Here is a 113308-nt window from a genome sequence, read left to right on the forward strand (position 1 = left end):
TTCGCATCCTGCGTCCGGATTACATTGCCACGCGTATCATAAACGTATTCGGTCTCGCCCTGCTCAGCGTCGATCTGTTTCGCAACCCGCCCAAGGTCATCATACTCGAAGGCCGTTGTAACATCATCCGCAGACGAACCCGGCACCGGACGGTTCACTTCATCATAACTGCCTGTCAGCTGGGTGGCGTATCGTGTCTGGCTCAGAACATTGCCGTTCGCATCATACTCAAACGAGGTCGCATACCCTTCTGCATCCACGCTCAGCTCAACGCGGTCCAGCCGATCATAATACAGGAAGCTCAAACCACCATTCGCATCCTGCGTCCGGATTACATTGCCAAAAGCATTATAGCCGTAAGACGTAACGCCCCCTTCTTCGTTCGTCTCTGTCAGGACCTGACCATTTTTATCAAATGTATAATATATATTCTGTGCTGGTGTTACACCGTCATGCGTCGCCCGATATTTGAGAACCCGGTCAGTATTTCCAAGCCCATCATAGTAAAACCAGGTTTCCTTATACGTTCCAGTTGCGCTATCTGAAGCGAACTCACGCTCCAGAATTTTACGTCCCGCGGCATCATACGCATAGACCGTCCTAGTTTCATCACGCAGATCACCATAAGACTGAAACTCTTGTTTTTTTTGCCCGTTCGCAAAATACTGAATGTGATTCTGTGTACCGTTTGCATCGTAAACGCTCGAAATCCGGCCCTGCACATCGTATACATATTGCGTTTCGACAAAACTTCCCTTGCTGGCATTTTCAACTGTTGACGTTGTCCAGCTGGAAGTGGGTGACAATTTAGCACTCCAGCGAATGTCCTTGAGCACGCGGCCCTCAGCATCAACATCGTACTGGGTCACGTAACCATCCGTATCAATCTCAAAACGCGTTTCGCCCTTGGCGTTATAGAACTTGAAAGATTGAAGTGCGCCGGCCGCGTTACTGCCCGCCCAGCTGTTCATGTCATCTATGCTCGGCAGGCTGGTTGTTGCACGAATGACTGAAAAACGGGTTACAGCACTCACCAGCCCTAACGTGTTGTAATCATATTCAGTCACACCGCCTTGGGCATCAATAGCATAACGGAGCTGGTTCTTCGAGTTGTATACCGCCCAGCTCGTTCGATCCTCTCCGGAAGACCCAAGCGCGCTAACAGCTGAATGAACATCCTCATAAGCATAAGAGTTCAGATTTCCCAACGCTTCAGCGTACTGAACGGTCGACCTCACTACACCAATATTTGTGTTGTTGGCATCACCCCTATAAACGTGCTCCGTCACATAGTTTTCAGCATCAATCTTGTAACGCAGGGCATTCTTGCCGTCATAGACATAACGTACCCTTGCATCCGCGGACGCATCCTCAGTAAATGACACCAAAAGCTGGCTGAACGAGCCGCTCTCCCGCAAACCTACTGACGTCGCGTTCGCAAAGGTAATTTCTTCAACTTTGTTGCCCGATGGCCCATAAACGATTTGCGAGAGATGACCTTCGCCATTGAGCAACCCGATAACTTTGCCAGAACGATCATAGAAAGTGCGGGTCAGAACATCTTTACTGTCAGAATCCGGCAGATACTGGTCCAGACTGGCGCTGCCCGCCTCCAGTTCAGTGACCTGTGTTGCGCTTAGTTTGTTATAATAGCGCTTCGTCGAAGCCAGATTACCGGCATAATCATAAGCATAGGCCGTGACCGATCCATCACCGAGTGAGGTTCGCACAACACGCCCCTGCTTATCATAGGCGCTCCACTCCCAGATATCATAACTATGATCGGACGGGCGAATGTCATCAATAGTGAGCGCATTATCAGGATCAGAACTGAGTGTACTCAGATTCACTGTTGAAACTTTATATAAGTATCGCGCCGTTGCGATAACATTACCGTTCCTGTCATAACGGTATTCAATCAGACTACGGTCATCACGAACTTCCGCCGTCATACGCCCGAGGTTATCATAAAGATAATAAGTCTGATTTCCGGTAGCATCCTGAGAAATACGTAGCCGGCCATCCTTATCATATTGATAGCTGGAGGCTCCTGCCGCCACATGGCTTCCGCTTTCGGTCGCGCCGATCAGTGCACCAGTCTTATCATAGGTTGATACAACCGTATAACCTTCCGCGTTCGTCACCGTTGTCGTTGTCGCCGCGTCGTCAAACGTAACTGTAGTTGTGCCACCATTCAAATCTGTCGAGCTGATCTGTCGCCCCAGGCCATCATACGCAAACGTCTCGGTTGCAAGCCCAGTGATATATCTGGTCAGAACCCGGCCCGATGTATCGCGCGTATAGTTTGACTGTGTATATCCTTCACCCCAGTCATATGTTCCGTCCACATTCAGACCAGCAAAGCTGAGCTCCTGTATCAGCTCACTTTTTACATCATAACGTCGTTCAAACAGCTTGCTCTGACTACGATCAGAAAGACTGTCCCTCCACGCATTCATTTCTGTCAGCGAAGGCACAGAACTACCTGATTGGTAGACATCGTATGAATACTGGATAGCGAGCCTCAGATCGCCTTTATTACCCCAAGCTCCCCCATCAGATGCCTCGTATCGATACTCTATGACCCGGCCTTCGGGGTCTATGGTATATCTAACACGGCCCACACCATCATAAACATAACGAGTAATGCTACGTTTTGCTTGGTCAAACGCCGCCAATCGTCCGTTTGGAAGCACCGCATATCCGACCGTTTCGGCTGCGTGGGTGATTTCCGAATCCGCAGACGCTTCTTCTTCTGCAAAAAAAACAACTCCCGCCTCATCCGGCATGCCGCGAACACGCAAAGAAACAGTGTCTCCTCCTTCCATGGACTGAAATGATGCCAGAAGGCCAAAATCAGTGGATGGCGACATACCCCAGCTTAGCGGTTCATCCGTATCCCCCACGCCGCCCAACACCGATGCCAGATCTCCGGTCTCTACCGATCCACCAGATTCTATCGCAATCCAGGATACAGTTTCAGCGCCATGCGTGTTGGCAGTCGATTGCTGCTCCTGCAACCGAGCAGAAAAGCCAGTCGACGAAAGACTAGAAATTCTGGCGACAACTGCATCCGGGTCATTTGTGGTGGTGACCTGTGAGAGCAGAATTGGTGCTTGCGCAAAAGTATAGCCAAAACTGAAACCGGCCGTACCGCCTGAAGCCGGTGCCGTGTTGCTCCCCGCAACAATTTTTCTGCCATCCGCCAGCACATGTTCTCCGGCAGATACCGCCAACCATGAGACCTGCTCGGAGGCATGACCACCGTCAAGATAATCCCATTCATCGAATTGGTACTCGAATCCGGTATCTGTGACGTTACGCACCCGAACGCTGCCGGGATCACCTCCATTGGTCGTGGGAGGCCCCATCACAACGATGGCATTTTTTATAGCCGTAGCAAAACTCACACTTTGCCACCCACTTCCGCTAGCAGATGACGTCAGAGTCCCGACTTCACCGACTGACTCGCCGCGGGTTTCGCGCACAAGATTATTGTTACTATCAAAGTGCCGAAACAAAACATTGCCGGCCGCATCCTCGAGCCGAATTCGATTTCCCATCGCATCATAGGAATTGCGCGTTATATTCCCTTCGGCATCCGTGATACGCGTGATATTTCCGTCAGCATCATACTCATAGCTGACAGTCTGGTCAGAGATACCCTGTGACGGATTAAGAACTTTGACCTGAGTTAGACGGCTTTCGCCATCCATCGTGAAAACGGTAGCTGTTCCATTGGCGTCAGTGATCGTTCTCTGTGTCGCAGAATCATAAGAAATCAGCGTCTCACGAACATTACCGGAACCAACTGTTTGCTGTATCGACGTAACCCGATCCGACCCGTCATAGTTCAACTCAAGCAACGACCCGTCAGTCTGACTGATCGTATGAATACGCTTGGATGCACCATGATAAGTATAGCTCGTCACGTACGTATCGCCGTCGCTGATTGAGCTATCTTCAGGCGACAAATCCGTGGTCACTGATACCAGCCGGTTGCTTCCGTCATAGCCATATCGCACCCGGGTAAGCGTCTTGGCGGCTCCTCCATTTGCGTAAGTCTCTACCGAAGAAATATTGGCTCCCGACCATGTGTATTTTACATATCCGCCATCGTCTGCGATTAGCCTGGAAAGATTGGCCCCCGAATACTCATAGGTAAGGTTGTGCCCGTCAGTATCCGTTCGGGCGGTGATCCGCCAATTGTCCGTTCCATAGGCCTGATAGGTTTCTGTAGAACGGCTATCGCCATCCGTCCTCGTCCAGACACCTCCTGAAAAAGTGAGCTTGTCATGAATGCCGGCCCCGTCGACTGCCCAATAAGCCGTGACTGAATTTTTAGTCCCATATGTATAGGTAATTTCGGTGCCATCTGCGGAGACCCGCTTTACCGAAGAGTTCGCGACATAATCATAGACGCGCAAATCTGTGCTCTGTCGCCAGTGGTCGCCGTTTTCATCCAGCGCACCCAGACTGTTGTAAGTCCGAGAAATCACCGCATCATGGCCGCGACCAATCAGGAATTCGTCCCGTCGCGAGATCAACAGATTACCATTCGCCGCATTGAGAGAAACCGTGTCTCCCCCTCTGCCTTGAACGCCATTACCGAGAAGCCCACCTACACCGATCTGAACTGCTGAACTTCGCTCCGCGCCGGAACCCAGACCTGTAAAAAAGGCAACCATTATCCGCTCCCGAATAGACTGTACCGGGCTCTTGAAAGCCCTTCACTTACCCAATCGGCGGATCTGCGAAAAAGTTTAGAAAAATTTTCGATCCACGGTCACTTTTCTTTTTTTGCAATGCTGACTTCTGTGTTTTGGCTTTCGGCGAGGAAGCGGGCCCCGTTTATTGTCTGCATCAAAGACAACGTTCCGTTGTGCGAAATTTTTCAAAAATTTTGCGAAAACCGCTTGTTTAATTGGCTCTACTGGTCTGATGTCCAATAAACAGGGGGAACTGTCATGACGTCGGATCAGGCGCTTTATTTTCTGACCGAAATGCTTGCCGCCGCGCTTTTCGTCGCCGGCCCAATTCTGCTCGCGACACTGCTCGTTGGCCTTATCGTCAGCGTGATACAGGTGACCACACAAATTCAGGAAATAACACTCTCGTATGTTCCGAAAATCTTGGCCACGGGCATTCTGCTTGTCGTACTTGGTCCGTGGATGCTTTCAAAATTGACATCGTTCGCGATCCTGCTTTATCAGCGCCTGCCAGAGCTCGGCTGACCGGACTATCCTCAGTGTTTTCTGAAAACTTAATCATTGAAATTCTACTTGTGTCACTGCGCGTCTCGCCGGTATTGCTGTTCGCTCCGCCGTTCACGCTGCTTCGTATTCCAGTGTTGATCAGGGTTTTTCTGGCGTTGTCACTTGGCGCGTGGTTGAGCAGCGCATCACAGTTTTCTCTAGATGTCAGCAGTCTGAATCAGGACTTCGCTGCGGCTATGATTATCTCGGCCGCAGTGAGCGAGTTACTTGTCGGGATCGCGATAACTCTCACATTACAGATCGCTTATAGTGCACTCCTGATTGTCGGACGGTCCGTGGACATCCAGGCCGGGTTTGGCCTTGCGCTTTTGGCGGATCCAACCCTGCGGTCGCAATTGCCTCTCGTCGGTACCATTTTGGCTTACGGTTTCGGTGCGGTCTTTTTCTCAGTTGGCGGCGGGCGCGAACTTCTGGAGATTTGGTGGCGATCCACGGAGGTTCTGGAAGTTGGCAGTTTCAATGGCGTTCTGCCTATTTTTCCACTCCTCGAGTTTCTTTCCCAGAGCCTGTCTCTGGCGATGGGCCTCACCGCGGTGGTCATCCTGACATTGTTTCTCATTGATCTGACGGTCGCATTTCTCTCCAGAACACTTCCCCAAATGAACGCTCTGCTCCTTGGATTTCAAATCAAAACGATAGCCGTTTTATCGACCCTACCCATCGCGCTGGCCTTTAGCCTGACCGTATATCTTCGCCTGATCAGAGGTGGTTTTAGCCTTTCGGAGGCTTGGTTTTGAACATGGCGGAGACTGAACAGGACAAAACGGAAGAAGCCACCCCATTCAAGCTTAGAAAAGCAAGAGAAAAAGGGCAGATTGCGAAAGGAACCGATATCGCATTCTTCGGCACGCTGGCTGCTTTGACCCTTTATGTCCTATTCTCAGGACCAGCCATGATGAGCCAGTTCATTGCGCGGATTAAAGAGGTGTACCTGAAATCAATTTCGTCAGCATCCGGTGGATCGCAGGAAGCCGTTGCTGCCATACGTGATACCTTTGCGCCCGGCCTCATGATCGTCGCGGCCCTCGGCGCTCTGGTTTTTGCTTTCGTTGTTCTGCTGCAAATCATCCAGATGAAGGGCATGTTGTTTACAGCACACCCACTCAAACCTGATTTCAACCGGGTAAATCCTGCAAAGGGCCTGAAACGGCTGTTCTCATTTCGAATGCTGAAAGAAGCGATCAAGAACATCATCAAGATGGTCGTTTACTGTGCCACCGCGTTCCTGATCTGCTGGCATTCCATTCGAGCGCTTGTCCCTACCCTTGTCGATTCGGAATCTCTCATAGCGGCAATGACATTAATCGGAACGAGGCTACTCCTGCTTTTTGCATTTCTCGCGATGATCTTCGCGATGCTGGACCAGGTCATCGTCCGTCAAGAGTTCCGAAAACAGATGCGAATGTCGAAGTCGGAAGTGAAGCGAGAACACAAAGACCGTGAAGGTGAGCCTCGAATAAAGCAGAAACGCAAGCAAATGCACAAAGAATTCACCAAACAAACGAAGGATCTCGGAAAACTGCCGGGTTCAGATTTGCTGATTGTGAATCCAACTCATGTTGCAGTCGGGCTTAGGTATGAACCTGATAAGATGGAGACGCCAGAGCTCACCACGAAGGGCAGAAATCGCTATGCCGCGATTCTTCGAGAGCGCGCCGTGGTTTTGGGCATTCCCATTATACAAAACGCCCCTCTTGCAAGAGCGCTTTACAAGCACGGCTCCACCGGCCACGCAATCCCGACCGACACCTTCCGTGAGGTCGCAAAAGCCTACATTTTCCTTCGAAATCAATAACAAACAGTCAGATTTATCCATGCTGGAATTTTTGAGAAACAACCGAGACCTTGCGCTGATTGGTACCGTTATTGTTATTTTGATGGTACTTTTCGCTCCTATACCTCCGGTTTTACTTGATCTCGCGATCATCGTGAACCTTGGGTTCGGACTCACAATTTTGCTCCTCACTTTTTATGTGAAAAAGCCAATTGATTTCTCGACATTTCCATCGCTACTCCTCATTACAACGCTGTTGAGATTATCGCTAAACGTTGCCGCGACACGCCTCATTTTGACAGGAGCTGATGCTGGCGAGGTTATCGGGTCGATAGGCGCTTTTGCCGTCTCCGGCAATTTTGTTGTCGGACTTGTCGTATTCCTGATTCTGATTGTTGTTCAGTATGTTGTAGTCACTTCCGGTGCTCAGCGCGTTTCAGAGGTTGCCGCCCGGTTCACTCTGGATTCTATGCCGGGACAACAGATGAGTATTGATGCCGATCTCAATATGGGACTCATCGACCCCAAGGAGGCGATCCGCCGACGAGAAGCGCTTGAAAAGCAGGCAGCGTTTTATGGCTCAATGGATGGTGCCAGCAAATTTGTGAAGGGCGATGCAATTGCCGGCGTGATCATCATCTTGATCGATATAATTGCGGGCTGGATCATAGGCGTAGCCCAGATGGGAATGGATTGGGATGAGGCGCTACGAACTTTCTCCCTTCTGACCATAGGCGACGGGATCGCGACCCAAATTCCGGCGTTAGTGATTGCTATTGCGACGGGTATTATCGTTACTCGTTCATCGGCCGACAGAGAATTAAGCACCGAAGTGTTCAAACAGCTTCTCTCTGTTCGTCGTATTCCATTGGTTGTCGGCTCGATTTTGCTTGTCATGCTTTTGCTTCCCGGCATGCCTAAATGGCCGATCCTCATCATTCTTGCGTTGTTCGGATATGCTTGGCTACACATCCGCGACACTGCAGAGGCCGACCAAGACCTTACGGCCTCCGATGAGGCGGAAGGAGAGACAACTGAGACTCTGACGAAGTCGTTTCCAGCGATCGAAATTGCGTTGGGTGTAAACATCGCTGAGGCTTGGGCGGATAAGCGGGTTCAACTTCTGGAACGCTTGGCTAATTTACGCGACTCACATGCAAATCAGACGGGTTTAAGCCTTCCAAAAGCCGTATTCATAGATGACAAGTCGCTGAAACCTGACGAATATCAGATTCGGATATTTGGAACGGCTTATTCTGACGCTGAATTGTTTCCAGATCAGTTCCTAGCGATCCGGTCAGATAAATCGACGGACGGTCTTTCCGGCAAAGAAACACGCGACGCGGCCTTCGGCCTGCCAGCGGTCTGGATCGATCAATCGACCGAAAGCTTCGCTAGGGAAAAGAAGTACTCAGTTATCGATCCCGTGACCGTTCTTATAACGCATTTGAGTGAGATTATCAGAATTAATTCTGATGCCCTGCTGACCCGCGCCACAACCACCCGACTTTTGGAGGAAGTTCGAGAACGACAAAGTGGACTTGTGGAAGAATTGCTGCCAAATCTGCTTACTGTTTCAGATGTTCAGAAGGTTCTGAAGAATCTGCTGCGAGAAGGCGTCTCAATCGAAAACATTGATCAGATTGTTGAACACCTCGTCGATCTGGCCCGTCAGGAAAAGAGCTCCATTTTTCTGACTGAGGCTATCCGCCAGCGGATGGGACTTTCCATTTGCAATTCATTGAAGAACGGCCACAAAGAACTTGCCGTCCTCAGCCTGGATCCAAAAATCGAGAACCAAATCAAATCTGCAATGGCGAACACCAATGCAGAACCGCTTTTCGCTGTCGACCCGTCGCTCACGCAAAAGCTGATCGAAACACTTGCATCTCTTTCTACTCGCATGCACGGGCAGGGAAGAACCCCTGTGCTTCTATGCGGCGCTGAAATCCGACGTCATGTTCGTTCTCTCACCGAACGGAGCGTGCCGCAATTGTCGATACTTTCAATCGCCGAAATACCAAAAACGATAGAGTTGAGTTCCTTTGATGTTGTTCGCGTTTAGCGTATCTTCCTCTCGAAATGCACCGATATCGTTGAAAACCAGGACAAGTCAGTCTGATGCCTGAAACTGCTGAACATCTAAAAACTGCAAACATGCTGCTTGGCTTCTTGTCGCAGGATCCGGAGAACGTAAACCTGAAACTCGATGCCGGTAATGCCCTGATTGACGCAGGTAAGTATGATGACGCATTCGATCTATTGAGCACGATTAAACCTGATAATGATTTGTTTTTATCTGCATGTAATCTAAAAGGAGAGGCTGCACTCCGCGCCCTCAATTATGAAGCTGCGTTAGAAGCATTTGAAACCATTGTTAACGCTGGAGCTGCAGACGTCGGCGTCAATTTCAATGTCAGTTGGACGCTCACCAACCTAAAAAGATATGACATCGCGCGCGACACGCTCTCGAATGAAGCGGTTGAATCAATTCCACAGGCAGCAATGTTGAAAGTCCAATTAGAGCATCAACTCGGTGATTTTAATGCTGCTGAAATGACGGCGCGCGATGCCGTGGCACGTTTTCCGGAGCATGTCGGTCTTATGGCAGCTGTGTCGGTGCTGGCTCTTGATGTTGAAGATAAGGACCTCGCCGCACACACCGCAAAAGTCGCATCAAACCACCCGGATGGTAAAACCACGATCGCAACGCTTGCGCTCGACCAGGGTAACGTAGACACCGCCTTCGCATTGTTTGATGAGGTTGTCTCAGACTTTCCACAAAAACCGAGAAGCTGGATCGGACGCGGCCTTTCCCAACTGATGCGCGGCAACTACGATGCGGGCGCTAAAGATCTCGATCAAGGTGCGGAGCTTTTCCAAACGCACCTTGGCACATGGATCGCTTCAGGTTGGGCCTATTTCGTGCAGGGTGAATACGATACTGCGCGCGAACGCTTTCAGACTGCGATGAACATCGACCCGAACTTTTCGGAATGCCACGGGTCACTGGCGGTGATCGATCTGCTCAACGGAGACAATGAAATTGCTTCGCGCCGTATAAAGACTGCGCTGAGACTCGATAATGCGTGTTTCTCTGCGGCCCTTGCGCAAAGCATTTTAATCGGAGCGCAGGGTAAAGCGGAGCTATCTCGCAAAATCGTTGAGAAAGCGATGTCGACGCCCGTAAATGAGTCCGGTCAGACACTTACGGACATGCTGATCCGCATGAATTCCGGTGGAACACTTCATTAGGGCTTGCCTGCCTTAAGCTCGCTTAGAGATTTGTCCAACATCGCGCGCGAGTCTTCATTTTCCCGCATCTGACGCGTAACTTCCGAAACGATGGACTGCATGCTCGGATCGGAATCCACGCCTTCTCCGAAGGCTTGCGCGAGTAAAGCGGAAACAAGGGCTCGGTGTTGTTCCTGCTCGGTGAGGTTGCTGTCTTTCAAAACCGATGATAGTCGATCAATCTGCGATTTTTTCGGGTTAACGGCCTTCGATGCCCGTGTGGCGGGCCGGGACTTTGAAACACGTTCGGCTTTTTCAAGCTGTGATTTCAGCTGAAGCAAGATCTGATCGTATTGGGAGATCCTCGTCATTTCGCTTCAGTCCTCGTCAATGCCTGGTATTCCGTCCATCACCAAATTGCTTCAGCAGTATTGATGTGGCCGACTGCTCTTCGGATGGCTCTTCTGCGACTGCGTACTCGGGCGCGGCGGCAAGCTGGTCGCGGCAACGATCGATAAGCATTTGCATATCCCCGTTGAGAGGCAGATTTTCATCATTAACCGAAATGCCCTCCTGAAGAAAGCGTACACAATCATCAAATTCATCGCGGATGAGATGCCTGAGCCCCGTCGCAAAGAGCTTCAGATAGTGGCCCTCAGGCAAAGTATCGAGGAGCGCCCATGTCTTCAGCGCCGCGTTAGATTCTCCGGACGTGAGCTGAAACAAACCGAACTGAAAGCGGGCGATGTGAAGATCAGGTGCGATTTCAATCGCGCGCCCGAAGTATTTATGTGCATTGACCAGATCGCCCTTACTGGCGAGCATCGATGCCATCATAAATACAAGGCGCGGATCATCTGGGTAGGATTGTAATACCGAAGAGAGGCGTTCCACACCGTTAGTCTCGCCCGACTGCAAATCCTCGACGAGCTGATTTATTTCTTCATCACTACATAGCTGCATTACCAGTCCTCTTGTCCCACCCTTCACAAAAAATGCTTCAGTCGCTTCCTCAGCCGATTGAGCGCGGTTTTATGGAGTTGTGAGATCCTTCCCTTGGTGAGTTTCAATAGTTTCGCAATTTCTACAAATGCCGTCCCCTCGATATAGTGTTGCATAATCACGAGATCTTCAGGATCTGGCAACTTCTGTACTTCTTCATAGACGGAATGTTCCAGCTGCCGAAATGCGAGCGACTGAAATCCATCCGCGGCCGTATCAGCGCTATCCCCAGAATAGGCGATGCCCGCGCTTTCAAGCAACAAGCCGAGCGCGAGACTGACCGCAACTTCCGCAGTGTTCTCGAGCGAACTACCCGACGCGTTGTCTCTCGAGGTGAGCGAGTTCATACGATCACGCTCTTTCTGACGTTCATACGTCAACTGGGCGTTCTTCTCATTGGCCTTTATCAGGCCGTCAGAAATGCTGCCTTTGATACGATGGCGAGCGAAGGAATGAAACCTGCTACCAATTGAGGGATCGAACGCCTCCATTGCTTCGAGCAGCCCCGCATAAGCCAGCTGCTCAAAATCCCCATATTCCATTCCGAGATGTGACCGAGCACGGAAAAGACTACCTGCTATTTTCCTTGCGAATGGCTGATATTCAGAAAAGAGTTCAGATCGATCTCTGGCGTTTCCATTGGCTTTAAACCGACGCCATCTGGCCGCTTCAACTTTCGCCGGCTCCAACAGCATATTGAGACCAATACCGTTTTGGGTACGCCGCATTACCCGAAGCCCCCCAACACCCCTCGAATGATGAGCGCCCAGCCATCGATCATTACGAACACCAGAATTTTAATCGGCAAAGAAATCGTGGCTGGCGGAACCATCATCATGCCGAGCGACAATAATATGCTCGAAATAATCAGATCGATCAGCAGAAAAGGAAGCATTATGACGAAGCCGATCGTGAAAGCGACGCGCAACTCATTCAGAATGAATGCAGGCACCAACAGGAACAGGTCCACATCCTCAGGAGATGCCGGAGCGGGCCGACCGGACAACTCATACATCAGGAGCAGATCCTTATCCTGTACCTGCGACAGCATAAACTCTTTCATCGGCACCTGGCCGACTGAAACCGCTTCTTCCAGTGTCATTTCATTCTCGACATATGGCGTGAACGCCGTCGTCCTGACCGCATCAAAGGTCGGCGTCATGACAAAAAATGTCAAAAACAATGACAACATGACGAGGATTGGATTAGGCGGCGTCTCCGGCATACCGAACGCATGACGTATCATTGCAAGCACGACTGCAATACGAATGAATGCCGTCATCGACATGAAAAGTGCCGGAAGGATTGTAAGCGCGCCCAAAAGAACGATTGTTCGCAAGATATCACCCGACGCGAATCCCTCTGCTGCTTCCTGCGCCCCAGCGATCGGGCTCAACACAGCGAGACCAGAGGTAACAGTCACCCAGCGCAACAGACAACCCATCTTCAAGATTGATCTCCCGGGGCGTCGTCAAGCAAATTCAACTTTTCAATTTTTCCCTGAGCACATGCGAGGAACACCTCTTTGCCGTCCACTTCGGCGAGAACAAGTGTTTGCCCCGGACCGATGCCGAGAACCTCTATGACTTTCATACGCCTCTCAGATTCCCCGGTGAACATCCCATTTAAACGAAACATACCGCCTGAACGTTGAACTTTTCTGGCCCAGATCGCGGTCGCGATGAGCACCAGAAATATCAGCCCGACAAGCACAAGTCGCACGGGCGAAAATTCGAAAGCCTCTCCCTGTGCGAGGCTCGTCGCAGTCATCAGAAGACTAAGATCGGAGGATGCTGTCTCGTCCACTTGATCGTTCCGCCCGATCAGTCCGTTTTTTCGCCGGGCAAGAGGTCGCTCAATCGAACACCGAATCTATCACCCACGGCGACGAGTTCTCCGCGCGCCACGGCAACTCCATTGAGACGAAGCTCAACATTCTGGTTAAGGGGAGTGTCAAGTTCGACGGTCTCACCCGGCTTAAGGGCTTCCAGTTCACCCACAGTGGATTCCGTGCCGCCCAGATACGCCTCAATGCGGACCGTCAGCCCATCCAAAGCACCTGAATTCAAAACTTTACTCATTCAAACTTCCTCAGATCCATCAATTCGCAACTAGTTTCAGCGTATTCTTCGTCTCACTGCTTTGAACTTCGGCACTCACCCCCGGAAGCAACTTGCCGTTAGCTGTAAGCGAAAGCGCTGCGTCACAGGGCGTGTCTATTACGAGTGTGTCTCCGCTCACCAGGTCTCTGAAATCAGCCATACTTAACTCCACGCTTCCGACATAAGCGCCGGTTCTAACCCGCTCGTTCCGGAGGGCCTGGCTCATGGAATGTAGTTGTGGCTTTTGTAGTCGGCTGTCGGGTTTCACGAGCTCTTTTCGCAACCGGATCGCTTGAGATGAGCTGATACAGAGCATGAGTTCGGCCTGCAGAGCATCACACTTCAATCGCAAAACAAGACTGTTTCCCTTCGGTTCCGTCTCTTCAACGAAGTTCAGATCGCGCTGAATTTGCCTCCCCACAGAAGCAACAAATAAATCCAGCAACCTCTCATCCGCTGACCGTAGAAACGTGTTGTCGGCGGCAGATTTTGCGAGCTGTCGCAAATCACTTCCTAGAATCTGGTCCGCTATCACGCTTCCGTAGTTGTCCGGAACGCCGAGCAAAAAATCTCCCGCAGTGTCTGCCCAGCTCGACATGTCAGAACCGCATGACTGCCCAAACTGAAGCGACTGCTCCATACAGATCCAATCTAATTCTTTTTTTGCGACGGATTCGAACGCACGCGAGAACAGGTCGCATGCGTAACCGCTCACCCGGTCGTCGAGGAGCGCTGAGTCTGGCAGCCAGTCAGTCGCGATGACGGTCACTACTGTCCCCGGGTCTGGAAGAGTTGCTGAATCATCTCATTCGCCACACTCACAACCTGAGATGATGCCTGATACCCACGCTGAACCAGAATCAGGTTTCCGAATTCAGATGACAGCTCCACATTCGAAGCTTCGATCCGATTTGAAAGGACACGCCCCACGAGTTCACTCGAGCTGGAATAGAGAGATACATCTCTGGAATCTTCATTCACGAATACGCCGCCAGACCTTTGCTCAATGGACTGTGGATCCTTGAAGGTTGCAAGAGCCACTGAGCCAAGTTCTGTAGTCTGCTCGTTGGAGTATTGAAGTTCGAACACGCCGTCGTCATTGACGCCAAGCGTTTGTAAATCGCCAATGCCGAATCCATCCACGTCACCTGCCCGCAAAGTCGAAACCTCACCGGAAGAGAAAGACGTCACGTTCTCAGAGAAGTCAAAGACGACGGAATAACCTCTCTCGTCATCAGAAAACGTCAGTTCCTGGGAATCCTCGGTTGGTCGACCCAAATTGAACTTCAGTGTCTGAACGCCAATCTCGTTATCATTACCGTCTGTGACCGTGACTTTCCATTCGCCGGATGGGTCGGTTTCCTCGCGGGTGAAGGCCACAGACCAATCTGCCGCTTCGCCATTGGCGTTGAAGATCGTCACATCGGCTACGGTGAAGCCCAGCGAAGATGAGGAAAGGTTGTCCGTGAACTGGACGCGCGTTGTCGCCTCAGGTTGACTGATACGACTGGAATTTACGCTAACGGGTTCGGCACGACCATTTTCGTTCAGGAGAGTCAGTTTGTAGTCCGTTCCCGAGAGAACGATGTAACCGTCTTCGTCGATTTCGAAATTGCCGGTGCGTGCGTAAAAATACTCGCCGTCTTTCTCCAGTACAAGAAACCCTTCGCCATCAATTGCGAGATCCAGAGAACTCTCCGTCTGACGCAACTCGCCCTGACTGAAATCGAGTTGTGTGAGCGCAAGCGAGACACCCTGCCCACCACCATCGCCTGTATAGGCGAGATCAGAGCCACTACTGTAAAGATCACGGAAAACGAGATTGGAACCTTTGTAACCCTGCGAATTCAGGTTTGTAATGTTGTTGGATACGTCCTTCAGGCCGTTGGAGTAAGCGTTCATACCGCTCAGACCTATAAACATGGATTCCAGCATTAGTTTTCTCCCTCCCGGATTTGAGAAATTGACCCCAGTTGAATATTGCTGATGGTACGTTCATCCGCCGTTTCTATCGTCAGACGAGGCAGACCATTGTTGAAGGCGACGTTCGTGACGCGACCCGTGAGAACGACTGAGCCAGCAGGAATGTCGACCTGCCGTCCGAGCAACCCGGCCGCAAGGGACGAATTGTCGGCACTCAGCATGGATTCGAGATTGTCGTTCATCGTGTTGGTTTGCTGGATTTGCGTGAACTGAGCCAGCTGAGACACAAACTCGAAATTGTCGATTGGCTTGAGTGGGTCCTGATACGTCAGCTGGGTCAAAACGATGGACAACAGATCCTCAAATCCAACTGCGAACGCATCATTCGCAGTTTCTTGAACCTGGCCACCATTCTGCGCGCTGTCGGGTAAAACGACAGGCTGAACCGGTGTTACTTCATCTTCCATGACCCGCCTCCCGACTAATATTATTCTGGCCGAACAGTTTCAGGACGGACGGCCCAAACCCGCTTTGACGCACAAGTTGGTCCATCCTCTTCTTCAGTTCGGGGCTGTTGAGATTTGCCGACCATGCAGAGGTAAAAATACTGATCTGCAGTCCCTGTTCCATGAAAATCAACGCGACCCGGATATAGTTGTCAGCTGTATGGTCCTGCGCGACGGAGCTCAGGATTTTACTACCTGTCTGCGCCAGCTGTGCGGAGGTTCCGCTGAAATTCACATCGACATCCCAGGACAGTTTGAGTCTACCTGGCATGCTATCATCCGTATCGATCTCTGGTGTCTTGTTGCGAGACGGCGTTTGCGACACAAAAGCCGGTCTGGTGAGGTCCAAAGCTCTGTGATGGAATGCTTTGTCACGCTTCGCTTTTTGCGCTGACATAGCATCGACCTTCACGACGAAATCGGTCTGTGTATCCAGTCGTGAATTAGAAATAGTCTGCAACCGCATTTCCATATGCCTAACACCGCCGTCGAAAGACGTGTGCTTGTCAGGTAGAAAATCCCGATACAGACGAGACCGTTCAGAATTCTCCGCATCCAAATCAATGTCGACATCGACATCAACATCCACTTTGTCGTCTACCGTTCGAAGACTGTCCTCGACGGACTGGTAGATCTCGCTAAAAACTATTTCTATCTGCTGGTCTTCATTGCCCGATAAGGTGGACACTCCGTCCAGGTAGACGTTGGTAACGGGCTTCGAAAGTATCGGGATGAAATCAGTCAAATGACGGCACCCACCTTGCGAGACGAAGATCCTCAGCCTGTGCAATCCGACGGACTTCCAGTTTTCGGGCCTCGTCTTTCCTTGCCCGCGCAGTTTGCTTTTCCAAAGCAGAAACAAGAGCCTTTTCTGAGCTGAATTGATCCTCCGCGAACGTTTCCTCACGTTCAGACTGAATCAGGTCCTCCTTGGCGTCTGCGGTTACATTCGACTGAACGGCAAACCTGTTGGAAAAGATCTGAGCTACTCTCGGGTCGGAATTTCCCTCAAAATGCGATTGCCAGCTCTCATAAGCGTGGGTCAGGTCATCCGAACATTTCGCGAAAACCTGCCTCGATATATCAGCCTCAGATCTCGCACGACCCATTTTTGAAAGTCGATCCAGCTCGATCACTTTTCGCACGTTTTTCAGACGATGGAGCTGCTCTGATCTTTTCAAACTGGTCATAGCTGTTCCACCAGTTTTTCGAGTGCATTCAACGTATCCGTGGGTGTCGCCGCCCCGGATGTTGGTTGTGCAAGAAAAGTCTCGATATCACTGCGTCTTGCGATCGACCGGTCGAGGCTTTTATTGTTTCCCGGTTTATGCAGGCCGCTTTCAATCAGCAACTGAGCTTCACGAAGTCGGAACATGCTGGCCCGCAGCTTCAGCAACGCCTTTTGCTGACGATCGCAGATCACCTTATCGGCCAGTCGGGACACAGAGTTCAGCACATCAATCGCCGGGTACCGCCCAGACGCCGCAATTTCCCTGGATAAAATTATATGACCATCGAGCAGTGACTTCATCACCTCGACGATGGGGTCGTCCACATCATCCGTTTCTGCCAGAACCGTAAAAAATGCCGTTATCGAACCACCCGAGGCCGAGGCACCACACCGCTCCACCATACGCGGTAGCTGCGCGAACACATTAGGTGTGTAGGCCCGAACCGTGGGCGGTTCTCCTGCCGACAATCCCATTTCCCGAAGGGCCATCGCGTAACGCGTAGAACTGTCAACGAACAATACGACGTCTTTGTTTTTCCAGCGCAGATATTCCGCCTGCGCAAGCGCGGCGTTTACAACGCGTGCTCTGACAGCCGCGCTTTCATCAGAGGTCGCAACAAACAATGTTGCCTTATCGGCGATGCCTGCTGCCTGGAGTGCGGACCAAAGAACGGCAACCTCTCGGCCGCGTTCCCCAACAAGGCAAAGCACAAGATTGTCGGCCTCGACATTTTGCATGATCTGCTCAACCAGTGTCGTCTTGCCGACACCGCTCGCTGCAAAAATTCCGATGCGTTGACCTTTTGCGAGTGGGAAGCATCCATCTATGGCGCGCACTCCAGTTGAGAGCGGTGAGGCGGCCACATCCCGCTCCATAGGGTTCAATGGCTTTCCTGCCAAAGGCCAGAGAAAATCTGCCGTTGCTTCCGGGCGGCCATCTATTGGCTTTCCCAGCGCACTCAAAATACGCCCTTTTAACCCTTCGCCTACAACCGTCATTCGATGAGTGTCGGTACGGATGACCCGATCACCCACGGACAACGACTCGCATGAATCTAGAGGCATGAGGACAGTTTTGTCGTGCGTCAGCGCTACGACTTCTGCTAACTTTTCCTCTTCGCCGCCGGCCGGAATAATCTTGCAAAGGTCACCGATGACAGCCTTTGGTCCCATCGATTCCAATCGCCCGGGAAGAACCGCCTGCAGTACGCCTCGATGCGTGATCGGATTTATTCCGCTAAGAAGAGCGGCAAATGGGTGATCTTGCATCATGCCTGCTTGGCTCCCACGATCGCGGTAGCAAGCCTGTCCCGCGCCTCACGGGTGAATTCGTTTACTGAAATTGAAACGTCCCCGGCACTGAGTCGAATGTCGCATTCTCCAGCGCTCTTGTGAGGCAGTAATCTAATAAAGTCGCCGCCCGGGGAATCGACACCCAATTCCTCCAGAATAGCTTTTACTTCGTCGACGCTGGCGAAATCTGAGGAGCTGACTTCAACGCAAACTACGGTTTCATTTCGCAGCATCCCTGCCTGCTGATGCAACAGATCCTGTAGGAATTGCTTCACCTGTTCTGGAGAATTGGCAAACTTGTCGAATGCATTGTCGACAATGACAAGAGCCAGTTGATCCAGTGTATCGAGCTTCTTCTCAAAGGCTTGTTGAGCCAGGCCAGCCGCGGCGACAAGGGCGTGGACCTTTTCATCGTGCGCGCGAAGCGCAGATGCTTCACCTTCCGCGAACGCTTTTTTTCGGGCAGTTTCTAATTCGGCAACATGTTCGGATTTGATTTTCAGAATTTCAGCTTCCAGCGCCTCAACCTTGCTCTCTACACTCTCTGCTTCCGGTGCGTTGGGCACCTGTGTCGAGACACGCACCTGATGCAGGGCGGTGATGGAGGCGCCGTTCTGCGCTTTTAGAATTCGGGACATCAAATCAGACCCCGAGTTCAGATTTGCGGGCAAAAATGCCAAGCCCGAGCCGCCTTGTAAGCCGCTGCTTCAGCGTCTCACAGTCGCTGGCCTTTGCAATGGCTACCTCCAGTACGGTCCTCACATCATCGGTCAGATCGATTTGCTCGGCATCAATCAGATCATTCAGACAACGCCGGAAGCGTGAGGTAAATATGGATGTATCCAGCTTCGCTGGGTCAATTTTTGGCATAACCGACATTGCGCGTAACAAGTCTTCAACCGCGTGCCGGTCCTCGCGCTTGAGAGATTTCAGAATGGTCCGACGATCATTTGCAGATAAATCGCCGAATTCTTCGATCATCGTCGCGTATGACAGCGGGGTATACTTGTTCATAGTCCCGCTCCGGGTTCGACCCGACGCTGGCTAAGCTCCGTTAACCGGTCTGCCCAGACGGCGATTTCTTCTTTCGAAAGCTTCGGCCGACGCATTCGTCTAACGACAAGCAACGCGAACACGAACGCTCCAGAAGTTATAAGACTCCAGACGATCCAGCCATAAAACGCCCAAATAGAGCGAGCCGGCTCAGTCCCCACCAGGGGCACGGTGCCCACTTCTTCGGTAGCCATCGACCCCAGATACTCCGACACTTGGGTTACGGCTTCAGAAGCCTGAACTTCAGTTGATGGTGCCAAAATACCATCGGAAATCATGCGCTCAAGGTTCACGTACGGGTCATTCGCCACAGTCATATCGACTGCTAAACTCATACCGTCCGCGCCGTCAGATACGACTGCCATATCAGCGCCATCCGCGATCGAGTTTACAGCATTTACCGCGGTTTCCGCAACCGAAGCGCCTGTCGTCGGTACGGCGCTAAGCATCATGCCATTCTGGTCAAGAATGACGACATCCGTTGGCTCAAGCTCCGGGATCGAAAACGCTACGAGAAACTGTATACCCTGCACAATACTCTGATTAATACTTGCTCCCGGGGCAGGTCTGATAGATACGGCTGCTTTAGGGCGCGCCCGATCGTCAGCAAATAGCACTCGCTCAGGCATGGACACATGCACGCGAGCATCAGCCACCGGCTCCATCATTGTAATTATAGTTCTGGCCAGGTCGCCCTGAAGCGCACGTTGATGTCTGATTTTCTGCCCGAACTCTGTCAGCCCCATTTCTGAATTGTCGAAAATTTCAAATCCGACGATGCGACGTTCAGGCGAATGAGCATCTGCAATGTCGATTCTGATCCGGTCCGCTTGAGACGCCGGAACAGCTATAGCGCTACCACCTGCCGTAACACGATACTCAACCTCACGATCCTCCAAAACTCTCACGACTTCAGCGGCTTCTTCAGGCGCAAGACCAGACATAATCGTGCGATAATTCATCGATCTATACGCGAAATAAGTAAGAGCTAATGCAACTGTCACACCCACGCCCACCATAAGCAGGATTGATCGAAAGCTACGCCCTGAAGCACTTGATCCCGTATCGCTCACTTCAATCACCTAGAGCTGCATGTTCGTGATTTGCTGAAACCCTTCCACAAGACGGTCTCTGATCTGTATCGTAAGGTCTACCGAGAGTTTGGCTTTTTCCAACGACAAGATTACCTCGTGGATACTGACGCTTTCAGGGTCTGAAACGTATTGCCGTGTTAACTCGTCGGCAGCATGCAGCCTCTGTTCCACTGCATTTAGACTGGTAGTCATGATGTCCTGAAAGCTGTCACCATTTACAGATGCCTCAATGACGGGCTGCTGAATATGTTGATTGGAAAGAACCGGGGCTTCAGCCGCCCCGGATCCAACGACCGCTTCGATCGAACTCATACCGTCCGCCCCATTTCCAGCGCCTTCATATACATCTGCTTTGAAATCGACATCGCCGTGAGATTAGCCTCATAAACACGCATGGTTTTCACGAGCAGCGACATCTCCTGACCATGATCCACATTTGCATACTGAACAAATCCTTCGGCATTCGCGCTCGGATGATCCGGCTCATACACAGATCGCACCGGATCTTGCATTTCTTCGACCGCAAACACCCTCACCCCTACAGGCTCACGATTGTTTAAATCCGTTGTCATAAGCGTCTGAAAATCCACGGCAGGACCGGACAACAACCGACGCGCGCCAACACGATTGCCAGCCGCGTCCACGGGAGAATTTACATTCGCCAGGTTTTCAGCGATGACAGCATAACGTTGCCATTCCACATCAAGCGCCGACAGACTGATTTCGAAAGCTTGCATTGCTTAGCGCCCCCCACTTACTGCACTTTTGGCGATAGCCATATGTCGTCCGAGAATTTCGGTGAGTGCTGCATACTGCATGGCCGTCTTAGAAGATTCCGCGAGCTCAAGATCAATCCGAACGCCAGATTCGGAAACTATTCTCTCGATTGTCGGCTCAACCTGCTCAACCGCTGAAGCGCCCTCCGTCATTGCAACGCTCAATGCATCTGCGAAACTGATCCGAACAGGCTGATAGTTCGGCGTATTCGCGTTTGCCAAGTTCTGAGCCGTGTAATCCTGACGGAGAGACAAGAGGTCGAGTGTTTTTGAAACTGCACTAAAAGTTACGGCATCCATCACCCTCTCCCTCTACTGAACAATAATTTCGGCATGGACTGCGCCAGCAGCTCTCATGGCCTGAAGTACGGAAATAAGATCGCGACTGGTTACGCCGGCCTCTCGCAGTCCCTGAACGAGATCCCCGATCGTCGCACTTGGAAAACTGGCAACAATATCCGATGAAGAATCGTCAACGCTTAGATCAGTATTGGTAATAACCAGACTACTAATCCCGTCATTTTGTCCAGCAATGAAACCGGGTTGCAGGCCGAAAGAATCGGCCTCGATTTGAACTTTCAGATCACCTTGGGAGATCACAATGTCAGATATCCTGATGTCCGCGCCCGCTACAACCGTTCCTGTGCGTTCATTGACCACGATTCTGGCGAATGTGTCTGGCAGAAAGGCAAGTGTTTCTAGCTCAGCCACAAACCGGGGGAGGCTGCCAAATTCCGGATAATACTGTATCTGAACCTCATCAGCGCCAACGGCATGGGCAACACCAATTCCAAATCGCATTTCGACGGCATCAGCAATTTTTTGCGCATTGCCAAAACTGGGATCTCTCAAGAGAAAACTAAGCTGGTTATCTGCGTTCAGAATATTCGCATTTACCGGTACTTCGACCGTTCCACCGTTCTCAATTACGGCCGTGGTGGGATAATTTCGTTGCTGCATATTGAGCTGAGATTCAAAGTTATAGCCGCCAGTAACGAGCGCGCCCTGCGCAACAGCATATGGCTCGCCTTGCGGCGCTAACAACTCGGTGAACAAAAGAACGCCTCCGGAAAGACTCCTGGCATCTCCAATGGAAGATACTGTCACCGGGATCGGATCTCCAACATTTGCTGACGGCGGAAGCTTCGCGGTCACCATCACCACAGCCGCGTTGCGACTAGACAATTCGTCCTCACTTACCGTGGTATTGAAACGTCCGAGCAAATTTTGAAGCGCCTGGCGTGTGACGACGCTGCGCTGACTGTCTCCGGATCCTGCAAGCCCCACCACAAGGCCATACCCGACGAGTTCGTTCGAACGCCAGCCTTCGAACCGACCAGCGTCTCTCATCTGGATGGTTTGCGATGCAGCGACTTGCACGGGCAGAACAAGCGCGCAAAGCCCTATGATCAGGACGCGGATTACCGACGCAAAGGAGGTCATACCGGCACCAGTCCAAACACACCCAAAAGCCAGGTCACCAATCCCGGATTGGACCCTCGGGTTACAAATCCTTCTCCATCATAACTGATAACTGCGTCGGCAAGCAGAGTTGAAATCACTGTATTTTGAGAAGAGATATCAACGACGCGAACCTTGCCCTCAAGAGTCACTTCTGACCTTTCGCCATTGATGTACAAAACCTGCGTCCCGCCAACCAAAAGTGTACCATCATTGACGATATCAATAACTGACACACTGAAAGACGTCAGAAAACGCTCACTGCGTCGCGTTTCTCCGCGGCCATCATATCCTGTTGCAAGGCGCGCCTGACCAAACTCTTCAACACCCGTAAGCCGCCATCCACCATCAATGTCTGTCTGCCGGGAGGAACGCATACTCGCTGTATTCGATGCTTCGGTATTCTGATAAACGATAACTGTCAGAATATCGCCAATCCGGGAGGCTTTGTTGTCCGAGATTAGATTAGAGTGCTCTCCCGGCCGATAAAGATTGTCTGCGTGAGCCGAAACCGACAGCCCAACTACAAGAACCAGCGAAGACAATAGGCTAAAGGTGCTCTTCATGGATAGACAAGCCTCATGAAGCGACCGTCTACTGGCACGCTGAGGACTTCATCGTCAGCAGTCATAACAAACACGCGGCTCTGACCATGCAGATCTTCCAGCAGAGTGACCGGTCGCTGAATTCGAATAGAACCCGACACAATCTGAAGCACTGCCTCATCCCATTTGCCAGCGCGCCGTACTGTCTGCAAAGTCACGTCATCGGACACAACAGATGCCTGCTCCATCCGGTTAAAAACCATCTCACCCGACGCTGGGTCACAATCAATGATCAACAGTCCGGGCGCACGATTTGAAACCATATCGATCACATCTTCACGCGTGAAGGACTCTCCAGACACCACCGGTAAAGACAGTGCCATCAATCGGGACTTTGCGGCACTCGCCCAGGTCGCGGGCAGCGCCTCTTCATCAATGATATCACCGAACACCGGATAGGCATGCTCGAAAACAACTACCGGGGCGGAGCTGAGGCAAACCCCTACTTCAAGTGAAGACAGGACTGAGGCCGCTACCAAAGACGCAATCATTGTTATTGCTGCCTTAAAGAATTCGCTATGGACATCAGACGATCCGCAGCCTGCAACACCTGCGCGTTCGAAGAATAAGCGCGCTGAATGATCATCATGCTGACCATTTCCTGATTGAGGTCCACAGTAGAACGCTCTACCGCGCCCGACACAAACTGCCCAGCACCATCCTCACCTGCAACGGCGCCATAGGACCTAACACCGCTTCTTAGCTCATAAAGTCCACTCGACTTTTGAATAAGATCAGCTGACGAATTCACGCTCACGAGCGACAGCTGACCAAGCTCAGAAACTGCATCCTCATTAACCAACAGCGCACTCACCGTACCATCAGCATCCACACGGATATCACGCGCACCTATGGGCACATTAACCATATCACGAAGCATCATTCCGTTTTCAGCCTGGAGATAGCCTTCCTGCCCTACATGGAGCCGCCCACCGCGCCATAGATAGCTGTTTCCACCGGGCCCCAAGAGTTCAAGGAAACCATTCCCGTCAATCGCAATGTCGAGCGAATTGCCTGTTTCAACGATGTCGCCCTGATCGAAAACCGCAGCAGCCTGGTCCATCCGTACACCGACACCCCGCATGTCACTTGAAGTACTTGCCATTACCTCAGCAAAGCTGATCTCAGCGCGTTTAAACCCCTGCGTGTTTAGGTTGGAGATATTGTTTGCAACCACACTTAGAGCACGCTCCTGCGAGCCGAGCCCGATACCAGCGACATAAAATGCGTCATTCATTCTCAGCTCCGCCCAAAGGTTGCGATCGCGCTACCGATCATAGAATCATAAGCTTGGATAAGACGCGCACCGGTCTCCGCCTGACGCACAGACTGCATCAACTCAATCATCTCTTCGCCAAGTTCGACATTAGAAGATTCAAATGCACCTTGAAGAAGGTTTCCGCTTTCAACCCTAGTCACGCCGATCCCGTTTTCCATCTGCATGAGTGAGCCTGAAACCGCGCTCATAGCACTCGTTTCCTCAGGCACAAAAAGGCCTATCTGTGCAACGGCGACGCCGTCCTCCAACAGTGTTCCATCGGACAAAACTTCCACAACATCGGATGCGGCGCGCACTGGAGCGCCATCTGCTGAAAGGAGAATAAGTCCATTTTCATCAACGAGCTGCAAATCTGATCTACGATGAAACCTACCCGCGCGAGAGAGAAACTCAACGCCCGTTTCCGGATGCTGAAGAAGAAAGAACCCCTCCCCGGAAATAGCAAAGTCAAAGGCATTTCCTGTGAGCTGAGTTGTACCCGCCTCAGCGCGGTAAACCGACTGAAAATTAAGTCGCTCAGTGCCGAAAACGTCGGCTGTGTCAGATGGATTCGCAAGTAAAGATTCAGCGCGATATCCAGGAACCTGTGCGCTCGAAATATTGCGACCAATTACAGCTGCCCGCTGCTCCGAAGAAGCAAGCAACCGCACTGCCTCAATTAATGGATCACTCATGAATTTTCCCGACGCCAACCCCAATCTACGTCCTGCTATATGCAGCCGTCACGAGGCCCCCCTCGCTCCTGAGCTAAGGACTTTAGCCTATTGCTCATCCGACCACTTTTACGTGTATTTTTGAATGGTCAAGTCACGCAAAAATACAATTTATACTTTAGAGGCCGGACTCTCTACATACGCATGTGTGGAAAACGCAGATAGACACCAACCTTCTCTTTAGTTTTCAATGGCTTAACTTCGACTCCTGTCAGAGCCATCAGAAGCAGAAAATTTTGTGGAATTTTCTAGCGTCATTTCATCGACGCTGTCACAGGCGTACATTTTTGGTCGGTTTTTCTAAAACAACGTTCACACAGGACGCGCCAAAGGCTGCTCGCTCACATCATAAAACTCAAAGATAGTTTTACATGATGTTTTCCCCGGTCCCGCGACGTAAACCGGAATATCTCTCAAATTCTCGCGGCTTTGAGGGATTAAAAACCCGAGCCAAAGTCCCGCTCCCAGAACGGGCTGCGGCCAGATTAATGGTGACCTGTCTCTAAGCAACGCCCTCATGCCAAACCAGAGACCGGCGCTTCATCCGCCGAGCTAGTTGGCACTCCTAACAATGATTTAAATGGAACTCACCGTGCACACTCAGACCTCAGATATTAACAAATTAAGAGGCCTTAACGAATTCCCTCTTCGAGTAAATGTAACGCCTCGAAGCACTCTGAACTCGGACTTCAGTATAAACTCGAAGCATCCAGACTGATGATTGCAAAACAAAGCCTGACGGGGCAGCCGATACGGTGAACAGCTTGATAGATCGGGTATTGAGAACAACGCTTTTCCAATATCGGCTTGGCATGGTTTTTGACCAGCCAAAATAATCGGTCTGTTTATCGGCGTACTTAAATTGCAATAATAAAATGTGGCGCTGGCCTTTCGGTAGAAAAAGTCACGAACTGAGACCCTTTGGAATTTGTCTGCTAAGGCATAAACCAGCACGCGTTTCTCCAACTCGTTTTGATTATATGACGAGTTGAATGCCTACATTAATACGGCGAACGGTCGGTCCAGCGAAAGGACGGGCGTAATCATCTATTTTGTCTGCATATCTGAATGAGACCATTTCGCTCCCGCCTCACCACACCGCCATTTCTTCTCTGAAATAAGAAATACCCCGCGCGACCTGGTATGCGTCACTTTGTGACGCGTAGGGTGCATTAAGCGCAGCGAATGCACCAGAAAAATGACACCGAATAATACAAGGCAAGGCGTGGCAGCATGCTTCAGATTATTGAGTGAGTGTCTCTGGTGCATCCGGGCTTCGCCCTTGATGCACCTGTATCGCCGCAAGGGAGTCCCTGCCGCGCATGAGTTTTGATTTGAAAGAGTGAAGTCAGATCGTGAGTGAACGGATAGACGCCGCACGGTCTGGCGGCGGCCATGGCTCTGGCGATGTCGTGACGTGCTGACAAGACGAGAATGCCGGTTCTACAATCCGATCAAACTCAAGGGATGTGCGTTCTTCAGGCTCAAGAAAAGCCAGCGCGCAGACGATCACACGGGCCAGATGGCTCGCCAGTATCTCCGCACGCTCGAAATTTTCGATTGTGGTCTGAAGCCGGTCAAACAGCTCGGCCATTGAGTGGAGGTCACAGCCCTGAACGAGTTCTATGTGAGCATTTGATTCACGAGAGCCAACACGACAGCCCTGAGCGCGCTCTATGCGTTCCGAAGGTGCGCGAGAGCAAACAAGACCGTCAGTCCGTTGCCAGATGGGCATACGCATCGCACTTGCCGCAAAGACGAAACCGGCGCGCTCCAGCTGGTTCGAGGCCAGCATGCGCACATAGGCATGCACCATCACGTCGGTTGATATCACCATCTGAGCGAGGTCACGCGGCGCGCGTATTTCGCCTGTCGCCTGAAGCCGCATGCACCAGGCATACAACCGCGCAAGGTTCAGCCCGATCAGCTGGCCGATGGTCAGCGATGTGTAATCAGGAACAGATGATGGCGCGGGGGTCATGCCCCAAGTTTAGAGTGGGGTGTGGTGGGGTTGGATAAGTTTTGGGGGGGATGTAGGTTGGTGATGGAGGCGAAGCCGAAATCCCAACATAGCTGATGCATTTACGGCGGGTATCGCTTTGCTCAACCCGCCCTACGCGTCACGAAGTGACGCCAACTGTTCGCCGAAATTTCAAAGAATTTTAGTCTAACACCCAAATTACTCAACGAACCCCAAGCGTCGAAGCTCTGCAATCTCTTCCGCAAGCTCAGGGTTTACCTTGCCCGACTTATCGACAATGCTACCGATAAAATAGTTCGATTCAGATCCCTCAAGTTTGAAGACCTTATACTTGAACGACATCTTAGAAATCACCGGATGATGCTTCCAATCGACCCCACCAAGAAGTGCACGGTCGCAAATAATATGCCGCTCGGGGTCAATCTTTATGTTTCGTGGTTGAACATGTGGCAGGTCCACCGTGCCGCGAAAATTAGAGAGATCAAGACAAATGCCGTCGGGGTCGTCGGGATGTTTAAGAATATAGCCCGGCAATTCTTTTCCCTTGCTATCCATGGCATGCCTTACCCACAGAATTGAACCGGCACTACCCTCTACCACGACGCGGTCAAGGTAATTATCAGCATAAAAATTGTAGTGCGGACACTTGCAATTCCTGAATAAGACCTCGCGCAGGAGGACATTTCCAAAGGCGGATATATGCCCCAAATTGCACTTAAGAAACTCCACACGCTCGACAAGGTGGCGGCCGATTGGTGCATTATCGGTGAGGACAAAGTTCCCGATCACTTCGTTTACAAAAACCCGATCCCTGATCAATGCGACGCCGTCGGATTGGCGTTCAAATACGTCGTGGAAATTTTCTATCATCATCATTTCTTATTGATTCAGAACACTTCTCAAGAACAAAGCTTCTGCATCAGAAAGCGGCTCATAGGTCGCAACCGCCTGTATTCTTGCATTATTGAGGTGATTTTTCACGGTGGCCATATTACGCGTGGTAATATCGATCATCGCCCCGTCAATTGCAAACGTATCCGGCGCCTCGTTGGGCAATCCACCACGCACGCCATAAAGAACATCATCGACGTTTCTGGAACGGGGGTCGATATTCGCTAAGGATCTTCTATGCACGCAGTTAAAATCACTCCGTGATTTGTAGGGCGTACAAAGCGCAGCGCTGTGCGCCAAATCCCAGATACGCGTTCCTCGTTCAAAACGTATCACACTCGTCAGTCATTGACACATTCGGTATCCTAGACCGTCCAAAACCCCGCTTAAACCTATGCCAAGTTGAATAGGGCCAATCATCTGGATCATCAACCAAGCCGTGCTTGACCGGATTGTAATGGATGTAATTCACATGGTTTTCCAAATCTTCCTCGTCACGGATCATATGATCCCAATACCGTCTCTGCCAGATGCCTCGCTCCCGTGGGCCTGTGGCCGAGGCCGGATCGTCCTGTTTGGGAATGGTGCGCGTGAAGCAGGTTTTAATCCGCATCCAACGCACCGGAAAATTATAATCGCCCTTCGGCAGCTTCAAAACACAATGCAAATGATCGGGTAGAATGCAAAATGCTATGGTCTCAAACGGCCAATCCTTTTGCGTTCGTCGCCATGCTTCGCGTAGATCGTCAATACGCGTCACCAGCAAATCGCTTTTTCGGTTCTTCAAATTGACCGTGAAAAAGCACATCGCACCGGGGGTGAAATATCGTCGGTCATCAGGCATGTGCAAAGCGTGACGTCGAAATGGCAAACGTGCAAGACATATGTCGCTTGACGGATTTTTGGCGCACAGCGCTTCGCTTTGTACGCCCTACAAATCACGGAGTGATTTTAACTTGGGTCAAACGACACGCAGGGTATTGGGTTTCAAGATTGGCAGGCATTGGGCTCATGTGGGTGAGTTTACTCGCACCATCGTGGCGTGGGATAAGTTTTCATAGTGAGTGATGTAGAGCGGCGAGAACGGGGAAGTTGGCGGCTTAAGGGAGATAGCACGGTCAGGACAGATGCAACCGTAAGCGTTACACCCTACTTCCATTCCCCCAGATAGGGACCGAAATCGAAGGTGGCGGCCTCGTTCCTGAGCATGTGCGCCACATAATTATCGATGGCGACAGAAGGATTGTTCAGGACGTATATTTTTTGCCAATCTGATTGTTGAACAAAATACAGTACGGGTTCGCCGTCCTCGCCGCGAATGATTCTCTCTCTGTCTTTCGGCGTCTGAATGAGAACATAGTCCCTGATTTGCGCGTCACGAGCGCCCGTGTCAAAAAACACTCGCACAGTTCCTTCAGCTTGCTCGCCCGAATATCCAAGGCGCGCGAAAATTTGATCCACGTCTGGCTTGGCTCGCTCAAACTCCTCTTCGAAGTTCGATTTAACGCCATATATTTCGCTCAATACTGCATAATAAATCACCTTCCAATCTAATGCCCCTCCTGGCAGCCGACCGGGGGCAAGTCCCATTGGTAATTCATCAGGAATTTTCATCCCACCAATATGCGAACAGAAAGCCAGAGCCAGATTGTGACCCAGCACAGGTTTGGCACGGAGATAATGCCCGTGCACCATCGGACCTTGTCTGATGGCCGAACAGTCCGGGACGGCGACTTGCATGGCAAGTTGCACCAACCGGCCACCGCTCTCGATATACCATTGCGGGGTCTTCCAGTGCCCTTCTGACATTATATCCTGTGACAATACCATATAAAGGTCTGAGGCCGCCATCAGCGCCGCATGAGTGGCCGGCGCCGTTTGCTCTACCCCCGAATACAGCCATTGTCGGTCGCCCCAGAACCCCATAGCGAAACCGATGTATCGATTATTTACGGTTTCTCCGTCTTCCAGGCAGGTTGTTCGGATGTTGTCAGGGAGGGCCTCACCGCGCCGGAATATTTTCCAGCTGACCAATTGGTTATCGGATGTCTCCAGCGCGTAAAGGTCATCAAGTGTCAGCAAATTATTATCTCCTATCTGGTTGGGAACCTAAGTCCGTATTCTGTTTCAAGGTGGATTCTGTAGTCGATCTGGCGGGTTTCTAGGAAAGTCTTGAACTCTGGATGCACGGCTTCACCTCTAAAGTGTGTCCATCCGCCCGAGTTATCGTACTCAATACGCTTCCCTTTTGACGCATTCATGCCGCGCGGTAATGGCATTAGGTTTGTCGGATCGTTGAGAATTGCGCTCTGCTGACTTCGGCTCAATGAGCTCCACCCATCTGCTCGCTCAATCACAAACCTCGGGAGCAAATGATCTCCAGTCAGACCATCTCTCGGTACATTATGAACCATTGTGCCCCTTAAGGGATCCATATAGTTAAACGTGCCGTTGGCATTTACCCACTGACCGGAAACCTTATCAAGATAACACGTATTATGCACCCAGACGCCCAGCTCACCAACATGGTAGGTGTGCCAGCCGTCGACGGAGAAGTTATAGACCGGCTCTATGACGCCCGTGGCCTCTACGCCTGTTACATAAGCCGGTGAGCCATCACCCAGGCGGAGCTGGTCGCCCGCGCGAAGAGAGCGCGCCGCAAGGAACCCGCCCTGGCCATCATCGCCGCCCTTTTCCATCCAGAACGGGTGTGTATCGGTGCAGCGATAGGTTTCTGACCGCCCGGAAGGTGTGGCGACAGAGACGTTATAAATCTCTTTTTCACCGGTGCAGGCCCATTCAGTGACCTTGCGCCAACCTGCCTCGCCAACATCATGCTCTGACCGCGACCACACGACATCGCCGGTTTTGATCTCTTCAATCGGCGTCAGGCCGGATTTGGTGTGGATAAGCGTGCCTGCCGCGAAGCATTTATCGGCTGTACGGGCAACTATAGCCAGTAAGCGTCACTTTGTGACGCGTAGGGTGCATTAAGCGTAGCGAATGCACCAGAAAGATGACGCCGAACAATACAAGGCAAGGCGTTGCAGATGCTTCAAAATTACGAGTGAGTCTTTCTGGTGCATCCGGGCATTGCCCTTGATGCACCCTACCCAGTGCGAAGCACCGGATTGCTGAGCAACGGTCCGGGGTCGGGGGTTGAAACTCCTCACCACACCGCCATTTCTTCTCAAAAAATAAGACACGCGGCGACAGACCTAGACCAGCCGCTTCACAGTGCGCTCGATGAATTCAGACGCAGCTTTCACGCGCGCAAGCGAGGCGACGTCTTCGTGTGTCACCAGCCAGAATGAACGCGTGACAGAGACAGTGTCTGGCAGGACGCAGACCAGATCTTGGTGCTGTTCGGCCATAAAGCATGGCAGGATCGCGATGCCTGCGCCGGAGCGCACCATCTCCAGCTGAGCCACAATACTCGGGCTGCACAGGGTCGGTTTCAGGTCTGCGGAAACTTCCGAATAATAGCGTAGCTGCGGCGAATAAATCAGCTCATCGACATAGCCGATCAGCGGATGATCCTTCAGGTCCGCGTCTGTCTCGGGCACATTCGCCTTTGCCAGATAATCCGCCGAGGCATAGAGCTTCAGTGTATAATCAGAGAGCTTTCGCACGCGCAGACGCCCCGCCGTTGGACGCGCAAGCAGAATGGCAAGGTCAGCCTCTCTGCGGGAGACATTCGCAAAGCCGGACATGGCGATCAGGTCGAGTTCAACCGCCGGATACTCGCGGGAAAAGTCTGCGATGGCTGGCGCGAGTACCGCAGCGCCCAACCCCTCGGTAACGCCAATGCGCACGCGGCCAGATACCCGGTTATCGGCCCGCTCTGACAGGGCGACGATGTCCTGAATATTCTGTTCGATGATTTCGGCACGCTCGACGACTTTCTGCCCGTCCCGCGTCAGCACATGCCCCTGACGTGTCCGCTCGAAGAGGAGCATGCCCAGCTCGCTTTCAAGCCGCTTCAGGCGCCTGCTCACAGTTGAGGTATCCTGTCCCATATGCTGGGCTGCTTTCGCCAGTTTGGAGAAACGGCTTACGTGAAGCAGAAAGCGGATGTCGTCCCAGTGGATATTCATTTGCAAAAATGCCAATTCAAATTGCGAAAGCGCATGTTTATTTGATTATTTACAGGCTTTAGACTGGCGCGCAAAGATCAGGTCATAGGGAAAGAACCATGCGTGAACTCCATCATTTCGTGAACGGACAGTCGGTCAGCGGCACATCAGGGCGCTTTGCCGATGTGTATGATCCGAATACCGGTGAGGTTCAGGCACGTGTGTCACTCGCAACGCCATCAGAATTGGATAGCGCGGTGCAGGCGGCTGTGAACGCACAACCGGCATGGGCGGCGACAAATCCGCAAAAGCGCGCCCGCGTCATGTTCGAATTCAAACGCCTTCTCGAAGCCAATATGGACGAGCTGGCGCACATGCTCTCTGCAGAGCACGGCAAGGTAATCGCGGACTCAGTTGGCGATGTTCAACGCGGCCTTGAGGTGATCGAGTTTGCGTGCGGCATCCCTCACCTCCTGAAAGGCGAGTACACTGAAGGCGCTGGCCCTGGTATCGACGTTTATTCCATGCGCCAGCCGCTGGGTGTGACGGCAGGCATCACGCCATTCAACTTCCCGGCCATGATCCCGATGTGGATGTTCGGCGTATCTATCGCCTGCGGTAACACCTTCATCCTGAAGCCGTCCGAGAAAGACCCGTCCGTGCCGATGCGTCTGGCAGAGCTGTTCCTTGAGGCGGGCGCGCCGGAAGGCGTCCTGAACGTCGTGAACGGCGATAAGGAGGTCGTTGATGCAATCCTCGACCATGCAGACATCAAGGCTGTCAGCTTTGTCGGTTCGTCTGACATTGCCCAATATGTCTATTCCCGAGGTACGGCCAACGGAAAGCGCGTTCAGGCGATGGGTGGCGCGAAAAACCACGGCATTATCCTGCCGGACGCGGATATGGATCAGGTCGTCAAAGATATTGTCGGCGCGGCCTATGGCTCTGCAGGCGAACGCTGCATGGCTCTGCCGGTGGCCGTTCCCGTTGGCAAGAAGACAGCCGACGAATTCGTCGAACGCATGATTGCCGAAGCACGCGCCCTGAAAGTTGGTGTATCGACGGACAAAGACGCTCATTACGGGCCTGTCGTCTCCGCTGCACACAAGGAAAAGGTCGAAAACTACATACAGATGGGCGTGGAGGAAGGCGCAAACCTGCTGCTGGACGGACGCGGACACTCGCTTCAGGGCCATGAGAACGGCTATTTCATCGGTCCGAGCCTGTTCGACAATGTGAAGCCGGGCATGAAGACTTACGAAGAAGAGATTTTCGGCCCTGTTCTACAGGTCGTGCGCGCTGAAACGCTGGAAGAAGCCGCGGAGCTTCCAAGCAAGCACCAGTATGGCAATGGCGTGGCTCTCTTCACGCGAAATGGTCAGGCCGCACGCGAGTTTGCGTCTAAAGTAAATGTAGGCATGGTCGGTATCAATGTGCCAATTCCAGTGCCAGTCGCCTATCACAGTTTCTCCGGTTGGAAGCGGTCAGCCTTTGGTGACCACAACCAGTACGGCATGGATGGCGTGCGCTTCTGCACTAAGGTCAAAACTGTGACACAGCGCTGGCCGGAAGGCGATATAGGCGACCAGTCCTTCATTATTCCGACGATGCGATAGGTGACCGCAATGACCTACAACACGATCACATTTGAACAGCAGAGCCGCGTAGCGGTTGTTACGCTGAACCGGCCAGACAGCCTGAATGCACTTAACGCTGAGGTCATGGCAGAAGTCGCTGACTGCTTTGCCGCGATTGATCGCAATAAGGACATCGCTGTGTCTGTGCTGACCGGCGCTGGCCGCGCATTTGCAGCGGGGGCGGACATCAAGGAAATGCAACCGCAAAGCTTCTCGGATATGTATGTCGAGGACTATTTTGCAGGCTGGGATAGGTTCGCGGCTTGCCGCAAACCTGTCATTGCGGCGGTGAACGGTTTTGCCCTTGGTGGCGGATGTGAGCTCGCCATGATGTGCGACCTGATTATCGCTTCTGACAAAGCCAAGTTCGGACAGCCGGAAATCAAGCTCGGCGTAACGCCCGGTATGGGCGGCTCGATCCGTCTCACGAAAGCGGTCGGCAAGGCCAAAGCTATGGATCTGGTACTCACAGGCCGGATGATTGATGGCGAGGAAGCCGACCGGATTGGTCTTGTCTCTCGTGTCGTTCCGCATGACCAGCTGATGCAGACAGCCCTCACAGCAGCCAATGAAATTGCTGGTTTCTCCCTGCCCTCCATTATGGCGGCGAAGGAAATGGTCTCCCGCGCATTGGAGCTACCAACAACCGAAGGCGTCAAGTTCGAACGCCGCCTCTTCCAGGGCCTGTTCGGCACGGACGACCAGAAGGAAGGCATGGCCGCCTTCTCTGAAAAGCGCGCACCCGATTTCAAGGATAAGTAATTCACGCCATGACGATACTGACCGAAGAACAGAGCCTGATTTCAGAAACTGCTGCCAAGTTCACAGCAGATATGCTGCGCCCGAACTCGGCGCGCTGGGAAGAGGAACGCACGCTGGACCGCAGCGTTCTCGAAGCTCTGGGCGAGCTTGGCTTTGGCGGCATTTATCTGAATGAAGACCTCGGCGGATCGGGCCTGTCGCGCTTCGACGCCGTTCTGATTTTCGAGCAGCTGTCCAAAGGCGATATCTCTCACGCAACCTTCCTCTCCATTCACAATATGGCAGGCGCGATGATTGACAAATTCGCGTCGGAAGAACTGCGCCAGCATTACATTCCAAAATTTGCGAGCTGCGAGCTGATCGCCTCCTACTGCCTGACAGAACCGGGTTCAGGCTCGGATGCAGCAAGCCTTCGTACGCGCGCCGTTCGTGATGGCGACGACTATGTGCTGAACGGTTCTAAAATGTTCATCTCCGGCGCTGGCTTCTCTGATGTCTACGTTGTCATGGCCCGCACCTCTGATGATGGCGCGCGCGGCATCTCAACCTTCATCGTCGAGAAAGGCGCTGAAGGCCTCTCCTTCGGCAAGAAGGAAGAAAAAATGGGCTGGCATGCCCAACCGACAGCTGTCGTAAGCTTTGATAATTGCCGTATTCCAGCGACCAACCGCGTCGGCAATGAAGGCGACGGCTTCAAATACGCCATGGCGGGCCTCGATGGCGGCCGCCTCAACATTGCTGCAGCCTCTCTCGGCGGCGCGCAGGAGGCACTTGAGCGCGCCCTCGCCTATGCCAAAGACCGCAAACAGTTCGGCAAAGCGATTGCCGATTTTCAGGCCACGCAGTTCAAGCTCGCGGACATGGATATCGAGCTGTCAGCCGCGCGTGCGCTTCTCTACACCGCAGCCCAGAAACTGGATGCGGGCGCACCTGATGCCAGCAAAGCCTGCGCGTCTGCGAAACGGTTTGTCACAGATACCGGCTTCAAAGTTGCCAATGATGCCCTGCAAATCCACGGCGGCTATGGCTATCTGCGTGAATACGAAGTCGAACGCATCGTTCGCGATCTGCGCGTCCACCAAATCCTTGAAGGCACGAACGAGATTATGCGCGTCATCGTCTCCCGCGACCTTCTGAAAGACTAGATATATGACTGATGCCCCTGTTCTCATCCGCCGCGAAGGCCGCGCCGGACGGATCACACTAAACCGCGCGGGCGCGCTCCACGCTCTGAACAAAGAGATGTGCGAGATCATGATCTCCGCGCTGCAGGACTGGCGCAATGATGCCTCTGTCGAGCTGGTCCTGATCGACCATGCCGAAGGGACACGTGGCTTCTGCGCAGGCGGCGACGTGCTTCTGCTGTCTGAAAGCGGCAAAACCGACGGCAAGGCAGGCGCCGACTTTTTCGCAGTTGAGTACCAGCTCAACACGCTGATTAGCGAGTATCCGAAGCCTTATGTCGCGCTGATGGATGGCATCACTATGGGCGGCGGTGTCGGTATTTCGGTTCACGGCACGCACCGCGTTGCGACCGAGCGCACCATATTTGCCATGCCCGAAACAGGCATTGGTCTCATTCCCGATGTTGGCGGCGGCTATTTCCTGCCGCGCCTCGCAGGCGAGCTGGGCACTTGGCTGGCTCTGACCGGTGCGCGCCTGAAGGGAAACGACGTTCTGGCTGCAGGTATCGCCACGCACTATTGCGACAGCGCCGCGCTCGGCGAACTATCTAAGGCAATCTGCACTGACGGACTATCTGCACTGAACGGCCTGAAAACTAAGGCTACCGGTTCGTTCGAGGCGCACACCGAAGAACTGGACCTTCTGTTCAAAGGTGACAGCGTTGAATACATTGTCGACGCGCTGAATACGGGCAGTGACTGGGCGAAAGCGCAGGCAGAAACACTCGCCTCGAAATCTCCGCTTTCCATGAAGCTGTCTCTTCGTCAGGTGCGAGAAGGCGGGAGCGCCTCTTTCAGAGAAGTGATGGAGATGGAATACCGGATCGCCAGCCGCCTTATCAAAACTGACAATTTTCAGGAAGGCGTCCGCGCGGTTCTGGTTGATCGGGACAATGCGCCAAACTGGTCGCCGTCCCCGCTCAGCGCAATCAGCGAGGGTGAAATCGATGCTTTCTTTGCACCGCTTGAGTCCGGCCCACTCACATTTCTGGAGACGAACTGATGACGAAAATTGCATTTATCGGCCTCGGAAATATGGGCTCAGGCATGTGCGCCAATCTTGTCGGCGCTGGTCATGAGGTCACCGCGTTTGACCTTAACCCTGACGCTATCAAACAGGCGGAATCTAAGGGCGCACGACCTGCAGCGTCCCTCGGTGAAGCTGTTTCCGGCGCCGAGATCGTCGTCACCATGTTGCCCGCAGGCAAGCATGTGCTTGAGGTCTATTTTGGCGAGCAAGGTGTCACCACGCATGCTCCATCGACAGCTGCACTCATCGACTGCTCGACAATCTCCGTCGATGAAGCACGTGAAGCGGCAGACAAAGCAAAAGCCGCAGGCTTCCTGATGGTCGATGCCCCGGTTTCCGGCGGAACAGCCGCAGCCGATGCAGGCACGCTGACCTTCATGGTGGGCGGACCGGATGCCGCCTTTGAGGCTGCAAAGCCATTCCTTGAAATCATGGGCAAGAATGTCTTCCACGCAGGCCCCGCAGGAAATGGTCAGGTTGCGAAGATCGCCAACAACATGCTGCTCGGTATTTCTATGGTCGGGACATGCGAAGCGTTCAACCTTGCTGAAAAGCTGGGTCTGGATGCGCAGACTTTCTTCAACATCGCTTCTACGGCTTCGGGACAATGCTGGTCGATGACGAGCTATTGCCCTGCCCCGGGCCCTGTTCCCGCAGCACCCTCAAATCGCGACTACCAGCCAGGCTTCGCCGTCGCGATGATGCTGAAAGACCTGAAGCTGGCACTGGGCGCCGCCGAGACTGCAGGCGCAAATGTCGAGTTCGGGAAGCTGGCTGAAACCACCTATGCCAATCTCTCGGCAGACGGTTTTGACGGTCTCGATTTTTCCGGCGTTATGAAACGCGTCCGCGGCGAAATCTAGCCTCTACCAGAAGGCTATAACCTGAAGGCCAACGAGCAAGGTCAGCGCGATGGCTATTGCGCCGTCGCGCGATGTCAGGCTTGCAGTATCACATACCTGCAATCTGTCTTCTGCCGAATCTGCCATTCGTTCTGCGTATCTGGATTGTCTTCCTGATCTGCATCGTGGTCGGAGTTTTGGCATCCCTCCTCACACCGAAGCCAAATGAAGACCAACCGGTTGACGTGGGCGGGATTTCCTTCCGAACTCATACCGGCTTCAATATCGCCAGCGTGCTGATCGTACTCATCCTCTGCGCCATCTACGTCGCATTCTGGTAGCACACGTATTCGTTAGCGCCGCCCGGCTATGCAATTCCGGGCGGTGCAACATACCTTTCTCCATGATACCCCTGAACTGGCGCTTCAGGATTTAAGGATACTCAGATGGCAGAATTCATCCCTGTTGACCCGTTTAACCTCGTGATCTTCGGGGGCACGGGTGACCTTTCCCGACGCAAGCTTCTGCCAGCCCTGTTTCACCGTTTTCTTGATGACCAGATCCCGCTGAACTCCAAGATTGTGGGCACGGCGCGCTCTGAAATGACGCGCGACGAATTCATCGAGATGGCGAAGACAAGCTGTAAATCAGCCACAGCAAAAGACACATGGTCTGAAGAGCATTGGGCGACCTTCGCAAAAATGCTGGACTATTCCCCGCTCGACATTGCAGGCCCTGAAAAACACTGGAAAGAGCTGAGCAGTAAGGTCGATTTCGACCGAACCGTTATCTATTACCTCGCCACCTCGCCTTCTCTTTATGTGAAGATCTGTCATGCGCTCAAAGCGGCAGACATGGTGTGCGATGCCTGCCGCATCGTTCTGGAAAAGCCGATCGGCAAAGACCTAGCCTCTGCCTGCGCGATCAATGATGGTGTCGGTGAGGTGTTTGACGAGGAACAGATTTACCGCATCGACCATTATCTCGGTAAAGAAGCGGTACAGAACCTCATGGTGCTGCGCTTCTCCAACACGCTGTTCGAAGCGCTATGGTCCCGCAACCACATCGATCACATCCAGATTACTGTCTCTGAGGACCTCGGTCTTGAAGGTCGTGCGGGCTATTATGATGGCTCTGGCGCGCTGCGGGACATGGTGCAAAACCACCTTCTTCAGCTACTCTGCCTCATTGCGATGGAGCCTCCAAACTCCATCCATGCGGACGATATCCGTACCGAGAAGATCAAGGTTCTGCGCGCGCTGAAGCCCATCACCGGAGACACGGTGAAACGCAACACAGTTCGCGCCCAATATGTTGAAGGCCTGATCAACGGACAGCCAGCCAAAAGCTATCTGGAAGAACTGGGTGACGACAGCTCCGAAACAGAAACCTTCGTCGCCATCAAGGCTGAGATTGATAACTGGCGCTGGGCCGGCGTCCCGATCTATCTGCGCACGGGCAAGCGTATGTCGCGCCGTGTGTCAGAGGTCGTCGTCCAGTTCAAACCCGTTGCACACAATATCTTCGACATCAGCCTCTCCGGCCCGAACCAGCTCGTTATCACGCTGCAGCCGGATGAAGGCGTACGCCTTTCAATGCACATAAAAGAGCCTGGCCCTGGTGGGCTGCGCATCAAGTCGTTGCCGCTCAACCTCGCCTATGCCGAGAACTTCATGCTCCGTTATCCGGATGCTTATGAGCGCCTTTTGATGGAAGTCGCACGTGGCAATCTCTCACTCTTCATGCGCCGCGACGAAGTCGAAGCTGCATGGACGTGGGTGGACGGCATTATCGACGGCTGGAAACAGTCTGACGAAGCATCACAAACCTATGCTGCAGGCTCTGATGGCCCGATTGCTTCTGCCATGATGATGGATCGTGATGACCGCGCATGGCATGTGAGGACGACGCCAAAGTCATGACCTTCACTGCCTTCAAGACCAAAGCAGATGCTTGCGAAGCGGCCGCTGCCAAAATGCTCAACGGCCTGAAGACGGCGCTTCATGAGCACGGCAAAGCAACCCTGCTCCTGTCGGGCGGCTCGACGCCTGCACCAGCCTATAAGCGCCTCGCTGTGAATAATCTGCCATGGCATGATGTAACGGTCGGTCTGGTCGACGAGCGCTGGGTCGACGGGGACAGCGATGCCTCCAACACGCGCCTCCTGAAAGAAAGCTTTCTTGAGAAAGGCGCTGGCCCTGCGCGTTTCATTGAGATGAAGACCACGCATGATACGCCGCAAGCTGGCGAAGCTGACGTGAACACGGCTTACAGTGTATTCGCCAAACCTGACGTGGTTCTGCTCGGCATGGGGCCTGATGGTCATACGGCCAGCTGGTTTCCGGACAGTGTTGGCCTTGAGCGCGCATTGTCAGATGATCCGTCTCTTTATGCCGTCGCCATCGATGCAACAGACTGTCCGGTCGCGGGGAACCATACCGACCGGATGACCGTAACCCTTAATGTGGTGAAGGCGGCGAAAACCGTCATTCTTCTCATCACTGGCGAGGAAAAGCGCGCTGTCCTTGAGGACACAGAGGCAAACCTGCCCATTCATCGCGCCCTCGCAGCCCGCAAAGACGATATGGAGGTGATCTGGGCCCCATGACGACACTTCATCCTGAAATCGAGCGCATCACACAGCGCATTATCGAGCGTTCGGCCGAAAGCCGCGCGCAATATCTGGAGCTCATCCGCGCGAACCGCCCTGACGGATTTGCCCGCAAAAAGCTGACCGAAGGCAATCAGGCTCATGCGAGCGCTGGCTGCGCCGTGATGGATAAGGTTCAGCTCCTCGGCGCAAGCTGGCCGAATATCGGCATTGTGACCGCCTATAACGACATGCTTTCGGCCCACCAGCCATATGAGACCTACCCTCAGATCATCCGTGATGCGGCGCGCGCCGCGAACGCTACTGCGCAGGTCGCGGGCGGTGTTCCGGCCATGTGTGACGGCGTCACGCAAGGTCAGGACGGTATGGAGCTCTCGCTCTTTTCGCGCGATGTAATTGCCATGGCCGCGGCGATTGCGCTGAGCCATGACACGTTCGATTCCACAATGTATCTCGGCGTCTGCGACAAGATCGTCCCGGGTCTCGTAGTGGCGGCGATGCGCTTTGGCTGGCTGCCTGCCGTGTTCGTACCGGCTGGCCCAATGCCATCGGGTCTGCCAAACCCTGAAAAAGCACGCATCCGTCAGGAGTTTGCGCGTGGCAATGTGGGCCGCGACAAGCTTCTTGAAGCCGAGGCTGCGAGCTATCACGCGCCGGGCACATGCACCTTCTATGGCACAGCCAACTCCAATCAGATGGTGATGGAAATGGTGGGTCTGCACCTGCCGGGCGCTGCCTTTGTGCAGCCGGGTGAAGAGCTGCGTACCGCCCTCACCCGAGAAGCCACGAAGAAAGCCGCTTCTATCAGCATTGCGGGCGATTATACGCCAGCCGGTGAGATGATCGACGAACGCTCCATCGTGAACGCCGTTGTCGGTCTGATGGCAACCGGTGGCTCGACCAACCTCGTCCTTCACCTTGCAAGCTTTGCAGCCTCTGCCGGTATCGTTCTGACGCCACAGGACATGGCCGAAATCTCGGCTGTCACGCCGCTTCTCTGTCGCATCTACCCGAACTCCGCTGCAGACGTGAACCATTTCCATGCGGCTGGCGGTATGGGCTTCCTCATCCGCGAACTGATCAAGGGCGGGCTGGTCCACGCCGATGCACGCACGATCAATGGCACACTGGCCGATCAGGCGATGGAGCCGTTTATTGGCGCTGATGGTGACATCGAATGGCGCGAACCGCCGGAGACAAGCGGCGATCTTGAAATCCTCCGCCCTGTCGACCAGCCCTTCGATAAAGAAGGCGGGCTGAAACTGCTCGAAGGTAATCTCGGCGAAAGCGTCACGAAAATTTCTGCCGTGAAGCCGGAATACCGCCTTGTTGAAGCCCCTGCCCGGATCTTCGATACGCAAGGCGATGTGAAGAAAGCCTATCAGGCTGGCGAACTGAATAAGGATGTCATCGTCGTGGTCCGCTTCCAGGGTCCGGGCGCGAATGGCATGCCGGAACTGCACTCTCTGACGCCAATTCTTGGCTCCTTGCAGGATGACGGCCACCATGTCGCGCTCGTCACGGATGGCCGCATGTCTGGTGCGTCGGGCAAAATCCCGAATGCAATTCACCTTTCCCCTGAAGGTGTGCGCGGCGGTCCAATTGCGCGCCTGCGTGATGGTGATCCACTGCGGCTGAACTGCGAGACGGGCGAGCTGAACTTCCTCGGCGATGTCAAAGAGTTCAATGCGCGCGCGCCTGCCGTGCATGTACCGAACCAGACCGATACTGGCCTTGGCCGCGAGCTGTTTGCGACAATGCGCGCTGAAGCCGGCGACGCGGCATCGGGCGCGAGCTTCTTCCGATTTGCGGGGATGAACTGATGAGCAAGCCTGTTCTGGTCGGCGATGTTGGCGGCACGAAGATCCGCCTGGCACTCGCGTCATCCTCTTTAGGGCATGTCCAGCTGCACAATATCAAAGTGTATGACGATCCGACCATTCCGAGCTTTGAAGACGCCATTGAAGACTATCTCAGCTCAAGTGATGTGAAGCCCAAATCTGCGCTGTTTGCGCTGGCAGGCCCAATCGCTGACGATGGCTCGATCAAGCTGACCAACCGCACATGGCCTCGCGTCGTCCCATCTGTCATCCAGTCTCGTTTCCTTATCGACAGCGCTACAATCGTGAACGACTTTGCCGCTATGGCTCGCGCCATTCCGGAAATCCCAAACGACAGTTTTGAAACGGTGATTGAGAGCCATTTCAGCCCGGAAGGTCCGATCCTCGTGACCGGCCCCGGCACCGGACACGGCGTCTCCACACTTATCCAGTCTGTCACCGGCGGATGGCACGTCATGACGGGTGAAGGCGGGCACTCTGCCTTTGCGCCGCGTAACATGCGCGAAGCCGCCATCCGCGACGTGATCGCACGCACTTATAATTACGTCTCCGTGGAAATGATCGTCTCCGGTCGCTGGCTCATGCCTGTTTATGAAGCCATTTGCGAACTGGAACGCGTCACACCGGAAGACCTCTCACCGCAGAACATTCTGGACCGCGCGGATGCAGGCGACAAAGTCTGCGTGGAAGTCTGCAAGTTCCGCGCAAACGCCCTGATGGGCGCGGTGGGAGACGCCGCTCTGATCACAGGCGCACATGCCGGCGTTGTGCTGACCGGCGGTGTCGCAGAACGTATGGTGAAATGGCTACGCACCACGGAAGCCAGCGATCGCTTCCTTGAACGCGGCCCCATGTCACCCTTCCTTGCACACACACCTGTCAGCGTGCTGATGCATGATGAGGCTCCGCTTATCGGGGCCGCAGCGCTCGCTCTGGAATAGGACTTTACCCATGACGACCATCAGCCCCGCTACAATCGAGCGCATGCGCACCTGCCGGATCATTCCGGTTATCACGATTAAAAGCCTTGATCAGGCGCTGCCTCTGGCAAACGCGCTAATTGCCGGTGGCGCCGATGTTCTGGAAGTCACGCTGCGCACAGACTGCGCGCTTGAGGCGATCAAGCAGATGGCGGATGCAAAACTTGAAGCGTTTGTCGGCGCGGGCACGATCACGCGCCCGTCTGATGTCGATGCTGCGGCAAAAGCTGGCGCCGAATTCCTCGTCACTCCGGGCACGACAGAAGAGTTACGCACGGCACTCAAAGCCTATGATGGCGCCGTCTTCCCGGGCGCCGCAACAGTCTCTGAAGCGCTGAAGCTGCGTGATGAAGGCTTTGCCGTGCAGAAGTTCTTCCCGGCTGAAGCCGCTGGCGGCGCGCCGTTTCTTAAGTCCATCGCCGCGCCTCTGCCGGATATCCGGTTCATGCCGACAGGCGGGGTCAGCCCGAAGAATGCGCCCGGCTATCTCTCACTGCCGAACGTCATCGCTGTTGGCGGCTCATGGATCGTTCCGAACGATCTCATCGAGGCTGGCAAATGGGATGAGATCACCGCGCTCACGCAGGCCTCACGCGACGCGCTGGCTTAGGCGACCGGCTACATCCCTGTTCCGGTCGAGACGACCAGAAACACCAGAATCCGGATCATCGCTGTCGCCGCGCCCGTTACCCAGATGCGGCGAAAGAAGATCAGACCGAACACCACGCCCAGAAAGGCGCAGCCAATCGATACGGCCCAGAAGCCCTGAAGATTGAACACGCCAAGCGCCAGCCAGAAAAAGACTGACAGGCCGAATGATACGATAAGCGCGAGCGCCGAGTGCTTGAGTAGCGGCATGGATAAGCTCCGTTTCAGCTTACATCATGCCGTGTCGGCCGCTCACATGCGAGAGGCCGATCTGACGCAGGGCTACTTGTATCTGAAAACACAGTTTGATTTCTTGAAGGCAGACCTGAGGAGACCTTATGGAAATCAGAACTCTAAAGGGGCCGGACGAGATCATTCCGGCGATCCCGCATATTGCGCGCCTGCGCCTGACTGTCTTCCATGAATGGCCCTACCTCTATGACGGCACAATGGAAGAAGAAGAGGTCTATCTGAAGCATTTTGCCCAATCGGAATTTGCCTGCGTCGGCCTTGCCGAACATGAGGGACAAGTCGTCGGCGCGACCACGGCCGAACCCTTCAAAGACACCCATACCGATTTCCGCGCCCCGTTCGACAAGGCGGGCATCGATACAAGCAAAATCTTCTATTTCGGAGAGTCTGTTCTGCTGCCGGAGTATCGTGGGCACGGTGTCGGACATGCTTTCTTTGATATCCGCGAGGCCGCTGCCTGGGCATGGGGCGCCGACAAAACAGCCTTCTGTGCAGTTCAGAGACCGGACGCACATCCGCTAAAACCAGACGATTATCGACCACTGGATGCATTCTGGCAAAGTCGCGGATATGAACGACGGAACGACCTTGTGTGTGCGTTCAAATGGAAGGACCGGGGCGACCAGGCGCAAACAGAGAAAAACCTGACATTCTGGCTACACGAGCTTTAGTCGGAATTCACAGGAATAAGCGCAGCGCCCCACCCGCAGCCTTGCAAGCTGCTCTGTGGAGGATACGCTGACATGATGAACCGACATTCGCCCCTGCTAAACGCCCTGTTGTCGCCTGCCCAGATGGGGCATGCAGACCAGATGACCATTGAAGCCGGCACGCCCGGCATCGAACTTATGGAGCGCGCCGGTCGTGCCATTTTCGACCGCGTTCTCACGGCCTATCCGGATGCTGAAACAATCCATGTGCTTTGTGGCCCGGGAAACAATGGCGGCGACGGATTTGTCGTTGCCGAACTTCTGCGTCAGGCGGGGCGCACTGTGCGCCTCTCTACGCTGGGCTCTCCGGATGATCTGAAAGGCGATGCCGCCCTCGCTTTTCGCCAGTGGCGCGGTGAGACCATCGCGCTTCATCCTGCTGACCTCAAAGAGGCCGATCTGCTGATTGATTCCGTATTTGGCGCAGGACTGGACAGGCCGGCTGAAGGCACCGCTGCGGCTTACATTATTGCGATGAACCATTCCGGCGCGCCGATCCTCTCTGTTGATCTGCCAAGCGGTGTGTGCGGCGCAACGGGCCGCGTGGGCCGCGACAGCGTACACGCCGATGAGACCGTCACCTTCTTCCGAAAGAAGCCGGGCCATCTTCTGAACCCTGGCAAGGCCCATTGCGGCAGTATTACCGTCGCCGACATCGGCATTAGTGACGAGACGCTGGAGAAGCTTGGCGTGACCTCTTACGAAAACGCACCGGGTCTCTGGCAGGCGCACTGGCCGGGCTATTGTGAGAACGTCAACAAATACACGCGCGGCCATGCCATGGTCGTCTCCGGCGGGGCGCTTTCAACTGGCGCATCACGACTCTCAGCCGTGAATGCCCTTCGTACAGGCGCTGGCCTTGTCTCGCTAGTCGGCTCACCGGACGCGCTCATGGTCCATGCCGCGCATGTGACATCCGTCATGCTGAAGCCTGCATCCACGCCGCAGGAACTGAAAGAGCTATTGTCTGACGTTCGCGTCTCTGCCGCTGCTATCGGTCCGGCGCTTGGCACGGATGCCGAGGCACGCAAGCTGGTCGATATCGCCCTCTCCTGCCCGCCAGCCCTGACGTTGGACGCAGATGTCTTCACGCTGTTTTCAGATGATCCTCCAGCCTTGTTTGACTGGCTGAAGCATCGTGATCGCACATGTGTGCTCACGCCTCATGTCGGCGAGTTCAAGCGTCTGTTCGGTGCGATCCCACAAGATAGCAACCGTCTGGATGCGGCCCGTGAAGCTGCAGCACTCTCAGGCGGCGTAGTCGTACTGAAGGGATCGGACACGATCATCGCTGAGCCGGGCGGACGCGCTGCAATCAATTCAAATGCGCCGCCATGGCTCGCAACAGCGGGTTCCGGCGACGTACTGACCGGCATTATCACCGGCCTGATGGCACAGGGCATGCCCGCCTTCGAAGCGGCGTGCGCCGGCGTCTGGCTTCATGGTGAAGCGGGCAATCGCTGCGGACCTTACCTCATCGCTGACGATCTGGAATCAGGCCTCGCCGAAGTTCTGGAAGAAGACAGCCATGACTGGTCTATGTCAGACGACGAATAACGCAGGCTGATAGATGCGGCGCGGACTGGCACCAGATAGCGAATACTTCTTCGCGTTTCTGCCGCTCGCGCTGCTCATCCCGCTTTATTTCGTCTTGCGAGCGCTACTCACGGGCCATTGGCGTCGGACGCGTATCAAGCCGCTCTTTGACGGCCGTTATGCGTATCTCATGCAGCGTAAATACTGGGGCACGGCGTTCATTGCCTGTCTGATATGGGCTGCAGGCGCCGTTATCTGGATTTCCAGCCAATAAAAAAACCTGGCCAATGAGCCAGGTTTTTCTGTTCTTGTTTTGAATTGCGCCTAGAGGCCGCGAATACTTTCACGGTTATCGAGGAACCATTGATAGGCGTTCTCGACACCGGCACGCAGAGAGTATTTCGGCTCCCAGCCAAGGCCTTTAAGGCGGTCAACCTGCATCAGTTTACGCGGCGTACCGTCAGGCTTGGAAAGATCGTGAACAATCTCGCCTTCATAACCAACCACATCCATGATCAGCTTGGTGAGCTCCAGAATGGAGAGATCTTCGCCCGAACCGATATTGATGTGATCCGCACCAGAAAAGTTCTTCAGAAGGAAGATCATCGCATCCGCGCAGTCATCCACGTGAAGGAATTCACGCTTGGCACTGCCTGTACCCCAGATTTCGATGCTCTTCTGGCCGCTTTGCTTAGCGTCATACACTTTGCGGATGATCGCTGGCAGAACGTGGCTGTTCTTCAGATCGAAATTGTCATTCGGGCCGAACAGGTTCGTCGGCATGCCGGAGATATAATCGCAGCCATACTCTTTGCGATACGCCTGACAGAGCTTGATGCCGGCAATTTTCGCAATCGCATACCACTCGTTCGTCGGCTCGAGCGGACCTGTCAGCAGAGCATCTTCCGGGATCGGCTGAGGCGCCATTTTCGGATAAATGCACGATGATCCGAGATAGACGAGTTTCTCGACGTCATTCTTGTAGGCCGAATGAATAAGGTTTGCCTCGATCATCAGGTTTTCGTAGATGAACTGCGCCGGATAGGTGTCGTTTGCGAGAATGCCGCCAACTTTGGCAGCCGTGACGAACACGACGTCCGGCTTGTTCGCCGCCATCCATTTTTCGACTTCGTCCTGACGGGTGAGATCCATGTCCGCACGTGATGCGGTCAGAATCTCTACGCCTTCTTCCTGCTCCAGTCGACGCACAGTCGCCGAGCCGACCATACCGCGATGGCCGGACACGAAAATTTTCTTACCCTTAAGGTCAAAACTCATGATCAGTTTTCCAGGCTGACCGGAAGATCCAGACCGTGCTTTTTCAGCAGTATAGTACGCTGAGACGCCTTGTAGTCTTCTGCAACCATTTCAGCGCACATTTCTTGCGCTGTGATTTCCGGAACCCATCCGAGCTTCTCTTTAGCTTTTGTCGGATCGCCAAGCAGCGTCTCGACTTCAGCAGGACGGAAATAGCGTGGGTCGATGCGCATAATCACATCACCAACCTTCACAGCCGGTGCTTTGTCGCCATCAACAGCCGTTACAGTTGCGATCTCGTCGACCCCTTCACCGGTGAATTCGATTGAAATGCCGAGTTCATTTGCCGACCATGTGATGAACTCGCGAACAGAATACTGAACACCTGTCGCGATGACGAAGTCTTCCGGCGCATCCTGCTGAAGCATCATCCACTGCATGCGGACATAGTCTTTCGCATGCCCCCAGTCGCGCAGAGCGTCGATGTTACCCATGTGCAAACACGGCTCGAGGCCGAGCGCAACGTTTGCAAGACCACGTGTAATCTTACGCGTCACAAAAGTCTCACCGCGGCGCGGAGACTCGTGGTTAAACAGGATCCCGTTACACGCATACATGTCGTAAGATTCACGGTAATTTACGGCGATCCAGTAAGCGTACTGCTTAGCAACGGCGTAAGGTGAACGCGGATAGAAAGGTGTCGTCTCTTTCTGCGGAATCTCTTGCACGAGGCCATACAGCTCGGAGGTAGATGCCTGATAGAAACGGCATGTCTTTTCCATGCCGAGGAAACGCAGTGCCTCGAGAATACGCAGTGTACCGATCGCATCAACGTCCGCTGTATATTCAGGGGCTTCAAAGCTGACCGCGACGTGTGACTGAGCGCCAAGATTATAAATCTCGTCAGGCTCGATATCTCGGATCAGGCGTGTCAGGTTCAGTGCATCGGCCAGATCGCCATAATGCAGCTTCATTTTTGGTGCTGGCGCGTGAGGATCTTCGTAAAGGTGATCAATACGAGCGGTATTAAACAGCGACGAACGACGCTTGATACCGTGTACCTCATATCCTTTTTCCAACAGGAACTCAGCCAGATACGAGCCGTCCTGGCCAGTAATCCCGGTAATCAATGCTTTTTTCATGTAATCCCCAATCGATACTCAGCGCCGAAATGTCCCGAATACTCAGAGTGCTAAACGCAAACCACAGGCGGGAAAGTCCACCCCTTTCGACAAGGGCAAACCTGCACAAATTCGGGCAAGAAACAAGCTGACAAACCCAAAAATTTCCTCTGAGTTTGGGTATATTCTGCAGGCGCACAAAAATTTCGCACTAGCTTTCATTTAACTTTCAAAGCCGGATGTGCCCGATCACGCAGATAAAATATAAATCAGTTGCTCTGGCGCAAAGTTTTATGCCATCGCCACGCATCAGCCACGATATTCTCAAGGCTGTACTCCGGCCTCCAGCCAAGCACCTCAAATGCTTTAGTATTGTCCGCAACCAGCATGGCGCTATCGCCGCTGCGACGCGGCCCTTCTGTCACGGGAAACGGTCGCCCTGTCACTTTATGAATTCCGTCCAGCAACTCTTTAATGGTTGTCCCGTCGCCCGTGCCGAGGTTGAACGCCCCACCCTTCGCACCGCCAAGCAAATAGTTCAGCGCCTTCACATGTGCGGCTGCGATATCGCAGACATGTATATAGTCGCGCACGCACGTCCCGTCACGGGTCTCATAATCCGCCCCGTTTATCTGAAATCCGTTCCTCAAACCGAGCGCCGTATCGAACGCTAGCGGAATGATATGGGTCTCGGGCTCATGCCATTCACCAATGCGTGCTTCAGGATCAGCACCGGCTGCGTTGAAAAACCTAAGCGCCACAGAAGGAAAACCGGACAGCTCACGTAGGTCGTTCAGCACTTGCTCGATGATAAGCTTGGACCGCCCATAAGGATTAAGTGGCTTTTGAACGTGCGTTTCATCCATTGGCACATCATGGGGCTCACCATAAGTCGCGCAGGTGGATGAAAACACAAAGGCCTGAACGCCGGCATCTTTCGCCGCCGCGATCAGATTGATCGCTCCCGATACATTATTCTCATGAAACGACAGCGGGTCCTTCATCGATTCACCGACTTCGATCAGACCCGCGAAATGCATCACACCAATTGGATTGTAGGTATCGAAAGCCGCATCGAGATCGACGCGGCTACGGATATCGCCTTCTACGCAAGGGCCCCATTGCACAAAGGCTTTGTGACCATTGGAAAAGTTGTCGAACACCACTGGGGTATAGCCCGCCTGTTTCAGAGCAAGACAGGCATGAGATCCGATATATCCGGCTCCACCAGCCACCAGAACGGTTTGCGACATACTTTAGGCCCCTTCGGGGATCTTCCAGTTTCAGATTATTAGAGCACTCTTACGATATTTCCGTAGTCAGGCCAGACCCGAAATGCCTTCAATACCAATGTGATGGCAGCAATCATTGTCAGTTTTCAAGAAGAGATGGTGGTTCGGGGGAGACTTGAACTCCCGACCTCGCGATTATGAGTCGCGCGCTCTAACCAGCTGAGCTACCGAACCAAACCGATGAATGAGCGCCGCTATATACGCGGGCAATTCCCATCCGACAAGCATAGAATGCAAGTTTTCTCGCCATTTTCAGGGCCACAATTACGACGGCTGACATTGCGGTGACAAATTGCGTAATCGCACCCGGTCAGATTAGCGAAAGCGGCGCCCTCACAAGGTGACGTTTATGCAACATTTCGTATAAAATGAGCAAATCCTGCCCCATATGGACAGAATTCTGCCATTCTGCATACAGATCATCCAATTCTGCACAATTCAGAGCAAATCAGCACTTGCCAAAGGCAGTTTCTTTCTGTTTATACCGTTTTTTAGAAAAAGACTTGCATAAAGCGCATCAAAAAAACCATTGAGTGCAATGCGAGGGACGTTTTTGAGCGGCGAGGGAAAAATGTTGTCTGTTGAACTGGATCAAATTGATAAGAACATTCTTGAACTGGTTCAGAATGATGCGAGCCTGTCCGTCGCGGACATCGCTGAAAAGGTTGGCCTCTCTTCTTCACCATGCTGGCGCCGCATCAAACGGATGGAAGAGCAAGGCGTCATCCAACGCCGCGTGACGGTTCTCGACCGCAATGCACTGGGGCTGAACTTCGAAGTCGTCGCTTCGGTCAAACTTCAGCTCCCGAACCGTGAGAACCTCGAACAATTTGAGAAAGCCATTGAAGGCTGGCCAGAAGTTGTAGAATGCATGACCGTAACAGGCGCTGTGGACTACATTATCCGCGTTCTGACGCTCGACATGCACGCTTATGACGACTTCCTGCGCGACAAGCTTCTGTCACTCGGCCTGGTGTCAGATGTTCAGTCCCGCATCATCGTACGTGTCTCCAAACGAACCACAGCTGTTCCGCTATCGCTCGTTGAAGACGCACCGGCTTCCGGTTCAAAGTAAGCCGTCACCGTCTACGGCAAACCCGACATTCTGCACGCCCGCACTGCGCGACTGATCCACTGAGTGAATAACCAGCTGGTTTCGCGCCTGCGGGTGCGCCTGGACAATCACGCTGATATCCGGATTTTCCGCCACGGCCCGTTCAACGCGGGCGCAAATGCCCTTAATATCGGTCAGGCAATAACCGTTATTCCAGAGCGAATAGACATAACTCGCAAACTGTGCAGGCTCCTGTATTGGTCTTGCTCTTGCCTCATAGCCGACATGATCGGCGGCAAAAGCTCAGACATACAAAAGCATAAGGTCACGGGGACGACGCATGTTGCCAGCTATCAAACCAATCAGAACCACCAGCCTTGCAGGCCTGACACTTAGCGCGAGCCTGATCGCGCTGTCAGCAGGCGCCGAGCCAAACCCTGTCCTGTCCTCCACCAGCTACTTCACCAGCGAGGGGCGCACGGAAGCGAGCCTGCTCGATCTTCAGACCCTGAACGTCAATGTCAGCCTCAATGGCGGCTTTGCCGAAACGACCGTTCTTGCCGAGTTTATGAACCCGAGCGAGGAGACCCTCGAAGGCAATTTCACGCTCGACATGCCAGCGGGCGCCATCCTCACCGGCTATGGCCTCGATATTAACGGCGCCATCCGCGACGGCGTGATCGTCGAGAAACTCCAGGCTGAACGGGTATTCAATGAGCGTATTCGACAGCGCGTCGATCCGGGCCTTGCCGAAGTCAGTCGCACGAATGCCTTTGAGACGCGCGTTTTCCCGATCATGCCGGGGCAAACCCGCCAGATTTCGGTGACCTTCGTCACACCCGTCAGTGACGACCAGCCATACCGCCTGCCGTTGGAAGCAGGCGAAGATACCGTCAACGCGACGATCACAGTCGATGGCGACATCACCCTTGCCGATGTCAGCATGCCTGGCGAACTGGAAGCGCAATGGGATGCACGCAATGACCGCGCTCTACTGGCAACCGAGAACCTGCCCCTGAACGGAGACCTGCTCGTCACGCCGGCAAGCGTGGAACTGGTCAGCGTCAGCCGTCACTCTAACGGCCAGCATTTCGTTGCGATTGATCTGCCATCAGAAACCGCCAGCACACCGTTCAGCCCTGCTTCTGTTCGCGTGCTCTGGGATACATCCCTCTCGAATGAGGACAGTTCTGAACAGGCGCTGGATTTCTTCTCCTATCTGTTCTTCGAACTTCGCCCTTTCTCGCTGGAACTGGTACCATTTGCACGCGGCCTGCGTGATAGCGGACGCGTCGATATGCGTCCTGAACCAGAAGAGCTACGTCACTTCGTTTCGGAGATCGACTTTGATGGCGCAACCGACCTGCAGGCCATTTTCGCGGCCGAGGCAGAGCGCCCGCGCGTAGACGTCTGCTTCCTCGTAACTGACGGACGGATCACTTTCGGAGATATGCCGGATGTGCAACTTCCGTGTCAGCTTCACGTCGTCAGCGCCTCACCCGAAGCTGATGATGGCGCACTCAGCCTGCTCGCCGAACGCGGCGGCGGCCATTATCTCGATCTTGCCGAAATCGGCCCTCAACGCGCAGAAGCCCGCCTCTCTCAATCCGTCATGTCGCCCCGGCGTTTTCTCGTCGATGGCCGGGACGTCATGGACGAAGCCGAATGGATTGATGATGGCGACCGGTTCCGCCTGTTTGCACCTATCCGCAGAAACGCAACCAATGTCGTCGCCGAGATCGGTGGCCGGGTCATTTCACAATCCATCTTACCTGCTAACGCCCCGGAAAACAGCGGCGCTGGCTCTTTCTGGGCACGCGAGCTGATAACGACGCTTCGTGCTACCGGCGCCAGCCGCGCCGATATTGTGGATGCGAGCCAGGAATTCTCAGTCGTCACAGATGAGACTTCGCTCCTCGTTCTGGAGACGATCGAAGATTATGTGAACAACGACATCAACCTGCCGGAGGACAGCTTCAGCAAGGATGAGCAGGAGCGATATACCGTGCTTCTGGATGCGCATATTGATCGCATGGAACGGGAACAAGCCGACCGCATCGAAAATGTTGTCGATTATTGGCAGCGTCAGGTCTCCTGGTATGAAGCAAAGTTCGACACGGAAGACGACAGCAGCAACGGCGCTGAATACGAACGTGAAGTCCTTTATCTGGATGACATGGTTCCACCACCGCCGCCACCTCCTCCGCCACCGCCGCCTCCTCCGCCACCTCCGCGTCTGTACGGGGCCCTTCCGTCTCCTGTGTTTGACGAAACACTGCAGGAGTCAGAAGAAATCGTGGTGACAGGATCGGCCGCACCAGCACCTCCACCGAACCCGCTGGCGGAGCCAACCCAGCTTGATCAGGGACGAAGCGGATCAGGTGCGGCATCTTTTGTGGAGATCGAGCGCTGGACACCGAACCGGCCTTACCTGGAAGCCGCCGAAGGCATGTGCGCTGATGAGCTTTACGAGGTCTATCTGCGTGAGCGCGCAGAATATGGTTCACTGCCAAGCTATTTCCTCGAATTTGCGGATCTGTTCGAACAGTGCGGCGACATTCGCCGTGCAACTGAGACCGCGCTGACAGCTCTTGAGCTTTCAACATCCAATCACGGCACGCTGACGGCCGTCGGCCAACGCCTGATGCGCTATGGAGATATCGACCGCGCGGTCGACCTGTTCCGCCGCGTGACCGACATTGACCCATCTCGTCCGCAGCCATGGCGTGATCTGGCGCTTGCGCTGGATGCGAGCGCTGATCTGCCCGGCCTCAGCGAAGCCGAACGACGTGCGCGCCTGAGCGAAGCGCTGGAGCATCTGAACCACGTCATCTCCTCGCCGTGGAGCTGGTATTATGACGGTATTGAGGGCATCTCCGTGCTGGAGGCGAACCGCGTACTCGACCGCCTGCAGACCGCTGGCGGCAATGGCGAGCTACCAAGCGAGGCGCTTGAAGGCGACATGCCGGTCGATCTGCGCATCGTCGTGGGCTGGAATGTCGATGAGGTCGACATGGACCTCTGGGTGACCGACCCGCGCGGCGAGCGTGTTTATTACGGAAACAATCTGTCTGCCATTGGCGGGCGAATTTCCAATGACATGACAGACGGCTACGGACCGGAGGAGTTCATGCTGCGCAATGCCATTCCGGGCGTCTATACGGTGGAGATGGATTATTTTTCAACGGATGTTGTGAACCCGAATGGCGCCGTCGCGATCAATGCCGAGCTCTGGCAAAACTACGGCACACCGGACGAACGCGTCCAGCGCGTCGAGCTTGAGTTTGACGATGTCGATCAGTCGGAATATCTCGTCGCGACCATCACCGTAGAAGGCGACGACTAGACCTCAATGACCGTACTGAAACCGACATTCCGGCCGGCACGTTTTGAAGATGTGCCGGCTATTCTGGACCTGATCGTGAAGGGCGCACCGGGCGATGAAGTCCGCGTTGAGAATTCACCCAAAGCGGCTTATCGCGCCGCATTTGATGCCATAGAACGCGATGACAACCAGATGCTGTTCGTCGGCGAACTGGCCGAACGCGGCGTCGTCTCCACCATGCAACTCATCTTCATCCCGACGCTGGTCAATGGCGGCAGCTGGCGCATGGAAATGGAAAGCGTGCACGTCAATCCAGACTGCCGCGGCCATAGCATTGGCAGGCAGATGGTTGATCTGGCGGTTTCAATTGCGAAAGAGCGCGGCTGCAATCTCATCCAGCTGACCAGCAACAAACAAAGGCCCGACGCGCACCGCTTTTATGAGCGTTACGGCTTTGCCCGCTCTCATGAAGGCTTCAAGCTCTATCTCTGATCCGGATTGGCATAGCGTTCGCTGATCGCCGCCATCTCATCCAGACTGAATTGCACTGAAGGCCGCCTCGGCCTGAACGACCAGGCGAGAAATGCGCCAAACAATAGCAGTATGACGACTGGTGCTGCGGCTGCGCCCATGCGGTCCGGCACTTCAGTCAGAAGCAGAAACCCCATCACTGCCGCGAACAGAAAAGCGAGTACGCCGGTCACAAAATAGATCCACGCATAGGTTTTCGGCTGCCCGTAATCGACCTTCACATCAGGGCGTGCGGTTTTCAGCACGGCGCAAATACCGCGAAGCATGCCGTAATAGCCAGTCCGGATAGAGTTATCTGTGCCCATACCGATAGGCACTGTGATATTCAGCGCATAGCTGTCACCATTGCCGTCTTTCAGGTCAAACCCGTAAAAATCGACGGTCTTCACACGTGATGTCCAATACCGGGCTGAGCTGAGATCAACCCATCTCAGGATTTTGCTGCTGCCGTCTTTATCGATGCGCAAACCATCCTGATCCCAGTGAACGGTTTGCTTTCCGGAGAGCGCGGCGGGTGCGTATTCATAGCGTGTCATTCAGCGAGAATAACGCAATTCATACAACCTTACATCATCCGTTTCGGGGAGATGTCAGCCTGTGACAGAAATCGCCTCTTCATAGGCTTCACTGGCTTCCAGCCATTCCGCTTCAGCGGCTTCGGCAAGATCGGTTTGCTCAGCGCGCTCTTTCATCAATGCCTTCATTCGTTCCGAGGAAAGGTTTGGCTGAACCAGTTCTTCATCAATCGCCGCCACACGTGAATTGGCTTTCTCGAGACGCTTCTCGGCCGCGTCGGCTTTCTTCTTCAGCGGCGCTGCCGCCTTGCGTGCATCAGCTGCCTTCTGGCGTTGAGCGGCTTTATCGACCTTCTCAACTGGCTGTTCGACGATAACCTCTTCCTTAGGTGCAGGCGCTTTGGAGGTTTTTGACTGATCGCGGTCGGCCGCCATAACGAGCTTCTTATAGTCGTTCAGATCGCCATCATATTCACGGGCCTTGCCATCCTTTACCAGCCAGAGCTGGTCGGCAGTGCCTTCGGCCAGATAAACATCGTGGGTGATGAGCAGAACAGCGCCGCGATAATCGTTCAGCGCGTAGATCAGCGCTTCGCGGCTATCAATATCAAGGTGAGAGGTCGGCTCGTCGAGGATAAGAATGTGCGGCTCAGTCATGGCCATCAGGCCCATCAGCAGGCGCACTTTCTCGCCGCCGGACAGCTTCTCAACCTTGGTTTCGACCTTCTCTACCGAGAAGCCTAGCTGGGCCGCTTTGGCGCGCACCTTGGCTGGCAGAGTGCCTTTCGGCATGGCGCGTTGCACGTGGTCGTAAACCGTCTCACCGAGGCTGAGTTCATCCATCTGATCCTGGCTGAAATAGCCGATACGGATAGAGCCCGGTGCCTTGCGCTCGCCGTCCATAAGCTGAAGCTTTTGCGCAATGGTTTTAACAAGCGTCGTCTTGCCCTGCCCGTTCGTACCGACAATGGCGATACGGTCGTCAGGGTCTACACGCAGATCGACTTCAGTCAGAATGACCGCATTCTCTCCATACCCACAGCTGGCACCACGTAGCTCCAGCAAAGGCGGCGCAAGCTGGGCTTCCGGCGCCGTGAAATGAAACGGCACGGTCCGCTCCGAAACCGGAATGGCGATGTCCTTCATCTTCTCTATCATTTTGATGCGAGACTGGGCCTGCGTTGCCTTGGACGCCTTGGCACGGAACCGGTCGACAAAGCTCTGAAGGTGGGCGCGTTCCGCGTCCTGCTTCTTCTTCATCGCTTCCAGCTGGGCGTATTTGATCGCACGCATGCGCAGATAGTCGTCATAGCCGCCGGTTGTGAGCTCAAGTTTTTTATGATCAAGCGCCAGCGTGTGCGTCACGCAGGCGTTCAGCATTTCACGGTCGTGGCTAACGAGTATCACCGTATTCGGATAGGCCCGAAGATAGTTTTCCAGCCAGGCAGCACCTTCAAGGTCGAGATAGTTGGTCGGCTCGTCGAGCAACAGCACGTCGGGCTGGGCAAACAGAACGCCCGCAATAGCCGCACGCATCCGCCAGCCACCGGAGAATTCTTTGGATGCGCGGTGCAAATCTTCCGGCGTGAAGCCAAGGCCCATCAGAACTTCGCTGGCGCGCGCCTCACCCGACCATGCATCAATGTCCAGAAGGCGTTCATGGATTTCACCGATACGATCCGGATCGGTCGCCGTTTCAGATTCCGTCATCAGCGCATGGCGCTCGGCATCTGCCTTCAAAACGACTTCCAGAATGGTCTCGTCGGTCGGCGCAACCTCCTGAGCGACCCAACCGAGCGTCGCCCCCTCATTGAAGCGGATGGATTCATCCTTGCCTTCACGATCGTGCGCCTCACGGATTAGCCCGAGCAGCGTCGACTTGCCTGTACCATTACGCCCGACAAGGCCGACCTTCCAGCCTTTCGCAAGCTGTGCGGACGCCTCCTCGAACAGGGTGCGTGTACCAAAAGCGAAGGTGAGGTCTGTGATCGTTAGCATGGGCGGGGTGTGCCACGCCGCGCATTAAAGTCAATCACTCAGCACGGGCTAAACAGGGTCTTCGTCGTGATATTCGAACCGATCCATCAGATGGTGTTCGGTTTCGTGCACTTCCCGCTCTTCTTCACCTGCTTCTTGATTGCGGTCAGACTGAGAAATGAAGCCGAGCGAGCCGTCTGCATTAGTTGTGCAGGCTGCCATCATGAGCGCCAGAAGTGTTGCCGAAATCGTCTTCATATCAAACTCCCGTTTTATGCGCCCACCCTGACATGAAACCAGAGCGCGGCCAAATCACGCTGCGAGCTTGTCTGGAAGGCCCGGTAGCCAGACCAGAAGCCCCACAGCGCCGAGCTCCATCAGGAAGACTGCGAAGGCTGTCTCCACCATGCCGTGCTCAACGAAAGGCGCCAGAATGGCTGTACCACCGGCAACCGCTGCAAAGAGCGCCAGCACCAATAGAGACGATGCGCGATCATCCTGTCCGCCGCCTGCAATAATCGCACGTAGAAAGCCGGGCGGCCCCCTGATACCGAGTGCCAGGTTCAAAGGTGCGAACAAAGCTGCGACGACCAAAGGCTCGTGCCCGCCACTCAACGCATAAAGCAGGATCAGCAGGGCAGCGATCATTGAGATGAATGTGCCGAGCCAGATGACTTTTTCCGCGCCGAACCGGTCGACGAAATAGCTCGTCGAGTTGCTCGCGATAATGAAGCAGGCAACGCCCGCGCATTGCATGATGATGAAATGGGTCATGCTTCCGCCCCATGCCCGCACGAAGATGGCTGGCGCACTGAAGACCAGCACGATCAGCCCGCCAACGCATAGCGCCTGTGACAGCGAATACCTCAGATAGACCTTCGACTTCAGGAGCGAGAGATAACTGCCACGATTGCCCTCGCTATTTGAGCGCGGAATCCATTTCCCGACAAAGAACACAACCGCCGCAACGGCAGCGCCAATCACCGTCAGAATATAAAAGCTCAGCGTCCAGCCACCAATGTCGAGAAGCCAGTAGCCGATGATTGGCCCCATCGCCGGCGCAAGCGCTTCAAGGCTGGAGAAGATACCCAGCGCGCGGGTTGCGCCTTTTTCGGAAAAGAGCTGACGCATAATGCCTGGCGCAATCACCGTAGACCCGGCTGCGAAAATGCCCTGAAACACGCGTAGAATGACAAGCGGCCAGATGGCGGTGACCTGCGTCGCCATAAAGGAGGACAGGCCAAACCCGACCATCGCGACGATCAGAATGTGCGGTCTGCGAAAACGCCAGGTAATCGCGCCAAACAGCAAGAGGCCCAGCGCATGCCCGCCAATAAACGCCGCGAGAATATACTGCGTCTCCGTTGCGGTGCCATTCAGTATCTCCGGAAGCTCCGGAACCGCAGGCAGCACGAGATCGGTCGCCATGAAACCGGCGAGCGATGCGAAAAGAAGAATACCGCAGACAAATATGCGAACAGAGAGGCTCATTGTGTCGCCATTCGCTCAGCGCGAGGCAAAAGACAACAGTCCGCATGCAATCGGCTGCAAATCTTTTTCAAACTATCTGCAGGCAGACACAGGGAAGATTAGTTCCAGTCTGGCAGATTTGGGATTGCATGAATGAAAGACAGCGCCTCCTCACTGAAGGCGGTTTTGGTCGGCGCGAACGCATTCGGGTCGTCAAAACTCGCCGTATAAAGATCTATCTGATCCGTCCGCGAGTTCGACATGTAGGCAATCTGCGACCCGCATTTCTTGCAGAAAAGGCGTTCGGCCTTTTCAGAATGCGCATAGCTGGCCGGCGTATCACCCGTCCAGCGAACGCTATCGCGAGAGAAGCCAACAAATGCGGTAAACGGCGAAGACGTTGCGCGCCGGCAGCTTTCGCAATGGCATATGGCGCTCCAGATCGGGTCGCCTTCGACTTCAAACGATAATGCGCCGCACAGGCACTGTCCCTTGGCCATGGATCGCTCCCTGTAATCCGGGTTCAGCGCCAGTCTTACCGCAAATTCTTAATCTGCTGAAAATGCCGCTTGCTCTGAGTACGCTTTCCCTTAGGTTAGCGTGCTCTATTCACCTGAGTACTCCATGTTTTCGTTTTTCAAGAAAAAGAAAAAGAGCGATACGCGACAGCGCCGACCTATGGCGAAAGGTCCGTTAAAGCTCGTTCGTTTCTCTGACACGAAGATGGCAGCAGCTCAGGAGCAGCTCACAGACGGATACGTCGCAACCGGTGCCTTCGGCATTCCCGATCTTCTGAAGACGTATCGCAAACTTCAAAGCGACCATGCGGATATGAAAGTCGTCACCAGCCTTGATGACTTTCAGGCGTCTTACACCTCATACCATGCAGCCGAGCGCTACGGCCTGAATGATACCGGCGAGGTGGATGCATCGCTGGCACCCGCCGACCATTTCGATGAGACGGGTGAGTATCTCGGCGAGATGAATGCGCCTGAAGAATTCCCCATCCGCGAAGCCAATTTCCGCCGCCAGCTTGTGACAATGTCATTTGATGAGGTGAGCGCCCGTCTGCGGACAAACACAGAGCTGACGCTATGGGACGAGTACTGGAAAGACGTATCGACCTACGCCAAAAAACTCGATGGCATTAGTGTGTTCAATCTGGCGCCCGTTCGCCATGCCTATGAAACACTCATCGCCTTTCCGAACGGCTATTTCGGACCGGACGGGCCTGAAGGCGACCTCAACCCGTTCGAAAATCACGAGCTGGCCCGTCATCTGGAAGAGCGCGCGGGGCTTACCCTGTTCGGCATTGGCTCGGCCTATCTCGCCTTCACCTGGGAGGGAGATGTGACGGACATCATGCTGGACACGCTGACGTCTATCTGCGCCATTCCGGGCGATGCTGGTTTCCGGTCAAAACTGAAAGCAGACATGGCAAAGCGAGGCTATGTGCTCGTCACCTATCACGGCAGCTAGGCAGCCTGCATTGGCCAGCTGATCCTTTGCATAGCAAGCATTCGTTTATAGGCAGGCCGGTTGCGGGTCGCCTCGACAATCTTACCGAGATTTTTCCATCGCCACATCGGCATGCCGGTAACAGCGCTCCAGCGGGCAAGCTCGGTCAGATAGATATCGAGCGCGGTGAACCCGACGGACAGGAATGTGCCGTCTGACACGTTGGAATCCAGATAATCACACTGGGTGACCATGCGGTCGGCGGCACGCTCACGAACCCAGTCCTGATCATCTGCAAACCGCCCCCACCGCTCAGGCCACATGAATTCCATCAACGTCGCCTTGGCCGATGTCGTCAGGTAGAACAGCCATTGCATGAAGCGGGAATATTCATTTGACCCGTAGGCGGGCATCAGATGCGCCGCTTCCGGCTTTGCCAACAGGTGCATGATGATAGCGCCAGTCTCAAAGACGACGCTGGAACCGTCTTCCAACGCAGGGATACGACCTGACAGCTTGAAATTCGCTTCGGGGTGATGATCGAGATGCACGTCATCGACACCTGATGGCAGCGCCTTCAGGCTGTAAGGCAAACCCGCTTCTTCCAGCACCGCATGCGGTATGGAAGCCGTGGACCCGTAGATGTAATGCAGCACGAGTGCCATCTGCCTATCCCCTTGCACGCTACCGAAATCCGGCCAGTGCACGGGTAAAAGTTTACCATTGAAAAATTAATGCCTCAGATCACTCCGATTGAAAATTTGACGCTTTCCCTCACGGAAAGGCGGGCACAAAAAAAGCGGACGATCGCTCGTCCGCTCATTCGTATCAGAAGGCGTGAGACCTTAGTCTTTCGCACGTTCCATATAAGTGGAATCTTCTGTGTTCACGACAACACGTGTGCCAGCATCAATGTGCGGAGGCACCATTACGCGAACGCCAATGTCAGTCATCGCAGGCTTGTAAGAAGAAGACGCTGTCTGGCCTTTAACAACCGGCTCTGTCTCAGTGATTTCGACCGTGATGCTCTTAGGCAGTGTGATGGACACCGGCTCGCCGTTGAACATCTGCAGGATGCAGGTCATGTTTTCCTGCAGGAATGGTGCGCTGTCGCCAAGCATCGTGCCAGATACGTAGACCTGCTCGAATGTCTCAGGGTGCATGAAGACGTAGTTATCGCCATCCATGTAGAGATATGTGTGATCGACTTCCTCAACGAATGCTTTTTCCAGCTTTTCCTGAGTCTTCGTCGTGATTACAGACTTGATGCCATCAGAAATGCGGCGCATCTCGATAGTGGTGGTCGGTGTACCTTTACCCGGACGGAAAGATTCTGCTTTCAGAACGACGTAAAGTTGCCCATCCGTGTGTTCAATAATGTTTCCCTTGCGAATATTCGCTGCGACTTCAACGGCCATGAGGTTTTCCCGTGTTGCCCGCTAAGGGGCTGGTGGTGTAGAGCGCTCCGGTAACGGAGCAGCAGGTCTGGCCACCGCCATACCGTCTTAAGGCGCTTTCGCCAAGCTCCCAGTTGAGTAATTCGTTTTGAAGCGGAGCACGCGCAAATGACAGGTGATCCATTCTGGCATCCGGATCGTCATGCAGACCGCCGCCCATTCCTGACTGCGCGCCGAACGGTCAAACGCGCTCTGGAAGACTGGTTTGAAGATGAAGGTTTCACTCAGGTCGAGTGTTCTGCGCTGCAAACCTCGCCCGGAAACGAAACCCATCTCCAGGCCTTCAAAACAGATTATCGCGATGACACAGGCGCCCAGAAGCCGCTTTATCTCCACACTTCGCCAGAGTTTTCCTGCAAAAAGCTTTTAAGTGCGGGCGAAACGCAGATCGTTGATTTTGCCCGTGTTTATCGCAATGGCGAGGTCAGCCCGCTCCATTCACCCGAGTTCACCATGATCGAGTGGTACCGCACAGGCGCGTCTCTTGAGGACGTCATCAAAGATACAGTCGAGCTTTGCCGGACCGCGGCCAAGACCATGCGGACAAAGGTGTTTGAATGGAAAGGTCGGGTATGTGACCCGTTCATTCCGGTCGAGCTTCTGTCTTTGTCAGATGCGTTTCTCGTCTTTGCCCATATCGATTTGGAACTCGTACTCGACGACCGTGATCTGTTCGCAGATTTCGCGATTGAGGCCGGCATTGGCATTTCAAAAGATGCGAGCTGGTCTGATATTTTCTCGGCTGTTCTGGTGTCCAAAATCGAACCGAAACTTGGAAACGGCCAACTTACCGTGCTCTATCGCTACCCGATCTGTGAAGCAGCGCTTGCACGCGCCTGCGAAGACGATCCGCGCTTTGCTGACCGGTTTGAACTCTATGCCTGCGGTATCGAACTCGCGAACGGCTTTCACGAGCTCACCGATCCGGAAGAGCAACGCGCACGTTTTGAAGACGACATGGCGCTGAAAGAAAAGCTCTATGGCGAGCGTTACCCGCTCGACGAAGACTTCCTGAAAGCGCTTGAAACCATGCCAGATGCCAGCGGCGTGGCGCTCGGCTTTGAACGTATCGCGATGCTCGCAGCAAAAGCACCAAGCGTGCATCATATGATCTGGACACCTTTCGAGGCATGAGCTCACGCCCGCTCTCCTCACCTGTCGCGCTAGCCAGTGCCGGACTGGTCTCTGACGAGGAAGCAGACGCGCTGAAACCTGTTGCGGACCGTTACGCCATCGCGGTGACGCCGTTTCTGGCAAACCGTATCGAACGTGACGACCCATCTGACCCCATCGCGCGTATGTTCGTCCCCTCACCTGCCGAGTTGGTGCGCCTGCCAGAGGAGCTGAACGACCCGATTGGCGATGAGAGCCATTCACCGGTTGCCGGTATCGTCCACCGCTACCCGAACCGGGTTTTGCTGAAGCCTGTCGCAGTCTGCCCTGTATACTGCCGCTTTTGCTTTCGCCGCGAAATGGTCGGGCCAGACCTTGGCGACACGCTCACGCCAGCGGAACTCGACGCCGCGCTCAATTATGTTCGAAGCCAGCCGGAGGTAAAGGAAGTCATCCTGACAGGCGGCGATCCGTTCATGCTGTCGGCCAAACGCGCGCGTTCCCTCACTGACGCGATTGCAGATATTCCGCACGTCAAAATCATTCGCTGGCACACGCGCATGCCGGTCGCCGACCCTGCTCGCATTACTCCGGAATTTATCGACGGATTAAAAGCTGATGGCGTCGCGACCTATGTCTCAATCCATATCAATCATATGCAAGAACTGTCAGACGAAACCAAAGCCGCAGCCCGCCTGATGGCAGATGCGGGCATCGCTCTCGTGTCTCAGACCGTTCTGCTCAACGGTATCAACAATTCGGTTGCGGCGCTGTCTAACCTGTTCGAAGCACTCACAGAAAACCTGATCCGCCCTTACTATTTGCACCATCCAGACCTTGCCCCCGGCACATCGCATTTTCGTGTGAGCGTAGACGAAGGCCGCGCCCTTTACGATGCGGTTCGCGACCGCGTCAGCGGATTGTCTGTGCCACGCTATGTCATCGACATTCCGGGCGGCGTCTCCAAAGCTAATGCCGCTCAGTCCGACCTGCGCGAGACGCCAGATGGCCCGGCTCTGCGCGGCCGTGACGGTAAACTTCATCCCTATAAGATCTGACCGCCCATGCTTTCGACGCTTTTCACCGTTCTGCCCGTCTTCGGGCTCATTCTGGCTGGCTGGGCGGCTCGCCGGTTTGGTGCGCTCGGCCCAACCGCGCTGCGCGAGATCAACCGGTTTGTCGTCTATCTGGCTTTGCCCGTTCTGATGTTTGATGTCATCGCAGGCGCTGGTCTTGAAGAGATCTGGCAGCCGGGTTTCATCCTTGCCTACTCGACCGGTTGTTTCGTGGTGTTCTTCATCACCCTCTTCATTCGCGTCTGGCAGAAGGTGAAGCTCGCCGATGCGGCCGTAGATGGCCTCAGCTCCAGCTATTCAAATACGGCCTATATGGGTTTTCCGCTCATGCTGGCCGTCTATGGACAGCCCGGCCTGATGCCAGCTGTGATTGCTTCGGTGATCACGATCACGGTGATCTTCTGTATCGGCCTGATCATTATCGAGAGCGCACTGCAGACAGAAGGCAGCCCACTCAAAATCGCGCGCGTCACGACCGTAAAACTGTTCACCAACCCTCTATTTATCGCGCCCGCGCTTGGCACAGTCTTCCTGCTCGCGGGGATTAGCGTTCCAGCCCCGGCTCAGTCTTTCATAGACCTGCTCGGCGCGGCCGCCTCACCCTGCGCGCTGGTCGCTATCGGTCTGTTCTTCGCTGACGCTGGCGCAAAGGAAGACGCCGCGCCAGTTCGCATTGTCGACATTACGTGGCTGACGGGCCTGAAGCTGTTTGCGCAGCCCCTCATCACATGGATCGTCGCCGGACCGATCCTGAACCTGCCACCTTTCCTGCTGCACTCGGCTGTTTTCATCGCGGCCATGCCAACAGGCACCGGTCCATTCATGCTGGCCGAATTCTATGAGCGAAACGCCCGCATTCCGGGACAGGTCGTACTGATCTCGACTGTGGTTTCGGTTGTGACGCTGACGCTTTATCTGCGCTTGTTTATGGGCGCCTAGGCTTTCGCGTCTTTACGAGCTTTAAACGCTGCCATTTGCTCTGGCGTCGCGTCTGGCTGAGACGCCTTCCACTCGGCATATGGCATGCCATGGGTATAGTCGCGGGCCTCATCCTTAGACATTTCGACACCGTTCTCAGCCGCAGCTTCGCGATACCAGTCCGCCAGACAATTCCGGCAGAAATCTGCTGTGATCATCAGATCAATATTCTGCACATCCGGATTGTCAGCGAGATGTTTCAGAAGCCTGCGAAAAGCTGCGGCTTCAATTTTGTCCTGCGTGATCTGGTCAGTCATGGCGTATCCTTTATCCGGCTTTCAGATATGGCGCTGAGACTTGCCCTGTCTAGTCTTCTTCCGGCGCCTGACCGACCATTTCCAGAAATGCTTCGAGAGTATCGGCAATCGGATAGACGGCATCTTCCGGTGCAGATTCCACCGCATCGACACCGACCACTTTCGCGGCTCCGCCGCCGGTAAAATCAAGCGCGATATAGTCTGACATGCCATCGCCGCCGATGGGCAGCAGGCCCGGAAACGCTTCAGAAAAGTCCGTCGCCGTGAGGTTTCCGATCACCGTATCAACCTCAAACATCACGAAGTCATAAGGCGCGACCGGTATCGGCCACTCGCCGCCATGAGAATACTTCAAAAGCGCTTTATAGTTGTCCGGCAATGGCGCATCGAGAAGCTCTTCCAGAGCAGTAATCTCCCCATCATCTACCGGTGGGTTTTGCGCATCGAAGGTATAAGTCATGTCCGCCCTTATGCTTTGCGTTTGAGGAATTTCAGGCCGGACCAGTCCGCATCCACTGCGCAGACTTTCACATCCACCCAGCCTGTCGGAAGAATAACCTCGCGCAGTTGGTCTTCGGTCAGATCAATGAACCGTTTGGACGACTTTTTTGGCCAGCTCACCCAGAGCATACCGCCGGACGCGACCTGCGACAGCGCGAGACCGAAGCCCGCATCAAGATCAGCGCGCGTCTCACAGAAGAGGTGCACCATCTCCGCAGGACCGGACGCGACCTCTTCCATGCCTTCTGCGCCGTCAATCAGATCGGCATAATGGGCAGGCTGATTAACCGGCAGCACACGCATGCCCGGCTTAATGCCGAGCTTCTGCCAGAGCGGCTTACCGGAATATCCAGCAGGCTGACTGATCAGGCGTCCTCCTCCATATCCATTTTGCGAGCATCGCGTTCGAGCATCTCACCCTGTTTTTTCTTCGCCATCAAGGCTCGCGCTTTTTCAAACTCCGGATCATTCCAGAAAATCATACAGCCATTGCAGCCGCGCCCGCAGCAGCCCTCAATACCAAGGCGGGCTGTTTTGAACTTCACATCCTTCTGGCCCGCCTCGCGCGATTCAACCAGTTTCGCGCGCTGTCGGGCATAAAGCCGGTCCACAGCCTCTGCATCAACACGGCCTTCCATCTCGATACGCATACCTGTTTTATCGAAGCGAATGCGATCCCATTGTTTCTGGGTGAGCGGCGTCTCCTTGCGCACAATCGTCATCGGTGGGATGCGCTCTTTCAGGCTTTCAATCACCTCCTGATCGAACAGGCTGAACGGGATGCGCACGCGGGTCTGCGGCCCGCCGGAAACCTTCTCCGTTATTGTGTCTTTGTCGGCATCCTCAAACTCATAGACGCGCAGAAGCACGGTTTCCGCCGTCGCATCCGGCGGCAGGAATTCGAGGACATCGCCCGCGATGATGCGGTTCTTCACCTGAAGGATAAACGCGTCCTCGCGCACCTCGGTGATCATGCCCGCAAACTCCCACTCGCCAATGGCCTGCGTGTCTTCATAGTTGTGGGAGTAATTACTCAGGCGGCCATGATGAAACGCCATGGTATAGCCGCGGTTAGCGACATTGCGCAGCTCGTCCATGTAAGGCTTCGGGTCCCAGCTCTCAGGGTCTGCATACCAGGCATCAATCGCCGCGCGATAAGTGCGCGCCACCAGAGCTACATAGTAAAGGCTCTTATTCCGCCCCTCGACCTTAAGACTATCGACGCCAATGCGCAGATAATCATCCAGCACCGGCATCATGCACATATCTTTCGAATTCAGAATGTAAGACCCGCGCTCGTCTTCCTCGATAGGCATTAGCTCACCCGGGCGCTGATCTTCTTCGAGCAGGAATTCAAACAGGTCTTTGTTCTCGTCCGTGATCGCCAGCTCATGCGTTTTACCGTCTTTCAGGCGTACATGAACCTTGTAATGCCAGCGACAGGAATTGGCACAATTGCCCTGATTGGCCCCGCGCTCTGCCATGAAGTTCGACAGCAGACACCGGCCTGAATACGTCATGCACATCGCGCCATGGATGAAGGCTTCGAGCTTGATGTCCGGGCATTTCTCACGGATTTCCGTCAGCTCCGGAAACGAGACTTCCCGCGCCATCACGCAGAGTTCTGCGCCTTGTTGCTCCCAGAACTTCACCGTCAGCCATGAGCAAACATTCGACTGCGTAGAGATATGCAGCGGAATGTGCGGCACAGCCTCTTTCATGAACTGGAACACACCCGGATCAGCGATAATCAGCCCATCCGGTGAAATCTCACGGATGGTCTCTGCATACTCGGCCAGCTTTGGCACGTCCTTATTGTGCGAGAACAAGTTGAGCGTGAGATAGACCCGCTTGCCATGGGCATGGGCAAACTCAATCCCCTCAACCACGTGTTCCAGCGTGAACTCGGCCTTCGTCCGGAGCGACATATCCGGCGTGCCCATATAGATGGCATCTGCCCCATACAGGACGGCCACTTTCAGCTTATCGAGATTGCCCGCAGGCATTAGGAGTTCAGAGCGTTTCATCATGGGCGCGCTCTTCTCAGGTCTTCTGCAGAAAATCAATATCCACAAATAAGATAAGGCTTATTAGCCCCTGCGACCCATCGCCCGATCAATGTGAGCGATCGCCGCAGCAACGCCGTTCTCGGCTCTGATTTTCGCGCCAATCTCAGCAGCACGGTTGCAGATCGCTTCGCTGGTCACAGCTTCAGAAATCGCGGCGGCGAGGTTTTCAGTAGTCAATTTCTTTTGCGGAATGCCTTTCGGTCCGGCGCCAATCTCGAACACTTTGTCGGCCCAGTAAGGCTGGTCGCCAACAAACGGCACGATGAGAGACGGTACACCTGCTTTCAGCCCTGCCGCTGTTGTGCCCGCGCCGCCGTGATGTACGACGCACGCCATACGCGGAAACAGCCAGTCATGCGGCGCGCTATCAATCTGAAACACCGTTTCAGGCAGGTCAGACGGTTTCAGCCCGCCCCAGCCTGTCGCCAGAATGCCGCGTTGGCCAGATGCTGCCAGCGCATTGATCGCAATCTCCGCCAATTTTTCAGGACGCTTACCTGATATCGACCCAAACCCGATATAAACCGGCGGCGGCCCAGCCCGTAGAAACTCTTCGAGCGCCTCATCCGGCTGCCAGTCTGACTGATGGTCCAGAAACCAATAGCCGGTGATGATGTCGCTTTCATTCCAGTCATGCGGGCGCTGAACAACTGACGGGCTCACACATGTCATGGTCGGCAAGCGCGTTCCGTCCGCCATGTGAAGTGCATCATAACGCTTCGCTTTTGGCAGGCCCTTATTCGCCCGCAGCTTCTTCATCGCGCCCTTGAGACCAAGCGCAGATGCTGCGCGCACGACATTATGTGTGAACCGGTTATAAGCAGCACCCAAGGGTAGTTTCGGGAAGCCGAGATGCGGCGCCTCACCAGTCGCAACCAACATAGGAAACGGTAGGGCCAGAATGGCGGGCGCGTTGAAAACCTCAGCGATAGCAGGCCCGGCAGCACCTTTTGGATGGAAGATCACCAGATCAGGCTGGACCTGCTGCCCTGCCTGCCAGCCCTGTTCCAACTGTTCTTCCAGCATCGGCCCGACACGTTTAGCCATCCGGACATACTGGCGCGCCATATCGAAGAAATTCGCCGTGTTCTCCAGCATGTCTTTCCCGTCGCGCGTGTCGAGAATAGCCAACAAGTCATCAGAGACAGGGCAGAAGCCGAGACCATTCTCTGTGACGAACGCCTCAAAGCGCGTGGAGGTGGCAATGTGCACCTCGTCGCCGCGCGCATTCAGGCCGCGCCCCAGCGCCACAAACGGCTGGACATCGCCTCGCGTGCCATAAGTGAGGATGAGAACTTTCATTGCGGATACGCATTTCCCCTGCTGCGAACCGCTGCAGCTTAACACAGGCTGGCCGGGGTAACATTAAATCTAGCCACGCGCTTCGCAGTGGTCCACGATGCACTGGAAACACTGACCGCCACGCATCAAGACGTGAGGCAGACCGAGGGAGAGACTTGATGAAATACGCCGTCGCCGCGCTTGGCGGTCTTATGCTTTCGACCACCGCAATCGCCGATCCAGTCCATGTTGGCCCGCACAATTTCGTCCGCGCGGAAACGGACCGGTATATGGGCGTCGTGATCGGCCGTGGCCAGCTGGGTAGCGTTCATCTCGGACGCCAGCCGACCGATCTGGAAAACCAGACGGTTATTCGTATGAACCTCGATACGCTGTATTCCTCCGGCGTGTTCGACATGGAAGCCGGCCCTGTCACCATCACCCTGCCCGATGCGCCGGACGGGCGTTATATCTCAGCCCAAGTGCTGACGCAGGACCATACGACAATTGATGTCTATCATGGTGGTAGCAACACCTTCACAGCCGAAGATATTGGTACGCGTTATGCCGCCGTAATCATCCGCGTCTTCGCCGACTCATTCGATCAGGACGATATTTCCATCGCTAACGGGCTGCAGGACCTGATCGAGATCAGTCAGCCTGCGCAGGGCGAATTTGTCGTTCCCGAATATGATCAGGCAAGCTTCGATGCGACCCGCATGGCGCTCTTACGTCTTGGAGCGCTGTCGCGAGGTAATTTCGGTATCCGCATGGGCACCGCCGAGGAAATCGATCCGGTCTCACACCTGATCGTTACTGCGGTCGGCTGGGGCTTGTTGCCAGAAGCAGAAGCCGATTATTTCACAGGCCGCCCAATGCCTGGCGATGAAAACAAGCCTCATGAGCTGATCCTCAATGATGTGCCAGTGGACGCTTTCTGGTCCGTCACCATGTACAATACGCGCGGCTTCATGGTGGAAAACGAGCTTGGCGTAAATGCGCTCAACAATGTGAACGCGACGCAAGGCGAGGATGGAAGTTACCGCATTCAGCTTGGTGGATGTGAGGCGGGCACGGTGAATTGCATTCCGACACCCGAAGGGTGGAACTATGTCATCCGCGCCTATCAGCCGGGCGAAGCGATCACCTCAGGTGAGTGGCAACCGCCCGCCCCGCAACCGATGGACTAGTCGTCCAGTTGGACGGTGGAGAGCGCTGTCTCTGGAACGGCGTCTCCGGCAATGACGATATCCGCCGCGTCATTGAGCGCGTCCAGATGTGCTTGCAGTGCATTATTTCGGAGCTCCGCAATAATGCCGTCACGCATCTCAGCCAATGAAGGCGGTGTCGTTTCACGCGTCTCATTCAGGCGGATCACATGCCAGCCGAATTGGGTCTGGACCGGACCTGAAACAGTCTCCGGGGTCATGCCCTCAACCGCCTCAGAGAATGGCTGGACCATGACGCCTGCCGCGAACCAGCCAAGATTACCGCCATTAGGGCCGGTCGGACCGGTAGAAAATTCCTGCGCCAGTTCCGCGAAATCAGCACCGGCATTCAGCTGCTCGACCAGCGACTCAGCCTCTTCACGTGTTTCCACGAGGATATGGGACGCGTTGTATTCTGTCTGCCCGTCAAAGCTCGCCACGACCTGAGCATAAGCCGCCTGAACGGCATCTTCAGTGACCGCTTCATCAAGCATGTCGGAAATGACGATTCCCGCAAGCGTGCCACGTCGGTCATTCTCGATCGTCAGACGTACGCGCTGGCCTTCGTCTTTGCCCAGACGGGCCGCTTCGTCGGCCAGAAGCTGCTGATCGACCAGCTGGTTCAGAATGCCCGAATACAATTGCGCGTCCGGCAGGCGTGCATACTCGGCGGGCAGCGCATCGCGATAGGCGATCATATGGCCGATTGTGATCTCCGTTCCGTTCACTGTGGCAACGACCGTATCAGCATCATAGCTCGCAGCATCCTGCGCGGCGGCGGGGAACGCTGAGAGCGCCAGCGCGGCTGTTCCGAAAAGAAGTGACGTAAAACGCATAGATAATCCTCTGGTGCGATGCACCTTTAGTTCGTGACTGTTGGGCGAGACATGACATAGCCCGAAGGGGCATCGCAACATGGCTGCGCAGGAATTCCGCAGTGACCGGCTAGTCTTCGCCGCGCGCCAGAGCCTGATCGCGCGCCACCGCCGCAGCGATGGCTTTGGTCGCGAGCTGGATAAAGCCTTTGTGATCATCCATGAAGACCTCCAGCGCAGCAGCAGTCACGCCCTTTGGAGATGTAACGCCTTCACGTAATGCACCGGCATCTTCATCAGAGCCGGCGAGCAAAGCGCCGGAACCAATGACGCCGCGACGTGCCAGCCGCATGGCAAGCTCAGACTCCAGACCGTTCGCGACACCCGCAGCGGCGAGTGCCTCCACAAGATGAAACACATAGGCGGGGCCAGAGCCTGAAATTGTCATCGCGACCTGAAGCGTTTCTTCGGCCATCGGCCCTTCTACCCAACCGAGTGGAGAAAGAAGCGCTCGAACCTGCTCCAGCTCTGCCTCGCTGACACTGGCATCACAGGACAGGAGCGTAACGCCCTGCCCGACAGCCCCCGGCGTGCTTGGCAAGGCCCGCACAATGCGCCGCGTGCCCAGCGCCTCAGCCAGCCGGTCGACAGACCAAGCCGCCATGACGGAGATTACCAGCGTGCTCTCGTCACAAAGCGGGCGGGCCTCATCCAGAATATTGCCGAACACCTGAGGCTTCACCGCAATGACCAGAATATCAGCCGGTTTGCGTTCAGGGTTCAGCACCACCTCGCCCTGCTCCACCCATTGGGAGACAAGCGGCGTCGGGCGCGGCGCATAGACAGAGATTTTCGGTTTGTCGGCGGCCTTCAGCCAACCGGCGGCCATAGCAGAACCCATCCGCCCACAGCCAAGAAGTGCAATTCGTTGAGACATGGCGGGACGCTATGCCGGGTTGCCCGCCGGATCAATTGCAAACGCCGCTCAGACCGCGTGCTGTTTGTTCTGGTAGTAGATCGCCGTCTCGACAATGGCGACAGTTGCCGCATGAGAAATAAGACCAACCGTCCACCAGAGTGTTGGCCATTTCATCACCCACCAGCCTGAGCCAATACTGATAGCAGCAAACACAGCCATGCCGAGAACCCAGCTTGCCAGGTGGATAAAGAAAGACATGCGAATGGCATCGCTGGCTTTCGAGTTCTTAGCTTTAATAATCGCAGCCGCTTCGGCTTCGGGATCGACGTACAGAGCCGTGACATCAACCTGAAACGCGCTCGCCAGAGCTTTAAGAGAGTCAGCAGATGCCTGCTGGCCATTCTCGATACGCTGCAAAGTACGAAGGCCCACACCAGCCATATCGGCGAGGTGTTCCTGAGACCAGTGACGCTCCTCGCGCCAGCGTTTGATCTTTGCGGTATCAGCTTTGTAAGTCATGATGTGCTCCTGAGAAAATTCGATAACAGAGTTTCCTCAAAAAGCCCAAGCCCCCGTAATTACGCCACGCCAGCCCCCCGCCACCATGCCGCCACGGGTCCGCCAGAGCGGTTCGGGCGGAGACGGACTGCCACTCAATCAGGTCTGCACCGGGCGATGTTCGCTCAACCACTCATCCATGCGCGAAGCAAGCTCAAGATATCCTGATGCTCCGGTTTGGGTAACAACTTCGGACAATCCAGCTGTCGGAGCGAATAACGTGCGTAGCCTCACAAAGTCCGCCAAACCTCCCTGCGCATCCTCAAAATGTTTCAACAGATCAGCTAGCAAGGCCTCATGGGACTCCCAATTGCTATAGATATCAGCCGTATTCACATTGGCAGGGTCGCACGCCCATCGATGTGTATCGGCCAATATAGAAGATAGCTCATTTCTCACTGAGTACCCCGCACAAGTGATCCCACAGAGCTGTACCTTAACACATGAGACATGCAGCCGAACGCAAGTTTAGCTCGCCCTATGACGACCGGGGGTATGACCTGCCGGGAAACCATAGTCTTCACAACTCAGTTCAGAGGGTGGACGAAGCTCGTATTTTTGAACAGAACGACATCCAAAATCCAACGTTAAAGATCACCATAGCCATGAACCTTCGCACTTTCAGACTCCAGCTCACCGCCGCCATTTCTGTCGTTGCAGCGTCATTCCTGCCTGCAAATGGTCAGGAATCCGCTGAGCTTCATTCTGCGGTCTCCGAACTTGCAGAGGAGAACGGCTTTAACGGTGTCATTCTCGTCGCGGAGGCTGGAAGCACGCTCGATACGCAAGTCTTCGGCTACACCGATCTCGACGCGCACACACCCATCACGGCAGACACCAGCTTCGCCGTTGCGTCGCTCTCCAAAAGTATAACGGCTACGCTCACCCTTCAGCTCGCCGAAGCTGAACAGCTTTCTCTGGACGACACTGTCAGCGACCACCTGTCCTTCGTCACACATGACTGGGCATCTCAGATCACCATCCGTCAACTCCTCCAGAACCGGTCAGGCCTCGGCCACACGACCGACATTCCAGGCTGGTTTGAGCCGGAATGGAAGTCCGCCCAGACGCCAGAAAGCTTTCTCGAAGCCGCTCTGGACCTGCCTCTCAAATCAACACCCGGCACGGAGTATTACTATTCCAATATCGGGTATTATCTCCTCGGGCTCATCATCGATGAAGCAAGCGGCGCATCCTACGAAACCGCCCTCAGCGAGATGATCCTGACGCCGCTTGGCATGGAGGCAACCGGGCAGATTTACGACAGTCCGGCACCGGCCAATCACGCGCTCAACTATTTGCAGGACGGCGATGATCTTATTCAGATCACCCTGAGCAACACCTGGATGTTCCGCGGCGGAGCGTCGCTTTATGCCAACGCGGACGACCTTCTGGCCTGGTCTCATGCCCTGCAGAGCGGCGAGCTGATATCAGAAGACAGCATGGCGCTCCTGTTCGATCCGGACACACCCATGGCGTGGAATATCGGCGAAGCACCGCTGGCTGAAGGTGCGCCACCAACGCCAGTCCGGACTTACAACGGCGACATGGCTGGTTATACGAGCATAGTGTCCTATTTCCCGGAGCATGATCTTACTATCATTTTGCTCAGCAACACTGGGCCGGGATACCGAACGTTACTCGGCATGACGCTGGAGATTGCGGGCGCTGCAACCAACTAAACAGGCCACTGTTTATAGCAGGCGCAAAAGCCCACCCTATATTCTCCTAAGCACTGAACTCACCTCTGCGAAGGAAGGTCCGCTTATGACCGCGACACACACTGGTCCGCATTTCTACGAACCTAAAAACGGCCACGGTCTGCCGCATGACCCGTTCAATGCGATTGTCGGCCCCCGCCCTATCGGCTGGATCGGCTCGGTAAGCGCCAGCGGCGTACCAAACCTTGCGCCATACAGCTTCTTCAACGCCTTCAACTACACCCCGCCCATTATCGGTTTTGCGAGCGTCGCCAGCAAGAAGGACAGCTTCAACAATATCGAAGAGACTGGCGAGTTCACATGGAACCTCGTCACCCGCGAGCTTGCCGAGGCCATGAATGAAAGCTGCGCACCGATTAGTCCTGAAGAGAACGAGTTTGAGCGCGCAAAGCTGGAACAGGGCGCGTCCCGCGTGATCAAAGCGCCGCGCGTCGCCGCGAGCCCCGTCTCATTCGAATGCAAGCTGACCCAGATTGTCCAGCTCACCAATCATGAGGGCAAAGAGGTGCCAAGCTGGGTCGTGTTCGGTGAAGTCGTCGGCGTACATATTGCCGAGGGCGTTCTTGAGAACGGGATTTATGACCCTGCCCGCATACGCACCGTGCTACGTGCAGGTGGCCCCGCCAGCTATTACGAGATTACACCAGACAACCGTTTCGAAATGTTCCGACCGAAAACATAATTTTGCTCGGTGCTGTTGCTTCCCCGGATAAGGTCCGGGAGCACGCACCAGCGCCTTCGCCTTGCTCGTGAGTTCCCCCGAACTAAAGCCGGTACAGCCTTGAGCGCGCTCATCCCTGCGCAGGCAGGGATCTCGTTTAGCAGGCAAAGTCCAGATTCCCGCCTTCGCGGGAATGAGCGAACAGCAGATGCGCGTTTGCCGCCACAGAGCATAGCTCCGCCGCGCACGGGAAATGGTGGAATTTTTCGTTGAATGGGGCGCGGTCAGGCCGCGGCGGAAAACTTCAGCTGGCCGCGCGCAGGCGGTGGCCATGGATTGATGACCGCCTCATAGAAACTGGATGACGCGTTCAGTGCGTCCACGTCGGGCGACACGTACCGTGAAGGCGCGCGCGTTTCCGGGAAGATATAGGCCAGAGCGCAGACAATCACGCGGGCAAGCAGGCTCGCCATGTCTTCCGCGCGTTCAAAGGTTTCGATTGTGGTTTGAAGACGGCCGATCAGTTCGGCGGGCGTGACCGGATCACAGTTCTGAGCGCGCTCTATGCGTGCCGAAGGCAGGTTGGTGAGAACACACAGGAATGTCCGGCGCGCGCATGGCGTTGGCGGCAAAGGTAAAACCGCACGCTTTCAACTGCTCTGCGGCGCGCATACGGATGAACTGGCTGACCAGCGCCTCAGCGGAGTGGGCCATTGCAGCAATGTCTTTTGGGACGGCCGCCTCGCCCGCCGCATGGAGGCGAACCAGATACGCCAGAAGCCGGGCCAGAAACAGGCCGATCACACGACGCGGGTCGTGCGAGGACAGGTTTGTGAAAGAGGCGGGCGCAGAATACATGCCCCGAGTATAGGTTGGCGTGCGCGGCGTGGGATTAGTTTCCCGCCTTCGCGGGAATGAGCGAACGAATTTGAGAAGACAACAGCGTCGTCAATCCGCACCGACCAGAACACCAAGAACCGCCTCAGCGACTTCCGGACCTGAAACGTGCGTTCCATTGCACATCGCAAAAACGCTCAGACCGCGTTCCGGTACCCGCATATGCATTGTAGAAAAGGCGACCCAGCCGCCTGAGTGCATTTGAAACGTCGTGCCATATCGCTCGCCAACGAACATGCCATAGGCATAAGTGGCACCTGGATTATCTTCGGAAATGGGCGCGCCGGGATATGGCGCCAGCATAACCTCAGCGATGCCTTCTGGCAGTGCGTTTTGCGTCAGCGCATTGTCCCAGAGACGCATATCGTTCAGCGTCGTGTAGACGCCGCCATCACCCACCCAGTCGAGATTGGTATCAAAGGTTTCGAAACCACCCTCTTCCAGGGCGAGATATCCTGATGCCCGGTGTGGGATGATCTGGTTCACATCATCATTAAAGAGCGTATCGCCCATGCCGAGCGGCGTGAAGAATTCAGCCTGCGCATACTCTGCAAGCGTCTGCCCCGATACGCGCTCAACCAGCTGGCTCAGAAGGAAATATGCAAGGTTTGAGTATCGCCATTGCGTGCCCGGCTCATGGTCCAGCGGGTGCTCGGCGACTGCAGCGTAAAATTCTTCGATCGTCCAGTAATCTTCGTTCCCGAAGCGGAAAGACTCTCCCGGTCGCACTTCAAACCGATCATCATAATCGCCCATGCCAGACATATGATGCACCATCTGCTCAACGGTAACCTCATGGCCGTAATCCATCAGCTCCGGCAGGTAGGTATGAATGTCAGCCGACAGATCAATCTGCCCACGCGCATCCAGCAGAGCTATCGCCGCCGCGGTGAACTGCTTGGAGACAGAGCCCATCCGAAACACGCTATCTGGCGTGATCGGCATGCTGTATTCCATATTGGCGAGGCCATAACCCTGCGCGAAAACGAACTCGCCGCCGCGGGTGGCGCCCGCCACACAACCCGGCGTATCGTCGCTCACTACACCGACGAAGACATCATCCAGCGCCGCCTCGAAGGCGGCAGCGTGAGGGGCATTGTCTGCCGCCTGCCCTGTTGCCGCGTTCGAACAGCTCGCCAGACAAACGCCCGCTACGAGCGCTGATATCCATTTATGATGCACTGATGTTTCCCACCCGTTCAGACCACAGACCCTGAACACCAAACGCGAAACTCACCCGGCCTGCAACCATACCCCCGCGTCAGACGCGGTAATAATTTGTCCGGACAGCGTTTTGCAGAGTTCGGTCCGGGCTTTTGCGCAAGCAAACATCCAGGCATGGATGCCCGCCTTCGCGTGAATGAGCGGAGCGCGTGAAGTGGTTAAACTGGGTCCCGGGTCTTCGCCCGGGATGACAAATAGGGCTGTCCTTATGACGTTTCGTCTGGCGCACTTCGTTCCTCGAAACGCCCTACTTACTGAGTGTGATTGAGAGCGGAGCAGCCTTGAACCTGCATCACGTGAGCGAAGCGATACAAAGGCAAACAAGAATGACGGGCGAACAATCAATTGATTTAGAAGTTGATCATACCCCAAAGTCGCCCCAAGGTAGCAATCCTCTTTTGCACAGCGATTTACCAAGTGCCGGACAAATTTTATTGGGAGAAGGCTTTGACTGTAACTGTTTCACTCATCAACATGAAAGGCGGAGTGGGCAAAACCACGCTCGCGTTTAATCTGGCGTGGTACGCAGCGTGGCAGGCAAACTTACGCGTGCTGGCGGTCGATCTGGACCCCCAATCTAATTTAAGCCAGTATTTCATGGGGGCAGAGAAGTATGTAGAGCACCTAAAGGCCAGCAGACCAACCGTGGTAGAGGTATTCGAACAATTTTCTGCTCCGAACCTTAGTGGCGGCTCAGCAAAGCCGCTGATTGCAGAAAACATTGTCCATCACCTTCATGCATGGGATGATGACAGCTTACTTGATCTCGTACCTGCAAGACTGGAGCTCGCTTGGACGCTCAAAAACCCTACTGAAAAAGCTCAACTTCTCCCGCAGTTTTTATCCAAAATTTCTCACAAGTACGACTTAATTTTAATAGACTGCCCGCCAACGGAATCAATCTTAACTACGGCCGCTTACCGTTCGAGCCGTTTCGTTACGGTACCAGTGCGACCAGAGTTTCTCGCAACAATCGGTTTACCTCTATTGGCACGTTCACTCGATGAGTTTAGACTTATGCATCAGGATCAGACACTGGAGATGGCAGGAATAATCTTCAATGGGCTACGGCGCAGTAATACGCCGCCTGAACAAACCCAGTCCCTTGCAGACGTTGAAAGTTTAGCGAGCAAACATGGATGGCCGGTTTTTAACGAAATAGCGCATCATTCTGATTCTTACCCTTCGGGTTCGCGTCAAGGTGATCCCATTTTCAGAACAGATTATGCAAGAGACTATGTGAAAGATGAATTTAGCGAAGTCGCTGAGAGATTTTTGAACACTGTGGGCGCAAAATGAGAAAGAAATCACGTATATTAGCTCTTCAGATTGCAGCAATGCTAGAAGAAAATTCAACCAGTGACATTTACGAGGCGGTTGAAATACTCGAGGAATGCGGACACCAGTCCGCACTCCTCAAATTTCTGTCTAAGTCGTCAGGACGACGTAAGCTCACCGAAAAGTCGATCACATCATCTACCCGACGACAAGATAAACCAATTGAACAGATAACTTCTCAAGCAGTACTTTTGCTTGAGAAATCAGAGCCAGAAAAACACAAGATACTGTTAAACTTCGACAAACTCGTAAGAAATGGAGATGTCTTAGCTACGAACGACGCACTGAAACGCTTCGGTGAAAAAATCAGCAAGGAATTCAATCCCAGGTCATCTAAAAAAGATAACATAAGCGCCGTGATGAAGTTGCTTGCACCAATGAAACAAGAAGAGATTGAGCTCCATGTAAAGAGAGCATTAGAGGATGCGCAAAAACGTGACGGTGATGAATTTTTAAACCTCGCAAGTTTTTTGATGAACAAGCCCTAAGGTTGATCTGGCAGCGAGCAGTAAGCTCGAACATTTATGTTAACCCCTACCTCACCCCTCATTCGGGTCGTAGTTGAGGATCGGACCCAGCCATTTTTCAGCCTTGTGCAGGTCCCAGCCGTTACGGGCGGCATAGTCTGCCACCTGATCGCGCTCGATCCGGCCAACGGCAAAATAGACGCTTTCCGGATGTGATAGATAAAGGCCGGAGACGGAGGCTGGCGGGGTCATGGCAAAGCTGGTCGTCAGCTCTGTGCCAATGCGGTTGGTTGCGTCCAGAAGGCGGAAGATCGTCTCTTTTTCTGTGTGATCCGGCTGGCACGGATAGCCAGGCGCCGGGCGGATGCCGGAATAGGCTTCCTTGATCAGCTCCTGATTGGTGAAGGCTTCATCGCTTGCATAGCCCCAATACTCTTTACGCACACGCTCGTGCAGGCATTCGGCAGCCGCTTCGGCAAACCGGTCGGCCAGAGACTTGATGAGGATGGAGGAATAATCATCGCCTGCCTCTTCAAAGCGTTTGGCGTGTTCCGCCTCACCAAAGACAGACACAGCAAACGCGCCGACATGGTCGCCGCCATTCGGGGAGACATAATCGGCCAGCGCGAAGTTCGGCTTCTGGTTATCTTTCACCATTTGCTGGCGCAGTGTGTAGAGCGTCTCACCATTGTCGAGCGCAATGTCGTCGCCGACAGACTTTGCCGGCCAGAAGCCGCAAACACCTTTCGCGGTGAGCCAGCCCTCGCCCAGAATTTGCTGCAGCATGGCTTGCGCATCATTCCAGAGGCTGGTTGCCGCCTCGCCGACCACTTTGTCCTCAAGGATCATCGGGTAGCGACCGGCCAGTGACCAGCTGGCGAAGAATGGCGTCCAATCGATATAGCGTTTGAGATCGCCCATATCGAATTCGACCTCTTTGACACCGGTAAAGCTCGGCGCTGGCGGCGTGTAGGCCGCCCAGTCGATCGGCACGTGCTTTTCGCGCGCTTCAGCGATAGGCAGGCGCGGCTTAGGCGGGCCACCGGCGCGGCTTTCGCGGATGCGGTCATATTTAGCGCGCGCGGTTTCCCAGTAATGGGCTTTATCTTCACCAAGCAGCGCCGACACTGTGCCGACTGCGCGGGAGGCGTCCGTCACATGGATAACCGGCTGGCGTTTGAAGGCTGGTTCGATCTTGATCGCCGTGTGCGCCGGAGACGTGGTCGCGCCGCCAATCAACAGCGGAATATCCATGCCGCGACGTTCCATCTCGGACGCCACAACGACCATTTCATCAAGGCTCGGCGTGATCAGACCGGAGAGGCCGACCATATCCGCGCCCTCTTTCTCGGCCGTATCGAGAATGGTTTCGACAGGCACCATAACGCCAAGGTCGATGATCTCATAGCCGTTACAGGCGAGCACCACGCCGACAATGTTCTTACCGATATCGTGTACGTCGCCCTTCACCGTGGCGAGGACGACCTTGCCGTTGGACTGGCCTTCCGTGCCCATCAGGCGCTTTTCTTCTTCCATGAACGGAATGAGGTGCGCGACGGCAGCCTTCATCACGCGGGCAGACTTTACCACCTGTGGCAGGAACATCTTACCCGCGCCGAACAGGTCCCCCACCACATTCATGCCATCCATGAGCGGGCCTTCAATGACGTGGAGCGGGCGCGCAACCGACTGGCGGGCTTCTTCGGTATCGTCGACGATGAATTCTGTAATGCCGTGGACGAGCGCATGCTTGAGACGCTCTTTCACCGGCTTTTCACGCCAGGCGAGGTCCTTCTCAATCGTCTTGCCTTTCTGGCCGCGATACTCGTCTGCGATTTCCAGAAGGCGCTCGGTAGCATCAGAGCGGCGATTGAGGATGACATCCTCGACGCGCTCGCGAAGCTTCGGGGCAATCTCGTCATAAATGTCGAGCTGGCCCGCATTCACAATGCCCATATTCATGCCCGCCGGAATGGCGTGATAGAGGAAGACAGAGTGCATAGCGCGACGCACAGGCTCGTTGCCGCGGAATGAGAAGCTCACATTCGAGAGGCCGCCGGAGATATGACAGCCCGGGCATGTCTCACGAATGCGGCGCGCGGCATTGATGAAGTCCACCGCGTAATTGTCATGTTCTTCAATACCAGTCGCGACAGCGAAAATGTTCGGATCGAAGATGATGTCTTCAGCAGGGAAGCCGACCGTCTCTGTAAGGATTTTGAACGCGCGCTGGCAGATCTCGACCTTGCGTTCTTCTGTGTCGGCCTGCCCGTTCTCGTCAAACGCCATGACGACGACAGCCGCACCATAAGCGAGGCACTTGCGGGCATGGTCGAGGAATTGCGCTTCGCCTTCTTTCAGCGAGATGGAGTTCACCACCGCCTTGCCCTGCACGCATTTCAGGCCGACCTCGATGACATCCCATTTGGAGCTGTCGATCATCACCGGCACGCGGGCAATATCTGGCTCGGATGCGATGAGGTTCAGGAAGGTGACCATCGCCTTCTCGGAGTCGAGCAGGCCCGCATCCATATTGATGTCGATGATCTGAGCGCCATTCTCCACCTGCTCGCGCGCAATATCGAGCGCGGTCGCGTAATCATCTTTCTCGATGAGCTTCCGGAATTTAGCAGAGCCCGTGACGTTTGTACGTTCACCGACATTGACGAAGCTGGCAGATTGTTTGGTCATATAAACCTTGGCGCATATGTTTGGGTTGGCCCTCTCATAGAGGGTAACACGCCTATTACAAAGCCCGCAGTGACACTTTCTTCCTGAAAGGTGGAAACAGAGAATCTCAACGCTGATTCACCGTGCCTCTTTAATCCGCTGAGGCATTCCACTTTTACCGGCCTATAACCCAAGGGAATACGCCTCATTCCAAATTGTGCGTTTTATATCACGCTGCCCGAAAATTCGTTCTGAGCTGCCATTTTTGGCGCTTTAACGGAATCCACGCTGCCACCGGGCATCTGAGGGGCTTCCTTGGCGGCTCAAATTTTACAATCTCACCAATAAAGCGTTTTGGCTTCATTGCGCTCGGGTGCATTTCGCGATAGCTAGCTCTATGCAAATAGGCTGAATAAGCCATATATTACACTAAAAGTCGCAATTTCAGCCGAAGCACTACCTCACCAATATTTCTTCACGTTTAATACTTTGGTTAGAATATAATTTTCTGAAACTTTTCCAGTTATACAGCATATATTACAACGAATACAGAATAATGTTTATTCCACCAAAGAATATCTTGCCATGCAAAATCGGCGGACTGACGTGCATTTTCAGCCACCTTTGCGACCACAAAAATCAATTAAATATCTGATTATAAATATTTTTTTTCACAAGCAGATGAGCCGATTGCACACTGAAGGCGCCGAATTGGCGCTTACACTCCCTAAACTTGACTACTTTATATACTCAAGGCACATGCAGAAAAAACCAAAGTATTTTGGTGTAAATACAAGTAATATCTTAGGGAGAAGACGTAGATCATGAAAAACCTACACTCGACGTGTGCCCGCTCGGCACTTTGGCTGGCGCTCGGCCTCTCCATGGCTGTCCCAGCTATGGCTCAGAGCGCAGATGCTCCAGAACGTATTCAGGAAACAGCTGAAGAAGACGCAGCGGTTCAACAGCGTGTTGTTGTAACTGGTTCTTTCATCGCTGGTACACCAGAAGACTCTGCTTTGCCGGTTGACGTTTACGGCCGCGCGGAACTCGAAGAAACAGGCATCAGCTCCCCTCTGGAACTGATCAAGTCTCTTCCATCTGTTGGTTCTGTTCTTGGCGACTCCAACCAGTTCGCTCCAGGCGCGCAAGGTTCTCAGGGCTCCGGCTCTATCAACATGCGTAACCTCGGCGCGACACGTAACCTCGTTCTTCTGAACGGCCACCGTACAATCGCTTCCCCAGGTGACGGCTTCGCTGACACCCAGCTCATCCCGATGTTCGCTCTCGAGCGCGTCGAGCTTCTCAAGCAAGGTGCTGCGGCGACTTACGGTTCTGACGCGATTTCAGGCGTTGCGAACTTCATCACGCGCACAAGCTTTGAAGGCCTCGAACTCTCTGGCGACTACACAGCCATTGACGGTTCTGACGGCGATTTCGAAGTATCTGCTCTCTGGGGACACAACTTCGAAAACGGCAACATCATGGTTGGCATCGGCCACCAGGCCCGCTCGGAACTGTCTAACCTCGAGCGTGACTTCGTGTTCCAACCATTCAGCACAAACCCTGCTGGCTGGTCCGTTCTTGGTAACCCGGCAACTTACCTGCCTTACCTCGGCGACATCTCTCAGGGTCAGGGCGGTACCGCGCTCGGCGTTGGTATTGATGGCCTCGGCCCTGCAGGTAACGCATGTGTCGACACTGGCGGTGAAGTCGGTTCTACAAGCGGCGTTCCAATCTGTCGTTTCTCTTACATCCCGTTCGGTAACCTCGTTGAGGATACAGAGCGCACACAGATTTACGCTCAGTTCGACGCTGACCTCTCTCCTGAGTTCCGCATCAACGCGAACGCTCTCTGGGCACAAACGCACCAGAACGCGAACCGTTACTCGCCGACATTCCCGCCGACCCAGGGTCCTAACGGCCCAGGTTCTTCTTTCGCCTTCTTCGTACCGTCTTCCAACCCGGGCTATCAGGGCTTCATCGACCAGTCTCTGAACCTCAGCACAGGCCTTCCTTTCGCAGGTAGCGTTGCTGACCCGACTGGCCCGACAGCTCAGGCGCTTGGCACTTACGCTGCGATCCTTCTCGGCCGTCCAGTTGGCGCTGGCGGTATTGAAGAACTGACAGGCGGTCTTGGCGGCGGCATTGGTAAAGCTGAAAACGACGCGTTCCGCATGTCTGCAGGCTTTGAGTGGGACGTCACAGAAGACTCCACATGGACCAACGACATCACTTTCTACCAGTCCCGTCGTCTCTTCTGGACCCCGGACACTGTCGGCTCCCGCATGCAGTCAGCTCTCGAAGGCTTCGGTGGCCCGGATTGTGACCGCACAACTGGCACAGCTGGTGTTGGCGACTGTCTCTACTTCAACCCGTTCATCAACTCGCAGGCATCTAACCCTGCGCTTGGTCTGAACAATGCGAACTACATTCCAGGTAACGAGAACTCTGCAGCAGTCCTCGGCTGGATGGTTCAGCCAAACGGCACAGAGCAGCAAGAAGACGTTGTCATCATCGACTCTGTCTATGCTGGTGTGACTGACTTCGATCTCGGCGCTGGTAACATCGCATACGCTGTTGGCGGCCAGTACCGTCACTCGAACTTCCGCAGCGACCCGATCAACGATCTGTCTAACGCAGCGATCAACCCTTGCGGTGTTGAAGGCGACAACTCTTGCCTGACTAACGGTGCGGTTCAGACCGGTCCGTTCGTCTTCCTCGGCCAGACAACTGAATCCCGTCTGCAACAAAGCGTCTACGCTGCGTTTGCAGAGGTCCAGATCCCGCTCCTCGACACGCTCGAAGCAACTGTCGCTCTTCGTTACGAAGATTACGGCGGGCAGGTTGGCGCAACGACAGACCCTAAAGTCTCTGTCCGTTGGGAAGCTAACGACTACCTCGTCGTTCGTGGTTCTGCTGGTACGACCTTCCGCGGTCCGCTTCCAAGCAACATCCTCAATGGCAACACAGCGACAACGCTGGCAGGCATTCAGGCTGCAGGTAACAACTTCAAATCAGTTGATATCTACGGCAACCCTGCCCTCGCGCCAGAGTCTGCATTCACCTACAACATCGGTGCTGTCTTCAACTATGAAGGCTTCCAGGCTAGCTTCGACTATTGGAGCTATGACTTCGAAGACGAGATCACAACGACACCTGCTCAAGGTATCGCAAACCTCGTTGCAAACGGCCCGGGTAACGGCACACAGCTCGTCGATTGTACACACCCACTTGCTTACCTCGTCACATTCCAGGGCGGCTGTACGCAGGGCGTAACAATCGGTAGCGACATCTCACGTGTCCGCACTGACATCATCAACGGCCCAGGTATCAAAACATCTGGTATCGACTTCACTGCAAGCTATGGCTGGGATCTTGGCCCGGGCTTCATGGAAGTTGGCGGCTCAAGCACATACACGCTCGAGTATGATGTACGTGACATCGCGATCAACGGTGTTGTTGTAACACCTGGTTATGATGCGGTCGGCTTTGCGAACTTCGCTCGCTCTGCACCTGCTATCTCCGACCTGAAGGGCAACCTCTACGCAAACTACAACATGGATGCGTGGAACTTCCGCTACCAGATGGAGTACATCTCAGGTGTTGAAGACACCCGAGCTGGCATCATCTACGGCGCGGACGGTGAAGACTTCATCCAGCACGATCTGCACGTCTTCTGGGAAGTGCCGGTTGAGTTCGCTGATGTGTCCATCACAGGCTCTATCGAGAACATCACTGATGAAGATCCGGCTGCTGCGCAGCTCGAGCTCTCCTACAACCCGTTCGTAGGTAATGCTCTGGGTCGTACATTCTCTATTGGTGCAACGATCAACTATTAAGCCCTGATCGATCCTCCACGAACTGCACCAAAGCCCGCCGGCGATATACCGGCGGGCTTTTTCTTTACTCGAAAATTCAATGATCTAGCTGAGCCGCGAAAGGAGTACGTTGACGTCATCCAGCCATTGCTGATGATGATCAGTTTCTGCCCAGACCTCGCTAAGCTCGGAACTGTCGCGCACGATGGTGACCGCTGCGTGGGCCTGCGCCTTCAGTCCGGATAGATCACCCAGCGATTTCAAAAATGTGTCAGCGCCCTCAGGCAGCCGGTCCAGCTTGCCAGTCGCGATCGCCGCAACGATCTCCGCTGCGACGAGCACTTCAATAGCGTCATCCATTTCCAGATCGTGCTCAACAAAGGGCTGCCCTAACGAGCCCGCAATCAGAGAAGTACCAAGCTCTTCCACGCTTGCCAGATAATCCAGCGCACCGTCATTCTCGAAACTTCCAACACCCCAGGCACCCATGCGGCTCTCCTATTGGTCCATATCCTCCGGCGTCGAATAGCCGAGCACATGCCCCATGCCGTAAAATGCGATGGCTGCAAACCCGCCTGCCAGCAGACCGGCAAGAAAGATATTCCCGCCCATCAGTTTAATAACGACATAGCTCACCGCGTAGACGACGACGGCAACCGAGACACCGGTGAAGAATTTCCAGAAGTCAGACATTAGTCCTCAAACGCTGGCAGGCCATCAATGCTGCGGGCGTTTCGCTGACGGATAAAGCCCTCAACATCGTCCATCGTTTCATAGCGATGATCCCATGTGCGCTTGAGCTGGTCTCGCTCACCCTTGAAATCCATGAAGGGCACAGACCAGCCGCAGCTATCCTGAATGCGCTCCAGCTTCACCAGAACGATGGAACGCGCTTTTTTGAAATCAGGGAACAACGCCAGAAGTTCAGGGAAACGCGCGTCATCAAACGTGACGGTTTCGCCCTCGCCATAGAGACGCAGAATATTCGGCGCGCCCTCAAACGCGCAGAACATGATGGTGATGCGGCCATTCTCTTTCAGATGCGCCATGGTCTCAATGCCAGACCCGCCAAGGTCCAGCCATGCCACCGTCATGTCATCGATGACGCGAAAGCTGTCATAGCCCTTGGGCGACACATTCACATGGCCATCAGCAGAGAGCGGTGCAGTCGCCACGAAAAACATAGGCTGCTTCTCGATGAAGCTGATCAGCTTTTCATCCAGTCGTTCGAACGTCTTGCCCATGTCTCTCCCTCCAAGATCGGCCGGATGAGACACTCAGAAAAGGCTAGTCGCCCATGCCGCCATCAAAGCCGTCAAAATCGCTGTCACGTTCTGTACGCGACGCGCCATCAGAACTGGCGCCACCTTTGCTGAAAAGCATGATCGCGCCAATCCCCAGCGCGATCACACCTGAGACAACACGCTGGATTGTTTCATCGCCAATGAATCCGCCAAGTGCGAAATTTGCGCCGTAATAGAAAATGCCGGTGAAAATAATCACCCAGACAATTTTTGGTCCGTTAAACATGAGCCCCTCCCAAGACATCTGTTTAAGCGCCTCAATCCATCCGCACGTTTATCATGTCTGACGCATCGGGCCCTGAATGATCTACATCATTCCGCGCATTTCCGAACAGCGCAATCAGAAAAAATCCTAGCGCCCCGCTAACTGCGACGACGAGCGTCAGCAACGGATTATCGAAAATGATCCCGATAACGAGGCTCAGAAGCACGTATGCGAACAGTGCGAACAGCGTCGCGAAAACGCCCCGACGCGCCCATTGAAGCAGTGTGCGTTTGCGCTTTCGATAATGCGGCTCACCATCCTTCAGCCAGTCGCCGCTCTCAATCTTCGGGTCTTCTGCGAGCGGTTTGTTGAAGATATAAACCCAGGCCGTCTGGCCAGTCTGCACGCCATCAGCTTTCAGAACCGAATGTTGTTCCCGCCGGTATAGAGATTCAGCTTCCTCGCCCGGAACGATATCCTCAAAGGCGTCGATTTCAGGAACAATAACAGGGTCGTCGATACGGTAGAGTGTGCCGCATACCAGACCATCTCCCGCGACCATGCCAGGATAACCACCGACATCGTAAAGGTCGCCGCGAATACGCGCCTCCCCCAGAAACGCGCCGCTTCCCGCCAGATCAATCACATGCGGATAGCTTTCAGATACAGGCTGCAAAAGCCCGTAGAAGACGAACAGATCGCCCGTCTTCACGTCACCATTAATTGTCATGCCCCCCCCTTAGCGGATCAGGCGACTTCGAATGGCTCCAGTCCGGACAAACGAAGCGTGTGTTTTGCCTCTGCTGGCTGACGCGGCTTGACGCCCTCAACCGCTTTGGCAATCGCCTCGATATGCGCCGGCGTTGTCCCACAACAGCCGCCAACAATGTTCAGCAGGCCGTCGCGCGCCCAGTTTCCGATATGGGCGGCCGTCTGCTCTGGTGTTTCATCATACGAACCCATCTCATTCGGCAATCCCGCGTTGGGGTGAGCCGACACAAGACAATCTGCCTGACGTGCCAGGTCTGCCACATGCGGACGCATCAGCTCTGCGCCGAGCGCGCAGTTAAAGCCAACAGCAAACGGACGGCCATGGCGGATGGAATTCCAGAACGCAGAAACCGTCTGACCGGACAGCGTACGACCGGACCGGTCTGTGATCGTGCCTGAAATCCAGATTGGCAGCTCTTCCTGACCTTCAGCCTCCAGATCGCGGATCGCCTTTATCGCAGCCTTACAGTTCAGCGTGTCGGTGATGGTTTCGATCACATACATGTCCACGCCGCCCTCATAGAGCGCTTTCACCTGATGACGGTAAGTCTGATAGACCTCATCAAAGGTGACAGCGCGAGCGCCCGGATCGTTTACGTCCGGAGACATGGATAGCATTTTGTTGAGCGGGCCCATCGCACCAGCCAGAAAGCGCGGCTTGTGCGGCTCTTTAGCCGTCCATTCATCCGCAATGCGGCGGCCGATTTTCGCGCCCTCATAATTGAGGTCATAAACGGACTGCGCATCCAGCTCATAGTCATCCTGCGCAATCGTGGTCGAACAGAATGTGTTCGTCTCGGAGATGTCCGCGCCAGCGCCAAAATAGGCGTTGTGAATGTCTTCGATAATATCAGGACGCGTGACGTTCAGAATGTCATTATTGCCCTTCATCTGACCCGCAAAAGCCGTGAAGCGGTCACCGCGATAATCCTCTTCAACGAGGCCCTTATTCTGGATCAACACGCCCCATGAGCCGTCAAACACCAGAATGCGCTCACGAGCGAGTTCTTTCAGCTTAGCTACACGTTCAGTTCTGGTCATCGGTCTCATTCTCTTCTGCGGCCTCCATCTCGGCCTGTAATTCCAATCTACGCTGCTGGAGCTCGCTCCAGCTCATATTCCGTTCTTCAGCCGTCAAACCCTCAAAAGGGTCACGCGCCAGCGACTGACATTCGGCAGATGCCTGCCGCGCTTCAAGCTGTTCGACCAGCAGGTCGGCCATGGTACTGGTCTCCGGCCTGAACCTGACCCATTCCGGCGCCTCGAGCGGGCATGCAACGCCTGTCTCTCCCTCTGGCACATTCGCGCACGCGCGCATGAACACTAACGTGTCTTCTACCCGATAACAGCTCGGCATCATCACCGACATAAGTGCCGAACTATCCACACTCAACTCACGAATGGATGGTGGCCGCGGTGAACTCATGGCCTGAAACATGGCAATCAACCCTGCAACACCAATCAAAAGAATGATGATGCGGTTCAGAAACCTGTCGAGCCATTCAATCATTTGTCAGGTCCGGCACCCTCTCTTTCATCTGCCGCACTACGCGTCCAGACATCATCCAGTGGCGAATAGGCACCATTCCGGCGCGCGTTAATACGCTCTACGGCCTCACGCGCTGAATTCAACTGATGCGCCATCTCATCCGGCGGCGGACAGGCCAACAGCTCCATCTGCGACAGCTGCGTTTCCGCAAATATCTGCGCTGAAGCCAGCGTAGCGGGGACGGTCGTCTCCAGAGGCACATCTTCAGGGCAGTTTACAAGCGCTCCTCCGCTTTCTGAACCGGCCTGTTGGCAGGCATTGAAATACTCATACTGCTCATAGACGCTCAGACATTTCCGCCCATGCTCAATCGCAGCCATAACGGTTCTGACCGACGGGCGCTCCGGGCGAGGTTCAAAACCCAGCTTTTCCGGGTTCTCAATAGCAATGGCGACCGCCGCGATCACCAGCACGGTGAGCGCCGCATTGAGCACGCCATCCAGCCAGTCTGCTGCGACGCTGTTCATTCTGTCGCCTCCCCCGCGCTATTTAAGCCGCCTGTTTCTCCGGTTTGATGCCCAATAGTCTACACGTTGCGAGAGATAATCCAGCTTTATTCAGCGTATAGAAGTGAAAATCCTTCACGCCGCGATCGGCCAGCTTCATCGTCAGGTCCGCTGCAACATTCGCCGTAATCAGCTCACGCTGTTCGGCGTCGCCTTCCAGCCCTTCATAAAGCTCGTGGAGCCATGCAGGCAGGGTCGCACCGCAAAGCGTCGCAATGCGTTTCAGGCCATTAAAGTTCGGCTGCAGCATGATGCCCGGCACAATCGGAATATCGATACCATAGCCGCGCGCAGCATCGAGAAACTCGAAATAGTGGTCCGGCTCGAAAAAGAACTGGGTGATGGCACGGTCTGCGCCTGCATCCTGCTTGGCTTTCAGGATCTCCAGATCTTTTGCCAGACCAAGGCTATCTGGATGGGGCTCGGGATAAGCCGCCACGGAAATCTCGAAACGCTTACCTAGCTCCGGACGGTAGTGACGGATAGCCGAGATCAGATCGACGCTGGACTGAAAGCCCTCCGGATGCGGTGTGAACTTAGCGCCCATGCCCTCAGGCGGATCGCCGCGCAGAGCCACGATGTGGCGGACACCCGCATCAAGATAATCATCGACAACGCCCATGACTTCGTCTTTCGACGCAGACACACAGGTCAGGTGAGCCGCTGGCGTGAGGTTTGTCTCTTCCACCATGCGCTTCACCGTGCGGTGCGTGCGGTCACGTGTTGAGCCACCCGCGCCATAGGTCACTGACACGAATTTCGGGTGGACCGGTTCAAGACGGCGTTGGTGCGTGCTGCAGGCTCATGCTGCCTGTTCCTCGGTTTCAGAGCGCTTGTCAGCGGTCCATATGTTGACTGTCAGGCCGTCTTCCTCAGACGACTGGAAACGGATCGGGTCGAGTGACACAAGGCCAGCCGCGCCGGTCCAGCGTGTGATCTCTTCATCAGACAGGCCAAGCCGTCTGTGTTCGTGTTCGGTGCGTAGGAATTCGTGCTTATGAGGCGCAAAATCCACCACAAGCAGGCGTCCGTCCGGCTTCAGAATGCGCGCGGCTTCAGAAATGACGCGCTCGGGCCGGTCCATATAATGGAGCACCTGATGAATAATCACGAGGTCCGCTACACCATCCTCAAATGGCGGTGCCGTTACGTCACCATGGCGCACGCTGGCATTCTGAGCACCGCTTTCGGCAAGGTTAGATCGAGCGATGGTCAGCATTTTGTGACTGAGGTCGATGCCTTCCGCGCGCTCTGCCATGCCTGAAAAAAGGGTGAGCATACGACCTGTGCCTGTACCAAGATCGACCATGAATTTCGCCGGCGTATCGCCTGCAGCTTTCAGAAGCGCGGCTTCAACAGCTTCGGTTGGATAGTGCTGACCGCGTACATCGTCCCAGCTCTCAGCCTGACGGTTAAAGTAATCCTCAGCCGCCTGCGCACGCGCCTGCTTCACAACCGTGAGACGCTCCAAATCACGAACGTATTCAGGGTGTTCGGCAGGCAGGAATGGCAGAATAGCGTCTACAAGCTCGCGGCCTTTGCCTACGGCTGGCAGACGATAAAACACCCACGCACCTTCCGGCAGACGCTCGACAAGACCCGCGGACGTCAGGAATTTCATATGGCGCGAGAGACGCGGCTGACTCATCGCCAGAATGTCGACGAGCTCCCCGACCGCAAGCTCTCCATGCGCAAGCAAAGCCAGCACGCGCACGCGTGTCGGCTCACCAATACTGCGAAGGGCTTCGATTAAATCCATGACGCTCTCGTTTATTCAGAACATATAAACATATATTTATATGATGTTGTCAAGCGCGTTTATAGGCACCTCTTTTATCGTGTTGCGATAAAAGCACATAAGGCAAGGCGTTTTAGAAACTCACATAGCCGTGACTTGAAACGACAAATTATAAACCAATTTCTCGTTTCAAATACACGGATAGCGCCGCTGACGTTGGCGAAGACAAGAGGGACATCATGAAACCTATTCTGGCACTCGCCTTCGCCTGCAGCCTCGCGGCATGCGCAACAGCACCCGGTGAAACGTCCCGCAGCGATCCGTATGAAGGCTTCAACCGCTCTATGCTGGGCTTTAATCTGGCGCTGGATGAAGCCGTTCTGGAACCGGCTTCAGAGGCCTATACAGCTGTCACACCGCGCTGGGGTCGTGACCGCGTTGGCGACTTCTTCACCAACCTTGGCGAGCCGGTCACTTTCGTGAACGAACTTCTGCAAGGCAATGTCGACGGCGCGACAGAAACCGGCGCCCGCTTTGTTGTGAACTCCACTGTTGGTCTTGGCGGGCTGTTCGATATGGCCCGTTTCCGCGGCGTTGAAGCCCATGATGAAGACTTCGGACAGACGCTTGCCGTCTGGGGTGTAGACAGCGGCCCATATCTGGTGCTGCCACTTCTCGGCTCTACAAATCCGCGTGATCTGCTCGGTTTTGGAGTTGATCGGGCGATAACACCCACCAATTACGTGAACTACACGACCAATGATGATGACGAGCTCGCGGTTCGCAGCGGACTTGCCATTCTCAACGGCCTGAATGCTCGCTCTCGCGCACAGGGACAAATCGAAACTCTGCGCGATCAGCCTGAACCTTATGTGGCACTTCGACGTGCGCATACCTCTCAGAGGGATGCCGCCATTAGAAATGGGCAATCTGACCCAGATGCGTACGAAGAATTGCCCGATTTTGATGATTTCTAGAGTGTCGGAGGGATATTTCTATGACACCGCTGTTTAAATCGCTGACCGTTGCTGCCAGCCTCGCCCTGAGCGTCAGCCTTCCGGCTTTCGCAGACCAGGCATCTGAAGATTATGTGCGTGAGAACGCCAACCACGCGCTCTCTATGCTGAACGATCCTGAGCTCGACTCGCTTGAGCGCCGTGAAGCGTTTCAGGGCCTGATGAACCAGTTCACTGACCTGGAACGCGTGTCCCGCTTCGTGATCGGCCGCTATGCCCGCGTGTTCAGTGATCAGGAATTCGACGCGTATTACGACGCCTATGCCCGTTACGCGCTGGCGACCTATGAAGCCGAGCTGGACAAGTATCGCGGCGAAGAGATTGTCGTGACCGGTTCAACCGACCGTAACGACCGCGACTCTATCGTTGAGACCGTTGTGCGTCGTCCTACAGGTGACCTGCCTGTGCGCTGGCGGGTGCTGAGCACAGACGATGGTGAGTATCAGGTTGTCGACGTTGCGCTCGAGCTTGATGGCAACCTCCTCTGGCTGGCCATCGAACAACGCGCCCAGTTCATGGCGCTGCTTGACCGCTCTAACGGTTCATCTTCCGAACTGATCCGCACGATCAATGAGATGACGGCACGTCTTGAAGCCCGCGCACTGGCGCAGCGTACTGACGCTGGCGAAGTCACCGGCGCTTCTTCGGTTCAGGCTGGCCGATAAGACCGCAGCCTTTCCTCCCGAATAAAAAAAGCCCCGCCAGACTGGCGGGGCTTTTCTTTTAAATTCAGCCACCCGCAGCAGGCAGCTCATAGCCAACCGGAGCGCCCGGCCCGAGGTCAATTCCAAGCGCGACCCAAACGATCATCAGCGCGAGGCCCGAAATCAGGATCCAGATCGAATACGGGATCATAATGGCGGTGAGTGATCCAATACCGAAATCCTTTTTCCAGCGCTGCGCGAAGATCAGGATGAGAGGGAAGTAGACCATCAGAGGCGTGATGATGTTCGTAGCCGAGTCGCCCACACGATAGGCCGCTGTCGAAGCATCAGGAGAGATACCTGCAAGCATGAGCATCGGCACCATCACCGGGGCAAGAAGCGCCCATTTCGCACTGGCCGATCCGACGAACAGATTGATCAAGCCGGTAAACAGAACAATCAGGCCCAGAATGAGCGCCGGATGCAGATTGGCACTTTCAATGGCTGCCGCGCCATGAACCGCAGAGATCAGACCCAGATTAGACCAGCCGAACATTGCCACAAAGTGCGCCGCTGCAAATGCCAGAACGAGATAGTACCCCATGTCTTTCATCGCATCAGCCATCATGCCAACCAGATCATCACCTGATTTGATGGTCTTGGCGCAAACGCCATAAGCCACACCCGCAGCAAGGAACAGCACAAGGAATGCCGCAACCAGCGAGTTGAACAACGGTCCACACCGTTCAAACCATTCTTTCGCCGCGGCCTCATCCGCAGTCAGGCCCTGAGCAATGTATTCTGCATCGGTGATGTAGAGCGGCGTACCCGGCCCGATGACGAAGAACGTCCAGAGCGCAAACACGCCAAGTACGGCAATACCGGCCCACATCAGGCCTTTCTTCTGATCCTCATTGAGCGGCTTGTCGGCATCGTCTTCAGTTGAGCCATCAACGCCCTGCCACGCACCAAGCTTAGGTTCAATGATCTTGTCTGTGACAAACCAGATAACCGGTACAAAAATCACCATCATCGCTGCAATGAAATACCAGTTGCCCGCAATGTTCACCTGATAATCCGGCACCAGAATCTCAGCCGCTTCGAGGGTGATACCGTAGAGCAGCGCATCGAGCTGACCCGGTGCAAAGTTTGCCGAAAAACCGCCGGACACACCCGCAAAGGCAGCCGCGATACCCGCAATAGGATGACGCCCGGCAGAGGCAAAAAGAATGCCTGCGAGCGGAATGAGCACAACATATGCGGCATCGGCGGCGTGATTGCCCGCCATGGCGACGAAGGCCACTACTGGCGTCAGCAGAAATTTCGGCGCGCCGCGAACCGCCGCACGCATTGCGTCACCAAACAAGCCTGTACGTTCTGCCACACCAGCGCCCAACATGACGACGAGCACATAGCCGAGCGGATGGAAGTGAGTGAAGGTTGCTGGCATCTCGGTCCAGAGACGCTGGATATTATCCGGCGACAGCAGGCTGATGGCTGGGATCACGCCATCTGCACCAATGGCAAAGCGCGCCTTGTTTGCATCGGACATGCCGCCCAGAACCTGATCTGACAACGTTGCCGTCAAACCTGTCAGACTCGCAATCACCGAAATGATGACCAGTACGACCAGAAGGAACAAAAATATAAAAACCGGATCGGGCAGTTTGTTGCCCGCTCTCTCGACAAAACCGAGAAATCCTTTCGCGTGATCCTGTGTTTCAGGCACGTCGCTCATGTCTCACTACTCCCCAGACAAATTCCAAACCCGGAATAGAGCGCGTCACACGCCCGGGCGCAATCCTTACACGTGATAAAACCTAGCGCGGTAATCGGATAAATGCCCGCGAAGAATAAACCCCGACTTCAAAAAAATTACTGGCCTTCCCCTTGGTTAAGGGGCGACAGAGAGAAATCTGAAGGCTAAAACTCACGCCATAAATACTCGGATCGAGGGAGATAAACATCATGAAGACACGGATCACCGAACTATTCGGCATCGAACATCCGATCATTCAGGGCGGCATGCACCATGTGGGCCTCGCTGAAATGGCGGCAGCTGTATCTAACGCTGGCGGCCTTGGCATCATCACCGCGCTGACACAGCCATCTCCAGAAGCTCTGGCGAACGAAATCGCACGCTGCAAGGACATGACGGACAAGCCGTTTGGCGTGAACATCACCTTCCTGCCATCCCTCAACGCACCTGATTATCCGGCAATCGTCAAAACGGTTATCGATAGCGGCGTGAAAGCTGTTGAAACAGCTGGCAACAACCCGTCTGCCGTTCTGCCTTACCTGAAAGACGCAGGCGTGAAGGTCATCCACAAATGTACTGCTGTGCGCCACGCGCTGAAAGCTCAGTCCATTGGCTGTGATGCTGTGTCTGTTGACGGCTTTGAGTGCGGCGGTCACCCGGGCGAAGACGACGTTCCGAACTTCATCCTTCTGCCACGCGCAGCAGACGAGCTGGAAATTCCATTCGTATCTTCTGGTGGTCAGGCTGACGGTCGTTCGCTCGTTGCGTCTCTCGCGTTTGGCGCTGAAGGCATGAATATGGGCACACGCTTCATCGCGACGAAAGAAGCGCCGGTCCACGAGAACGTGAAGCAGGCAATCCTCGCAGCCTCAGAGCTCGACACGCGTCTGGTGATGCGTCCGCTTCGCAACACAGAGCGCGTTCTGACGAACGATGCTGTTGAGCGTCTTCTCGTGAAAGAGAAAGAACTCGGTTCTGACCTGAAGTTTGAAGACATCGCAGCTGAAGTTGCCGGCGTTTATCCGCGCATCATGAAAGAAGGCGATATGGATGCAGGTGCATGGTCTTGCGGCATGGTTGCAGGCCTGATCAACGACATCCCGACCTGTCAGGAACTGATCGACCGCATCATGGCGCAGGCTGAAGAGATCATCACCCAGCGCATGGGCGGCATGCTTAAAGGCTAAGCCTTATTCAGGTTTCGGCTGGCGCATATACCCGCCAGCCGAGACTGCTTTCATTTTGTAGCCCACGGGCTACCGGACGCGTTCAGCAGGGTCACGAATAGCTGGTTCATTGGTGTTGGAATGCCATGCTTCGCGCCAAGGCGCACAATTACCCCATTGCGGGCATCAATCTCCATCGGGCGGCCATTGAGCCGGTCTGTATAGAGCGAGTTGCCGACGCCTTCCGCTGAGTTTCGTTCCCGCTCGATCAGGCCTTCAACCAGTTCGTCAGGAATGTCTGCGCCTTCTGCGCGCCCGACCTCAGCGCACTCTGTCACGAGCCCGCGCAGCATGCGTTCGACATCTTCATTCCAGACGGGCCCAGTGGACCGCATGGTCAGGGTAGAGAACGCGCCCACGCAGTTTAGGCATAGCTTCTGCCACGCGCGCGAAGTCCAGTTGGAGACCGCCTGCACATCCATCGGCGCATCGGCAAACAGGTCAACAAAATCTGCACCATGCGGACCATCCGGCACCACAATCCAGCCAATGGCGTTCTGCAAGACATGCCCCGGCGCTTTGCGGCCAGCAGGCAGATCGACGACAACCGGCACAATCTCACGGCCCGGCATCAGCTCATTGAAACGGGCAACATGCTCAACACCGTTCTGGACGACCGCAATGCGTGTCCCTTCGCCTGCCAGCTTTTCAAGCCAGGGCAGAGTAGCCGCAGAATCATAGGTCTTTACCGCCACGAACACCCAGTCGACCGGCGTTGCCTTTACCGGATCAGTCAGAACCGTAAGCGAGACGTTCAGAACCCCTTCGGGCGTTTCAGCGATGAGACGGTCAAAGCCGGTTCGTGCGCACAGCGTAACGTCATGGCGGGCATCATTTGCGAGCCATGCGGCCAGCGTTCCACCAAGCGCGCCCGGCCCGACAACTGCAATCTTCGCCATGATTTTTTCCTCTCAATTCGGTGCCCACAAAAAGACAGCGCCGGGTGTGTTGCAACCCGGCGCTCTTAAAATTCGCAGATGACTGGTCGAATTATTCTTCGCCAGCTTCTTCAGCCTCTTCCTCGCCGCCGCGGTCCGGTGTTGGCGCATCAGAGCTTTCAAGGAATTGAGGGTCAGCGCGCATCATGCTTGCCTGCTCATAGTCATAACCGAAGGACAGGATTTGCGCGTCCTGACCGGCTGTGCCCATGAAGGAGATACCCACCGGCACGTCACCGATTGTGCCCATAGGTACGGTTAGATGCGGATAGCCCGCGACAGCCGCCAGACCGCCTGCACCAGACCATGACGGCCAGACGTCCGGCTCAGTCGGCACGGCAACCGGCATGATCGGACCGCTTGGCGAGACCAGAACATCAACGCCATAATCAGACAACAGAAGATCGAGACCTAGCTCGCGTGTGCCACGCAGAACGTCAGCAGAGGCCGTGACATAGGCTTCATCTTCAATGCCATTCGTTGCGTCCGCAATGGTGAACAGATCCTGCCCGAAGATGGAAAGCTCTGTTTCGGCATTGGCTTCATTGAAGGCGATCAGATCGGTCAGCCTGCGGCTCTCGACCGCTTCAGGCGTGCCTTCCAGATACTCGTTGAGCGTCGTCTTGAATTCATGAACGAGAACGGTGAACGCCTTCTGGCCGAAATTCTCGATCTGGGATTCGAAGGCTTCGATTTCGACAAGCTCAGCGCCCTGAGCTTCCAGAACTTCAAGCGCCGCGTTGAAGGTATCCGCCATGCCCGGCTGGTCTGACACGGAATAGCGCAGAACGCCGATGCGCACGCCTTCAAGTGATGTATCACTGAGCGCAGACACATAGTCTGTTGCGCCCTCGCCTGTCGCCATGGCTGTCAGCATCATGGCTGCGCCTTCGACAGTGCGCGTCATCGGACCGGCTGTATCCTGTGAGGATGAAATCGGCACAATGCCCGCCTGAGAAACGAGGCCAACAGTCGGCTTGAAACCGACCACGCCATTGCCTTGAGATGGGCAGATAATGGAGCCGTTCGTTTCAGTACCAACTGTGCCCGCTGCCAGCATCGCTGCCATGGCCGCGCCTGAACCGGCACTGGAACCACAGGTCTGGCGGTTCAGCACGTGCGGATTGCGCGTATGACCACCAACACCGGACCAACCCGAAAGCGAGCCGTTAGAGCGGAAGTTTGCCCATTCAGAGAGATTGGTTTTGCCAAGAATAATCGCGCCAGCGCCGCGAAGCCCTTCAACCAGTGGCGCATCTACTTCCGCATAGTTTTGCGCCAGCGCGAGTGAGCCTGCTGTCGTTGGGATATTGTCCGCGGTGTCGATATTGTCTTTCAGGAGAACCGGCACACCCGCCAGAATGCCGACCTCTTCGCCAGCCGCACGGCGCGCATCAATCGCGCGGGCCTGCTCGATGGCATCCGGATTGATGGACAGCACAGCATTGATGGCCGGGCCGTTCTCGTCGATCGCTTCAATGCGCTGAAGATAAGCGGTGACCAGCATTTCAGATGTCACATTGCCTGCTTCGAGCACTTCGGCGAGTTCAGGCAGTGTAAGAGCTGTATAGTCGGTCATGACCGGCGGCGTTTCCGGCGTTGTTTCATCTGCCGCAGGCGTCGTGTCCGTGCCACATGCAGCCGCAAGAATTGCCGCTGCACTCAAGGCAGTAAGGTGTTTTCTGATCATCAGTTCCGCTCCCTGAATTTACGGGACGGAGACTGCGCTGCCCCTGAAAAAGAGGCAAGCGCGAAACAGAAGAATTAACCGGTAACGTACGGATTAAAGGCAGAACTGTCTGCAGAAGCAGCAGGCCAGAGGGTAGACCATTCGCCGCCCGAGCAACGCACGACAGAATTGCTCACGCCTTCACCCTGAAGTGCAAATCCGTTGGCAATCGCCAGTAGATTTGAGACACCCAGCGCATCGTCCATTTCGACAGACATCAGACCGTTGCGGTCATAAAGGAAGTAGGCTGCGTCTTCGCTTTGCGCATTGCACATTTCCGGCAGCCAGATCTGACCCGAGATGAGACCGTTGGAAGATGATGTGAAGTGAATGCGGCGATAATCATCAGCGCGTACGTCACCCATGAGGTCGCGCGTGTTACCAATCGCAAGCTCGAAAGCCTGCGCGCGCGTAACACCTTGAGATGCCAGCTGGTCATTAGAAACGGCTGCGAGCGTCTGTGGGCTGTCCAGCATCAGGACAGCAACCAGGTCACCTGTGAACGGCTCTACTACCAGACCTGATTCACTAGTGAGGTTGGCGTTGCGGACATAAGCGCGCGAACGCAGCTGAACGACGAGGCGCTCGGAGAAGTTCTCCATGTCGACGCCAGCCTCAATGAGAGAGACATAACGCTGCGCCTGCTCGTCAACAATCTCGTCCAGTGTTTCAGGCGCAAGCTCATACTGCTCGTAAGCAACGTTGGTATATGCCTGATAATCACAGTTATCAGCAGACGGGCCAGCGCGGAATGCTTCGTCGGAGATACGTACAAAGCACAGCGTGTCCTCGCTTGTTTCCTGCATGGACTGGATGATGGCGTTACGAAAATCACGTGGGGAGACCAGCTCTTCAGACTGAGCCAGTGCCGGAAATGAGAAAAGTCCGGACAGTACCGCACCTGCGGCGAGAATGGATTTAACCAATAATTCCTCCCTTGAACCGCTACTTTGGCGATCCTGTATTCATTCGTTAGCGTGCAGGCTCTGTGGCCCCGTCTGAATTTTCCGGCTCTTTGAACCATGGAAACCGGCTTTCACCGCTGGTCTCACGCTATCCTTAATACTGATTAACCAGAAGATATGTTCCAAGGAAAGACAAAAAACTCAATACATGTGAATTCAAGGCAAGAAATACGCCAATATACCGGACAAGCTCTCAGATTAGGCGCGCAACACTTTCCATCTTTATTGGAATAATACTTGAAGGCCTGTATTCCAAAAAGGAATAATAGATAGAATCAGACGTCATTCTCCAGACTGCATCCGCCCTGTACGCCCCTCGCGAACCGCTGTAAAATTGTGCGGCTCGCGGAATACACACGCGATATCACGAAAAAACCCGCGGAAGTGATCAGACACACGGTTTCTTTAGCGAGCAGAATGAATATGCTGGCGATGACGGAACAGGAGTAACGTATGCCGGGTCAGGCTTGCATGTTTGATGCGATCGATAAGAATTTGAATCTCGGAGCCGATCTGATCGGATTTATCTCCGATGATCAGTTCAACGACAAAACTGTTCCACCATATCACTCCAGCATTGGCTGCCATATGCGCCATATTCTGGATATCTTCGATTGTATTCTTACCGGACTGGATGCAGGCAAGGTCGATTTGACGGCCCGTTCGCGTAACGTGAAGGTCGAAACCCACCGCGATGTCTGCCATGAATATCTGGAGCAGGTTCTGAGCGGCCTCAATGATTTGCGCAGCGCGGATCTGGAACGCCTCATCGATGTGACCGATGATCTCGGCCTTGGTGCTGTCACCTGTAAATATACGCTCGGTGCTCTGCTCGTTCAGGCGCACAGCCACGCCATCCACCATTTTGCCGCACTCGGCTATATAAACTCCTGCCTCGGCATCAATATGCCGGCCGCCGAATTCGGCTATAACCCGACAACCCCGCGCGAGGTTTGTGTCGGGTAATTTTACTGCTCGCGCGTCCGCCGGGTATTCTGTTCAGAAGCAAACTCGATCACCTCTGCCAGAGGTGCGCTACGCAATTTTCGATGCTGGAGCATCAGGCGTGATAAAGCGCTGTCGCGGCCTTCACTACCACGAGGCGAGATCGACCGCGCGAGGCTGGTCGCGAACATTGCAGATGCGGGTGTTGTATCTGGCATAACGGATCTCCTTTCGTCTGAACTAGTACATTACAGACGCCCCGCCAGCCCTTTAGTTTCAAATACTTATTTAGTTAACAGTGTGTTAACCCTCTCGGGCGGCAAAAAGGTGATTTCTGGCTCGCCTCGTTTCAGCGTCAATATTGCGCAGGCGAAACTGATGGCCAGAACAGCGTAGACGCCTTAATATAAGAATATCATAATAAAATGAGGAACGTTCTCCATGCGCCTAAAATCTGTCCTGCCCGCCAGCCTTGCCGCATTGTCTGCCTGCGCGATCGCCTTGGCATCCATGCCCGCAGCCGGACAGGCTGACACGGCGCAGGAACAGCCAGCCATCGCAGATGATGGTCGCGAGATCCTCTATCTGACACCTGCGCAGCGCACCCATGTGCGCGAAGAAATGCGGATGTTCATCACTGGCGTTCAGGCGCTCACCTCTGCGCTCGCCGAAGAAGACCGCGCCGCCATCGCGCAGGCTGCGTCATCCATGGGGCGTCCTGGTCGCATGAATGGCCAGATGGGTCAGGGACGCGGCCATGGCCAAGGCAATGGCATGGGACGCGGCATGGGCCATGGCGGCGGACAGGGTATGCATCAGGGACAAGGCATGGGTGGCATGATGGCGAGCATGCCGGCACCTTTCCACACACTTGGCCGCGGCACACGCATCAGCTTTGAAGAGATAGCGGCCATGTCAGACACCGCTGAGATGCAGGATATTCAACGCGCCTTTGCCGACACGCTGCAGAACTGCGTCACCTGTCATAGCAGCTACACCGCACGAGACGCTCAATAGGCGAGTTCGCTACGCTCAAAACCCCAATCCAGCCAAACAGATGGACCGGACCCCATTCCTCGTGTTCAATACCGTTAATTGTTTCAGGAGGGGTCTGAGAACATGTTTTCACTTCTGGGGTCCATGACCCGTGCATCGGCAAAGCTTGTTGCAAGTTTCGCCCTCGTCATCGTTATCCTCGTACTCGCATTTGCTTTTGAACCGGGCTGGGTTCGCGGCTTTCAGGACTGGATCGAGCTTTTGAACGACCAGCTGCGGACGCCGCCAATGCTGGATGATCAGGCGCTTATCCTCTACCGGACACTGGTCAACGAGAACACGATTTTCGGTATTCTGATGACGCTGATCTCACGCGCCATCATTGAAATTATCGCCTGGTGCTTCGGCCAGCTGTTCAAATCGGAAGCTAAAGCCGGCTAATCCAGCATGCGCATGATGTTCGTGTCTTACCCTCCCGAAGCGAGGGAATCGGTCGCCAGTATTCTCGAAGAGTGGGAACAGCTGGACTGGTCGGTGATTGACGCAAACGATCAGCAAATCGACGCACGCGTCGTCCTGCCCGACAGCGATGGCCAGAAACTGGTCGACGCCCTTCAGGGCAGGCTTTCACCGTTCAAGAAATGGCGGCTTGTTATTGTGCCGGTCGAGGCCTGCATCACGCCGAAATCCGACACGACGGAAATTTCGCCCGAGCCGGACACGGAAACCAAAGAAAAGTCGCGCGAAGTCGCCCTGCGCGAAGAGATTTATCAGGACGTCGCAGAAGGCGCGAAGATCGACTCCAGCTTTCTGGTTCTGACATTCCTCTCTGCGATTGTTGCCGCCATCGGCATGAATGCCAGCAATATCGCTGTTGTGATCGGCGCCATGGTCATCGCGCCCCTCCTCGGCCCGCTGCTGGCGTTCTCTTTTGGCTCGGCCATTGGCGATGCAGAGCTGATGCTCAAATCATCCAAGACGGCTCTGGCAGGTCTCGCTCTTGGCTTTGCCACCGCCTTTCTGATCGGCTTTCTGATCGAAGTGGACTTCGATAGCACCGAGCTGATTGAGCGGACGAATATAGGGCTGGATAGCGTTGCGCTGGCGCTCGCTTCAGGCGGAGCGGCGGCGCTTTCTGTCACACGGGGCCTCTCATCAACGCTTGTCGGCGTGATGGTCGCTGTCGCCCTTCTGCCGCCATCTGTCGCTATGGCCGTTTATCTGGGCGCTGGCGAGTTCACGCTGTCGGCGCGCGCTGGCATTCTGCTCGCGACCAATATTATCTGCGTGAATATTGCGAGCCTTCTGGTTTTTGCGCTGCGGGGCATTCGCCCGCGTACCTGGCTGGAGCGACGCTCGGCAACGCGGTCACGGCAGATCAATCTCGCCGTCTGGGGCACGCTGCTTGCTGGCCTGATTGTGCTGATTGTTATGGTTCTAACCTGAGCGTCAGCGGAACAGGCGTTGAATGCCGGGCCTGATGAATAAGAACACATCGTAGAGCCGGTTCAGCAGCCACCGACTTGGTCCAAACCGGCCGATCGGGCGCACCCATCCAAAGCCCGGAAATTCAGAATAGAGCCGCGTGAAGGCCTCTGCGCCATCAATCATACGCCCGTCTGTGTCGCGCACATGAAACCGCGCGAGCAGTTTCTTCTGAGGTATCGGGCAATAGTCAGCAGCATCGGGCGGCGAGACATCTTCGAACGCCACACGCTCATGCTTGTCCATACGGCGCAGGAATGAAATCTCGCGCCGGCAGAGCGGACATGCGCCATCATAGAAGACCGTCAGCTGGTTCATACCTCTATATCTGGGGCATTCATCCTCAAAAACCATTGGACATGTTTACGCAGAGCTTAGAACGGGTTCAGCGTGTAGCCCTGCTGCTGCAGGAGCGCATGGGACGTCATCGCGGAGAGCGAAATGGTGATGCCCGGCAGAAGGTCGTCTTCGTTCACATCGCGGTAGGCGGCGGTCTGCCCACACAGCTCGATGGTTACCCCATGCGCGATGAGCTGCCCGATCAGAGGCGCGTTCGGGTTGTCTGCCCCATAGCTTTCTGCGTTCAGAAGATCGCGATACGCCCCGCCATGCACAACGACGGCCAGATGGATATTCTCTTCCGGCACACCTGCGGCGACATGCATGTTGAGGAAACGCGCTGGCGTAACGAGCGCACGGCTCACTTCGCCCTCGCCTGCGGCCTGCGCGATATCGTAAGCAATGTGAAATTCGGTCTCAGCGCCAAGGCGCGCATCTTCTACCGCGGCGACATCACCAAAGCCGGTAATAACCGTGCCCGGCACGAAGTCCTCAGGCCCAGCGTGAGCCGTCAGCGCGAAGCTCGCACCCATAAGACATGGAACCAGAACTGCGCGCATGGGAGACCTCCACAATATCAAGATACGGGAAGGTTAGGCCTGTTTTGAAAGAGCGTCGAGACATGTCGGCAGATGCCCGTCTGCACGGGCATTTTCGGACCTGGAGCATCACCCCCAATACTCGCGCCCCATCATGGATTCACCTTTAACGATGGCGCTGTGGCGGTGCGTCTCGACGAACTCATCCCACTCAGCTGAGGGAACTTTGATGTTTTCTCCAGACATGACCGTAACAATACGCGTCGCGGTCTTGCCCATAAAATCAATATCCAACCAGAAGTCTGCTCCGACCGCGACGCCTTCGCCGTCTTCAGGCGGCAGCACGTAGACCGGAACGACTTTCTGAATGCGTTGCTCTAACAAGATTAATCCCGGGAGAACTTCTTGAACTTCGGACGCTTCGGCTCAACAGCCTCGGCACCAAGACGGCGTTTCTTGTCTTCAATGTAAGACGAGAAGTCACCTTCGAACCATTCAACATGGCTGTCGCCCTCAAAGGCCAGAATGTGCGTACACATGCGGTCAAGGAACCAACGGTCGTGCGAGATGACCACAGCGCAGCCCGGGAAGTTCTCAAGACCTTCCTCAAGCGCCTGCAGGGTTTCCACGTCGAGGTCGTTGGTCGGTTCGTCGAGGAGGAGCAGGTTGGCGCCGGATTTCAGCATTTTCGCGAGGTGGACGCGGTTACGCTCACCACCGGAAAGAATACCGACCGGTTTTTGCTGGTCAGAGCCTTTGAAGTTAAACGCGCCAACATAGGCGCGTGAGTTCACTTCAACGCCGCCAAGGTCGATCACATCCGTGCCGCCGGATATTTCCTGCCAGACAGTTGCTTTCGGGTCGAGCGCGTCACGGGACTGGTCAACATAGCCGAGCTTCACCGTGTCACCCACACGCAGCGAACCGTCATCAGGTGTTTCCTGACCGATAATCATGCGGAACAGCGTAGACTTACCCGCGCCGTTCGGGCCGATGACGCCGACAATACCGCCCGGAGGCAGTTTGAAGGAGAGATCGTCAATCAAGAGGCGCTCGCCAAACCCTTTGGTGAGGTGATCCACTTCCAGAACCACGCCGCCAAGACGCGGACCAGGCGGGATGCGGATCTGAGCTGTAGAGACCTTCTCCTGCTCCGCTTTGGATGCCATTTCCTCATAGCGGGAAATACGGGCTTTGGATTTTGCCTGACGGGCTTTCGCGCCGGAACGGACCCATTCGAGTTCTTTAGAGAGCGTACGCTTCTTGGAGGCTTCTTCGCGCGCTTCCTGCTCCATACGCTTGGCTTTCTTCTCAACCCAAGCTGAGTAGTTACCTTCATATGGAATGCCGCGACCACGGTCGAGCTCGAGAATCCAGCCTGTCACCTGATCGAGGAAGTAACGGTCGTGGGTTACAAGGATCACACAGCCTGTGAAGTTGACCAGATAGTTCTGGAGCCACGCAACCGTTTCAGCATCAAGGTGGTTGGTCGGTTCGTCCATGATGATCATGTCAGGCTTGGAGAGCAGCAGACGAACAATCGCCACACGGCGGATCTCACCACCCGAAAGCTTTGTTACGTCAGCATCTTCATCCGGGCAGCGCAGCGCGTCCATGGACATGCGGATTTTGGAATCGATATCCCATGCGTCAGCGGCGTCGATCTGCTCCTGCAAGGCAGTCATCTCTTCCATGAGCTCGTCGGAATAGTCTTCCGCCATTTTCATGGAGACTTCGTTGTATTTGTCGAAGAGCTGCTTCTCAGGGCATTCGGCAGCAATGTTCTCGAACACGGATTTGTTCGGGTCGAGCTGCGGCTCCTGCGGCAGATAGCCGATTTTGATGCCATCTGCAGCGCGCGCTTCGCCGTTAAATTCTGTATCCTGCTGCGCCATGATGCGCAGGAGCGAAGACTTACCAGAACCGTTCACACCGACGACGCCGATTTTGGCGTCCGGAAGGAATGACAGGTGGATATTCTCGAACACCTTCTTGCCGCCCGGATAAGTTTTGGACAAGCCCTGAAGCTGGTAGATATACTGGTAAGATGCCATTGACTGCGTGCTCTCTGAATTCCAAGAATTTCAAAGGCTGCGTTTTGCCTGAGTTAATCGATGAATTCAATACGCGACTGCGATTGAGGAGAAACAATGCCCAGCACGCAAGGAAACACACCTCTTGGTGTTCACGACCTCTCTGAGGATATGTTTGGTCTGAGCGTGAGGGGGATCAAAACAGTCAGTCACCTTTTCACACAACCAAAAACTGTTTTCGAAGCATCGCGAAGCGCCGATTGGTCAGGTGGAAGCTACACGCCCTCAATTCGTCTCGTATTCTCTATCCTGGCTGTAATTGCAGCTATCCGTTTTCTCTGGGCCGGTCCTGACAGCTATATGAGCCAGTCGACGTTTGACCAGTTGATGGCGTCGCCTGCAATCAACGACCCGGCCATAGCAGATCTGATCCGAAACGAGATCATGAGCGCTTTCCTACTCATGTTCCCGTTCACCTTCATGCTCGCTCAGATACTCGCTGCACTCAGCCTTCATATCTGGGGAACCGGAACAAAGACGACCTTACGCATCCGGTTTTACTTTCTGGCAATCACGCCCAGCACACTCGTCACGCTGATCATGTTGCCGCTTTTGTCGATGATCCCACTGACATTTTATTGGCATTACACGGTGCTGATGTTCGTCGTGACCTACCTTCTGGATGTGCTGACCAGCTATCGCGGCGCAGTCGCAGGAAGCGGCCGTTTAACCCGCTTGTTTAAATCGTGCCTTCTGGGCCTGACGGCATTGGTGGCATCACTTGTTGCAAACACAGGTGGATTTGCCATTGCGAGTTTGTTTGTATCTCTCAAATTCGCCACGCTTACAGGCTGATCATTTCACACGGTGTGACGCGATGACGGCTGGTAATATGAGTTGAAGCTGCCATATCTCGGCAAATACAAATCGGACAGGTCACATGTACGCAGACACTTCGAGATATAATAGCGTTGCCCGCTTCCTCCACTGGGTGATTGCGTTTCTCATTCTGGGCAATTTCATCGGCGGCTGGCTGATGACGCATGAGGGCTTCTCTGAAGACTTCCAGTTCAACGCCTTCCAGCTCCATAAGAGCTTCGGCTTTGTTGTACTGATCCTGTCGATCTTCCGCCTGTTCTGGCGCGTTGCTTACCGCGCCCCACCAACACCAATCGGCATGCCGGTCTGGGAGAAGGTGATCAGTAAGATCACCCATATCGCCTTCTATGTGCTGATGATTGGCGTGCCGGTGATTGGCTGGATTTACGTGTCTGCCAGCCCGCTGGATATCCCGACCAAGCTGTTCTTCACTGTCCCGGTGCCTCACCTGCCCGTGCCGGTTGATGAGGGGCTGGCTGAGCTCTTCTCCGGCTTCCATGAATTCTTTGCGTTTGCGACGCTTGGCCTGTTTGTTCTGCATGTCGGCGCGGCGGCGAAACACTATTTCATCTCACGCGATAACATCATGCAACGCATGGCCGGTCGCGGCTTTGGTCCGCTTCTGGCGCTTCTATTTGCAGCCGTTATGGGCGGCGGCGTTGCTTATTCCATGGTGAGCTATCAGGGCGGCCACGAGGAAGAAGGCCAGGACCAGGCTGCCGCGGAGACAACATCCACCGAACCGGAAGCAGACGCGACAGAACCTGCCGAACCAGCAGCAACAGAGACCGCGACTGACAATGAAGGCCTTCTTGTGCCCGCTGTCGCGACGGGCCCCAATGCATGGACGATCATCGAAGAAGAAACCTTCATCGAGGTCACAGCCTTCGCGAACGGCGCACCGCGCATTGCCCGTATGGATGATGTTCAGGGCGCGATCGAGCTGAACCTCGATGAACCACAGCCGGACGATTATATCGACGTGCTGATCGGCACGCGTAGCCTTGAGAGCGATGACAGCAATGTTCGCATGCAGGCCACCGCAGCCGGCTGGCTGAACACACCGCGCTTCCCGCAGGCACACTTTGTGTCCAGAAATATCACACGCACAGGCGAGTTTGAATTCGAAGCCACCGGCGATCTTACACTGCGTGATATCACTGCGCCCGTAACGCTCACATTCAGCGTGGCACTGGAAGAGAATCACGCGCTGGCAACAGGTCTTGTGGAATTCGACCGCGCAGACTTTGACATTGGCGACGCACAACCTGAAAACACATCTGTAACTGTATCCATACAGGTGGGGGCAGATCGTGTCAGATGACACAAACAGTCAGGTAAAATCACACAAAGTCGGCGGCGACGATCTTTTTGAAGATGTATTCGGTCTCAATCTGAGAGGTCTGAAAACCCTGTGGGTGATGTTTGCCTCACCTGGAGTTGGATATAAGGCAGCACGCTCGCCGGACTGGATAGACCGAAGCTACACGCCTTCGATCCGGCTATTGTTCTCACTTCTCGCCGTGATGACAGCGACCCGCTTTTTATGGGCGGGCGCAGACAGTTCCATCCACGCTCTGGTAGACGGACAGGTTGCAGCCCTTGAAGAGTTCGGGACACAAGAAGAACGCAACGCGTTTACCGAGCATATCATCGATTATTTCCTGCTCCTGTTTCCATTCAGCTTCATGCTGACGCAGGCGATCGCAGGTAGCTTGCTGCGGGTCTGGGGCAAAGGCACAAACACGATTGTTCGCGTCCGGCTTTACATGCTGGCCATGCTGCCAAACGCAACATTCACATTGTTTGCGTTGCCGCTGATGACGCTCATGACAGTGCAGCAACAGACCGAATTCTCGCTGGCGCTCATCGCGCTGACGTTTCTGATAGATTTCGTCACCGTCATGAGAGGCGGCGTGGTCAGCGAGAAGCGCAGCGGCAAGATCATAAAAAGCGCCCTTTACGCGACGACCTCCAATCTCACGGCCATCATCTCGAACTCACTGTGCGTCATGCTCGCCAGCATCATCGCCGGCAGTGTCATGGGATTGGGCCGTTAAAAGTCAGACGAGCCATCACCCGCTGCTCGCTTTGACTTTTATCGAAGCGCTTCGCAGCTTGCGCGCAGCTCGTCGTAACGAAGATAGGCGTCCGCCGCCTCACCTTCGTTCATCTGGTACTGCACTTCATCAATATCCGGCAGCACGACATCGCAACCGAGATCACGCGCGATGAGGAACCAGGCCAAAGCCAGCGGCATATCTTCATGCGCGATCTGTCCGTCACGGCAGATAAGGCCAAGCCTGAAAGCACTGTCTGCATCTGCGCCATCAAGGGCAGCGCGTGTCCAGTAGTGGATGGCTTTTTCAATATCCTGATCGCAACCAAAGCCGCTCATCAACATATTCGCGTAGGCACCTGCGGCTGGACCGTGTCCCAGTTCAGCGGCCTGATGCATGAGCCCCGACGCCGTGCAGGCTTCTTCATGGCTTTCCGCCACTGAAGCAATCCGGCGCGCGGTCTCATAAAGGGCATTTGCGTCGCTCATAATTTCTATAGTGTGACGATGACACAGTCGAAAACAACGCTAAAACGGGTTCCATGAACAAACTTTCTCTTCTGCCCACCTTTTTTCTGGGGATTGCTGCCTCTCTGAGCAGCCCGGCCCTCTCTCAAACCAGCTCTACGGACCAAATGACCGAATCACCTCGTCTGACGATTGAGCGTCTCTACGCGTCGCCTTCCCTTTCCGGACCAAGCCCGCGCGGTGTCCAGTTCTCTCCGGACGGCTCCCGCGTGACCTTCCTGAAAGCCCGCGAGACCGATGCGTCACGCTATGACCTCTGGCAGTTCGATGTCGAAACCGGCGAACAGAGCCTTCTGGTCGATTCTCAGATCCTTGAGCCGGAAGAAGTTCAGCTCTCTGAAGAGGAAATCGCGCTTCGTGAGCGCCGCCGTATCGCGGGCCAGCGCGGTATCGTCTCTTATGACTGGGGCACCGCGAATACGATCCTCGTACCGATTGGCGGCGACCTTCACCTGATCACGCTCAATGGCGATGACGTTGAAGCACGCCAGCTCACCGACACCGATGCCTTCGAGTATGACGCTAAAGTCTCTCCGCAAGGTAATTTCGTCAGCTTCATTCGCGACGGCGCTGTGTTCATCATTGATCTGGCGACCGGTGAGGAAAAGCAGATCACGCCTGACGCAGATCCTGATAACGCAATCTCTTATGGTGTTGCTGAATTCGTCGCTCAGGAAGAGATGAGCCGCTATACCGGTTACTGGTGGAGCCCAGACGAAAAATACGTCGCTTTCACCCGCGTTGATGAAAGCACTGTGGACATCATTCCGCGCTTTGACATTGCTGCGGACGAAGTGACGGTGATCAACCAGCGCTATCCGCGCGCAGGCCGCCCGAACGCCATTGTCGATCTGAAAGTCTTCAGCCTGGAGACCAGTCAGACTCTTGACGCCAACTGGCGCAAAGATGACTGGGGCCCGGCGACAGATCAGTATCTTGCCCGGGTAAACTGGGCCGGCGAAGCTCTGGTCGTTCAGTCTGTGAACCGAGACCAGACTGTCATTCGCTGGACACAGCACTGGCCATCCACCCTGTTCTCACAGGAACCATTCTATGAAGAGACCCAGCCGAACTGGGTAAACCTCTCAAACGACTTCATCACGCTGAGCTCCACGCCGGGCAATATTCACCGGCAGGGTGATCTCGAAATCCTGACGACGACGGAAGCAACAGGCTATCGTATGCCGGTGATCGTCACACGTGACGGCGCCGCACCAATGCTTCAGACGGAAGACGGCGTCGTACGCGGCTTCTCTGCGCTGAATCGCAATGGCGGTCGCCTATACTTCACGGCCAATTTCGACACGCCGCTGGAAACGCATCTCTACCGTGTGCAGCTACCGCCTTCTGATGAAGAGGTCGCAGAAATGGGCGCTGAGTGGATACCGGGCTCACCTTGCATTGACCGTTCGCCTGAAACGCCGCGCACGCGCGTTGAGTGCGCCCATTATGAGCGTATCACCGAAGCGGGCAAAAGCTGGTCCATCACAATGGCACCGGATGGGCAGAGCTTTGTCGGCACATCGTCCTCACCAACCCAGCCACCGCAGACGGGTCTCTACTATGCAGACGGCACGCTGATCACATGGGTTGAAGAGAACCGCCTCGACGAAGACCATCCATACTATCCGTATCTGGCAAACCATACCGTTCCAGAATACGGCACATTGGAAGCCGATGATGGTCAGACACTTCACTACTCGATCCAGACGCCACCTGATTTCGATCCGAGCCAGCAATATCCGGTTCTCGTCGAAGTTTATGGCGGTCCACACGTTCAGACCGTGAACCGCAACTGGGAGCGCATGAGCGATCAGTTCTATGCACAACAGGGCTTTATCGTGTTCCGCCTTGATAACCGGGGCTCATACTATCGCAGCAAGCGATTTGAAGACGTGATCTTCCAGCTGACAGGCGTGCCTGAAGTGCGCGACCAACTGGTGGGTGTCGAATGGTTGAAAGAACAGCCATTTGTAGACCCTGATCGCATTGCCATTCAGGGCTGGAGCTATGGTGGCTATATGACCCTGATGACTATGCTGCAGGCCGAGCCTGGCACATTCGCAGCGGCCGCATCTGGCGCGCCGGTCACCGACTGGTCGCTCTATGACACGTTCTACACAGAGCGCTACATGCGCACGCCGCAGAACAATGCAGACGGCTATGACCAGTCATCTGTGTTCTACCATCTCGACAATTGGGAAGGTGAGCTGACGCCGCTTCTCCTTATGCACGGCATGGCAGACGACAACGTCACCTTCGACAACACCACCCGTCTGATGGCGGAAATGCAACAGCGCGGTCTGGTGTTCGACCTGATGACCTATCCAGGCCAGCGTCACGGCATTCGCGGTGAGGCGCTCGGTACGCACCTCATGCGTACGCGCATGCAGTTCCTGAACCGCCACCTTATGCCGGAAGCGGCCGAGTAAGCTTTCAAAACAGCAATTGAAACAAAGCCCTCTCCCACCGGAGAGGGCTTTTTCTTTGAGCAATATGACAAGCTTGCGTTATTTTTTGACAAGCACGCTTGACCTTTCGGCACAACGATGACAAGTTCGCTTTACTCAAAGAAAAGGACACATGTCATGCTCTCGTGTTTGAAAGCAAATTTCCCCAAGCTCGGCGCCGCACTGGCCGTTGCCTCTATCGAACTGGCTGCGGCCGCATTCCTCGCAGCGCCGGCACAAGCCGAAGTACCGATCTGGGTGATCGAGGATGCCGACTCCACCATCTACGTGACCGGCACGGTTCACATGCTTCCGGAAGGCACCGAATGGCACGGAGAAAAGCTGAATGCAGCGCTCGACGAAGCCACCGAAATCTGGCTCGAAATCCCAATGACCGGCTCGATGGCCGACATGCAGGCCGAAGCCGCGCCCCTGATGATGCAATATGCCCTGTCGGTCGATGCACCCCTCTCCTCCCGCCTTACCGCTGAAGAACTGGAACTCCTCAACGCCGCTATGGAACGGGCAGATATGCCAGCACAGGCGCGTGCAGGTATGGAGTATATGAAGCCATGGGTCGTGCTGCAGGCTGTTGGTATGGCACCGCTTTCCGAGGCCGGATACGACCCGGAACAGGGCATTGATGTTCAACTTGTCCGTATGGCCATTGAGCAAGGCGACAGCGTTCACGGGTTTGAAACGCTGGAACAACAAATCCAGTTCTTCGCAGGCATTCCGGATGAAGATCAGGAACAGGCGCTGCGTGATCTTCTGCGCGTCTCTGATGAAGAAACCGCAGAGATGGTGACTTTGGCCACGTCCGCCTTTGAGGGCTGGGCAAATGGCGAGGTTGAAGGCATGGAAGCGCTCTTCACCGCCTGGGCCGAAGACGAAGACTCCGCGCTCTCGCCTCTGCCATATGACCGGATGGTGGCCGGCCGCAATGCCGACTGGGCAGAGCAGATCGAAGACATGCTGGCTGGCGAGGGCGTTCACCTCATCGCCGTCGGTGGTGGTCACCTTGTGGGGCCGGACAGCCTGTTTGAAATGCTGGAAGATCGCGGAATTTCAGCCTCTCGCCACTAATCCCATCGTGTGTTTCAGCGCGAACCGTCCGGACTGTATATCCGGGCGGTTTTGCGCACCTTCGCGTTGCATAGAGACGCCATTTCGGGATTTTTCAGGGCGCACACCTTGCACCGCATCGCAGTGTAAGGAATGACAGTCTGGTGGATCAAAGGACCGGACATGAAGCCCTGGAAAATTCTATCATCGCGCCAGACCTATAAAGACAAATGGCTTGGCGTTCGTACCGATACAGTCGAACTGGCGAACGGCGCAGTCATTCCGGATTTCCACATTATTGAATAC

118 protein-coding genes, 1 tRNA gene and 1 pseudogene (1 of these 120 cut by a window edge) are annotated in these 113308 nt (G+C 54.8%); 45 read left to right on the forward strand and 75 right to left on the reverse strand.

The features are described from left to right. Positions 1–4688, reverse strand: a 4688-nt coding sequence (locus G523_RS17200) for an RHS repeat protein (protein ID WP_033232207.1), incomplete at its 3' end; no start/stop codon positions are given. A 279-nt stretch (positions 4689–4967) separates the two neighbouring features. Between G523_RS17200 and G523_RS0100010 the strand changes: the two genes are divergently transcribed. Genes G523_RS0100010 through G523_RS0100030 form a run of 5 tightly spaced genes read left to right on the forward strand, consistent with a single transcriptional unit; the run spans position 4968 to position 10305 of the window. Then, positions 4968–5234 carry a flagellar biosynthetic protein FliQ gene (locus G523_RS0100010; RefSeq protein ID WP_022692955.1) on the forward strand — a complete coding sequence of 89 codons (267 nt, stop codon included), beginning with the start codon at positions 4968–4970 and terminating at the stop codon, positions 5232–5234. A 14-nt stretch (positions 5235–5248) separates the two neighbouring features. Then, entirely contained in the window at positions 5249–6013 is a 765-nt protein-coding gene (locus tag G523_RS17205) for a flagellar biosynthetic protein FliR (RefSeq protein WP_022692956.1), read from the forward strand. A 2-nt stretch (positions 6014–6015) separates the two neighbouring features. Continuing rightward, positions 6016–7071 carry an EscU/YscU/HrcU family type III secretion system export apparatus switch protein gene (locus G523_RS17210; protein WP_051134724.1) on the forward strand — a complete coding sequence of 352 codons (1056 nt, stop codon included), beginning with the start codon at positions 6016–6018 and terminating at the stop codon, positions 7069–7071. A gap of 19 nt (positions 7072–7090) precedes the next feature. Continuing rightward, complete coding sequence (locus tag G523_RS0100025; protein WP_022692958.1) at positions 7091–9115, forward strand: flagellar biosynthesis protein FlhA; 2025 nt, start codon at positions 7091–7093, stop codon at positions 9113–9115. Between the two features lie 56 nt (positions 9116–9171). Further along, positions 9172–10305, forward strand: coding sequence for a tetratricopeptide repeat protein (locus G523_RS0100030; protein ID WP_022692959.1), 1134 nt, complete (start codon positions 9172–9174; stop codon positions 10303–10305). On the opposite strand, the gene G523_RS0100035 is transcribed toward G523_RS0100030, so the two are convergent. The 29 genes from G523_RS0100035 to G523_RS0100180 form a co-directional block, all read right to left on the reverse strand. Continuing rightward, a complete protein-coding gene (locus G523_RS0100035; protein ID WP_022692960.1) occupies positions 10302–10655 on the reverse strand; it encodes a hypothetical protein in 354 nt (117 codons plus the stop codon). The genes G523_RS0100030 and G523_RS0100035 overlap by 4 nt on opposite strands. A 16-nt stretch (positions 10656–10671) precedes the next feature. Next, entirely contained in the window at positions 10672–11247 is a 576-nt protein-coding gene (locus tag G523_RS0100040) for a tetratricopeptide repeat protein (RefSeq protein WP_022692961.1), read from the reverse strand. A 23-nt stretch (positions 11248–11270) separates the two neighbouring features. Beyond that, positions 11271–12014, reverse strand: a complete 744-nt coding sequence (locus G523_RS0100045; RefSeq protein ID WP_022692962.1) for a sigma-70 family RNA polymerase sigma factor — start codon at positions 12012–12014, stop codon at positions 11271–11273. Next, positions 12014–12730, reverse strand: coding sequence for a flagellar type III secretion system pore protein FliP (gene fliP / locus G523_RS0100050; protein WP_022692963.1), 717 nt, complete (start codon positions 12728–12730; stop codon positions 12014–12016). The genes G523_RS0100045 and fliP overlap by 1 nt, the downstream gene beginning before the upstream one ends. A gap of 2 nt (positions 12731–12732) precedes the next feature. After that, complete coding sequence (locus G523_RS17215; RefSeq protein ID WP_022692964.1) at positions 12733–13092, reverse strand: flagellar biosynthetic protein FliO; 360 nt, start codon at positions 13090–13092, stop codon at positions 12733–12735. Positions 13093–13109: 17 nt separating this feature from the next. Beyond that, complete coding sequence (locus G523_RS17220) at positions 13110–13367, reverse strand: FliM/FliN family flagellar motor switch protein (protein ID WP_022692965.1); 258 nt, start codon at positions 13365–13367, stop codon at positions 13110–13112. Positions 13368–13386: 19 nt separating this feature from the next. Continuing rightward, positions 13387–14157: a FliM/FliN family flagellar motor C-terminal domain-containing protein gene (locus G523_RS0100065; RefSeq protein WP_022692966.1), complete on the reverse strand. Its 771-nt coding sequence runs from the start codon at positions 14155–14157 to the stop codon at positions 13387–13389. After that, complete coding sequence (locus G523_RS0100070; RefSeq protein WP_022692967.1) at positions 14157–15323, reverse strand: flagellar hook-basal body complex protein; 1167 nt, start codon at positions 15321–15323, stop codon at positions 14157–14159. Before G523_RS0100070 ends, G523_RS0100065 begins: the two co-directional genes overlap by 1 nt. Further along, positions 15323–15778, reverse strand: coding sequence for a flagellar hook assembly protein FlgD (locus G523_RS17225; protein ID WP_022692968.1), 456 nt, complete (start codon positions 15776–15778; stop codon positions 15323–15325). The genes G523_RS0100070 and G523_RS17225 overlap by 1 nt, the downstream gene beginning before the upstream one ends. After that, the gene (locus G523_RS0100080) at positions 15768–16562 is read right to left on the reverse strand and encodes a hypothetical protein (RefSeq protein WP_022692969.1); all 795 of its coding nucleotides are present in this window, start codon (positions 16560–16562) and stop codon (positions 15768–15770) included. Before G523_RS0100080 ends, G523_RS17225 begins: the two co-directional genes overlap by 11 nt. A gap of 441 nt (positions 16563–17003) precedes the next feature. Next, complete coding sequence (locus tag G523_RS0100090) at positions 17004–18320, reverse strand: FliI/YscN family ATPase (RefSeq protein WP_022692971.1); 1317 nt, start codon at positions 18318–18320, stop codon at positions 17004–17006. After that, complete coding sequence (locus G523_RS0100095; protein ID WP_155802543.1) at positions 18317–18982, reverse strand: hypothetical protein; 666 nt, start codon at positions 18980–18982, stop codon at positions 18317–18319. The genes G523_RS0100090 and G523_RS0100095 overlap by 4 nt, the downstream gene beginning before the upstream one ends. Before the next feature lies 1 nt (position 18983). Continuing rightward, positions 18984–19355, reverse strand: a complete 372-nt coding sequence (locus G523_RS0100100; protein ID WP_022692973.1) for a hypothetical protein — start codon at positions 19353–19355, stop codon at positions 18984–18986. After that, positions 19352–20467, reverse strand: coding sequence for a flagellar basal-body MS-ring/collar protein FliF (fliF, locus tag G523_RS19930; RefSeq protein ID WP_155802544.1), 1116 nt, complete (start codon positions 20465–20467; stop codon positions 19352–19354). Before fliF ends, G523_RS0100100 begins: the two co-directional genes overlap by 4 nt. A gap of 9 nt (positions 20468–20476) precedes the next feature. Further along, positions 20477–20800: a flagellar hook-basal body complex protein FliE gene (gene fliE / locus G523_RS17235; RefSeq protein ID WP_022692975.1), complete on the reverse strand. Its 324-nt coding sequence runs from the start codon at positions 20798–20800 to the stop codon at positions 20477–20479. Beyond that, on the reverse strand, positions 20797–21225 hold the full coding sequence (flgC, locus tag G523_RS0100115; protein ID WP_022692976.1) for a flagellar basal body rod protein FlgC: 429 nt from the start codon (positions 21223–21225) through the stop codon (positions 20797–20799). Before flgC ends, fliE begins: the two co-directional genes overlap by 4 nt. Before the next feature lie 3 nt (positions 21226–21228). Next, on the reverse strand, positions 21229–21564 hold the full coding sequence (locus tag G523_RS0100120) for a flagellar basal body rod protein FlgB (protein WP_022692977.1): 336 nt from the start codon (positions 21562–21564) through the stop codon (positions 21229–21231). Positions 21565–21576: 12 nt separating this feature from the next. After that, a complete protein-coding gene (locus G523_RS0100125; RefSeq protein WP_233347243.1) occupies positions 21577–22614 on the reverse strand; it encodes a flagellar basal body P-ring protein FlgI in 1038 nt (345 codons plus the stop codon). A gap of 89 nt (positions 22615–22703) precedes the next feature. After that, positions 22704–23291 (reverse strand): flagellar basal body L-ring protein FlgH, encoded by a 588-nt coding sequence (locus tag G523_RS17240; RefSeq protein ID WP_022692979.1) that lies wholly within the window; start codon positions 23289–23291, stop codon positions 22704–22706. Next, the gene (locus tag G523_RS0100135) at positions 23288–23821 is read right to left on the reverse strand and encodes a hypothetical protein (RefSeq protein WP_022692980.1); all 534 of its coding nucleotides are present in this window, start codon (positions 23819–23821) and stop codon (positions 23288–23290) included. Before G523_RS0100135 ends, G523_RS17240 begins: the two co-directional genes overlap by 4 nt. Before the next feature lie 2 nt (positions 23822–23823). Next, positions 23824–24567, reverse strand: coding sequence for a flagellar hook-basal body protein (locus G523_RS0100140; RefSeq protein ID WP_022692981.1), 744 nt, complete (start codon positions 24565–24567; stop codon positions 23824–23826). A gap of 2 nt (positions 24568–24569) precedes the next feature. Further along, on the reverse strand, positions 24570–25283 hold the full coding sequence (locus G523_RS0100145; protein ID WP_022692982.1) for a flagellar basal body rod C-terminal domain-containing protein: 714 nt from the start codon (positions 25281–25283) through the stop codon (positions 24570–24572). Between the two features lie 1387 nt (positions 25284–26670). Further along, positions 26671–27303, reverse strand: a complete 633-nt coding sequence (locus G523_RS0100150) for a hypothetical protein (protein ID WP_022692983.1) — start codon at positions 27301–27303, stop codon at positions 26671–26673. Between the two features lie 198 nt (positions 27304–27501). Beyond that, positions 27502–28179 (reverse strand): hypothetical protein, encoded by a 678-nt coding sequence (locus tag G523_RS0100155; protein ID WP_022692984.1) that lies wholly within the window; start codon positions 28177–28179, stop codon positions 27502–27504. A 3-nt stretch (positions 28180–28182) separates the two neighbouring features. Further along, the gene (locus G523_RS20755; RefSeq protein WP_155802545.1) at positions 28183–28530 is read right to left on the reverse strand and encodes a hypothetical protein; all 348 of its coding nucleotides are present in this window, start codon (positions 28528–28530) and stop codon (positions 28183–28185) included. Continuing rightward, the gene (locus tag G523_RS0100165; RefSeq protein WP_022692986.1) at positions 28517–29038 is read right to left on the reverse strand and encodes an REP-associated tyrosine transposase; all 522 of its coding nucleotides are present in this window, start codon (positions 29036–29038) and stop codon (positions 28517–28519) included. The genes G523_RS20755 and G523_RS0100165 overlap by 14 nt, the downstream gene beginning before the upstream one ends. Positions 29039–29343: 305 nt before the next feature. Further along, positions 29344–30276: a hypothetical protein gene (locus G523_RS0100170; RefSeq protein WP_022692987.1), complete on the reverse strand. Its 933-nt coding sequence runs from the start codon at positions 30274–30276 to the stop codon at positions 29344–29346. 11 nt (positions 30277–30287) lie between these two features. Continuing rightward, positions 30288–31154 (reverse strand): polymorphic toxin-type HINT domain-containing protein, encoded by an 867-nt coding sequence (locus G523_RS0100175; RefSeq protein WP_081648652.1) that lies wholly within the window; start codon positions 31152–31154, stop codon positions 30288–30290. Between the two features lie 258 nt (positions 31155–31412). After that, positions 31413–32291: a LysR family transcriptional regulator gene (locus tag G523_RS0100180; RefSeq protein ID WP_033232222.1), complete on the reverse strand. Its 879-nt coding sequence runs from the start codon at positions 32289–32291 to the stop codon at positions 31413–31415. A gap of 98 nt (positions 32292–32389) precedes the next feature. Between G523_RS0100180 and G523_RS0100185 the strand changes: the two genes are divergently transcribed. The 11 genes from G523_RS0100185 to eda all read left to right on the forward strand — a co-directional run bounded on the left by G523_RS0100185 (position 32390) and on the right by eda (position 43767). Continuing rightward, the gene (locus G523_RS0100185; RefSeq protein WP_022692990.1) at positions 32390–33886 is read left to right on the forward strand and encodes a CoA-acylating methylmalonate-semialdehyde dehydrogenase; all 1497 of its coding nucleotides are present in this window, start codon (positions 32390–32392) and stop codon (positions 33884–33886) included. A gap of 9 nt (positions 33887–33895) precedes the next feature. Beyond that, positions 33896–34669, forward strand: coding sequence for an enoyl-CoA hydratase (locus G523_RS0100190; RefSeq protein WP_027441312.1), 774 nt, complete (start codon positions 33896–33898; stop codon positions 34667–34669). 8 nt (positions 34670–34677) lie between these two features. Further along, positions 34678–35814, forward strand: coding sequence for an acyl-CoA dehydrogenase family protein (locus tag G523_RS0100195; protein ID WP_022692992.1), 1137 nt, complete (start codon positions 34678–34680; stop codon positions 35812–35814). 4 nt (positions 35815–35818) lie between these two features. After that, positions 35819–36856: an enoyl-CoA hydratase/isomerase family protein gene (locus G523_RS0100200; protein WP_022692993.1), complete on the forward strand. Its 1038-nt coding sequence runs from the start codon at positions 35819–35821 to the stop codon at positions 36854–36856. Continuing rightward, positions 36856–37746, forward strand: a complete 891-nt coding sequence (gene mmsB / locus G523_RS0100205) for a 3-hydroxyisobutyrate dehydrogenase (protein ID WP_022692994.1) — start codon at positions 36856–36858, stop codon at positions 37744–37746. Before G523_RS0100200 ends, mmsB begins: the two co-directional genes overlap by 1 nt. Positions 37747–37817: 71 nt before the next feature. Beyond that, the gene (locus G523_RS0100210) at positions 37818–38066 is read left to right on the forward strand and encodes a hypothetical protein (RefSeq protein ID WP_155802546.1); all 249 of its coding nucleotides are present in this window, start codon (positions 37818–37820) and stop codon (positions 38064–38066) included. Between the two features lie 105 nt (positions 38067–38171). Beyond that, on the forward strand, positions 38172–39647 hold the full coding sequence (gene zwf / locus G523_RS0100215) for a glucose-6-phosphate dehydrogenase (protein ID WP_022692996.1): 1476 nt from the start codon (positions 38172–38174) through the stop codon (positions 39645–39647). Continuing rightward, positions 39644–40333 carry a 6-phosphogluconolactonase gene (gene pgl / locus G523_RS0100220; protein ID WP_022692997.1) on the forward strand — a complete coding sequence of 230 codons (690 nt, stop codon included), beginning with the start codon at positions 39644–39646 and terminating at the stop codon, positions 40331–40333. Before zwf ends, pgl begins: the two co-directional genes overlap by 4 nt. Then, a complete protein-coding gene (edd, locus tag G523_RS0100225) occupies positions 40330–42159 on the forward strand; it encodes a phosphogluconate dehydratase (RefSeq protein WP_022692998.1) in 1830 nt (609 codons plus the stop codon). The genes pgl and edd overlap by 4 nt, the downstream gene beginning before the upstream one ends. After that, entirely contained in the window at positions 42159–43118 is a 960-nt protein-coding gene (locus tag G523_RS0100230) for a glucokinase (RefSeq protein WP_022692999.1), read from the forward strand. The genes edd and G523_RS0100230 overlap by 1 nt, the downstream gene beginning before the upstream one ends. 10 nt (positions 43119–43128) lie before the next feature. After that, on the forward strand, positions 43129–43767 hold the full coding sequence (gene eda, locus G523_RS0100235; RefSeq protein WP_022693000.1) for a bifunctional 4-hydroxy-2-oxoglutarate aldolase/2-dehydro-3-deoxy-phosphogluconate aldolase: 639 nt from the start codon (positions 43129–43131) through the stop codon (positions 43765–43767). 8 nt (positions 43768–43775) lie between these two features. Here eda and G523_RS0100240 read toward each other — a convergent pair whose 3' ends face one another. Next, positions 43776–44015, reverse strand: coding sequence for a hypothetical protein (locus G523_RS0100240; RefSeq protein WP_022693001.1), 240 nt, complete (start codon positions 44013–44015; stop codon positions 43776–43778). A 128-nt stretch (positions 44016–44143) separates the two neighbouring features. Between G523_RS0100240 and G523_RS0100245 the strand changes: the two genes are divergently transcribed. From G523_RS0100245 to G523_RS0100255, 3 genes are all read left to right on the forward strand, one after another. After that, on the forward strand, positions 44144–44728 hold the full coding sequence (locus tag G523_RS0100245; protein WP_022693002.1) for a GNAT family N-acetyltransferase: 585 nt from the start codon (positions 44144–44146) through the stop codon (positions 44726–44728). A 72-nt stretch (positions 44729–44800) separates the two neighbouring features. Then, the gene (locus tag G523_RS17245; RefSeq protein WP_022693003.1) at positions 44801–46324 is read left to right on the forward strand and encodes a bifunctional ADP-dependent NAD(P)H-hydrate dehydratase/NAD(P)H-hydrate epimerase; all 1524 of its coding nucleotides are present in this window, start codon (positions 44801–44803) and stop codon (positions 46322–46324) included. Positions 46325–46337: 13 nt separating this feature from the next. Then, positions 46338–46577, forward strand: coding sequence for a hypothetical protein (locus tag G523_RS0100255; protein WP_022693004.1), 240 nt, complete (start codon positions 46338–46340; stop codon positions 46575–46577). A 50-nt stretch (positions 46578–46627) separates the two neighbouring features. Here G523_RS0100255 and fcl read toward each other — a convergent pair whose 3' ends face one another. From fcl to G523_RS0100275, 4 genes are all read right to left on the reverse strand, one after another. Further along, complete coding sequence (fcl, locus tag G523_RS0100260) at positions 46628–47581, reverse strand: GDP-L-fucose synthase (RefSeq protein WP_022693005.1); 954 nt, start codon at positions 47579–47581, stop codon at positions 46628–46630. 2 nt (positions 47582–47583) lie between these two features. Continuing rightward, positions 47584–48702 (reverse strand): GDP-mannose 4,6-dehydratase, encoded by a 1119-nt coding sequence (gmd, locus tag G523_RS0100265; protein WP_022693006.1) that lies wholly within the window; start codon positions 48700–48702, stop codon positions 47584–47586. A 248-nt stretch (positions 48703–48950) separates the two neighbouring features. Continuing rightward, positions 48951–49934 carry a UDP-glucose 4-epimerase GalE gene (galE, locus tag G523_RS0100270; RefSeq protein WP_022693007.1) on the reverse strand — a complete coding sequence of 328 codons (984 nt, stop codon included), beginning with the start codon at positions 49932–49934 and terminating at the stop codon, positions 48951–48953. A gap of 136 nt (positions 49935–50070) precedes the next feature. Then, positions 50071–50147: transfer RNA gene (locus tag G523_RS0100275), tRNA-Met, on the reverse strand. 397 nt (positions 50148–50544) lie between these two features. Between G523_RS0100275 and G523_RS0100280 the strand changes: the two genes are divergently transcribed. Continuing rightward, complete coding sequence (locus G523_RS0100280; RefSeq protein WP_022693008.1) at positions 50545–51048, forward strand: Lrp/AsnC family transcriptional regulator; 504 nt, start codon at positions 50545–50547, stop codon at positions 51046–51048. On the opposite strand, the gene G523_RS20760 is transcribed toward G523_RS0100280, so the two are convergent. Beyond that, positions 51040–51183 (reverse strand): hypothetical protein, encoded by a 144-nt coding sequence (locus G523_RS20760; RefSeq protein ID WP_022693009.1) that lies wholly within the window; start codon positions 51181–51183, stop codon positions 51040–51042. The genes G523_RS0100280 and G523_RS20760 overlap by 9 nt on opposite strands. 184 nt (positions 51184–51367) lie before the next feature. Between G523_RS20760 and G523_RS0100290 the strand changes: the two genes are divergently transcribed. Continuing rightward, the gene (locus tag G523_RS0100290; RefSeq protein WP_022693010.1) at positions 51368–54373 is read left to right on the forward strand and encodes a VIT domain-containing protein; all 3006 of its coding nucleotides are present in this window, start codon (positions 51368–51370) and stop codon (positions 54371–54373) included. A gap of 6 nt (positions 54374–54379) precedes the next feature. Beyond that, positions 54380–54844: a GNAT family N-acetyltransferase gene (locus G523_RS0100295; protein WP_022693011.1), complete on the forward strand. Its 465-nt coding sequence runs from the start codon at positions 54380–54382 to the stop codon at positions 54842–54844. Here the strand turns inward: G523_RS0100295 and G523_RS0100300 are convergent. From G523_RS0100300 to G523_RS0100320, 5 genes are all read right to left on the reverse strand, one after another. Next, positions 54835–55419: a hypothetical protein gene (locus G523_RS0100300; RefSeq protein ID WP_022693012.1), complete on the reverse strand. Its 585-nt coding sequence runs from the start codon at positions 55417–55419 to the stop codon at positions 54835–54837. The genes G523_RS0100295 and G523_RS0100300 overlap by 10 nt on opposite strands. A 54-nt stretch (positions 55420–55473) precedes the next feature. Beyond that, the gene (locus tag G523_RS0100305; protein ID WP_022693013.1) at positions 55474–57396 is read right to left on the reverse strand and encodes an ABC-F family ATP-binding cassette domain-containing protein; all 1923 of its coding nucleotides are present in this window, start codon (positions 57394–57396) and stop codon (positions 55474–55476) included. A gap of 48 nt (positions 57397–57444) precedes the next feature. After that, a complete protein-coding gene (locus G523_RS0100310; protein WP_022693014.1) occupies positions 57445–57633 on the reverse strand; it encodes a hypothetical protein in 189 nt (62 codons plus the stop codon). A 54-nt stretch (positions 57634–57687) separates the two neighbouring features. Next, a complete protein-coding gene (locus G523_RS0100315; protein ID WP_022693015.1) occupies positions 57688–58866 on the reverse strand; it encodes an MFS transporter in 1179 nt (392 codons plus the stop codon). Between the two features lie 98 nt (positions 58867–58964). Continuing rightward, on the reverse strand, positions 58965–59345 hold the full coding sequence (locus G523_RS0100320) for a GFA family protein (protein WP_022693016.1): 381 nt from the start codon (positions 59343–59345) through the stop codon (positions 58965–58967). Positions 59346–59469: 124 nt separating this feature from the next. On the opposite strand from G523_RS0100320, the gene G523_RS0100325 reads away from it, so the two are divergent. Beyond that, on the forward strand, positions 59470–60324 hold the full coding sequence (locus G523_RS0100325; protein WP_155802548.1) for a hypothetical protein: 855 nt from the start codon (positions 59470–59472) through the stop codon (positions 60322–60324). On the opposite strand, the gene G523_RS0100330 is transcribed toward G523_RS0100325, so the two are convergent. Together G523_RS0100330 and efp are read right to left on the reverse strand one after the other, a co-directional pair. Then, positions 60321–60968, reverse strand: a complete 648-nt coding sequence (locus G523_RS0100330) for a glutathione S-transferase family protein (protein WP_022693018.1) — start codon at positions 60966–60968, stop codon at positions 60321–60323. The genes G523_RS0100325 and G523_RS0100330 overlap by 4 nt on opposite strands. Before the next feature lie 180 nt (positions 60969–61148). Continuing rightward, positions 61149–61721, reverse strand: a complete 573-nt coding sequence (gene efp, locus G523_RS0100335; RefSeq protein ID WP_022693019.1) for an elongation factor P — start codon at positions 61719–61721, stop codon at positions 61149–61151. Between the two features lie 147 nt (positions 61722–61868). Between efp and epmA the strand changes: the two genes are divergently transcribed. Genes epmA through G523_RS0100350 form a run of 3 tightly spaced genes read left to right on the forward strand, consistent with a single transcriptional unit; the run spans position 61869 to position 64888 of the window. After that, entirely contained in the window at positions 61869–62894 is a 1026-nt protein-coding gene (epmA, locus tag G523_RS0100340) for an EF-P lysine aminoacylase EpmA (protein ID WP_022693020.1), read from the forward strand. Then, positions 62891–63931 carry a lysine-2,3-aminomutase-like protein gene (locus G523_RS0100345; protein WP_027441318.1) on the forward strand — a complete coding sequence of 347 codons (1041 nt, stop codon included), beginning with the start codon at positions 62891–62893 and terminating at the stop codon, positions 63929–63931. The genes epmA and G523_RS0100345 overlap by 4 nt, the downstream gene beginning before the upstream one ends. A 6-nt stretch (positions 63932–63937) precedes the next feature. Continuing rightward, entirely contained in the window at positions 63938–64888 is a 951-nt protein-coding gene (locus tag G523_RS0100350) for an AEC family transporter (protein ID WP_027441319.1), read from the forward strand. Here the strand turns inward: G523_RS0100350 and G523_RS0100355 are convergent. The 5 genes from G523_RS0100355 to G523_RS0100375 form a co-directional block, all read right to left on the reverse strand. Continuing rightward, on the reverse strand, positions 64885–65184 hold the full coding sequence (locus G523_RS0100355; protein WP_022693021.1) for a DUF1244 domain-containing protein: 300 nt from the start codon (positions 65182–65184) through the stop codon (positions 64885–64887). The genes G523_RS0100350 and G523_RS0100355 overlap by 4 nt on opposite strands. A 49-nt stretch (positions 65185–65233) precedes the next feature. After that, positions 65234–65644 (reverse strand): SMI1/KNR4 family protein, encoded by a 411-nt coding sequence (locus tag G523_RS0100360; protein WP_022693022.1) that lies wholly within the window; start codon positions 65642–65644, stop codon positions 65234–65236. An 8-nt stretch (positions 65645–65652) separates the two neighbouring features. Then, positions 65653–65988, reverse strand: coding sequence for a hypothetical protein (locus G523_RS0100365; RefSeq protein ID WP_022693023.1), 336 nt, complete (start codon positions 65986–65988; stop codon positions 65653–65655). 62 nt (positions 65989–66050) lie between these two features. Further along, positions 66051–67712: a U32 family peptidase C-terminal domain-containing protein gene (locus G523_RS0100370; RefSeq protein ID WP_027441321.1), complete on the reverse strand. Its 1662-nt coding sequence runs from the start codon at positions 67710–67712 to the stop codon at positions 66051–66053. A 63-nt stretch (positions 67713–67775) separates the two neighbouring features. Continuing rightward, complete coding sequence (locus G523_RS0100375; RefSeq protein ID WP_022693025.1) at positions 67776–69056, reverse strand: glycosyltransferase; 1281 nt, start codon at positions 69054–69056, stop codon at positions 67776–67778. A 158-nt stretch (positions 69057–69214) separates the two neighbouring features. On the opposite strand from G523_RS0100375, the gene G523_RS0100380 reads away from it, so the two are divergent. Beyond that, on the forward strand, positions 69215–70225 hold the full coding sequence (locus G523_RS0100380; protein ID WP_022693026.1) for a DUF1214 domain-containing protein: 1011 nt from the start codon (positions 69215–69217) through the stop codon (positions 70223–70225). On the opposite strand, the gene G523_RS0100385 is transcribed toward G523_RS0100380, so the two are convergent. The 3 genes from G523_RS0100385 to G523_RS0100395 form a co-directional block, all read right to left on the reverse strand. Beyond that, the gene (locus tag G523_RS0100385) at positions 70222–71079 is read right to left on the reverse strand and encodes a peptidylprolyl isomerase (protein ID WP_022693027.1); all 858 of its coding nucleotides are present in this window, start codon (positions 71077–71079) and stop codon (positions 70222–70224) included. The genes G523_RS0100380 and G523_RS0100385 overlap by 4 nt on opposite strands. 109 nt (positions 71080–71188) lie before the next feature. Further along, positions 71189–71995, reverse strand: coding sequence for a pyrroline-5-carboxylate reductase (gene proC, locus G523_RS0100390; RefSeq protein ID WP_033232235.1), 807 nt, complete (start codon positions 71993–71995; stop codon positions 71189–71191). A 48-nt stretch (positions 71996–72043) separates the two neighbouring features. Continuing rightward, complete coding sequence (locus G523_RS0100395; protein ID WP_022693029.1) at positions 72044–72496, reverse strand: XRE family transcriptional regulator; 453 nt, start codon at positions 72494–72496, stop codon at positions 72044–72046. 644 nt (positions 72497–73140) lie between these two features. Between G523_RS0100395 and G523_RS0100405 the strand changes: the two genes are divergently transcribed. Then, positions 73141–74217, forward strand: coding sequence for a serine hydrolase domain-containing protein (locus G523_RS0100405; RefSeq protein WP_162141007.1), 1077 nt, complete (start codon positions 73141–73143; stop codon positions 74215–74217). A gap of 85 nt (positions 74218–74302) precedes the next feature. Beyond that, entirely contained in the window at positions 74303–74938 is a 636-nt protein-coding gene (locus G523_RS0100410) for a flavin reductase family protein (protein ID WP_022693032.1), read from the forward strand. Positions 74939–75201: 263 nt separating this feature from the next. Here the strand turns inward: G523_RS0100410 and G523_RS21085 are convergent, their stop codons facing one another. From G523_RS21085 to G523_RS19935, 3 genes are all read right to left on the reverse strand, one after another. Then, positions 75202–75549, reverse strand: a complete 348-nt coding sequence (locus G523_RS21085) for a hypothetical protein (RefSeq protein WP_162141008.1) — start codon at positions 75547–75549, stop codon at positions 75202–75204. Beyond that, on the reverse strand, positions 75461–75775 hold the full coding sequence (locus G523_RS0100420; protein ID WP_022693034.1) for a hypothetical protein: 315 nt from the start codon (positions 75773–75775) through the stop codon (positions 75461–75463). Before G523_RS0100420 ends, G523_RS21085 begins: the two co-directional genes overlap by 89 nt. Positions 75776–75865: 90 nt before the next feature. Continuing rightward, on the reverse strand, positions 75866–76996 hold the full coding sequence (locus G523_RS19935) for a serine hydrolase domain-containing protein (RefSeq protein WP_022693035.1): 1131 nt from the start codon (positions 76994–76996) through the stop codon (positions 75866–75868). A gap of 489 nt (positions 76997–77485) precedes the next feature. Here G523_RS19935 and G523_RS0100430 point away from each other — a divergent pair, with 489 nt between their 5' ends. Both G523_RS0100430 and G523_RS0100435 read left to right on the forward strand, forming a co-directional pair. Continuing rightward, complete coding sequence (locus G523_RS0100430; protein WP_027441323.1) at positions 77486–78337, forward strand: ParA family protein; 852 nt, start codon at positions 77486–77488, stop codon at positions 78335–78337. Further along, complete coding sequence (locus G523_RS0100435; RefSeq protein ID WP_022693037.1) at positions 78334–78864, forward strand: hypothetical protein; 531 nt, start codon at positions 78334–78336, stop codon at positions 78862–78864. Before G523_RS0100430 ends, G523_RS0100435 begins: the two co-directional genes overlap by 4 nt. 51 nt (positions 78865–78915) lie before the next feature. On the opposite strand, the pseudogene metH reads toward G523_RS0100435, so the two are convergent. After that, a pseudogene (gene metH / locus G523_RS17260) lies at positions 78916–81534 on the reverse strand (methionine synthase); the annotation flags it as partial. An 803-nt stretch (positions 81535–82337) separates the two neighbouring features. On the opposite strand from metH, the gene G523_RS0100445 reads away from it, so the two are divergent. Further along, the gene (locus tag G523_RS0100445) at positions 82338–85355 is read left to right on the forward strand and encodes a TonB-dependent receptor domain-containing protein (RefSeq protein ID WP_022693039.1); all 3018 of its coding nucleotides are present in this window, start codon (positions 82338–82340) and stop codon (positions 85353–85355) included. An 84-nt stretch (positions 85356–85439) separates the two neighbouring features. Here G523_RS0100445 and G523_RS0100450 read toward each other — a convergent pair whose 3' ends face one another. From G523_RS0100450 to G523_RS20770, 10 genes are read right to left on the reverse strand one after another with little or no spacing between them, the layout of a single operon-like run. Continuing rightward, positions 85440–85823, reverse strand: a complete 384-nt coding sequence (locus tag G523_RS0100450; RefSeq protein ID WP_022693040.1) for a DUF4259 domain-containing protein — start codon at positions 85821–85823, stop codon at positions 85440–85442. Positions 85824–85832: 9 nt separating this feature from the next. Further along, entirely contained in the window at positions 85833–86027 is a 195-nt protein-coding gene (locus G523_RS0100455; protein ID WP_022693041.1) for a hypothetical protein, read from the reverse strand. Beyond that, positions 86027–86578, reverse strand: a complete 552-nt coding sequence (locus tag G523_RS0100460) for a pyridoxamine 5'-phosphate oxidase family protein (RefSeq protein WP_022693042.1) — start codon at positions 86576–86578, stop codon at positions 86027–86029. Before G523_RS0100460 ends, G523_RS0100455 begins: the two co-directional genes overlap by 1 nt. 43 nt (positions 86579–86621) lie before the next feature. Next, positions 86622–86864, reverse strand: a complete 243-nt coding sequence (locus G523_RS0100465; RefSeq protein ID WP_022693043.1) for a hypothetical protein — start codon at positions 86862–86864, stop codon at positions 86622–86624. 31 nt (positions 86865–86895) lie between these two features. Beyond that, the gene (locus G523_RS19940; protein ID WP_022693044.1) at positions 86896–87573 is read right to left on the reverse strand and encodes a gamma-glutamylcyclotransferase family protein; all 678 of its coding nucleotides are present in this window, start codon (positions 87571–87573) and stop codon (positions 86896–86898) included. 17 nt (positions 87574–87590) lie between these two features. Then, on the reverse strand, positions 87591–88655 hold the full coding sequence (locus G523_RS0100475) for a homocysteine S-methyltransferase family protein (protein WP_022693045.1): 1065 nt from the start codon (positions 88653–88655) through the stop codon (positions 87591–87593). Continuing rightward, positions 88642–89124 (reverse strand): hypothetical protein, encoded by a 483-nt coding sequence (locus G523_RS0100480; protein WP_022693046.1) that lies wholly within the window; start codon positions 89122–89124, stop codon positions 88642–88644. The genes G523_RS0100475 and G523_RS0100480 overlap by 14 nt, the downstream gene beginning before the upstream one ends. Beyond that, positions 89121–89630 carry a hypothetical protein gene (locus G523_RS0100485; RefSeq protein WP_022693047.1) on the reverse strand — a complete coding sequence of 170 codons (510 nt, stop codon included), beginning with the start codon at positions 89628–89630 and terminating at the stop codon, positions 89121–89123. The genes G523_RS0100480 and G523_RS0100485 overlap by 4 nt, the downstream gene beginning before the upstream one ends. Positions 89631–89652: 22 nt before the next feature. Beyond that, positions 89653–90423: a methylenetetrahydrofolate reductase gene (locus G523_RS20765; protein ID WP_022693048.1), complete on the reverse strand. Its 771-nt coding sequence runs from the start codon at positions 90421–90423 to the stop codon at positions 89653–89655. Positions 90424–90471: 48 nt separating this feature from the next. After that, positions 90472–91428, reverse strand: coding sequence for an ArsR/SmtB family transcription factor (locus G523_RS20770; protein ID WP_022693049.1), 957 nt, complete (start codon positions 91426–91428; stop codon positions 90472–90474). A gap of 218 nt (positions 91429–91646) precedes the next feature. On the opposite strand from G523_RS20770, the gene G523_RS0100500 reads away from it, so the two are divergent. Both G523_RS0100500 and G523_RS0100505 read left to right on the forward strand, forming a co-directional pair. Then, complete coding sequence (locus G523_RS0100500) at positions 91647–92384, forward strand: MlaA family lipoprotein (protein ID WP_022693050.1); 738 nt, start codon at positions 91647–91649, stop codon at positions 92382–92384. Between the two features lie 20 nt (positions 92385–92404). Further along, entirely contained in the window at positions 92405–93088 is a 684-nt protein-coding gene (locus G523_RS0100505) for an MlaC/ttg2D family ABC transporter substrate-binding protein (protein WP_022693051.1), read from the forward strand. A 64-nt stretch (positions 93089–93152) separates the two neighbouring features. Here G523_RS0100505 and G523_RS0100510 read toward each other — a convergent pair whose 3' ends face one another. After that, positions 93153–94805, reverse strand: a complete 1653-nt coding sequence (locus G523_RS0100510) for an AbgT family transporter (RefSeq protein ID WP_022693052.1) — start codon at positions 94803–94805, stop codon at positions 93153–93155. 230 nt (positions 94806–95035) lie between these two features. Here G523_RS0100510 and G523_RS0100515 point away from each other — a divergent pair, with 230 nt between their 5' ends. Beyond that, a complete protein-coding gene (locus G523_RS0100515) occupies positions 95036–96013 on the forward strand; it encodes an NAD(P)H-dependent flavin oxidoreductase (protein ID WP_022693053.1) in 978 nt (325 codons plus the stop codon). Between the two features lie 50 nt (positions 96014–96063). Here the strand turns inward: G523_RS0100515 and G523_RS0100520 are convergent, their stop codons facing one another. The 3 genes from G523_RS0100520 to G523_RS0100530 all read right to left on the reverse strand — a co-directional run bounded on the left by G523_RS0100520 (position 96064) and on the right by G523_RS0100530 (position 99645). Beyond that, positions 96064–96951 (reverse strand): 2-dehydropantoate 2-reductase, encoded by an 888-nt coding sequence (locus G523_RS0100520; protein WP_022693054.1) that lies wholly within the window; start codon positions 96949–96951, stop codon positions 96064–96066. Between the two features lie 91 nt (positions 96952–97042). Beyond that, on the reverse strand, positions 97043–98680 hold the full coding sequence (locus tag G523_RS17275) for an amidase (protein ID WP_022693055.1): 1638 nt from the start codon (positions 98678–98680) through the stop codon (positions 97043–97045). 74 nt (positions 98681–98754) lie between these two features. Continuing rightward, the gene (locus G523_RS0100530) at positions 98755–99645 is read right to left on the reverse strand and encodes a hypothetical protein (RefSeq protein ID WP_022693056.1); all 891 of its coding nucleotides are present in this window, start codon (positions 99643–99645) and stop codon (positions 98755–98757) included. A 492-nt stretch (positions 99646–100137) separates the two neighbouring features. On the opposite strand from G523_RS0100530, the gene G523_RS0100535 reads away from it, so the two are divergent. Continuing rightward, positions 100138–100650 carry a DinB family protein gene (locus G523_RS0100535; protein ID WP_022693057.1) on the forward strand — a complete coding sequence of 171 codons (513 nt, stop codon included), beginning with the start codon at positions 100138–100140 and terminating at the stop codon, positions 100648–100650. A 2-nt stretch (positions 100651–100652) separates the two neighbouring features. Here G523_RS0100535 and G523_RS0100540 read toward each other — a convergent pair whose 3' ends face one another. Continuing rightward, positions 100653–100847, reverse strand: a complete 195-nt coding sequence (locus G523_RS0100540) for a hypothetical protein (protein ID WP_022693058.1) — start codon at positions 100845–100847, stop codon at positions 100653–100655. 223 nt (positions 100848–101070) lie between these two features. Here G523_RS0100540 and G523_RS19945 point away from each other — a divergent pair, with 223 nt between their 5' ends. From G523_RS19945 to G523_RS0100555, 3 genes are all read left to right on the forward strand, one after another. Beyond that, on the forward strand, positions 101071–101646 hold the full coding sequence (locus G523_RS19945; protein ID WP_022693059.1) for a hypothetical protein: 576 nt from the start codon (positions 101071–101073) through the stop codon (positions 101644–101646). Between the two features lie 102 nt (positions 101647–101748). After that, on the forward strand, positions 101749–102066 hold the full coding sequence (locus G523_RS0100550) for a hypothetical protein (protein ID WP_022693060.1): 318 nt from the start codon (positions 101749–101751) through the stop codon (positions 102064–102066). Positions 102067–102072: 6 nt separating this feature from the next. Continuing rightward, entirely contained in the window at positions 102073–103071 is a 999-nt protein-coding gene (locus G523_RS0100555; protein ID WP_022693061.1) for a TIGR00341 family protein, read from the forward strand. Between the two features lie 3 nt (positions 103072–103074). Here the strand turns inward: G523_RS0100555 and G523_RS0100560 are convergent, their stop codons facing one another. From G523_RS0100560 to ettA, 4 genes are all read right to left on the reverse strand, one after another. Continuing rightward, positions 103075–103428 (reverse strand): thiol-disulfide oxidoreductase DCC family protein, encoded by a 354-nt coding sequence (locus tag G523_RS0100560; RefSeq protein ID WP_027441327.1) that lies wholly within the window; start codon positions 103426–103428, stop codon positions 103075–103077. Positions 103429–103484: 56 nt separating this feature from the next. Beyond that, positions 103485–104009, reverse strand: a complete 525-nt coding sequence (locus tag G523_RS0100565; protein WP_022693063.1) for a DsrE family protein — start codon at positions 104007–104009, stop codon at positions 103485–103487. A 108-nt stretch (positions 104010–104117) separates the two neighbouring features. Further along, positions 104118–104372, reverse strand: coding sequence for a hypothetical protein (locus tag G523_RS0100570; RefSeq protein ID WP_022693064.1), 255 nt, complete (start codon positions 104370–104372; stop codon positions 104118–104120). 2 nt (positions 104373–104374) lie between these two features. Further along, the gene (gene ettA / locus G523_RS0100575; protein ID WP_022693065.1) at positions 104375–106042 is read right to left on the reverse strand and encodes an energy-dependent translational throttle protein EttA; all 1668 of its coding nucleotides are present in this window, start codon (positions 106040–106042) and stop codon (positions 104375–104377) included. 96 nt (positions 106043–106138) lie between these two features. Here ettA and G523_RS0100580 point away from each other — a divergent pair, with 96 nt between their 5' ends. The 3 genes from G523_RS0100580 to G523_RS0100590 all read left to right on the forward strand — a co-directional run bounded on the left by G523_RS0100580 (position 106139) and on the right by G523_RS0100590 (position 108960). After that, on the forward strand, positions 106139–106876 hold the full coding sequence (locus tag G523_RS0100580) for a hypothetical protein (protein ID WP_022693066.1): 738 nt from the start codon (positions 106139–106141) through the stop codon (positions 106874–106876). A gap of 85 nt (positions 106877–106961) precedes the next feature. Further along, positions 106962–108224 (forward strand): cytochrome b/b6 domain-containing protein, encoded by a 1263-nt coding sequence (locus G523_RS0100585; protein ID WP_022693067.1) that lies wholly within the window; start codon positions 106962–106964, stop codon positions 108222–108224. After that, positions 108214–108960: a hypothetical protein gene (locus tag G523_RS0100590; protein ID WP_022693068.1), complete on the forward strand. Its 747-nt coding sequence runs from the start codon at positions 108214–108216 to the stop codon at positions 108958–108960. The genes G523_RS0100585 and G523_RS0100590 overlap by 11 nt, the downstream gene beginning before the upstream one ends. Before the next feature lie 38 nt (positions 108961–108998). Here the strand turns inward: G523_RS0100590 and G523_RS0100595 are convergent, their stop codons facing one another. Next, complete coding sequence (locus G523_RS0100595) at positions 108999–109448, reverse strand: tetratricopeptide repeat protein (protein WP_022693069.1); 450 nt, start codon at positions 109446–109448, stop codon at positions 108999–109001. A 146-nt stretch (positions 109449–109594) separates the two neighbouring features. On the opposite strand from G523_RS0100595, the gene G523_RS0100600 reads away from it, so the two are divergent. From G523_RS0100600 to G523_RS17285, 3 genes are all read left to right on the forward strand, one after another. Beyond that, complete coding sequence (locus tag G523_RS0100600; protein ID WP_233347245.1) at positions 109595–111919, forward strand: S9 family peptidase; 2325 nt, start codon at positions 109595–109597, stop codon at positions 111917–111919. Positions 111920–112075: 156 nt separating this feature from the next. Continuing rightward, on the forward strand, positions 112076–113023 hold the full coding sequence (locus G523_RS0100605; RefSeq protein ID WP_022693071.1) for a TraB/GumN family protein: 948 nt from the start codon (positions 112076–112078) through the stop codon (positions 113021–113023). A gap of 132 nt (positions 113024–113155) precedes the next feature. After that, a protein-coding gene (locus tag G523_RS17285) for an NUDIX hydrolase (protein ID WP_022693072.1) crosses the window boundary here: on the forward strand, positions 113156–113308 show its 5' end (the start). It continues 444 nt past the right edge of the window; only the first 153 of its 597 coding nucleotides appear in the window; it begins with the start codon at positions 113156–113158; its stop codon lies off the right edge, out of view.

Origin of the sequence: Ponticaulis koreensis DSM 19734, assembly GCF_000420665.1 — a bacterium.
Lineage (GTDB): Bacteria > Pseudomonadota > Alphaproteobacteria > Caulobacterales > Hyphomonadaceae > Ponticaulis > Ponticaulis koreensis.

What these genes read in the sequence shown, in the direction of transcription:
- galE (WP_022693007.1), bottom strand. Translation starts at nt 49,934, where the DNA reads ATGTCGCAAACCGTTCTGGTGGCTGGTGGAGCCGGATATATCGGATCT.
- G523_RS0100445 (WP_022693039.1), top strand. Translation starts at nt 82,338, where the DNA reads ATGAAAAACCTACACTCGACGTGTGCCCGCTCGGCACTTTGGCTGGCG.
- G523_RS0100540 (WP_022693058.1), bottom strand. Translation starts at nt 100,847, where the DNA reads ATGCCAGATACAACACCCGCATCTGCAATGTTCGCGACCAGCCTCGCG.
- mmsB (WP_022692994.1), top strand. Translation starts at nt 36,856, where the DNA reads ATGACGAAAATTGCATTTATCGGCCTCGGAAATATGGGCTCAGGCATG.
- zwf (WP_022692996.1), top strand. Translation starts at nt 38,172, where the DNA reads ATGGCAGAATTCATCCCTGTTGACCCGTTTAACCTCGTGATCTTCGGG.
- G523_RS0100245 (WP_022693002.1), top strand. Translation starts at nt 44,144, where the DNA reads ATGGAAATCAGAACTCTAAAGGGGCCGGACGAGATCATTCCGGCGATC.
- gmd (WP_022693006.1), bottom strand. Translation starts at nt 48,702, where the DNA reads ATGAAAAAAGCATTGATTACCGGGATTACTGGCCAGGACGGCTCGTAT.
- G523_RS0100145 (WP_022692982.1), bottom strand. Translation starts at nt 25,283, where the DNA reads ATGAGTGATCCATTAATTGAGGCAGTGCGGTTGCTTGCTTCTTCGGAG.
- G523_RS0100585 (WP_022693067.1), top strand. Translation starts at nt 106,962, where the DNA reads ATGTACGCAGACACTTCGAGATATAATAGCGTTGCCCGCTTCCTCCAC.
- epmA (WP_022693020.1), top strand. Translation starts at nt 61,869, where the DNA reads ATGACAGGTGATCCATTCTGGCATCCGGATCGTCATGCAGACCGCCGC.
- G523_RS0100480 (WP_022693046.1), bottom strand. Translation starts at nt 89,124, where the DNA reads ATGATTGAATGGCTCGACAGGTTTCTGAACCGCATCATCATTCTTTTG.
- G523_RS0100150 (WP_022692983.1), bottom strand. Translation starts at nt 27,303, where the DNA reads ATGACCCCCGCGCCATCATCTGTTCCTGATTACACATCGCTGACCATC.
- G523_RS0100370 (WP_027441321.1), bottom strand. Translation starts at nt 67,712, where the DNA reads ATGAAACGCTCTGAACTCCTAATGCCTGCGGGCAATCTCGATAAGCTG.
- G523_RS0100325 (WP_155802548.1), top strand. Translation starts at nt 59,470, where the DNA reads ATGTTTTCGTTTTTCAAGAAAAAGAAAAAGAGCGATACGCGACAGCGC.
- flgC (WP_022692976.1), bottom strand. Translation starts at nt 21,225, where the DNA reads ATGCAAGCTTTCGAAATCAGTCTGTCGGCGCTTGATGTGGAATGGCAA.
- G523_RS0100135 (WP_022692980.1), bottom strand. Translation starts at nt 23,821, where the DNA reads ATGATTGCGTCTTTGGTAGCGGCCTCAGTCCTGTCTTCACTTGAAGTA.
- proC (WP_033232235.1), bottom strand. Translation starts at nt 71,995, where the DNA reads ATGTCTCAACGAATTGCACTTCTTGGCTGTGGGCGGATGGGTTCTGCT.
- G523_RS0100070 (WP_022692967.1), bottom strand. Translation starts at nt 15,323, where the DNA reads ATGCTGGAATCCATGTTTATAGGTCTGAGCGGTATGAACGCTTACTCC.
- G523_RS0100455 (WP_022693041.1), bottom strand. Translation starts at nt 86,027, where the DNA reads ATGTCTGACTTCTGGAAATTCTTCACCGGTGTCTCGGTTGCCGTCGTC.
- G523_RS17245 (WP_022693003.1), top strand. Translation starts at nt 44,801, where the DNA reads ATGATGAACCGACATTCGCCCCTGCTAAACGCCCTGTTGTCGCCTGCC.
- fliP (WP_022692963.1), bottom strand. Translation starts at nt 12,730, where the DNA reads ATGGGTTGTCTGTTGCGCTGGGTGACTGTTACCTCTGGTCTCGCTGTG.
- G523_RS0100465 (WP_022693043.1), bottom strand. Translation starts at nt 86,864, where the DNA reads ATGTTTAACGGACCAAAAATTGTCTGGGTGATTATTTTCACCGGCATT.
- G523_RS0100210 (WP_155802546.1), top strand. Translation starts at nt 37,818, where the DNA reads ATGTCAGGCTTGCAGTATCACATACCTGCAATCTGTCTTCTGCCGAAT.
- G523_RS0100385 (WP_022693027.1), bottom strand. Translation starts at nt 71,079, where the DNA reads ATGCGTTTTACGTCACTTCTTTTCGGAACAGCCGCGCTGGCGCTCTCA.
- fliE (WP_022692975.1), bottom strand. Translation starts at nt 20,800, where the DNA reads ATGAGTTCGATCGAAGCGGTCGTTGGATCCGGGGCGGCTGAAGCCCCG.
- G523_RS0100305 (WP_022693013.1), bottom strand. Translation starts at nt 57,396, where the DNA reads ATGCTAACGATCACAGACCTCACCTTCGCTTTTGGTACACGCACCCTG.
- G523_RS0100595 (WP_022693069.1), bottom strand. Translation starts at nt 109,448, where the DNA reads ATGAGCGACGCAAATGCCCTTTATGAGACCGCGCGCCGGATTGCTTCA.
- G523_RS0100565 (WP_022693063.1), bottom strand. Translation starts at nt 104,009, where the DNA reads ATGCGCGCAGTTCTGGTTCCATGTCTTATGGGTGCGAGCTTCGCGCTG.
- G523_RS0100200 (WP_022692993.1), top strand. Translation starts at nt 35,819, where the DNA reads ATGACTGATGCCCCTGTTCTCATCCGCCGCGAAGGCCGCGCCGGACGG.
- pgl (WP_022692997.1), top strand. Translation starts at nt 39,644, where the DNA reads ATGACCTTCACTGCCTTCAAGACCAAAGCAGATGCTTGCGAAGCGGCC.
- G523_RS19945 (WP_022693059.1), top strand. Translation starts at nt 101,071, where the DNA reads ATGCGCCTAAAATCTGTCCTGCCCGCCAGCCTTGCCGCATTGTCTGCC.
- G523_RS0100460 (WP_022693042.1), bottom strand. Translation starts at nt 86,578, where the DNA reads ATGGGCAAGACGTTCGAACGACTGGATGAAAAGCTGATCAGCTTCATC.
- G523_RS0100350 (WP_027441319.1), top strand. Translation starts at nt 63,938, where the DNA reads ATGCTTTCGACGCTTTTCACCGTTCTGCCCGTCTTCGGGCTCATTCTG.
- G523_RS0100395 (WP_022693029.1), bottom strand. Translation starts at nt 72,496, where the DNA reads ATGACTTACAAAGCTGATACCGCAAAGATCAAACGCTGGCGCGAGGAG.
- G523_RS0100045 (WP_022692962.1), bottom strand. Translation starts at nt 12,014, where the DNA reads ATGCGGCGTACCCAAAACGGTATTGGTCTCAATATGCTGTTGGAGCCG.
- G523_RS0100515 (WP_022693053.1), top strand. Translation starts at nt 95,036, where the DNA reads ATGAAGACACGGATCACCGAACTATTCGGCATCGAACATCCGATCATT.
- G523_RS17240 (WP_022692979.1), bottom strand. Translation starts at nt 23,291, where the DNA reads ATGAAGAGCACCTTTAGCCTATTGTCTTCGCTGGTTCTTGTAGTTGGG.
- G523_RS0100315 (WP_022693015.1), bottom strand. Translation starts at nt 58,866, where the DNA reads ATGAGCCTCTCTGTTCGCATATTTGTCTGCGGTATTCTTCTTTTCGCA.
- efp (WP_022693019.1), bottom strand. Translation starts at nt 61,721, where the DNA reads ATGGCCGTTGAAGTCGCAGCGAATATTCGCAAGGGAAACATTATTGAA.
- G523_RS17225 (WP_022692968.1), bottom strand. Translation starts at nt 15,778, where the DNA reads ATGGAAGATGAAGTAACACCGGTTCAGCCTGTCGTTTTACCCGACAGC.
- G523_RS0100035 (WP_022692960.1), bottom strand. Translation starts at nt 10,655, where the DNA reads ATGACGAGGATCTCCCAATACGATCAGATCTTGCTTCAGCTGAAATCA.
- G523_RS0100090 (WP_022692971.1), bottom strand. Translation starts at nt 18,320, where the DNA reads ATGATGCAAGATCACCCATTTGCCGCTCTTCTTAGCGGAATAAATCCG.
- G523_RS0100555 (WP_022693061.1), top strand. Translation starts at nt 102,073, where the DNA reads ATGCGCATGATGTTCGTGTCTTACCCTCCCGAAGCGAGGGAATCGGTC.
- G523_RS0100310 (WP_022693014.1), bottom strand. Translation starts at nt 57,633, where the DNA reads ATGAAGACGATTTCGGCAACACTTCTGGCGCTCATGATGGCAGCCTGC.
- G523_RS0100300 (WP_022693012.1), bottom strand. Translation starts at nt 55,419, where the DNA reads ATGACACGCTATGAATACGCACCCGCCGCGCTCTCCGGAAAGCAAACC.
- G523_RS0100140 (WP_022692981.1), bottom strand. Translation starts at nt 24,567, where the DNA reads ATGAATGACGCATTTTATGTCGCTGGTATCGGGCTCGGCTCGCAGGAG.
- G523_RS0100475 (WP_022693045.1), bottom strand. Translation starts at nt 88,655, where the DNA reads ATGACCAGAACTGAACGTGTAGCTAAGCTGAAAGAACTCGCTCGTGAG.
- G523_RS0100550 (WP_022693060.1), top strand. Translation starts at nt 101,749, where the DNA reads ATGTTTTCACTTCTGGGGTCCATGACCCGTGCATCGGCAAAGCTTGTT.
- G523_RS0100155 (WP_022692984.1), bottom strand. Translation starts at nt 28,179, where the DNA reads ATGATGATGATAGAAAATTTCCACGACGTATTTGAACGCCAATCCGAC.
- G523_RS0100010 (WP_022692955.1), top strand. Translation starts at nt 4,968, where the DNA reads ATGACGTCGGATCAGGCGCTTTATTTTCTGACCGAAATGCTTGCCGCC.
- G523_RS0100435 (WP_022693037.1), top strand. Translation starts at nt 78,334, where the DNA reads ATGAGAAAGAAATCACGTATATTAGCTCTTCAGATTGCAGCAATGCTA.
- G523_RS0100500 (WP_022693050.1), top strand. Translation starts at nt 91,647, where the DNA reads ATGAAACCTATTCTGGCACTCGCCTTCGCCTGCAGCCTCGCGGCATGC.
- ettA (WP_022693065.1), bottom strand. Translation starts at nt 106,042, where the DNA reads ATGGCATCTTACCAGTATATCTACCAGCTTCAGGGCTTGTCCAAAACT.
- G523_RS0100580 (WP_022693066.1), top strand. Translation starts at nt 106,139, where the DNA reads ATGCCCAGCACGCAAGGAAACACACCTCTTGGTGTTCACGACCTCTCT.
- G523_RS0100240 (WP_022693001.1), bottom strand. Translation starts at nt 44,015, where the DNA reads ATGCCGCTACTCAAGCACTCGGCGCTCGCGCTTATCGTATCATTCGGC.
- G523_RS0100420 (WP_022693034.1), bottom strand. Translation starts at nt 75,775, where the DNA reads ATGTATTCTGCGCCCGCCTCTTTCACAAACCTGTCCTCGCACGACCCG.
- G523_RS0100510 (WP_022693052.1), bottom strand. Translation starts at nt 94,805, where the DNA reads ATGAGCGACGTGCCTGAAACACAGGATCACGCGAAAGGATTTCTCGGT.
- G523_RS0100100 (WP_022692973.1), bottom strand. Translation starts at nt 19,355, where the DNA reads ATGAACAAGTATACCCCGCTGTCATACGCGACGATGATCGAAGAATTC.
- G523_RS17275 (WP_022693055.1), bottom strand. Translation starts at nt 98,680, where the DNA reads ATGATCAGAAAACACCTTACTGCCTTGAGTGCAGCGGCAATTCTTGCG.
- edd (WP_022692998.1), top strand. Translation starts at nt 40,330, where the DNA reads ATGACGACACTTCATCCTGAAATCGAGCGCATCACACAGCGCATTATC.
- G523_RS0100375 (WP_022693025.1), bottom strand. Translation starts at nt 69,056, where the DNA reads ATGAAAGTTCTCATCCTCACTTATGGCACGCGAGGCGATGTCCAGCCG.
- G523_RS0100410 (WP_022693032.1), top strand. Translation starts at nt 74,303, where the DNA reads ATGACCGCGACACACACTGGTCCGCATTTCTACGAACCTAAAAACGGC.
- G523_RS0100165 (WP_022692986.1), bottom strand. Translation starts at nt 29,038, where the DNA reads ATGCCTGATGACCGACGATATTTCACCCCCGGTGCGATGTGCTTTTTC.
- G523_RS0100320 (WP_022693016.1), bottom strand. Translation starts at nt 59,345, where the DNA reads ATGGCCAAGGGACAGTGCCTGTGCGGCGCATTATCGTTTGAAGTCGAA.
- fcl (WP_022693005.1), bottom strand. Translation starts at nt 47,581, where the DNA reads ATGAGTTTTGACCTTAAGGGTAAGAAAATTTTCGTGTCCGGCCATCGC.
- G523_RS0100230 (WP_022692999.1), top strand. Translation starts at nt 42,159, where the DNA reads ATGAGCAAGCCTGTTCTGGTCGGCGATGTTGGCGGCACGAAGATCCGC.
- G523_RS0100255 (WP_022693004.1), top strand. Translation starts at nt 46,338, where the DNA reads ATGCGGCGCGGACTGGCACCAGATAGCGAATACTTCTTCGCGTTTCTG.
- G523_RS0100025 (WP_022692958.1), top strand. Translation starts at nt 7,091, where the DNA reads ATGCTGGAATTTTTGAGAAACAACCGAGACCTTGCGCTGATTGGTACC.
- eda (WP_022693000.1), top strand. Translation starts at nt 43,129, where the DNA reads ATGACGACCATCAGCCCCGCTACAATCGAGCGCATGCGCACCTGCCGG.
- G523_RS0100365 (WP_022693023.1), bottom strand. Translation starts at nt 65,988, where the DNA reads ATGCGTGTGCTGCCGGTTAATCAGCCTGCCCATTATGCCGATCTGATT.
- G523_RS0100185 (WP_022692990.1), top strand. Translation starts at nt 32,390, where the DNA reads ATGCGTGAACTCCATCATTTCGTGAACGGACAGTCGGTCAGCGGCACA.
- G523_RS19940 (WP_022693044.1), bottom strand. Translation starts at nt 87,573, where the DNA reads ATGACAATTAATGGTGACGTGAAGACGGGCGATCTGTTCGTCTTCTAC.
- G523_RS0100505 (WP_022693051.1), top strand. Translation starts at nt 92,405, where the DNA reads ATGACACCGCTGTTTAAATCGCTGACCGTTGCTGCCAGCCTCGCCCTG.
- G523_RS0100520 (WP_022693054.1), bottom strand. Translation starts at nt 96,951, where the DNA reads ATGGCGAAGATTGCAGTTGTCGGGCCGGGCGCGCTTGGTGGAACGCTG.
- G523_RS0100355 (WP_022693021.1), bottom strand. Translation starts at nt 65,184, where the DNA reads ATGACTGACCAGATCACGCAGGACAAAATTGAAGCCGCAGCTTTTCGC.
- G523_RS0100485 (WP_022693047.1), bottom strand. Translation starts at nt 89,630, where the DNA reads ATGAACAGCGTCGCAGCAGACTGGCTGGATGGCGTGCTCAATGCGGCG.
- G523_RS0100295 (WP_022693011.1), top strand. Translation starts at nt 54,380, where the DNA reads ATGACCGTACTGAAACCGACATTCCGGCCGGCACGTTTTGAAGATGTG.
- G523_RS0100180 (WP_033232222.1), bottom strand. Translation starts at nt 32,291, where the DNA reads ATGAATATCCACTGGGACGACATCCGCTTTCTGCTTCACGTAAGCCGT.
- G523_RS0100405 (WP_162141007.1), top strand. Translation starts at nt 73,141, where the DNA reads ATGAACCTTCGCACTTTCAGACTCCAGCTCACCGCCGCCATTTCTGTC.
- G523_RS20770 (WP_022693049.1), bottom strand. Translation starts at nt 91,428, where the DNA reads ATGGATTTAATCGAAGCCCTTCGCAGTATTGGTGAGCCGACACGCGTG.
- G523_RS0100190 (WP_027441312.1), top strand. Translation starts at nt 33,896, where the DNA reads ATGACCTACAACACGATCACATTTGAACAGCAGAGCCGCGTAGCGGTT.
- G523_RS0100560 (WP_027441327.1), bottom strand. Translation starts at nt 103,428, where the DNA reads ATGAACCAGCTGACGGTCTTCTATGATGGCGCATGTCCGCTCTGCCGG.
- G523_RS17220 (WP_022692965.1), bottom strand. Translation starts at nt 13,367, where the DNA reads ATGAGTAAAGTTTTGAATTCAGGTGCTTTGGATGGGCTGACGGTCCGC.
- G523_RS0100125 (WP_233347243.1), bottom strand. Translation starts at nt 22,614, where the DNA reads ATGAGAGACGCTGGTCGGTTCGAAGGCTGGCGTTCGAACGAACTCGTC.
- G523_RS0100290 (WP_022693010.1), top strand. Translation starts at nt 51,368, where the DNA reads ATGTTGCCAGCTATCAAACCAATCAGAACCACCAGCCTTGCAGGCCTG.
- G523_RS0100380 (WP_022693026.1), top strand. Translation starts at nt 69,215, where the DNA reads ATGAAATACGCCGTCGCCGCGCTTGGCGGTCTTATGCTTTCGACCACC.
- G523_RS0100605 (WP_022693071.1), top strand. Translation starts at nt 112,076, where the DNA reads ATGCTCTCGTGTTTGAAAGCAAATTTCCCCAAGCTCGGCGCCGCACTG.
- G523_RS0100120 (WP_022692977.1), bottom strand. Translation starts at nt 21,564, where the DNA reads ATGGATGCCGTAACTTTTAGTGCAGTTTCAAAAACACTCGACCTCTTG.
- G523_RS0100360 (WP_022693022.1), bottom strand. Translation starts at nt 65,644, where the DNA reads ATGACTTATACCTTCGATGCGCAAAACCCACCGGTAGATGATGGGGAG.
- G523_RS0100040 (WP_022692961.1), bottom strand. Translation starts at nt 11,247, where the DNA reads ATGCAGCTATGTAGTGATGAAGAAATAAATCAGCTCGTCGAGGATTTG.
- G523_RS0100280 (WP_022693008.1), top strand. Translation starts at nt 50,545, where the DNA reads ATGTTGTCTGTTGAACTGGATCAAATTGATAAGAACATTCTTGAACTG.
- G523_RS0100600 (WP_233347245.1), top strand. Translation starts at nt 109,595, where the DNA reads ATGACCGAATCACCTCGTCTGACGATTGAGCGTCTCTACGCGTCGCCT.
- G523_RS0100030 (WP_022692959.1), top strand. Translation starts at nt 9,172, where the DNA reads ATGCCTGAAACTGCTGAACATCTAAAAACTGCAAACATGCTGCTTGGC.
- G523_RS0100195 (WP_022692992.1), top strand. Translation starts at nt 34,678, where the DNA reads ATGACGATACTGACCGAAGAACAGAGCCTGATTTCAGAAACTGCTGCC.
- G523_RS0100330 (WP_022693018.1), bottom strand. Translation starts at nt 60,968, where the DNA reads ATGGCACTCGTGCTGCATTACATCTACGGGTCCACGGCTTCCATACCG.
- G523_RS0100450 (WP_022693040.1), bottom strand. Translation starts at nt 85,823, where the DNA reads ATGGGTGCCTGGGGTGTTGGAAGTTTCGAGAATGACGGTGCGCTGGAT.
- G523_RS0100345 (WP_027441318.1), top strand. Translation starts at nt 62,891, where the DNA reads ATGAGCTCACGCCCGCTCTCCTCACCTGTCGCGCTAGCCAGTGCCGGA.
- G523_RS0100535 (WP_022693057.1), top strand. Translation starts at nt 100,138, where the DNA reads ATGCCGGGTCAGGCTTGCATGTTTGATGCGATCGATAAGAATTTGAAT.
- G523_RS17210 (WP_051134724.1), top strand. Translation starts at nt 6,016, where the DNA reads ATGGCGGAGACTGAACAGGACAAAACGGAAGAAGCCACCCCATTCAAG.